The organism is Gordonia sp. VNK21, from assembly GCF_046098115.1.
Taxonomy (GTDB): Bacteria; Actinomycetota; Actinomycetes; order Mycobacteriales; family Mycobacteriaceae; genus Gordonia.
The window spans coordinates 226,228-336,259 of sequence record NZ_JBJURU010000001.1; the positions used below are offsets into that span (position 1 = coordinate 226,228).

At 70.3% G+C, this 110,032-nt stretch carries 112 protein-coding genes and 1 pseudogene (2 of these 113 running past the window's edge); 44 read left to right on the forward strand and 69 right to left on the reverse strand.

Annotated elements, in window-relative coordinates:
- The 3 genes in view from dxs to ACJMNC_RS01155 are tightly spaced (at most 49 nt apart) and all read right to left on the reverse strand, a layout consistent with a single transcriptional unit that may run on beyond the window.
- Nucleotides 1–491: the beginning of a 1-deoxy-D-xylulose-5-phosphate synthase gene (dxs, locus tag ACJMNC_RS01145; RefSeq protein ID WP_408946117.1), read on the reverse strand. Its footprint begins 1,390 nt before the window's first position; the window shows 491 of its 1,881 coding nt (coding positions 1–491); its start codon is at nucleotides 489–491; its stop codon lies beyond the left edge, outside the window.
- A gap of 49 nt (nucleotides 492–540) precedes the next feature.
- Complete coding sequence (locus ACJMNC_RS01150) at nucleotides 541–1,851, reverse strand: class I SAM-dependent RNA methyltransferase (protein ID WP_408946118.1); 1,311 nt, start codon at nucleotides 1,849–1,851, stop codon at nucleotides 541–543.
- Nucleotides 1,848–3,836 (reverse strand): APC family permease, encoded by a 1,989-nt coding sequence (locus ACJMNC_RS01155; protein ID WP_408946119.1) that lies wholly within the window; start codon nucleotides 3,834–3,836, stop codon nucleotides 1,848–1,850. Before ACJMNC_RS01155 ends, ACJMNC_RS01150 begins: the two co-directional genes overlap by 4 nt.
- A 69-nt stretch (nucleotides 3,837–3,905) precedes the next feature.
- On the opposite strand from ACJMNC_RS01155, the gene ACJMNC_RS01160 reads away from it, so the two are divergent.
- From ACJMNC_RS01160 to ACJMNC_RS01180, 5 genes are all read left to right on the forward strand, one after another.
- A complete protein-coding gene (locus ACJMNC_RS01160) occupies nucleotides 3,906–4,574 on the forward strand; it encodes a potassium channel family protein (protein ID WP_408946120.1) in 669 nt (222 codons plus the stop codon).
- Entirely contained in the window at nucleotides 4,574–5,236 is a 663-nt protein-coding gene (locus tag ACJMNC_RS01165; protein WP_408946121.1) for a potassium channel family protein, read from the forward strand. The genes ACJMNC_RS01160 and ACJMNC_RS01165 overlap by 1 nt, the downstream gene beginning before the upstream one ends.
- 104 nt (nucleotides 5,237–5,340) lie before the next feature.
- The gene (locus ACJMNC_RS01170; RefSeq protein WP_408946122.1) at nucleotides 5,341–5,859 is read left to right on the forward strand and encodes an RrF2 family transcriptional regulator; all 519 of its coding nucleotides are present in this window, start codon (nucleotides 5,341–5,343) and stop codon (nucleotides 5,857–5,859) included.
- Nucleotides 5,859–7,040, forward strand: a complete 1,182-nt coding sequence (locus ACJMNC_RS01175; protein WP_408946449.1) for a globin domain-containing protein — start codon at nucleotides 5,859–5,861, stop codon at nucleotides 7,038–7,040. Before ACJMNC_RS01170 ends, ACJMNC_RS01175 begins: the two co-directional genes overlap by 1 nt.
- On the forward strand, nucleotides 7,040–7,477 hold the full coding sequence (locus tag ACJMNC_RS01180; protein ID WP_408946123.1) for a hypothetical protein: 438 nt from the start codon (nucleotides 7,040–7,042) through the stop codon (nucleotides 7,475–7,477). Before ACJMNC_RS01175 ends, ACJMNC_RS01180 begins: the two co-directional genes overlap by 1 nt.
- Here ACJMNC_RS01180 and ACJMNC_RS01185 read toward each other — a convergent pair.
- The gene (locus ACJMNC_RS01185; RefSeq protein ID WP_408946124.1) at nucleotides 7,463–7,834 is read right to left on the reverse strand and encodes an OB-fold nucleic acid binding domain-containing protein; all 372 of its coding nucleotides are present in this window, start codon (nucleotides 7,832–7,834) and stop codon (nucleotides 7,463–7,465) included. The two genes, ACJMNC_RS01180 and ACJMNC_RS01185, sit on opposite strands and share 15 nt — an antisense overlap.
- Before the next feature lie 96 nt (nucleotides 7,835–7,930).
- Here ACJMNC_RS01185 and ACJMNC_RS01190 point away from each other — a divergent pair, with 96 nt between their 5' ends.
- Nucleotides 7,931–8,686, forward strand: a complete 756-nt coding sequence (locus ACJMNC_RS01190) for an alpha/beta hydrolase (RefSeq protein WP_408946125.1) — start codon at nucleotides 7,931–7,933, stop codon at nucleotides 8,684–8,686.
- Here ACJMNC_RS01190 and ACJMNC_RS01195 read toward each other — a convergent pair.
- A pseudogene (locus ACJMNC_RS01195) lies at nucleotides 8,673–9,557 on the reverse strand (helix-turn-helix transcriptional regulator); the annotation flags it as partial. The gene ACJMNC_RS01190 and the pseudogene ACJMNC_RS01195 overlap by 14 nt on opposite strands.
- 115 nt (nucleotides 9,558–9,672) lie before the next feature.
- Here ACJMNC_RS01195 and ACJMNC_RS01200 point away from each other — a divergent pair.
- Nucleotides 9,673–10,032, forward strand: coding sequence for a VOC family protein (locus tag ACJMNC_RS01200; protein WP_408946126.1), 360 nt, complete (start codon nucleotides 9,673–9,675; stop codon nucleotides 10,030–10,032).
- A 33-nt stretch (nucleotides 10,033–10,065) separates the two neighbouring features.
- Here ACJMNC_RS01200 and ACJMNC_RS01205 read toward each other — a convergent pair whose 3' ends face one another.
- Nucleotides 10,066–10,914 carry a DUF3710 domain-containing protein gene (locus ACJMNC_RS01205; protein WP_408946127.1) on the reverse strand — a complete coding sequence of 283 codons (849 nt, stop codon included), beginning with the start codon at nucleotides 10,912–10,914 and terminating at the stop codon, nucleotides 10,066–10,068.
- 5 nt (nucleotides 10,915–10,919) lie between these two features.
- Nucleotides 10,920–11,399 (reverse strand): dUTP diphosphatase, encoded by a 480-nt coding sequence (dut, locus tag ACJMNC_RS01210; RefSeq protein ID WP_408946128.1) that lies wholly within the window; start codon nucleotides 11,397–11,399, stop codon nucleotides 10,920–10,922.
- 41 nt (nucleotides 11,400–11,440) lie between these two features.
- Here dut and ACJMNC_RS01215 point away from each other — a divergent pair, with 41 nt between their 5' ends.
- Nucleotides 11,441–11,974 carry a DUF3093 domain-containing protein gene (locus tag ACJMNC_RS01215; protein WP_408946450.1) on the forward strand — a complete coding sequence of 178 codons (534 nt, stop codon included), beginning with the start codon at nucleotides 11,441–11,443 and terminating at the stop codon, nucleotides 11,972–11,974.
- Nucleotides 11,975–12,096: 122 nt separating this feature from the next.
- On the opposite strand, the gene ACJMNC_RS01220 is transcribed toward ACJMNC_RS01215, so the two are convergent.
- Nucleotides 12,097–12,396, reverse strand: coding sequence for a DUF4193 domain-containing protein (locus tag ACJMNC_RS01220; protein WP_408946129.1), 300 nt, complete (start codon nucleotides 12,394–12,396; stop codon nucleotides 12,097–12,099).
- Nucleotides 12,397–12,619: 223 nt separating this feature from the next.
- Here ACJMNC_RS01220 and cei point away from each other — a divergent pair, with 223 nt between their 5' ends.
- Complete coding sequence (gene cei / locus ACJMNC_RS01225; protein WP_408946130.1) at nucleotides 12,620–13,276, forward strand: envelope integrity protein Cei; 657 nt, start codon at nucleotides 12,620–12,622, stop codon at nucleotides 13,274–13,276.
- A gap of 3 nt (nucleotides 13,277–13,279) precedes the next feature.
- Here cei and ACJMNC_RS01230 read toward each other — a convergent pair whose 3' ends face one another.
- On the reverse strand, nucleotides 13,280–14,140 hold the full coding sequence (locus ACJMNC_RS01230) for an inositol monophosphatase family protein (protein WP_408946131.1): 861 nt from the start codon (nucleotides 14,138–14,140) through the stop codon (nucleotides 13,280–13,282).
- Nucleotides 14,141–14,257: 117 nt separating this feature from the next.
- On the opposite strand from ACJMNC_RS01230, the gene ppgK reads away from it, so the two are divergent.
- Nucleotides 14,258–15,052 (forward strand): polyphosphate--glucose phosphotransferase, encoded by a 795-nt coding sequence (gene ppgK, locus ACJMNC_RS01235; RefSeq protein ID WP_408946132.1) that lies wholly within the window; start codon nucleotides 14,258–14,260, stop codon nucleotides 15,050–15,052.
- A 254-nt stretch (nucleotides 15,053–15,306) separates the two neighbouring features.
- Nucleotides 15,307–16,755, forward strand: a complete 1,449-nt coding sequence (locus ACJMNC_RS01240) for an RNA polymerase sigma factor (protein ID WP_408946133.1) — start codon at nucleotides 15,307–15,309, stop codon at nucleotides 16,753–16,755.
- Between the two features lie 129 nt (nucleotides 16,756–16,884).
- On the opposite strand, the gene ACJMNC_RS01245 is transcribed toward ACJMNC_RS01240, so the two are convergent.
- The 5 genes from ACJMNC_RS01245 to ACJMNC_RS01265 form a co-directional block, all read right to left on the reverse strand.
- The gene (locus ACJMNC_RS01245; protein ID WP_408946134.1) at nucleotides 16,885–17,916 is read right to left on the reverse strand and encodes a phosphotransferase family protein; all 1,032 of its coding nucleotides are present in this window, start codon (nucleotides 17,914–17,916) and stop codon (nucleotides 16,885–16,887) included.
- The gene (locus ACJMNC_RS01250) at nucleotides 17,916–18,377 is read right to left on the reverse strand and encodes a MaoC family dehydratase (RefSeq protein ID WP_408946135.1); all 462 of its coding nucleotides are present in this window, start codon (nucleotides 18,375–18,377) and stop codon (nucleotides 17,916–17,918) included. Before ACJMNC_RS01250 ends, ACJMNC_RS01245 begins: the two co-directional genes overlap by 1 nt.
- A 10-nt stretch (nucleotides 18,378–18,387) precedes the next feature.
- Nucleotides 18,388–19,143, reverse strand: a complete 756-nt coding sequence (gene fabG / locus ACJMNC_RS01255; RefSeq protein WP_408946136.1) for a 3-oxoacyl-ACP reductase FabG — start codon at nucleotides 19,141–19,143, stop codon at nucleotides 18,388–18,390.
- An 80-nt stretch (nucleotides 19,144–19,223) separates the two neighbouring features.
- The gene (locus ACJMNC_RS01260; RefSeq protein WP_408946137.1) at nucleotides 19,224–20,036 is read right to left on the reverse strand and encodes an SDR family oxidoreductase; all 813 of its coding nucleotides are present in this window, start codon (nucleotides 20,034–20,036) and stop codon (nucleotides 19,224–19,226) included.
- Nucleotides 20,037–20,795, reverse strand: coding sequence for an SDR family oxidoreductase (locus ACJMNC_RS01265; RefSeq protein WP_408946138.1), 759 nt, complete (start codon nucleotides 20,793–20,795; stop codon nucleotides 20,037–20,039).
- Nucleotides 20,796–20,943: 148 nt separating this feature from the next.
- On the opposite strand from ACJMNC_RS01265, the gene ACJMNC_RS01270 reads away from it, so the two are divergent.
- Together ACJMNC_RS01270 and ACJMNC_RS01275 are read left to right on the forward strand one after the other, a co-directional pair.
- A complete protein-coding gene (locus tag ACJMNC_RS01270) occupies nucleotides 20,944–21,567 on the forward strand; it encodes a TetR/AcrR family transcriptional regulator (protein WP_408946139.1) in 624 nt (207 codons plus the stop codon).
- A gap of 100 nt (nucleotides 21,568–21,667) precedes the next feature.
- A complete protein-coding gene (locus ACJMNC_RS01275; RefSeq protein ID WP_408946140.1) occupies nucleotides 21,668–21,856 on the forward strand; it encodes a hypothetical protein in 189 nt (62 codons plus the stop codon).
- Between the two features lie 87 nt (nucleotides 21,857–21,943).
- Here the strand turns inward: ACJMNC_RS01275 and ACJMNC_RS01280 are convergent, their stop codons facing one another.
- Nucleotides 21,944–23,701 carry a DEAD/DEAH box helicase gene (locus ACJMNC_RS01280; protein WP_408946141.1) on the reverse strand — a complete coding sequence of 586 codons (1,758 nt, stop codon included), beginning with the start codon at nucleotides 23,699–23,701 and terminating at the stop codon, nucleotides 21,944–21,946.
- Nucleotides 23,702–23,896: 195 nt separating this feature from the next.
- On the opposite strand from ACJMNC_RS01280, the gene ACJMNC_RS01285 reads away from it, so the two are divergent.
- Nucleotides 23,897–24,877 (forward strand): YihY/virulence factor BrkB family protein, encoded by a 981-nt coding sequence (locus ACJMNC_RS01285; RefSeq protein WP_408946142.1) that lies wholly within the window; start codon nucleotides 23,897–23,899, stop codon nucleotides 24,875–24,877.
- 7 nt (nucleotides 24,878–24,884) lie between these two features.
- Here the strand turns inward: ACJMNC_RS01285 and ACJMNC_RS01290 are convergent, their stop codons facing one another.
- The gene (locus tag ACJMNC_RS01290) at nucleotides 24,885–25,115 is read right to left on the reverse strand and encodes a DUF3039 domain-containing protein (RefSeq protein WP_408946143.1); all 231 of its coding nucleotides are present in this window, start codon (nucleotides 25,113–25,115) and stop codon (nucleotides 24,885–24,887) included.
- 80 nt (nucleotides 25,116–25,195) lie between these two features.
- Here ACJMNC_RS01290 and ACJMNC_RS01295 point away from each other — a divergent pair, with 80 nt between their 5' ends.
- Entirely contained in the window at nucleotides 25,196–25,708 is a 513-nt protein-coding gene (locus ACJMNC_RS01295; protein ID WP_408946144.1) for a DUF3099 domain-containing protein, read from the forward strand.
- Nucleotides 25,709–25,837: 129 nt separating this feature from the next.
- Entirely contained in the window at nucleotides 25,838–26,806 is a 969-nt protein-coding gene (locus ACJMNC_RS01300) for a sigma-70 family RNA polymerase sigma factor (protein ID WP_408946145.1), read from the forward strand.
- A 75-nt stretch (nucleotides 26,807–26,881) separates the two neighbouring features.
- On the opposite strand, the gene ACJMNC_RS01305 is transcribed toward ACJMNC_RS01300, so the two are convergent.
- Together ACJMNC_RS01305 and ACJMNC_RS01310 are read right to left on the reverse strand one after the other, a co-directional pair.
- Complete coding sequence (locus tag ACJMNC_RS01305) at nucleotides 26,882–29,596, reverse strand: GNAT family N-acetyltransferase (protein WP_408946146.1); 2,715 nt, start codon at nucleotides 29,594–29,596, stop codon at nucleotides 26,882–26,884.
- Complete coding sequence (locus ACJMNC_RS01310; RefSeq protein ID WP_408946147.1) at nucleotides 29,589–30,833, reverse strand: acetoin utilization protein AcuC; 1,245 nt, start codon at nucleotides 30,831–30,833, stop codon at nucleotides 29,589–29,591. Before ACJMNC_RS01310 ends, ACJMNC_RS01305 begins: the two co-directional genes overlap by 8 nt.
- Nucleotides 30,834–30,929: 96 nt before the next feature.
- Between ACJMNC_RS01310 and ACJMNC_RS01315 the strand changes: the two genes are divergently transcribed.
- Nucleotides 30,930–31,610 (forward strand): metal-dependent transcriptional regulator, encoded by a 681-nt coding sequence (locus ACJMNC_RS01315; protein WP_408946148.1) that lies wholly within the window; start codon nucleotides 30,930–30,932, stop codon nucleotides 31,608–31,610.
- Nucleotides 31,611–31,625: 15 nt separating this feature from the next.
- On the opposite strand, the gene ACJMNC_RS01320 is transcribed toward ACJMNC_RS01315, so the two are convergent.
- Nucleotides 31,626–32,723: a DUF4192 domain-containing protein gene (locus tag ACJMNC_RS01320; RefSeq protein ID WP_408946149.1), complete on the reverse strand. Its 1,098-nt coding sequence runs from the start codon at nucleotides 32,721–32,723 to the stop codon at nucleotides 31,626–31,628.
- Nucleotides 32,724–32,792: 69 nt separating this feature from the next.
- Nucleotides 32,793–33,443 carry a hypothetical protein gene (locus ACJMNC_RS01325; protein WP_408946150.1) on the reverse strand — a complete coding sequence of 217 codons (651 nt, stop codon included), beginning with the start codon at nucleotides 33,441–33,443 and terminating at the stop codon, nucleotides 32,793–32,795.
- Between the two features lie 134 nt (nucleotides 33,444–33,577).
- Between ACJMNC_RS01325 and ACJMNC_RS01330 the strand changes: the two genes are divergently transcribed.
- Complete coding sequence (locus tag ACJMNC_RS01330) at nucleotides 33,578–34,540, forward strand: PAC2 family protein (RefSeq protein ID WP_408946151.1); 963 nt, start codon at nucleotides 33,578–33,580, stop codon at nucleotides 34,538–34,540.
- Nucleotides 34,533–36,632, forward strand: a complete 2,100-nt coding sequence (locus ACJMNC_RS01335) for a DEAD/DEAH box helicase (RefSeq protein WP_408946451.1) — start codon at nucleotides 34,533–34,535, stop codon at nucleotides 36,630–36,632. The genes ACJMNC_RS01330 and ACJMNC_RS01335 overlap by 8 nt, the downstream gene beginning before the upstream one ends.
- 10 nt (nucleotides 36,633–36,642) lie before the next feature.
- Here ACJMNC_RS01335 and ACJMNC_RS01340 read toward each other — a convergent pair whose 3' ends face one another.
- Nucleotides 36,643–37,578 carry a hydrogen peroxide-inducible genes activator gene (locus ACJMNC_RS01340; protein ID WP_408946152.1) on the reverse strand — a complete coding sequence of 312 codons (936 nt, stop codon included), beginning with the start codon at nucleotides 37,576–37,578 and terminating at the stop codon, nucleotides 36,643–36,645.
- A 143-nt stretch (nucleotides 37,579–37,721) separates the two neighbouring features.
- On the opposite strand from ACJMNC_RS01340, the gene ACJMNC_RS01345 reads away from it, so the two are divergent.
- On the forward strand, nucleotides 37,722–38,309 hold the full coding sequence (locus tag ACJMNC_RS01345; protein ID WP_408946153.1) for a peroxiredoxin: 588 nt from the start codon (nucleotides 37,722–37,724) through the stop codon (nucleotides 38,307–38,309).
- Nucleotides 38,310–38,351: 42 nt separating this feature from the next.
- Nucleotides 38,352–38,879, forward strand: coding sequence for a carboxymuconolactone decarboxylase family protein (locus ACJMNC_RS01350; protein ID WP_408946154.1), 528 nt, complete (start codon nucleotides 38,352–38,354; stop codon nucleotides 38,877–38,879).
- 120 nt (nucleotides 38,880–38,999) lie between these two features.
- Here the strand turns inward: ACJMNC_RS01350 and ACJMNC_RS01355 are convergent, their stop codons facing one another.
- Nucleotides 39,000–40,229, reverse strand: coding sequence for an aspartate aminotransferase family protein (locus tag ACJMNC_RS01355; protein ID WP_408946155.1), 1,230 nt, complete (start codon nucleotides 40,227–40,229; stop codon nucleotides 39,000–39,002).
- A gap of 59 nt (nucleotides 40,230–40,288) precedes the next feature.
- Between ACJMNC_RS01355 and hrpA the strand changes: the two genes are divergently transcribed.
- On the forward strand, nucleotides 40,289–44,029 hold the full coding sequence (hrpA, locus tag ACJMNC_RS01360; RefSeq protein ID WP_408946156.1) for an ATP-dependent RNA helicase HrpA: 3,741 nt from the start codon (nucleotides 40,289–40,291) through the stop codon (nucleotides 44,027–44,029).
- Nucleotides 44,030–44,046: 17 nt separating this feature from the next.
- On the opposite strand, the gene nrdR is transcribed toward hrpA, so the two are convergent.
- Both nrdR and ACJMNC_RS01370 read right to left on the reverse strand, forming a co-directional pair.
- Nucleotides 44,047–44,514 carry a transcriptional regulator NrdR gene (gene nrdR / locus ACJMNC_RS01365; protein ID WP_408946157.1) on the reverse strand — a complete coding sequence of 156 codons (468 nt, stop codon included), beginning with the start codon at nucleotides 44,512–44,514 and terminating at the stop codon, nucleotides 44,047–44,049.
- A 65-nt stretch (nucleotides 44,515–44,579) separates the two neighbouring features.
- Entirely contained in the window at nucleotides 44,580–44,951 is a 372-nt protein-coding gene (locus ACJMNC_RS01370; protein ID WP_408946158.1) for a LysM peptidoglycan-binding domain-containing protein, read from the reverse strand.
- Between the two features lie 367 nt (nucleotides 44,952–45,318).
- Between ACJMNC_RS01370 and lexA the strand changes: the two genes are divergently transcribed.
- Nucleotides 45,319–46,038 (forward strand): transcriptional repressor LexA, encoded by a 720-nt coding sequence (gene lexA, locus ACJMNC_RS01375; RefSeq protein WP_408946159.1) that lies wholly within the window; start codon nucleotides 45,319–45,321, stop codon nucleotides 46,036–46,038.
- Nucleotides 46,039–46,098: 60 nt separating this feature from the next.
- On the opposite strand, the gene ACJMNC_RS01380 is transcribed toward lexA, so the two are convergent.
- Entirely contained in the window at nucleotides 46,099–47,799 is a 1,701-nt protein-coding gene (locus ACJMNC_RS01380) for a phosphoenolpyruvate--protein phosphotransferase (RefSeq protein WP_408946160.1), read from the reverse strand.
- Nucleotides 47,800–47,931: 132 nt separating this feature from the next.
- On the opposite strand from ACJMNC_RS01380, the gene ACJMNC_RS01385 reads away from it, so the two are divergent.
- Genes ACJMNC_RS01385 through ACJMNC_RS01400 form a run of 4 tightly spaced genes read left to right on the forward strand, consistent with a single transcriptional unit; the run spans nucleotide 47,932 to nucleotide 52,134 of the window.
- Nucleotides 47,932–48,729, forward strand: a complete 798-nt coding sequence (locus tag ACJMNC_RS01385) for a DeoR/GlpR family DNA-binding transcription regulator (protein WP_408946161.1) — start codon at nucleotides 47,932–47,934, stop codon at nucleotides 48,727–48,729.
- Entirely contained in the window at nucleotides 48,726–49,673 is a 948-nt protein-coding gene (locus ACJMNC_RS01390; RefSeq protein ID WP_408946162.1) for a 1-phosphofructokinase family hexose kinase, read from the forward strand. Before ACJMNC_RS01385 ends, ACJMNC_RS01390 begins: the two co-directional genes overlap by 4 nt.
- 33 nt (nucleotides 49,674–49,706) lie before the next feature.
- The gene (locus tag ACJMNC_RS01395) at nucleotides 49,707–51,815 is read left to right on the forward strand and encodes a fructose-specific PTS transporter subunit EIIC (RefSeq protein ID WP_408946163.1); all 2,109 of its coding nucleotides are present in this window, start codon (nucleotides 49,707–49,709) and stop codon (nucleotides 51,813–51,815) included.
- Nucleotides 51,816–51,873: 58 nt separating this feature from the next.
- Nucleotides 51,874–52,134 (forward strand): HPr family phosphocarrier protein, encoded by a 261-nt coding sequence (locus tag ACJMNC_RS01400; RefSeq protein WP_408946164.1) that lies wholly within the window; start codon nucleotides 51,874–51,876, stop codon nucleotides 52,132–52,134.
- 64 nt (nucleotides 52,135–52,198) lie between these two features.
- Here ACJMNC_RS01400 and hflX read toward each other — a convergent pair whose 3' ends face one another.
- The 4 genes from hflX to ACJMNC_RS01420 all read right to left on the reverse strand — a co-directional run bounded on the left by hflX (nucleotide 52,199) and on the right by ACJMNC_RS01420 (nucleotide 56,307).
- Complete coding sequence (gene hflX / locus ACJMNC_RS01405) at nucleotides 52,199–53,626, reverse strand: GTPase HflX (protein WP_408946165.1); 1,428 nt, start codon at nucleotides 53,624–53,626, stop codon at nucleotides 52,199–52,201.
- Nucleotides 53,627–53,689: 63 nt separating this feature from the next.
- Nucleotides 53,690–54,595 (reverse strand): diaminopimelate epimerase, encoded by a 906-nt coding sequence (gene dapF / locus ACJMNC_RS01410; protein ID WP_408946166.1) that lies wholly within the window; start codon nucleotides 54,593–54,595, stop codon nucleotides 53,690–53,692.
- Nucleotides 54,596–54,604: 9 nt separating this feature from the next.
- Nucleotides 54,605–55,537, reverse strand: a complete 933-nt coding sequence (gene miaA / locus ACJMNC_RS01415; protein ID WP_408946167.1) for a tRNA (adenosine(37)-N6)-dimethylallyltransferase MiaA — start codon at nucleotides 55,535–55,537, stop codon at nucleotides 54,605–54,607.
- Nucleotides 55,534–56,307, reverse strand: a complete 774-nt coding sequence (locus ACJMNC_RS01420; RefSeq protein WP_408946168.1) for a hypothetical protein — start codon at nucleotides 56,305–56,307, stop codon at nucleotides 55,534–55,536. The genes miaA and ACJMNC_RS01420 overlap by 4 nt, the downstream gene beginning before the upstream one ends.
- 177 nt (nucleotides 56,308–56,484) lie before the next feature.
- Between ACJMNC_RS01420 and ACJMNC_RS01425 the strand changes: the two genes are divergently transcribed.
- Nucleotides 56,485–57,855: a DUF349 domain-containing protein gene (locus tag ACJMNC_RS01425; RefSeq protein ID WP_408946169.1), complete on the forward strand. Its 1,371-nt coding sequence runs from the start codon at nucleotides 56,485–56,487 to the stop codon at nucleotides 57,853–57,855.
- 9 nt (nucleotides 57,856–57,864) lie between these two features.
- Here ACJMNC_RS01425 and ACJMNC_RS01430 read toward each other — a convergent pair whose 3' ends face one another.
- Nucleotides 57,865–58,542 (reverse strand): hypothetical protein, encoded by a 678-nt coding sequence (locus ACJMNC_RS01430; RefSeq protein WP_408946452.1) that lies wholly within the window; start codon nucleotides 58,540–58,542, stop codon nucleotides 57,865–57,867.
- 140 nt (nucleotides 58,543–58,682) lie between these two features.
- Nucleotides 58,683–60,254 carry a tRNA (N6-isopentenyl adenosine(37)-C2)-methylthiotransferase MiaB gene (miaB, locus tag ACJMNC_RS01435; RefSeq protein ID WP_408946170.1) on the reverse strand — a complete coding sequence of 524 codons (1,572 nt, stop codon included), beginning with the start codon at nucleotides 60,252–60,254 and terminating at the stop codon, nucleotides 58,683–58,685.
- Nucleotides 60,255–60,401: 147 nt separating this feature from the next.
- Here miaB and ACJMNC_RS01440 point away from each other — a divergent pair, with 147 nt between their 5' ends.
- From ACJMNC_RS01440 to ACJMNC_RS01455, 4 genes are read left to right on the forward strand one after another with little or no spacing between them, the layout of a single operon-like run.
- Nucleotides 60,402–61,130 (forward strand): amino acid ABC transporter ATP-binding protein, encoded by a 729-nt coding sequence (locus tag ACJMNC_RS01440; protein ID WP_408946453.1) that lies wholly within the window; start codon nucleotides 60,402–60,404, stop codon nucleotides 61,128–61,130.
- Between the two features lies 1 nt (nucleotide 61,131).
- Nucleotides 61,132–62,148, forward strand: coding sequence for a transporter substrate-binding domain-containing protein (locus ACJMNC_RS01445; protein ID WP_408946171.1), 1,017 nt, complete (start codon nucleotides 61,132–61,134; stop codon nucleotides 62,146–62,148).
- Nucleotides 62,148–62,834: an amino acid ABC transporter permease gene (locus ACJMNC_RS01450; RefSeq protein WP_408946172.1), complete on the forward strand. Its 687-nt coding sequence runs from the start codon at nucleotides 62,148–62,150 to the stop codon at nucleotides 62,832–62,834. Before ACJMNC_RS01445 ends, ACJMNC_RS01450 begins: the two co-directional genes overlap by 1 nt.
- A complete protein-coding gene (locus ACJMNC_RS01455) occupies nucleotides 62,831–63,823 on the forward strand; it encodes an amino acid ABC transporter permease (RefSeq protein ID WP_408946173.1) in 993 nt (330 codons plus the stop codon). The genes ACJMNC_RS01450 and ACJMNC_RS01455 overlap by 4 nt, the downstream gene beginning before the upstream one ends.
- On the opposite strand, the gene ACJMNC_RS01460 is transcribed toward ACJMNC_RS01455, so the two are convergent.
- From ACJMNC_RS01460 to pgsA, 7 genes are all read right to left on the reverse strand, one after another.
- Nucleotides 63,765–64,277 carry a regulatory protein RecX gene (locus ACJMNC_RS01460; protein ID WP_408946174.1) on the reverse strand — a complete coding sequence of 171 codons (513 nt, stop codon included), beginning with the start codon at nucleotides 64,275–64,277 and terminating at the stop codon, nucleotides 63,765–63,767. The two genes, ACJMNC_RS01455 and ACJMNC_RS01460, sit on opposite strands and share 59 nt — an antisense overlap.
- 3 nt (nucleotides 64,278–64,280) lie before the next feature.
- Nucleotides 64,281–65,327, reverse strand: a complete 1,047-nt coding sequence (recA, locus tag ACJMNC_RS01465; RefSeq protein WP_408946175.1) for a recombinase RecA — start codon at nucleotides 65,325–65,327, stop codon at nucleotides 64,281–64,283.
- Nucleotides 65,328–65,527: 200 nt separating this feature from the next.
- A complete protein-coding gene (locus tag ACJMNC_RS01470; protein WP_408946176.1) occupies nucleotides 65,528–65,722 on the reverse strand; it encodes a DUF3046 domain-containing protein in 195 nt (64 codons plus the stop codon).
- Nucleotides 65,713–66,918 (reverse strand): glycosyltransferase, encoded by a 1,206-nt coding sequence (locus tag ACJMNC_RS01475; protein WP_408946177.1) that lies wholly within the window; start codon nucleotides 66,916–66,918, stop codon nucleotides 65,713–65,715. The genes ACJMNC_RS01470 and ACJMNC_RS01475 overlap by 10 nt, the downstream gene beginning before the upstream one ends.
- 14 nt (nucleotides 66,919–66,932) lie before the next feature.
- Nucleotides 66,933–67,718, reverse strand: a complete 786-nt coding sequence (locus tag ACJMNC_RS01480) for a PspA/IM30 family protein (protein WP_408946178.1) — start codon at nucleotides 67,716–67,718, stop codon at nucleotides 66,933–66,935.
- Between the two features lie 75 nt (nucleotides 67,719–67,793).
- Nucleotides 67,794–68,087 (reverse strand): helix-turn-helix domain-containing protein, encoded by a 294-nt coding sequence (locus tag ACJMNC_RS01485; RefSeq protein ID WP_408946179.1) that lies wholly within the window; start codon nucleotides 68,085–68,087, stop codon nucleotides 67,794–67,796.
- Between the two features lie 125 nt (nucleotides 68,088–68,212).
- A complete protein-coding gene (pgsA, locus tag ACJMNC_RS01490) occupies nucleotides 68,213–68,833 on the reverse strand; it encodes a CDP-diacylglycerol--glycerol-3-phosphate 3-phosphatidyltransferase (protein WP_408946180.1) in 621 nt (206 codons plus the stop codon).
- Nucleotides 68,834–68,909: 76 nt separating this feature from the next.
- Between pgsA and ACJMNC_RS01495 the strand changes: the two genes are divergently transcribed.
- The gene (locus ACJMNC_RS01495; protein WP_408946181.1) at nucleotides 68,910–69,443 is read left to right on the forward strand and encodes an amino-acid N-acetyltransferase; all 534 of its coding nucleotides are present in this window, start codon (nucleotides 68,910–68,912) and stop codon (nucleotides 69,441–69,443) included.
- Here the strand turns inward: ACJMNC_RS01495 and ACJMNC_RS01500 are convergent.
- Nucleotides 69,397–70,695, reverse strand: coding sequence for an MFS transporter (locus ACJMNC_RS01500; RefSeq protein ID WP_408946182.1), 1,299 nt, complete (start codon nucleotides 70,693–70,695; stop codon nucleotides 69,397–69,399). The two genes, ACJMNC_RS01495 and ACJMNC_RS01500, sit on opposite strands and share 47 nt — an antisense overlap.
- A 136-nt stretch (nucleotides 70,696–70,831) precedes the next feature.
- On the opposite strand from ACJMNC_RS01500, the gene ACJMNC_RS01505 reads away from it, so the two are divergent.
- A complete protein-coding gene (locus ACJMNC_RS01505) occupies nucleotides 70,832–71,146 on the forward strand; it encodes an ArsR/SmtB family transcription factor (RefSeq protein WP_408946183.1) in 315 nt (104 codons plus the stop codon).
- Between the two features lie 8 nt (nucleotides 71,147–71,154).
- Here ACJMNC_RS01505 and ACJMNC_RS01510 read toward each other — a convergent pair whose 3' ends face one another.
- From ACJMNC_RS01510 to thyX, 6 genes are all read right to left on the reverse strand, one after another.
- Entirely contained in the window at nucleotides 71,155–72,141 is a 987-nt protein-coding gene (locus ACJMNC_RS01510) for a TerC family protein (protein WP_408946184.1), read from the reverse strand.
- A 193-nt stretch (nucleotides 72,142–72,334) separates the two neighbouring features.
- Entirely contained in the window at nucleotides 72,335–75,028 is a 2,694-nt protein-coding gene (locus tag ACJMNC_RS01515; protein WP_408946454.1) for a DNA translocase FtsK 4TM domain-containing protein, read from the reverse strand.
- 346 nt (nucleotides 75,029–75,374) lie between these two features.
- A complete protein-coding gene (locus ACJMNC_RS01520; protein ID WP_408946455.1) occupies nucleotides 75,375–76,007 on the reverse strand; it encodes a TIGR03085 family metal-binding protein in 633 nt (210 codons plus the stop codon).
- Between the two features lie 13 nt (nucleotides 76,008–76,020).
- Nucleotides 76,021–77,904 carry a ribonuclease J gene (locus ACJMNC_RS01525; protein ID WP_408946185.1) on the reverse strand — a complete coding sequence of 628 codons (1,884 nt, stop codon included), beginning with the start codon at nucleotides 77,902–77,904 and terminating at the stop codon, nucleotides 76,021–76,023.
- On the reverse strand, nucleotides 77,904–78,809 hold the full coding sequence (dapA, locus tag ACJMNC_RS01530) for a 4-hydroxy-tetrahydrodipicolinate synthase (RefSeq protein ID WP_408946186.1): 906 nt from the start codon (nucleotides 78,807–78,809) through the stop codon (nucleotides 77,904–77,906). Before dapA ends, ACJMNC_RS01525 begins: the two co-directional genes overlap by 1 nt.
- A gap of 39 nt (nucleotides 78,810–78,848) precedes the next feature.
- Entirely contained in the window at nucleotides 78,849–79,598 is a 750-nt protein-coding gene (gene thyX / locus ACJMNC_RS01535; RefSeq protein WP_408946187.1) for an FAD-dependent thymidylate synthase, read from the reverse strand.
- Between the two features lie 181 nt (nucleotides 79,599–79,779).
- Between thyX and ACJMNC_RS01540 the strand changes: the two genes are divergently transcribed.
- A complete protein-coding gene (locus tag ACJMNC_RS01540; protein ID WP_408946188.1) occupies nucleotides 79,780–80,661 on the forward strand; it encodes a tyrosine-protein phosphatase in 882 nt (293 codons plus the stop codon).
- Here ACJMNC_RS01540 and ACJMNC_RS01545 read toward each other — a convergent pair.
- The gene (locus ACJMNC_RS01545; protein WP_408946189.1) at nucleotides 80,642–81,451 is read right to left on the reverse strand and encodes an HAD-IIB family hydrolase; all 810 of its coding nucleotides are present in this window, start codon (nucleotides 81,449–81,451) and stop codon (nucleotides 80,642–80,644) included. The two genes, ACJMNC_RS01540 and ACJMNC_RS01545, sit on opposite strands and share 20 nt — an antisense overlap.
- 102 nt (nucleotides 81,452–81,553) lie before the next feature.
- On the opposite strand from ACJMNC_RS01545, the gene ACJMNC_RS01550 reads away from it, so the two are divergent.
- Nucleotides 81,554–82,033, forward strand: coding sequence for a hypothetical protein (locus ACJMNC_RS01550; protein WP_408946190.1), 480 nt, complete (start codon nucleotides 81,554–81,556; stop codon nucleotides 82,031–82,033).
- Here the strand turns inward: ACJMNC_RS01550 and ACJMNC_RS01555 are convergent.
- From ACJMNC_RS01555 to ACJMNC_RS01590, 8 genes are all read right to left on the reverse strand, one after another.
- A complete protein-coding gene (locus tag ACJMNC_RS01555; RefSeq protein ID WP_408946191.1) occupies nucleotides 82,030–82,968 on the reverse strand; it encodes a hydroxymethylglutaryl-CoA lyase in 939 nt (312 codons plus the stop codon). The genes ACJMNC_RS01550 and ACJMNC_RS01555 overlap by 4 nt on opposite strands.
- Complete coding sequence (locus ACJMNC_RS01560) at nucleotides 82,965–84,236, reverse strand: CaiB/BaiF CoA transferase family protein (protein WP_408946192.1); 1,272 nt, start codon at nucleotides 84,234–84,236, stop codon at nucleotides 82,965–82,967. The genes ACJMNC_RS01555 and ACJMNC_RS01560 overlap by 4 nt, the downstream gene beginning before the upstream one ends.
- Complete coding sequence (locus ACJMNC_RS01565) at nucleotides 84,233–84,592, reverse strand: hypothetical protein (protein ID WP_408946193.1); 360 nt, start codon at nucleotides 84,590–84,592, stop codon at nucleotides 84,233–84,235. Before ACJMNC_RS01565 ends, ACJMNC_RS01560 begins: the two co-directional genes overlap by 4 nt.
- A 79-nt stretch (nucleotides 84,593–84,671) precedes the next feature.
- Complete coding sequence (locus tag ACJMNC_RS01570; protein WP_408946194.1) at nucleotides 84,672–85,427, reverse strand: class I SAM-dependent methyltransferase; 756 nt, start codon at nucleotides 85,425–85,427, stop codon at nucleotides 84,672–84,674.
- 45 nt (nucleotides 85,428–85,472) lie between these two features.
- Nucleotides 85,473–86,699 carry a winged helix-turn-helix domain-containing protein gene (locus ACJMNC_RS01575; RefSeq protein ID WP_408946195.1) on the reverse strand — a complete coding sequence of 409 codons (1,227 nt, stop codon included), beginning with the start codon at nucleotides 86,697–86,699 and terminating at the stop codon, nucleotides 85,473–85,475.
- The gene (locus ACJMNC_RS01580; RefSeq protein WP_408946196.1) at nucleotides 86,696–87,199 is read right to left on the reverse strand and encodes a dihydrofolate reductase; all 504 of its coding nucleotides are present in this window, start codon (nucleotides 87,197–87,199) and stop codon (nucleotides 86,696–86,698) included. Before ACJMNC_RS01580 ends, ACJMNC_RS01575 begins: the two co-directional genes overlap by 4 nt.
- Nucleotides 87,200–87,208: 9 nt before the next feature.
- Complete coding sequence (locus ACJMNC_RS01585; RefSeq protein WP_408946197.1) at nucleotides 87,209–88,015, reverse strand: thymidylate synthase; 807 nt, start codon at nucleotides 88,013–88,015, stop codon at nucleotides 87,209–87,211.
- A gap of 56 nt (nucleotides 88,016–88,071) precedes the next feature.
- Nucleotides 88,072–88,386 (reverse strand): hypothetical protein, encoded by a 315-nt coding sequence (locus ACJMNC_RS01590; protein ID WP_408946198.1) that lies wholly within the window; start codon nucleotides 88,384–88,386, stop codon nucleotides 88,072–88,074.
- A gap of 88 nt (nucleotides 88,387–88,474) precedes the next feature.
- Between ACJMNC_RS01590 and ACJMNC_RS01595 the strand changes: the two genes are divergently transcribed.
- The gene (locus ACJMNC_RS01595; RefSeq protein ID WP_408946199.1) at nucleotides 88,475–89,152 is read left to right on the forward strand and encodes a TetR/AcrR family transcriptional regulator; all 678 of its coding nucleotides are present in this window, start codon (nucleotides 88,475–88,477) and stop codon (nucleotides 89,150–89,152) included.
- 47 nt (nucleotides 89,153–89,199) lie between these two features.
- Here ACJMNC_RS01595 and ACJMNC_RS01600 read toward each other — a convergent pair whose 3' ends face one another.
- On the reverse strand, nucleotides 89,200–91,248 hold the full coding sequence (locus ACJMNC_RS01600) for an ABC transporter ATP-binding protein (protein WP_408946200.1): 2,049 nt from the start codon (nucleotides 91,246–91,248) through the stop codon (nucleotides 89,200–89,202).
- 96 nt (nucleotides 91,249–91,344) lie between these two features.
- On the opposite strand from ACJMNC_RS01600, the gene ACJMNC_RS01605 reads away from it, so the two are divergent.
- From ACJMNC_RS01605 to ACJMNC_RS01615, 3 genes are all read left to right on the forward strand, one after another.
- Entirely contained in the window at nucleotides 91,345–91,830 is a 486-nt protein-coding gene (locus ACJMNC_RS01605) for a DUF6998 domain-containing protein (protein WP_408946456.1), read from the forward strand.
- A gap of 134 nt (nucleotides 91,831–91,964) precedes the next feature.
- On the forward strand, nucleotides 91,965–92,495 hold the full coding sequence (locus tag ACJMNC_RS01610; protein WP_408946201.1) for an excisionase family DNA-binding protein: 531 nt from the start codon (nucleotides 91,965–91,967) through the stop codon (nucleotides 92,493–92,495).
- On the forward strand, nucleotides 92,495–93,073 hold the full coding sequence (locus tag ACJMNC_RS01615; RefSeq protein ID WP_408946202.1) for a PIN domain-containing protein: 579 nt from the start codon (nucleotides 92,495–92,497) through the stop codon (nucleotides 93,071–93,073). Before ACJMNC_RS01610 ends, ACJMNC_RS01615 begins: the two co-directional genes overlap by 1 nt.
- 91 nt (nucleotides 93,074–93,164) lie before the next feature.
- On the opposite strand, the gene ACJMNC_RS01620 is transcribed toward ACJMNC_RS01615, so the two are convergent.
- The 4 genes from ACJMNC_RS01620 to ACJMNC_RS01635 form a co-directional block, all read right to left on the reverse strand.
- A complete protein-coding gene (locus ACJMNC_RS01620) occupies nucleotides 93,165–93,623 on the reverse strand; it encodes a flavodoxin family protein (RefSeq protein ID WP_408946203.1) in 459 nt (152 codons plus the stop codon).
- Complete coding sequence (locus tag ACJMNC_RS01625) at nucleotides 93,623–94,117, reverse strand: hypothetical protein (RefSeq protein WP_408946204.1); 495 nt, start codon at nucleotides 94,115–94,117, stop codon at nucleotides 93,623–93,625. Before ACJMNC_RS01625 ends, ACJMNC_RS01620 begins: the two co-directional genes overlap by 1 nt.
- A 4-nt stretch (nucleotides 94,118–94,121) precedes the next feature.
- On the reverse strand, nucleotides 94,122–94,862 hold the full coding sequence (gene dapB, locus ACJMNC_RS01630) for a 4-hydroxy-tetrahydrodipicolinate reductase (protein ID WP_408946457.1): 741 nt from the start codon (nucleotides 94,860–94,862) through the stop codon (nucleotides 94,122–94,124).
- Nucleotides 94,863–94,940: 78 nt separating this feature from the next.
- Complete coding sequence (locus ACJMNC_RS01635; RefSeq protein ID WP_408946205.1) at nucleotides 94,941–95,441, reverse strand: winged helix-turn-helix transcriptional regulator; 501 nt, start codon at nucleotides 95,439–95,441, stop codon at nucleotides 94,941–94,943.
- 104 nt (nucleotides 95,442–95,545) lie between these two features.
- Here ACJMNC_RS01635 and ACJMNC_RS01640 point away from each other — a divergent pair, with 104 nt between their 5' ends.
- Nucleotides 95,546–97,000, forward strand: a complete 1,455-nt coding sequence (locus ACJMNC_RS01640) for an MFS transporter (protein WP_408946206.1) — start codon at nucleotides 95,546–95,548, stop codon at nucleotides 96,998–97,000.
- Nucleotides 97,001–97,095: 95 nt separating this feature from the next.
- On the opposite strand, the gene ACJMNC_RS01645 is transcribed toward ACJMNC_RS01640, so the two are convergent.
- The 3 genes from ACJMNC_RS01645 to ACJMNC_RS01655 all read right to left on the reverse strand — a co-directional run bounded on the left by ACJMNC_RS01645 (nucleotide 97,096) and on the right by ACJMNC_RS01655 (nucleotide 101,137).
- Complete coding sequence (locus ACJMNC_RS01645) at nucleotides 97,096–99,351, reverse strand: polyribonucleotide nucleotidyltransferase (RefSeq protein ID WP_408946207.1); 2,256 nt, start codon at nucleotides 99,349–99,351, stop codon at nucleotides 97,096–97,098.
- 379 nt (nucleotides 99,352–99,730) lie between these two features.
- Nucleotides 99,731–100,000, reverse strand: a complete 270-nt coding sequence (gene rpsO / locus ACJMNC_RS01650; RefSeq protein ID WP_408946208.1) for a 30S ribosomal protein S15 — start codon at nucleotides 99,998–100,000, stop codon at nucleotides 99,731–99,733.
- A 171-nt stretch (nucleotides 100,001–100,171) separates the two neighbouring features.
- The gene (locus ACJMNC_RS01655) at nucleotides 100,172–101,137 is read right to left on the reverse strand and encodes a bifunctional riboflavin kinase/FAD synthetase (protein WP_408946209.1); all 966 of its coding nucleotides are present in this window, start codon (nucleotides 101,135–101,137) and stop codon (nucleotides 100,172–100,174) included.
- Between the two features lie 42 nt (nucleotides 101,138–101,179).
- Between ACJMNC_RS01655 and ACJMNC_RS01660 the strand changes: the two genes are divergently transcribed.
- Nucleotides 101,180–101,860 carry a metal-dependent transcriptional regulator gene (locus ACJMNC_RS01660; protein ID WP_408946210.1) on the forward strand — a complete coding sequence of 227 codons (681 nt, stop codon included), beginning with the start codon at nucleotides 101,180–101,182 and terminating at the stop codon, nucleotides 101,858–101,860.
- Between the two features lie 27 nt (nucleotides 101,861–101,887).
- Here ACJMNC_RS01660 and truB read toward each other — a convergent pair whose 3' ends face one another.
- The 7 genes from truB to ACJMNC_RS01695 form a co-directional block, all read right to left on the reverse strand.
- The gene (truB, locus tag ACJMNC_RS01665; RefSeq protein WP_408946211.1) at nucleotides 101,888–102,787 is read right to left on the reverse strand and encodes a tRNA pseudouridine(55) synthase TruB; all 900 of its coding nucleotides are present in this window, start codon (nucleotides 102,785–102,787) and stop codon (nucleotides 101,888–101,890) included.
- Nucleotides 102,788–102,826: 39 nt separating this feature from the next.
- A complete protein-coding gene (locus ACJMNC_RS01670; RefSeq protein ID WP_408946212.1) occupies nucleotides 102,827–104,926 on the reverse strand; it encodes an acyltransferase family protein in 2,100 nt (699 codons plus the stop codon).
- A gap of 4 nt (nucleotides 104,927–104,930) precedes the next feature.
- Complete coding sequence (locus ACJMNC_RS01675) at nucleotides 104,931–105,647, reverse strand: 4'-phosphopantetheinyl transferase (RefSeq protein ID WP_408946213.1); 717 nt, start codon at nucleotides 105,645–105,647, stop codon at nucleotides 104,931–104,933.
- On the reverse strand, nucleotides 105,644–106,642 hold the full coding sequence (locus tag ACJMNC_RS01680) for a metallophosphoesterase family protein (RefSeq protein WP_408946214.1): 999 nt from the start codon (nucleotides 106,640–106,642) through the stop codon (nucleotides 105,644–105,646). Before ACJMNC_RS01680 ends, ACJMNC_RS01675 begins: the two co-directional genes overlap by 4 nt.
- 36 nt (nucleotides 106,643–106,678) lie before the next feature.
- Nucleotides 106,679–107,470, reverse strand: a complete 792-nt coding sequence (locus ACJMNC_RS01685) for an esterase/lipase family protein (protein WP_408946215.1) — start codon at nucleotides 107,468–107,470, stop codon at nucleotides 106,679–106,681.
- Between the two features lie 63 nt (nucleotides 107,471–107,533).
- Nucleotides 107,534–107,896: a DoxX family protein gene (locus ACJMNC_RS01690; RefSeq protein WP_408946216.1), complete on the reverse strand. Its 363-nt coding sequence runs from the start codon at nucleotides 107,894–107,896 to the stop codon at nucleotides 107,534–107,536.
- A gap of 1 nt (nucleotide 107,897) precedes the next feature.
- Complete coding sequence (locus ACJMNC_RS01695; protein WP_408946217.1) at nucleotides 107,898–108,482, reverse strand: TetR family transcriptional regulator; 585 nt, start codon at nucleotides 108,480–108,482, stop codon at nucleotides 107,898–107,900.
- Nucleotides 108,483–108,576: 94 nt separating this feature from the next.
- Here ACJMNC_RS01695 and ACJMNC_RS01700 point away from each other — a divergent pair, with 94 nt between their 5' ends.
- Nucleotides 108,577–109,764 (forward strand): NAD(P)/FAD-dependent oxidoreductase, encoded by a 1,188-nt coding sequence (locus ACJMNC_RS01700; RefSeq protein WP_408946218.1) that lies wholly within the window; start codon nucleotides 108,577–108,579, stop codon nucleotides 109,762–109,764.
- Between the two features lie 25 nt (nucleotides 109,765–109,789).
- A protein-coding gene (locus ACJMNC_RS01705; protein WP_408946219.1) for a GNAT family N-acetyltransferase crosses the window boundary here: on the forward strand, nucleotides 109,790–110,032 show its 5' portion. It continues 108 nt past the right edge of the window; only the first 243 of its 351 coding nucleotides appear in the window; its start codon is at nucleotides 109,790–109,792; its stop codon lies off the right edge, out of view.

Sequence of the window (110,032 nt, forward strand, 5' to 3'; positions counted from 1 at the left end):
TCGCCCTCGGCGATGTTGTTGAGCGCCTCCCAGCACATGCCGCCGGTCAGTGCGCCGTCGCCGACGACGGCCACCACGGCGCGGTCCTGCCCGGTCAGCTCGAACGATTTGGACAGTCCGTCGGCCACCGACAGCGCCGCCGAGGCGTGCGAGGACTCGACCCAGTCGTGCGGGCTCTCGGTGCGGTCCTGGTACCCGCTCAGACCGTCGCGCTGGCGCAGGGTGTCGAAGCGGTCCTTCCGGCCGGTGACGATCTTGTGCACGTAGCACTGGTGACCGGTGTCGAAGATGATCGCATCGGAGGGCGAGTCGAAGACCCGGTGCAGGGCGAGCGTCAGTTCCACCACACCGAGGTTGGGGCCGAGGTGGCCACCGGTGGCGGCGACCTTCTCGATCAGAAAGGTGCGGATCTCGCCGGCCAGCCGGGTGAGATCCTCGGGGGTCAGCGCGCGTACGTCGGCCGGCGAATCAACCCGATCAAGCACACCCATGCGGTCCTCCTAGGAGTCGGCGGCACCACCAGCCGGGCGCCGATCCCCTCTAGTCTACGGACTCGGTAGTAGGCACGAGTACGGCCATCGCTTCGAGGTGGTGAGTTCCGGGGAAAGCGTCGAAACCGCGCCAGCCCAGCACCCGGTATCCGCCGGCGGCGTAGCGCCGCAGATCTCGGGCGAAGGCAGCCGCATCGCAGCCCACGTGCACCACGGCCTGCGGTGCCGCCGCGGTCACCGCGTCGACCACCGCGTCGCCGGCCCCGCTGCGCGGCGGATCGGCGATCACCACGTCCGGGCGGTGCAGTCCGGGCAGCACGGCGGCGACGTCGCCGCGGTGCGCGGTCACCGGCTCCCCGCCCAGGGTGGCAGCAGCGGCGGCGAGCGCCGCGGGTGCGGTCTCGACCAGCTCCACCCCGGCGATCGCCGGTCCGCCGGCGCCGGCGCCGTCGAGCAGCGCCGCGCCGAGCACCCCGGCGCCGCCGTAGAGGTCCCACACCCGCAGGCCGCCGCGGGGCACGCGCGGCCCGGCCGCGGCCACCAGTTCCCGCACGCTCTGGGCGTACACGCCGCCCGCCGCGCGATGCGCCTGCCAGAAGCCGGTCACCGGGAGCGTCCAGTCGCGCGCACCGACCCGGTAGGTCACCCGGCCGTCGCCGTCGAGGACCCGTTCGGCGCGGTCCGCGGCCCGGCGGCTGCGCCGGCGCTGGGCCGCCTCCCGGCCCTGGCCGCGCCCGCCCGGCAGCGGGGCCAGTTCGATCACCCCGCGACGCCCGTCATGCCCGGTCGCGGCCACCAGCTCCGAGCCCGGTCGGGCGCCGAGCCCGCCGAGTCCGGTCCACAGTCCGGGCACCGGCGCCGCGCAGGGCGGCGCCACCACCTCGCGGCTGCCGGCCCGCAGCACGCCGGCGCCGCCGTCGGCGTCCACGGCCAGGCGCATCCGGATCCGCCAGCCCACGGCGTCGCCGAGCCGCTGCAGCTCCGGCGGGGGCGGCGTCGCGGTGAGACCGCCGATGCGGCGCAGCACATCGGCCAGCGCGTGGGCTTTGAGCTGCGCGGCGTGGCCCGGTTCGGCATAGGCCAGATCGCAGCACCCGCCGCCGGCGGCCGCGGCCGGGCACAGCGGTGCGATCCGGTGCGGCGAGGCGATGAGCACCTCGGTGGTGCGGGCCTGCGCGAAGCTCGACCGCTCCCTGGTCAGCACTGCGCGCACCCGCTCCCCCGGCAGTGCGCCCGCGACGAAGACCACCCGGCCGTCGTCCTCGCGGGCCACCCCCGCCCCGCCGTTGGCGAAGCCGGTGACGGTCAGTTCGCGCTGCGGCCGGTCGCCGTCGGCGGCGCGCGCGGGCGTGGCCGTCACGGCCGATCGGTGGGGTCGAAGCCGCGACGGGTGTCGCCCGGCGCCGAGTAGAGGTGCTCCCCGCGCCGGGCCAGGCGGTCCGACGAGTCCAGCTGCCAGGGCACCGAGGTGACCATGACGCCCGGTTCGAAGAGCAGCCGGGTCTTCAGTCGCAGCGCCGACTGGTTGTGCAGGATCTGCTCCCACCAGTGCCCCACCACGTACTCGGGGATGAACACGGTGACCACCACCCGCGGCGATTCGCGGCGGATGCGCCGCACGTAGTTGATCACCGGCCGGGTCACCTCGCGGTACGGCGAGGCGATCACCTTGAGCGGCACGGTGATGTCGCTGGCGTCCCACTCGGAGACCAGGGTGCGGGTGGAGCGGTCGTCGACGTTGACGGTGACCGCCTCGAGGACGTCCGGCCGGGTGGCCCGGGCGTACCGCAACGCCCGCATGGTGGGCAGCAGCATCGACGAGACCAGCACGATCGAATGTGTCCGGCTCGGCAGCACCTCGTCGTCGTCGGCGGCGGCCCGCTCGAGCTCGGCCTCCACCGACGCGTAGTGCCGGTGAATCAGCTTCATCACCACGAACAGGGCGATCATCGCGACGACGGCGATCCAGGCGCCGGCGGTGAACTTGGTGATCAGCACCACCACCAGGACCAGGCCGGTGAGCACCATGCCGATGCCGTTGATCGCCCGGGAGCGCTGCATGCGGGCGCGCGCGGCCGGATCGGTCTCGGTGCGCAGCAGCCGGGTCCAGTGCCGCACCATGCCGGTCTGGCTGAGGGTGAAGGAGACGAAAACACCGACGATGTAGAGCTGGATCAACGAGGTGACCTCGCCGTCGAAGGCCAGCACGAAGGCGATGGCGGCCAGCGCCAGGAAGACGATCCCGTTGGAGAAGGCCAGCCGGTCGCCGCGGGTGTGCAGCTGCCGCGGCAGATAGCGGTCCTGGGCGAGCACCGAGCCGAGGACCGGGAAGCCGTTGAAGGCGGTGTTGGCGGCCAGCAACAGGATCAGGGCCGTAACCACCGCGATGAAGTAGAAGCCGGCGTGGAAGTTCCCGAAGACCGCATCGGCGATCTGGGTGATGACCGACTTCTGCTGGTAGCCGTCGGGGATGCCGATCAGCTCGGAGGACGGATCCATCACGTACTTGGCGTGCAACCGCTCGGCCAGCAGCACGATCCCCATCAGCAGGGCGATGGAGAAGCCGCCGAGCATGAGCAGCGTGGTCGCGGCGTTGCGGGACTTGGGCTTCCGGAAGGCCGGCACCCCGTTGCTGATCGCCTCCACGCCGGTGAGCGCGGCACAGCCGGACGAGAACGACCGGGCCACCAGGAAGACCATGGCCAGCCCGGAGAGTGTGTCGGTCTCCGAGGTGAGCGTGTAGTCGGCGGTGTCGGCCCGCAGGTCGGTCCCGAACAGGTAGATCTGCACGAAGCCCCAGATCAGCATGGCGGCCACTCCGACGATGAAGGCATACGTCGGCAGCGCCATCAGCACTCCCGACTCGCGGATGCCGCGCAGATTGACCGCGGCGATCAGCACGATGCCCACCACGCAGAAGATCACCTTGTGCTGGTGCACGAAGGGCACCGCCGAGCCGATGTTCTCGGCCGCGGAGCTGACCGAGACGGCCACCGTCAGTACGTAATCGACGAGCAGCGCCGCCGCCACGGTCAGGCCGGCGTTGGGTCCGAGGTTGACCGTGGCGACCTCGTAGTCACCGCCGCCGGACGGGTACGCGTGCACGTTCTGCCGGTAGCTGGCGACCACCACCACCATGACCACGGCGACGGCCAGGCCCACCCACGGCGCCATCGCATAGGCGCTCAGCCCCGCCACCGACAGGACCAGGAAGATCTCCTGCGGGGCATAGGCCACGGAGCTCATCGCATCCGAGGCGAAGACGGGCAGCGCGATGCGCTTGCTCAGCAGGGTGCTGCCGAGCTGCTCGCTGCGGAACGGTCGTCCGACGAGCAGGCGTTTCATCGCCACCCTGGCCGTGGTCAATCTAGGCACCCCGCCACATTAGGCCCGGTGCGGGGTAACGTCCATCGGGTGCACGCAATCATCATGGGCTGCGGCCGTGTGGGCGCCGGTCTGGCCCGCGCGATGGCCGAACGCGGTCACCGGGTCGTGGTCATCGACCGGGACTCCTCCGCCTTCGCCCGGCTCGGCCCCGACTTCCCCGGCCGCACCGTCTGCGGCGTCGGATTCGACCGCGACGTGCTGATCGAGGCGGGGATCGCCGAGGCGGACGCCTTCGCCGCGGTCTCCTCCGGTGACAACTCCAACATCATCTCGGCACGCCTGGCCCGGGAGACCTTCGGCGTGGAACTGGTGGTGGCCCGGATCTACGACGCCAAACGCGCCGCCGTCTACGAGCGACTCGGCATCCCGACGGTGGCCACCGTGCCGTGGACCACCGAGCGCTTCATCGCCGCGCTCGGCGAGACGCCGAGCCGGCCCGCCTGGCACGATCCGTCCGGTGCGCTCGCCCTGGCACAGCTCGCCGTCGACGAGAACTGGATCGGGGTCAGCTGCGCCAAGTTCCAGGAGCTGACCGGCGCCCGCATCGCATTCCTGCATCGGCTCGGCCAGCCCGTGCTGCCCGAGCCGCGCAGCGTGCTCCAGGCCGGTGACGTCGTCTACGCGGCGACCCTGGTGGCCAATCTCGACAATGCACGCCGGGTCGCGGCCACACCGCCCACCGAAGGAGAAGGCTGATGAAGGTGGCCATCGCCGGGGCCGGGGCGGTCGGCCGGGCCATCGCCCGCGAGCTCACCGCCGGCAACCACGAGGTGACGCTGTTCGAGCGCGATCCCGGACACATCGACGAATCGGCGGTGCCGGGAGTGCAGTGGGTCCACGCCGACGCCTGCGAGCTCCAGGACCTCGAGCAGGCCGGACTGCAGACCTTCGACGTGATGATCGCCGCGACCGGCGACGACAAGGCCAATCTGGTGGTGAGCCTGCTGGCCACCACCGAGTTCGCGGTGAGCCGGGTGGTCGCCCGGGTCAACGACCCGCGCAACGAATGGCTGTTCAACGAGGACTGGGGCGTGGACGTGGCGGTGTCCACGCCGCGCATACTGGCCTCGCTGGTCGAGGAGGCGGTCAGCGTCGGCGACCTGGTGCGCCTGATGACCTTCCGTCAGGGCCAGGCGAATCTGGTGGAGCTGACCCTGCCCGACGACACCCCGATGGCCGGCAAGCCGGTGCGCCGGCTGCAGCTGCCCCGGGACGTGGCCCTGGTGACCATCATCCGCGGCCGCCGGGTGATCGTGCCCCAGCCCGACGACCCGATCGAGGGCGGCGACGAGCTCATCTTCATCGCCCCCGAAGAAGCCGAGACCGAACTCCACGAGGCGATGCACCTGCGGGAGTGATCCCACAGGCGGGTCAAAATCCCTGCCTGACAAGGACTTTCGACCCGTGAGACGTTGACCACTTTAATAGGTATATTTCATGCCGATTATGTTGAGATCGACTCATGCAGCTGACCAAGTTCACCGACATCGGGTTGCGGGTGCTCATGCACCTGGCGGCCGGTGATCCAGCGGCCAGCTACACCGCACGCGGCCTCGCCGAGGAGCTCGGCGTCCCCTACGCGCATGTGGCCAAGGTGGTCAGCCGGCTCTCCGAGATCGGCGTGGTGCACGCCCGCCGCGGCCGCAGCGGTGGCCTGCGCATCACCGACCTGGGCCGCAACGCCGGCGTCGGCTGGGTCACCCGCGCCCTCGAGGGCGACGATCCGGTGATCGACTGCGACGGGCCCACCCCGTGCACACTGCGCCGTGGCTGCCGGCTGCGCGGAGCCCTGGCCACCGCACGCGAGGCCTTCTACGCCAGTCTCGACACCCTCACCGTCGCCGACCTGTCCGGGGCCGACGGCCTGCCCGACGGAGTGCTGCCACTCCCCCTGATCCCCCGGGCCGAGCAGGCCCGGGACGGCGCGGCCACAGGCCGTCGCCGCACGCCTTCACAGCCACAGCAGAACAGGAGCCGATGATGATTTCCGAGCAGACCCGAGAGGTGCTGACCGCCACCCTGCCGGCGGTCGAGGGCGCCCTCGACGACATCACGCCGCGGTTCTACGACAAGATGTTCACCAAACATCCGGAACTGCTGAACGACCTGTTCAACCGCACCAACCAGCAGATCGGCACCCAGCCGAAGGTGCTGGCCGGTTCGATCGCGGCCTTCGCCCGGCTGCAACTGCACCCGGATCCGGCCCAGCAGCGGTTCATCATCGATCGCATCGCCCACAAGCACACCTCCCTGGGCATCACCGCCGACCAGTACGCGATCGTCCACGAGCATCTCTTCGCGGCCATCGTCGAGGTCCTCGGCGCGGCGGTGACCCCGGAGGTCGCGGCCGCCTGGGACGAGCTCTACTGGGAGATGGCCAATGTGCTGATCACCAAGGAGAACGAGCTCTACAGTCAGGCCGGGGTGGCCCCGGGCGAGGTCTGGCGCTCGGTGGTGGTGGCCGAACGCCGTCAGGTGGCCCCCGACGCGGTCTCGTTCTCGCTGGCTGCGACCGACGGCGCACCGCTGCCCTCGTTCACCCCGGGCCAGTACATCTCGGTGCAGGTGCCGCTCGACGACGGTGCGCACCAGATCCGGCAGTACAGCCTGATCGGCACCACCGACGAGCCGGTCTGGCGGATCAGCGTCAAACTCGACGGTGAGGTCTCCACCTGGCTGCACGAGCGCGCCTTCGAGGGCGACACCCTGACCGTGAGCACCCCGTTCGGCGATCTGGCCCTGCCCGAGGGCGACGCCCCGCTGCTGCTGGCCTCGGCCGGTATCGGCTGCACCCCGGTGATCGGACTGCTCAGCCATCTGGTGAGCACCGGCGACCAGCGGCCCGTGCAGGTGCTGCACGCCGACCGGTCGCGGGCCCGCCAACCGCACCGCGGCGAGCTCGCCGCGCTGGTGGAGCAGCTCCCCAACGGCAGCCTGCACCAGTGGTACGAGAAGGGCGTCGACGCCGGTGACGGCGCGAGCATCGGCATGATGGACCTGGAGGAGGTGCCGGTGGCCCCGGAGACGGTGGCACTGCTCTGCGGTCCGGCCGGCTTCCTCGGCGCGATCCGCGGCGGGCTGCTCGACAAGGACGTGCCCGAGAGCCGGATCCACTACGAGACCTTCGGACCGGAGCTGCTCCGGGTGGGAGGTCGCGCCTGATGGTCTCCGCGTCGCTGTCGACGGCCGTCGCCCTGCTGTTCGTCTGGCTGGGCATGGTGGTGGCGATCTCGTTCATCGAGGCGCCGCTGAAGTTCCGCGCCCCCGGGATCACGATTCCGCTGGGACTGGGTATCGGCCGGCTGGTGTTCCGGGCGCTCAACTCGGTGGAGGTGGTCATCGCGGTGGCGCTGGCCATCACCGCGGCCGTCGGCGGCGACTGGCCGACGAGCACTCTCGTCGCCTTCCTGGTGGCCACCGCCGCACTGCTGGTTCAGGTGGTGGCGATCCGGCCGGTGCTCGCCCGGCGCTCGGATGCGGTGCTCGCCGATCCGGAGAACGTCCCGGAACAGCGAAGCCACGCACACCTGTGGTACGTGGCCTTCGATCTGATCAAGGTGGCGGCGCTGATCACCGCGGGCGTGTCACTCCTGAGCTGAGTGCAGTTCGTAGTACGGGTTGTAGATGACTTTCATTCCGTCGGCGGTGGCCACCCGGCCCCGTACGGTCACCTTGCGGCCGGGCTCGATTCCCGGGATCCGGCTCCGGCCGAGCCACTTGAGCAGGACCGTGTCGCTGCCGTCGAAGAACTCGGCGACGACGCCGCTGCCGCAGCCGCGCGAACCGGTCTGCACCGACCGCAGCTCGCCGACCATGGTGGCTTCGTCGCCGCGGGTACAGTCCTTGGCCCGCTGGGCGCCTTCACCAGCACATTCTCGCTCGACGCGATCGTCCTCGAGGACCTCGAGATCTTCGGTGAGCATCTTGCCCAGGCGCTTGATCAACCCCGTCGCCATCGTGTCCTCCGGAATACTCGAACCCCTGCGGTAGCAGAGCTTGCGATGCACACTGTACAACGCTTTTCCCGCCCGGAAATGCCCACCGTCGCAGTGATGGCCGGCACCGGTTCCGACGACGACTACCTGCGCCGTTCGTTCGGGCCCGCGGTGGCCGCGCGCGGCGGCGAACTCCGTGCCCTGCGGCCCGGGCCGGCCCTGGTCGAGACCTACCTCGCCGAGCTCGATGCGCTCGCCGCCCGTGGCGCCCCGCTGCTAGTGGGCGGGGTGTCGATCGGCGCCGTGGTGGCGCTGTCCTGGGCCCTGCGCCAGCCGCCCGGTGGACCGTGCCGCGGCGTGCTGGCGGTGCTGCCGCCCTGGTCCGGAGCCCCGGACGATTCGCCGGCGGCGATGTCGGCGCAGCTGACGGCCACCGCAATCGAGGAACAGGGCCTCGAATCCGCGATCGCGGCGATGACCGCGGGGAGCCCGGACTGGCTCGGCGCCGAACTCGGCCGGTCGTGGCGGGCGCTGGCCGACCGCGATCTGCCCGGCCAGCTGCGGCAGGCCGCCACCCTCGAAGCACCCACGCCGCAGCAGATCTCCGCACTGACCGTCCCGCTGGCCGTCGTCGCCTGTCCGGACGATCCGCTGCATCCGATCACCGTGGCCCGGCGGTGGGCGGCCGCCGCACCCCGGGCATTGCTCAGTGAGGTGGGACTTCAGGAGTGGGGCCGTCATCCCCGGCTTCTGGGGGAAGCCGCACTGACCGGCTGGTCGGCGATCTGCGATGCCGCCGAAGCAGATCCTCTGCCAGCGCCGCCACCCGCGCCCGCGCCTCGGGCGGACCGATCACCTCGAGATGATCGCTGAACTGCAGCAGGTGCCGGACTCCGTCGAGGGTCTCGTAACCGACCATGATGTGCACGGTATCCGGGTCGTCGGTCTCGGCCACCCGGATCAGCCGCCGGCCCAGAATCCGCCGGGCCAGATCGATCCGATCGGTGTCCAGCAGGGCGCTGATCGTGACGGGGTGGCTCTCCTCGAGCCGCCGGACGAGGTCCGCCGCGACCTCGGCGGGTGACGCCGGGCCGCTCAGTACACGCGCAGTGCCCAGCACCGTCCAGGCGGTGAGCCGGGCCAGCGCGAACATCCGGGGGCGGCCGCGGTGGTCGGCGATCAGGTACCACCGTCCGGACCGCGCATACAGTCCGTACGGATCGACGGTGCGCTCTGCCGCGCTGCGTTCGCCGCTGTGCCGGTAGGTGATCCTCAGCCTGCGGCCGGTCCGCAGGTCGGCGGCCAGTGCGGCGACGTCCACCGTCTCGTCGGGAACGAACCAGCCTCCGCTGTCGACGGCGACCACCTCACTGAGCGCCAGTGGCGGCGATGATCCCGCCGTCGGGGCCCGGCGCCGGGCCGCCAGCGTCCGCGCGGCTCCACGGACCGCTTCGGTGAGTCCCAGCTCGGCGGCCCTGCGGGTGTCGAGGCCGAAGATCTGCAGGACCTGCGCCTGACTCTCGGAGAGACGGCCGGCGTCGACCTGGCTTCCCGGGAGCAGCACGATGCCGCCGTACCGGCCTCGCTCGGTGAACACCGGCACCTCGGCCCTGGCCAGGGCCTGCACATCCCGCAGCACCGTCCTCCGGGAGACTCCCAGCTCACCGGCGAGTTCGTCGGCGGTGACCCGCCGCCGCGCCTGCAGCACCGCGAGCGCGGCCAGCAGCCGTTCCGCTCGCTCCACGGCGCCTCCATCGATAACAGGACATCGATTGTCACCTTATGGAGTGATCCTGATGGCGACCACCAGAACCGACGTTTCGTCGCCACCGATTCATCGCCACCGAGGAGTGCTCACCATGACCCGCCCCAACCTGTTTCTCATCGACGTCACCGACATCGACCGGTCCACCGCGTTCTATGCGGACCTGTTCGAGATGGAACCGGTGATCCGGACACCCCGGTACGTCCCCTTCGAGGTCGCACCGGGCGTGCTCTTCGCGCTGTGGACCGGGCGGTCCGACCGGCTGGCCGGCGGGGCCACCGGCGAGGTGGGGCTGATGCTTCCGGGCGGGACGGCCGCGGTGGACCGGATTCATCAGGAGTGGCTGGCGCGCGGCGTGGAGATCATCACGCCACCGCACGACGACGTCTTCGGCCGCACATTCGTCGCGGCCGACCCGGACGGCAACCTCGTGCGCGTCTCCCCCGTCGACTGAATCCCCGTCGAGTGGGCCCCGGTCGAGGGCTTCTCAGCGCCGCTTGCGGCGGCTGCGCAGCCGGGCCATCGCCGATCCCTTGGACGGAGCCGGTGCCGGTTCCTCCTCGGCGGCGTCGTCGCCGAGGAGTTCGGCATCGAGTTCGTCCTCGCTCAGCGTGTCCTCGTCCGCGGCCGGATCGGTGTCCTCGGTGAAGACGGTGGCGGCGGCGGCCTGTTCGACGGCGCCGCCGGCCACCACGTCCTCGGGTTCGGAGGCCGGCGCGGAGCGGCGGACCGGGCTCGCGGCGCCGGCGGCGGGCGCGCCGTCCTCGCCGAGCTGTTCCTGGGCGGCGGCGACCTGTTCGGCCAGCACCGGCGGCAGCACCAGCGGCAGCATGTCCCGCGGCGGGAACGGCTCGTCACCGCGGCGGACCACCGTCTCGGCGAGCACGGCCCGCGCCAGCTGTGCCAGCGACTCGGTGTCGCCCTCCGGTCCGCTGGCGACGCAGCGCACCATCCAGCGCGGCCCGTCGACGCCGATGAAGCGGTGCTCACCGCCCGGGACGGCGGCCACCACCTCGCGTCCCCAGTGACCGTCACGGATCGAGGTGGTGGCCCCCTCCGCACGCAACGACTCGGCGAGTTCCTTGACCACCTCGCGCCACAGTCCCCCGGTGCGGGGTGCGGCGAAGGCGTGCACGCCGATCCGGCCGACCGGGGTGATCAGGTAGACGGCCTCCGGCTGGTGGTCGGCGGACATCTCCACCGTCACCTGGCCGCCTTCGACCACCGGCACCAGCACGGAGCCGAGGTCGAGGTGCGAGTTCGCCAGATCCTCGGTCGGTGTGTCCAGATCGTTGATGTCGTACGGACCGGCGGTGTCGCCGATGCGCTGTCCCATGGCGTTCAGCCCTCCCCTTCCAGAATCGCGTGACCGCCGCTGGAGCCGTAGCCGCCGGCCCCGCGCACGGTCTCGTCCAGTTCACCGACCTCGATCACCTGCGGCAGTTCCACCCGCTGGACCAGCAGCTGCGCGATCCGGTCGCCGCGCGCGATGCTGATCGGTGCGGCCGGATCCAGATTGATCAGGCACACCTTGATCTCGCCACGGTAGCCGGCATCGATGGTGCCCGGCGTGTTCACGATCGACAGCCCGGCGCGGGCGGCCAGTCCGGAACGCGGATGGATCAGCCCGACGGTGCCCACCGGCAGCGCGATCGCGATACCGGTGCCGACGAGCTGACGCCGGCCGGGGGCGAGTTCGAGGTCGATGGCGGAGTATAGGTCGATCCCCGCATCCTCGGGGTGCGCCCGGACCGGCAACGGCAGGTCGGGATCGAGGCGCAACAGCTTCAGCGGCGGGTAGGCGTCGGCAATCGAGGTCACTCCCGAAGCCTACTAGGCGGGGAACTAGGCTGGTGACCGTGATGGATTCAGCTGCCGCACCCGCACCGGAGCCGGACGCTCCCGCGCGGGGCGACCGGTACACCGAACGTCTGTCCGTGCCGTGGTGGTGGTGGCCGATCGCCGCCGCCATCGTCGCGCTGCTCGGCTACGAGGCCCAGCTGGCTGCCTACCGGCAGACCTGGAGCTTCGTCTTCTACCCGGTCTTCGCCCTGATCGTGGCCTGGCTCCTGGTGTCGATGGGCCGGGTGCGGCTGCGGGTGGACGCCGACGGCACCCTGCACGCGCACACCGCGATGCTGCCGCGCGAGGTGATCGCGCGCGGCGCGGTCATCCCGAAGTCCGCGCGCAGCGCGGCGATGGGCCGCCAGCTCGATCCGGCCGCCTTCCTGGTCTACAAGTCGTGGGTCGAGACGATGGTGCTGCTGGTGCTCGACGATCCCGACGATCCGACCCCGTACTGGCTGGTGTCCACCAGGAATCCGGGCGAGCTGCTCGCCGCGCTCGGACTCGAGGACGCCGCCGCGCAGCAGGAGCCGACGCCGCCGCAGGAGTGAGGCGCCGCGCCCTCGGGACGCGGGTCGAGCGACGAAGACGACGATGGCGGACACCCGATCGGGTGGCCGCCATCGTCGGTGAAGGGGCCGGACGAAGCGGGGCGGACGGTGCCGCCGCGCGGTCAGGCGCAGTCGACGCAGATCAGCTGGCCGCCGCGCTCCTCGGCGAGCCGGTTGCGGTGGTACACGAGGAAACAGCTCGAGCAGGTGAACTCGTCGTCCTGTTTGGGCACCACACGCACCGAGAGCTCCTCGCCGGACAGATCGGCGCCCGGCAGTTCGAACGATTCCGCGGTATCGGTTTCGTCGACGTCCACGTCGCCGGACTGGGCCTCGTTCCGGCGTGCCTTCAGTTCCTCGAGCGAATCAGTGGCCAGATCCTCGTCGTTACTGCGGCGGGGGGCGTCGTAGTCGGTTGCCATTGTGTGCCTCACCTAGGGTGTCGTCGTGCTTGCGTAAAGGGCTGTGGTGCTTGCCTGATCACCTGGGAGGCAATGCTTGTGGCACATCCTCCCGATACCCGCGGGGGCTTCCCTGAACACCGCGGGCGCCCGTATTCTAGAGCAGAGATACCGGGTTCGCAAGGGACGGCACACCGGGCCGAGTGCATGGGTGATCGGCGTCTCGCGCTCTAAGGTTGGGCGCATGGTTTCCACGTTCGCCACGGGCTACCCGACCGACGAGAAGGGTCGCCGCTTCCGCCGCCGCTCCTACCGGCCCGCGATCGTGATCGTCGCCGTGCTGGCGCTGATCGCGGTGATCGTCTGGTCGGTGGCACTGACCGGTGGCGGCGACGAGGCCCGCCCGGTGGACTGCCCGATGCCCTCGCAGACCGAGGGCGCCCGTCTGCAACCGGTGCAGAAGGCCGACCAGCTCAGCGTGGCGCCGGCCGCCCTCGGCCAGTTCCAGGTCACCGTGCTCAACGCCGGCGCCGCCCGCGGCCAGGCGCGGTCGATCTCCGATGATCTGGCGAAACAGGGCTTTGCGCCCGGCGATCCGGCCTACGGCGACGACACCCTCTACGGCGAGCAGAAGCTCGACTGCGTGGCCCAGATCCGCTTCGGCCAGGCCGGCCAGAGCGCCGCGTCCTCGCTGTGGCTGGCCGTTCCGTGCGCCCAGCTGGTCAACGACGGCCGCGCCGGCACGGACGTGGAGCTCGCGCTCGGCGAGTACTGGGACGGCCTGTCCTCGAGCCAGGACGTGCAGGCCGCGCTCGAGGCGCTGCGCGCGGTGGATCCCAACAAGCCCAAGTCGACGGTCGATCCGCAGCTGATCGAGAGCGTGCACTCGATCAGCTGCTGACGCTCAGGCGTCGAGGCGTCGCAGGCCGCCGAGATCGTCGAGCACGTCGAGGAAGCGGTCGGCGATCCCCGGAGCGGCCGCGATCGTCGGATACCCCTCATCGCTGCGCGAGTCGGCCGGCGGCAACACGATCCGGGCGCCGGCCTCGGCGGCGATCAGTCCGCCCGCGGCCCAGTCCCACGGCGACAGCCCGTGTTCGATGTGCGCATCGACCGCCCCGGAGGCCACCATGCACAGATCCAGTGCGGCCGCGCCCACCCGGCGCAGATCGCGCACCTGCGGAAGCAGTCCGGCCACCAGCTCCCCCTGGGCCCGGCGCCGCCCGGGCGCATAGCCGAATCCGGTGGCGACCAGCGCCATCGACAGATCGGTGATCGGGTTCACCGACAGCCGTCGGCGGCCGTCGGGGCCGTCGCACCAGGCGCCGCCCCCGAGCGCCGCCCAGTAGGTCCGATCACGTGCCACGTCCACCACGGCCCCGGCCACCGACTCGCCGTCGACCTGGGCGGCCACCGACACCGCGTAGGCCGGGATGCCGTAGAGGAAGTTCACCGTCCCGTCGATCGGGTCGACCACCCAGCGCACCCCGGCCGGTGCCGCGGCACTGCCGCCGGCCTCCTCGCCGAGGACCGCATCGCCGGGCCGCCGCCGACCGAGCAGTTCCCGGATGAAGGTCTCGGTCTCGGTGTCGGCCACGGTCACCGGGTCGGTGGGGGTGCTCTTGGCCGCCACACTCCGCTCCGGCGGCCGGTGACCGGTCTCCGGGAAGAGTTCGGTGCGCCGGCTGCGTGCTCGCGCCGCGGCCTCCTGCGCCACCTCCCGGGCCACCTGGGCGAGGGACTGCGCGTCGACTGATCGGGTCACACCGCAAGTCTAGGACGTGACGCGGCTGTGCGGCCGACCCGCACACCGGACACCGTCGCGCCGTAAGGTTGGCACACGGGAGAGTCCCGACCGCCCTCGCTCGCCGAAGGAGCCCGCATGGCTGATGTGACCTATCTCGGAGCCGATCGCTCTCCCGTCCCCGGCGGCGGACTGGGCATGGGTATCGACATCGGCGGCTCAGGCATCAAGGGCGCGATCGTCGATCTGCGCACCGGGCAGTTCGTCGGCGAACGTCACAAACTGCTCACGCCCCAGCCGGCGACCCCGGAAGCGGTGGCGCACAGCGTCTCTCACATCGTCGAGCATTTCGGCTGGACCGGCCCGGTGGGCCTGACCGTGCCGAGCGTGGTCCGCTCCGGACGGGTGCTCTCGGCCGCCAACATCGACCCCTCGTGGATCGGCGTGCAGGCCCAGACGCTCTTCGGCCGGGCGCTGGGCGGACGGGCGGTGACGGTCCTGAACGACGCCGACGCCGCCGGTCTGGCCGAGGTGCGCTTCGGCGGGGATCCGCGGGCCGCGGACGGGCTGGTCATCCTGCTCACCTTCGGCACCGGCATCGGCTCGGCCATGCTCTACAACGGCGTGCTGATCCCGAACAGCGAACTGGGCCATCTGGAGGTGGACGGCAAGGAGGCCGAGCATCAGGCCTCGGCCCGGGTCCGCACCGACAAGGGCTGGTCCTATCCGAAGTGGTCGACCAAGGTCTCGAAGGTGCTGGCGCACTACGAGCGGATCTTCTCCCCCGACCTGTTCATCGTCGGCGGCGGAGTCAGCCGCAAGGCCGATCGGTGGGTTCCCCTGCTGCAGGTGGACACTCCGGTGGTGCCGGCGCAGCTGCGCAACACCGCCGGGATCGTCGGCGCCGCGCTGGCCGTGGACGAGGGTCTCTGACGGCCGCGGACAGCACGGCCGACGCTGCGACCGGGAACGGGAGGGATCGATGACCTGCATCGGCCCGTGCCGGTGCGCGCGAAAGGGCGGCCGATGAGATTCTCGGGGCCGGACTTTCGTTACAATGGAACGCGTCGGTCTCGCACCGAACCCTCAAGCCCGAAAAGGCACGACACTCCCGCACAGCGGCGGGCGTCAGACCAGAGCGTCTGAGGCCGCCTGGCACGGCCGGTCGTGCCGCGCATGTTCTGCCAGTGGAAAGGCTGTACGTGGCAACCACGAAGTCCCAGGATGCCGTCACCGCGGATGCGGCTGCCGACGAGGCCAAGACCCCCGCCAGGAAGGCTCCGGCCAAGAAGACCCCCGCCAAGAAGCCTGCGGCCAAGAAGACCACCGCCAAGAAGGCACCGGCCAAGAAGGCACCCGCCAAGAAGGCCGCGGCCAAGAAGACCGCCGCCAAGAAGGCACCGGCCAAGCGGGCGACCACGAAGAAGGCCACCACCAAGGCGGCCGGCGAGGATCCGGATCTCGAGAACGAGACCGAGATCGACGACGCCGACCTGAATGCGCCGGACGACCTCGAAGAGGACACCGACCTCGACCTCACCGTCGACGAGGACGCCGACGACGAGGAGTCTGCTCCCGCCAAGGGGAAGGCCAAGGCCAAGGCCGACGCCAAGGACAAGGACAAGGACAAGGACGAGAAGTCCTCCGGCGACTTCGTCTGGGACGAGGAGGAGTCCGAGGCCCTGCGGCAGGCCCGCAAGGACGCCGAGCTCACCGCCTCCGCCGACTCGGTGCGCGCGTACCTCAAGCAGATCGGCAAGGTCGCGCTGCTCAACGCCGAGGAAGAGGTGGAACTGGCCAAACGGATCGAGGCCGGCCTGTTCGCCACCGAACGCCTGCGCCGGGTGATGGAGTCCGGAGAGAAGCTCTCGGTGGCCCAGCGCCGCGACCTGAACTGGATCTCGCGTGACGGCAACCGCGCCAAGAACCACCTCCTCGAGGCCAACCTGCGTCTGGTGGTCTCACTGGCCAAGCGCTACACCGGCCGCGGCATGGCCTTCCTGGACCTGATTCAGGAGGGCAACCTGGGCCTGATCCGCGCGGTGGAGAAGTTCGACTACACCAAGGGCTACAAGTTCTCCACCTACGCGACCTGGTGGATCCGGCAGGCCATCACTCGCGCCATGGCCGACCAGGCCCGCACCATCCGTATCCCCGTCCACATGGTGGAGGTCATCAACAAGCTGGGCCGGATCCAGCGCGAGCTGCTGCAGGACCTGGGCCGCGAGCCCACTCCCGAGGAGCTCGCCAAGGAGATGGACATCACCCCGGAGAAAGTCCTCGAGATCCAGCAGTACGCCCGCGAGCCGATCTCGCTGGACCAGACGATCGGCGACGAGGGCGACAGCCAGCTCGGCGACTTCATCGAGGACTCCGAGGCCGTCGTGGCCGTGGACGCGGTGAGCTTCACCCTGCTGCAGGACCAGCTCCAGGACGTGCTCGACACGCTCTCCGAGCGCGAGGCCGGCGTGGTCCGGCTGCGCTTCGGCCTCACCGACGGACAGCCGCGCACCCTCGACGAGATCGGCCAGGTGTACGGGGTGACCCGCGAACGCATCCGGCAGATCGAGTCCAAGACCATGAGCAAGCTGCGCCACCCGAGCCGCTCGCAGGTCCTGCGCGACTACCTCGACTGAATCCGGCTCGACTGAATCCGGGTCGACCCGACCCCGACGGACACAACGGTTCCCGGGACTGAAATGCTCAGTCCCGGGAACCGTTTCCCGTCGGTGCGGTGCCCGCGTGCGCGGGCGTCCGCCGGCCGGTCAGCTCTCGTCGAGCGCACCCAGCCCGGCGGCCAGAAGCACGTTCACCGACTCGCCGGCCTCCGCGAAGCCCGCGCCCACGGTCTGCCCGTTGACGTACCGGTAGTGGATGCCTTCGACGATCCCGGCGAGCTTGAAGAACGAGAGCGCCAGGTAGAAGCCGAAGTCGTGCAGCTCCCGGCCGGAGCGCTCCTGATAGCGCGCGATGATCGCGTCCTCGGGCAGATAGCCGGGTGCGGTGGCGACGTCGATCACCATGCCGGGGGCGATCCGGGCCAGCCGGTCGTACACGCACAGCAGCGACAGATCGGTGAGCGAGTCGCCGATCGTCGACAGTTCCCAGTCCACCACGGCCGCCGGTGCGTCGTCGGCGCTGTAGAGCACGTTGTCGAGCCGGTAGTCACCGTGCACGATGCCCGGTGCCCCGTCGGCCGGCACCCGCTCGGCGAGCCGTTCGTGCAGGGTCGCCATATCCGGCAGCTCCCGGGTGTGCGCCGCATCGAACTGCTTGCGCCAGCGCCGCACCTGCCGTCCGAGATAGCCCTCCGGGCGGCCGAAGTCCGACAGCCCGACCTCCGCCGGATCCACCCGATGCAGGGCTGCGAGGGTGTCGATCAGCCGCTCGCAGATCGTTCCGGTGCGCTCGGGCCCCAGCGGGACCAGATCGGCGGCGCGCCGGTACGGCACGCCGTCGATCAGCTCCATCACATAGAACGGGGCGCCGAGCACCTCCGGATCCGCACAGTGCGCATACATCGTGGGCACCGGTACCTCGGTCCCGGCCAGCGCCGACATCATCGTGTACTCGCGCCCCATGTCGTGCGCGGTCGCGAGCAGCTCCCCCACCGGCGGACGACGCAGGATCCAGGCCCGGTCGCCGTCGTTCTCGGTGAGCCGATAGGTCAGATTCGACTTGCCGCCCGCGATCAGCTCGGCGCTCAGACCGCCTGCGGCCGCGGCGACCCGGTCGGCGAACCACGGTTCGAGGACGTCGAGATCGAGGCCCGGCTGCTGCCGGCTCGCCGCGGTCATCAGAACACCATGACCGTGACGACCTCGGCGACCAGCGCGGGCTTGGACTCGCCCTCGATCTCCACGGTCACCTTCTCCACCACCTGGTAGCCGGCCGGGGTCTGGTTGACCTCGGTCACCTCGAAGCCGCCGCGCACCCGCGAGCCCACCCGGACCGGCGAGGGGAAACGGACCTTGTTGGCCCCGTAGTTGATGCCCATCTTCGGTCCGGTGACCTGCCAGGCCTGCTTGCGCAGCAGAGGCACCAGCGACAGGGTCAGGTAGCCGTGGGCGATGGTGCCGCCGAACGGCCCCGCCGCGGCCTTCTCCTGGTCGACGTGAATCCACTGGTGGTCGCCGGTGGCGTCGGCGAACAGGTTGACCTGCTCCTGGGTCACCTCGGTCCATTCGGAGTGGCCCAGGTGCCTGCCGACCGCGTCGCGCAGTTCCTGCTCACCGTTGATCGTCGTGATGTCCGCCATGTCGCCCGCCTCAGTCCTTCGGGCCGCCGGCCACGTACAGGACCTGGCCGGAGACGAAGCCGGCGCCCTCGGAGGCGAAGAAGCTCACCGCATGGGCGATGTCGGCGGGCTCGCCGACACGCTGCACCGGGATCTCCTTGGCCGAGAAGGCCTTGAAGTCCTCGAAGGGCACGCCGAGACGCTCGGCGGTGGCGGCGGTCATGTCGGTGGCGATGAAGCCGGGGGCGATGGCGTTGGCGGTGACGCCGAACTTGCCGAGCTCGAGGGCGAGGGTCTTGGTCAGGCCCTGCATGCCGGCCTTGGCGGCCGAGTAGTTGGCCTGGCCGCGGTTGCCCAGCGCCGAGGTGCTCGACAGGTTGACGATGCGGCCCCAGCCCTCCTTCGTCTGGTACTTCTGCACCTCGCGCGACATCAGGAAGGCACCGCGCAGATGCACCGCCATGACGGTGTTCCAGTCGTCCACGCTCATCTTGAAGAGCAGGTTGTCGCGGATGACGCCGGCGTTGTTGACCAGGATGGTGGGGGCGCCGAGCTCGGCGGCGACCTTGTCGACGGCGGCGACGACCGCCGCCTCGTCGGACACGTCCGCGCCCACGCCCACGGCCTTGCCGCCGGCGGCCACGATCTCGTCGGCGACCTTCTGCGAGGCGGCCTGGTCCAGATCGATCACGGCGACGGCATGACCGTCGTCGGCCAGCCGTCGGGCCACCTGGGCGCCGATGCCGCGGGCGGCACCGGTCACGATCGCAACACGCTGAGTTGTCATTCTCTACTGTCTCCTTCTCGGGGTGTGGCGGCTGCGGCGAACACCGCGCCGCCGGGTGAATCTCGGGTCCGGTGTCGGACTCAGCGCTCGCCGGCCACCTGGTCGACGCGCTGCTGGAGTTTGTTCATGCCGGCGAGCCAGCGGTCGGTGTCCGCGGCCCGGGCCGCGTAGTACCCGGCCACCTCCGGGTGCGGCAGGATCAGGAACCGATCGCCGTCGAGTGCGGCGAGCACGTCGTCGGCCACCTGTTCGGGGGTGAGGGCGCTGTCGTGGCTCAGCACCTCCTGCAACGGCCCGGAGTTGTCGAGCATCCGGGTCTGGACGCCCTGCGGGCAGATCGCCTGCACCACGATGCCGCGGTGCCGGTAGGTGGCGCTGAGCCATTCGGCGAAGGCCACCGATCCGTGCTTGGTGACCGAGTACGCCGGTGCGCCGAGCATGGTGAGCAGTCCGGCGGCCGACGCGGTCACCACGAAGCGCCCACCGCCCGCCTCGAGCCAGCCGGGCACCAGCGCCCGTGCCGCGCGCACGTGGGCCATCACGTTGACCTCGACGGCCAGCGCCCAGTCCTGCTCGTCGGCCTGCAGCCCCTGTCCGTTGTCGACGCCGGCGTTGGCGAACCAGGCGCCGATCGGACCGTAGGCGTCGACGGCCCGCTCGATGAGCGCGGCGATACCGGCCTCGGAGGCGGCGTCACCGGCCACTGCCAGCGCCCGACCGCCGTCGGCGGTGATCCCGGCGGCCACCGCCTCGGCGCTCTCCGCGTTCAGGTCGGAGACCACCACTGCGGCGCCGCGGCCGGCCAGCGCCCGGGCCAGGGCTCCGCCGATGCCGCCGCCGGCGCCGGTCACCACCACGCAGGCACCGGCCGGATCGAATCCGGGGCCGGTCATCTAGACGCCGCCCATCAGCAGGACGCCGCCGTCGACGACCAGCGTCTGTCCGGTCATCCAGCCGGCGTCCGCGGAGAGCAGGAAGGTGACCACCGAGCCGATGTCGTCGGGCTCGCCGAGTCGCTTGAGCGGGTAGGCCGCACTGACCTCGGCCTCCCGCCCTTCGTACAGGGCGGTGGCGAAGCGGGTCTTGACCACTGCGGGGGCCACTGCGTTGATCCGGATGTCCGGGCCCAGCTCCACGGCCAGTTCCTCGGTCAGATGGATCACCGCGGCCTTGGAGACGCCGTAGAAGCCGATGCCGGGCGCCGGACGCAGGCCCGCCACCGAGGCCACATTGACGATCGCGCCGCCGTGCTCGCCGAGCCAGGCCCGGTGCGCCTTCTTCACCCAGGACAGCGAACCGACCACGTTCACGTCCAGGATCTTGCGGGCCGCCTCCTCCTCGATGTCCATCAGCGGCCCGTACACCGGATTGATGCCGGTGTTGTTGACCAGGAAGTCCAGACTGCCGAAGGTGTCGACGGCCGCCGCCACCACCTCGTCCTGGTGGTCGGCGTCGTCGGCCCGGCCGGCCACGGCGAGCGCGTGCTCCGGGCCGCCGAGCTGTTCGACCGCCGCATCGAGGGCATCTTGTTTGCGGGCGGTGATCACCACGCGGGCACCGTCGTCCACCAACCGCTGGGCGATCGCCAGACCGATGCCCCGGCTCGCACCGGTCACCACGGCGGTCTTCCCCGCGAAACGCTGTTCACTCATCGGGATGTTCGTCCTCTCCACGACGTCAATCTCTACCGACTAAGCGCTCGCTTAGCTATGCTCTACTGTGCACGGTGGACCGCCGCCGCGTCAACCACTCTGCCGAATCGACGGCGCCGACGGACCGGTACCGGGAAAGGACCAGTCGATGACCGACACTCCCGCCCCTCGCAGCGCCCGAGCGGCCCGCGACCGGTTGCTCGGCGCCGCCATCGAGGCCTTCGCCCAGCGCGGCTTCCACGGCACCACCACCCGCGATCTGGCCGCCGCGGCCGGAATGAGTCCGGCCGCCGTCTACGTGCACTACCGCACCAAGGAGGAGCTGCTCTTCGAGATCTCGCTCACCGGTCACCGCTACACCCTCGCAACGATCGAGGCGGCCGACGATCCCGGAGCCACGCCGCCGCAACGGCTGCACGCGGTGATGCACGCCTTCGCTCTCCATCACGCCGTCGACCACACCGCCGCGCTGGTGGTCAACTACGAGATGGCCGCACTCGCCGAGGAGCACCGGCAGCAGATCCGGGAGATCCGGGCGCAGATCAACGCGCTGATCCGCGGAATCGTCGACGCCGGGGTGGCCGACGGCGTGTTCCGCATCGGCGATCCGCGTACCGCCACTCTGGCGCTGGTCTCGATGGGCGTGGACATCGCCCGCTGGTACCGGCCCGGCCGCGAGCTGTCCGCCGGGCAGATCGCCGATTTCTACGCCGAGCTGGCCCTGCGTACTGTGGACAGTGCCGAGACGAACGTGGTGCGCGACACACCGTAGCCGAGCACGGGAACAAAGCAAACGCGCCGATCGTCTGACAGAGTGAGAAGCGTGCCGGGACCGCCGACACGCTCCTTGAACGAAAGGGACGGAGAAAGCCATGACTGACAACGCCACTACAGCGATCGTCTCCACCCCACTGACCGCCGCCGACCGCTGCGATCGCTGCAGCGCCGCGGCCAAGGTGCGTGCCACTCTGCCGGGGGGCGGCGAGCTCCTCTTCTGCGGGCATCACTACAACGACCACGAGGCACGGCTGGTGGAGGCCGGGGCCACGATCAGCGAATGATGCGCTGACCCGCCGACGCGGCGGGATGTGACGAACGACGAGGGAGGCGAGCCTGCGGGCTCGCCTCCCCTTTTCGTCTCGCCGGCGCTACTTCCAGGTGCGCAGGGCCGCGATCCGCTCCTTGAGCTGCTCGGCGGTGGCCATCGCCGTCGGCGGCCCGCCCAGCCGCTCACGGAGCTCGTTGTGCACCTGACCGTGCGGCCGGCCCGTCCGGTGATGGTGCAGCGCGACGAGCGTGTTGAGCTCCTTGCGCAGGGCGTGCAGATTCTCGCCGGTCGCCCGTTCGGCCGGGTTGGGCGCGGCCGCGGCCTGTTCGTCGCCGGCCGGGCGGGGCGCCGACGATCGGGTGGTGACCTGCTGGGCCTGCCGCTGCTGCAACAGCGTCCGCACCTGCTCCGCATCGAGCAGGCCCGGGAGTCCCAGATAGTCCGACTCCTCGTCGGAGCCGACCAGGGTGGCGGTGCCGAACGAGGAACCGTCGTAGATCACCTGATCGAGTTCGGCGCTGGCGTGCAGCGACTGGAACGCCGGCTCCTCCTCCCCCGGCTCGTCCTCGGTCTTGTTGGCCTCGGCGAGCGCCGCATCGTCGAAGCCGTCGGACTCGCGGTGCGGTTTGCCGAGCACGTGGTCGCGCTGCTGCTCGAGCTCGCTGGCCAGCTGCAGCAGCACCGGCACCGACGGCAGGAAGACGCTCGCGGTCTCACCGGGACGGCGTGAGCGCACGAAGCGGCCGATCGCCTGGGCGAAGTACAACGGCGTGGAGGCGTTGGTGGCATAGACGCCCACGGCCAGCCGCGGCACGTCCACGCCCTCGGAGACCATGCGCACCGCCACCATCCACAGATCGTCGGAGGCGGCGAACTCCTCGATCCGCGCGCTGGACTTGGGTTCGTCGGAGAGCACCACCGTCACCGGCCGACCGCTGATCTCAGTGAGCAGCTCCGCGTAGTCGCGGGCGTTCTGCTGATCGGTGGCGATCACCAGACCGCCGGCATCGGGCACCCCCGACTCGCGCAGCCGGACCAGCCGGCGATGGGCGGCCGAGAGCACCGCCGGGATCCAGTCGCCGTGCGGGTCGAGCGCGGTGCGCCAGGCCCGCGCGGTCTGCTCGGCCGAGAGCGGCTCCCCGAGGCGTGCGGTGAACTCCTCACCGGCGCTGGTGCGCCAGGCCGCCTGACCGGAATAGGCCAGGAAGACCACCGGGCGTACGACGCCGTCGGCGAGAGCATCGGCGTACCCGTAGCTGTGGTCGGCCTTCGAGCGCTGACCGCCGCCCGGCTCCGGTTCGTAGGTGACGAACGGGATCGGCGAATCGTCGGACCGGAACGGGGTTCCGGTCAGCGACAGCCGGCGTTCGGCGTCGGAGAAGGCCTCCCGGATGCCGTCGCCCCAGGAACGGGCGTCGCCGCCGTGGTGGATCTCGTCGAGGATCACCAGGGTGCGGCGCCGCACGGTGCGCTCCCGGTGCAGGTACGGGTGCGCGGCGACCTGGGCGTAGGTGAGCACCACGCCGTCGAAATCGGAGCTGGTGGCGCCGGCCGAGTTGGAGAAGTTCGAGTCCAGTGCGATCCCGGCGCGGGCGGCCGCCGCGGCCCACTGGTGTTTGAGGTGTTCGGTGGGCGCCACCACGGTGACCCGCTCGACGGTGCGGTCGGCGAGCAGTTCGGCCGCCACGCGCAGACCGAAGGTCGTCTTGCCCGCACCGGGCGTCGCCACCGCCAGGAAGTCCTGGGGACGCTTGGTGAGGTATTTGGTCAGTGCCCGGCGCTGCCAGGCGCGCAGCGGCGCCTTGAGGGCAGCCCGCGAAGCCGGATCAGTGGATGGAGGTAGCCCCGCAGTAGTCATATCGCGATCGATTCTAGCCCGCGCCGAAGACACTTTCCTTTCCGCCACAGCGGCGCCGCCGCCACGCCGCACGGTGCCCCCGTCTCCGATCTGCACCCACCGATCGGCCATGCTTGATCTATCAGCGCAGACGAGAACACCGAACCGATCGGTGAAACTCCCCGCCGACCGGAACCGGTCGAGCGGCTCGGACCCGTGCGCGGATTCGGCCGGCTGGTCTGGCGTACCGCGGTGGGCGCCTTCGACGACGGGATCATCGGCTGGGCCGCCCAGGCGGCCTTCTGGCAGGCGCTGTCGCTGGCTCCGCTGCTGCTGGCGGTTCTGGGCAGCCTCGGCTACATCGGCGGCCTGTTCGGCCCGGACACCGTCGACACGATCAGCCGCAACATCATCTCCTTCGCCGGGAGCATCTTCACCGAGAACGTGGTCGACGACGTGATCCGTCCGACGGTGGACAACGTCCTCAGCCGCGGCCGCGTCGGGGTGATCTCGTTCGGCTTCATCCTGTCGCTGTGGGCCGGATCGTCGGCCATGTCCTGCTATGTGGCGGCCATCTGCCGCGCCCACGACCAGCACCAGGTGCGCAATCCGGTGTGGCAGCGCATCTTCGCGCTGATCATCTACATCTTCTTCATCATCACCGCGGTGATCGTGCTGCCGCTGGTGGCTCTGGGACCGACCTACCTGCGGCGGATCGTGCCCGACGACTGGCACCGGGCGGTGACGGTGGTGATCGACTGGGCCTACTTCCCGGTCGTCGGACTGATCCTGATCATCGCCCTGGTATTGCTCTACCGCTTCGCCCTGCCCTATCCGCTGCCCTGGCTGCGGCTGGTGCCCGGGGCCTTCGTGGCCGGGGTGTTCTTCTGGCTGGCGACCTATGTGCTGCGCTTCTACCTGACCACGCTGGCGGAGATGGGCTACAGCTTCGGCGCGCTGGCCACCCCGATCGCATTCATGCTCTTCGGCTTCTTCCTCGGCTTCTCGATCGTCGTCGGCGCCGAATGCAATGCCGCCATCCAGCAGCTGTGGCCCACCGAGCACGACGGCCCGGTGGTCCGGTCGTGGGTGAGCGAGCAGACCTCGGATCTGACCGACACCCTGCGCCGCCGGGCCATCCGGCCGGGCCGGACCGCGCGCAACCGCCGGGACGACGAACCGGGCGGCCCGGCGTGAGCGCCGGCTACTTCTTCATCTTCTCGTAGATCTTCTTGCACTTGGGGCACACCGGCGAGCCGGGCTTGGCCGACTTGGTCACCGGGAAGACCTCACCGCAGAGAGCGACCACGTGCGAGCCCATGACCGCGCTCTCGGCGATCTTGTCCTTCTTCACGTAGTGGAAGACCTTGGGGGTGTCGTCGTCCTGTTCGGTCCGTTCGTCGATGTCGGGGCGTTCGATCGTCTGAGTAGCCATGTCTTCATTCTGACCCAGCCGCCCCGGCCCGCGCACCCCGACCGGTGCGCCCGCTTGCCCCTAGTGGAACAGTGGAGGGTATGGCACGGGACAGCGGGAACGGCGAGCACGGCAGGGATCGCGCGGACAGTTTCCTGATCACCGGCGCCGAGTCCAGTCTCGAAGACCAGCACAAGGAGCGCATCCGCCGCTACACGATGCTGATGAGCATCCGGATCCCGGCGCTGATCATCGCCTCGGTCGTCTACGTGCAGACGCACAACGCCTGGTGGGCGGTGGGCATCATCGTGCTGTCGATTCCGATTCCGTGGATCGCGGTGCTCATCGCCAACGATCGGCCCGCCCGCAAGAAGGGCGAGGTGCAGTACTACCGCTACGGTCCCGGGCGGACGGTCGGCCCGCCCGAGATCACCGAGGAGCCCGCCCCGCCCGCCGAGCCGGTCCCCGACGATCCGCGCGTGATCGAAGCCCACCTGGCCGACGACGACCTCCCCGACGACGACCTCCCCGACGATCACCTCCCCGACGCCGACATCCCCGACGGCCAGACCGGCGAGAACCCCGCCGGAACGGACTCCGACGACCCTCAGTGACTTCTCAGACTCCTCGGGAACCTTCTGGGCACCCGATGCGTTAGACCTGGTGAACGCACATTGAGGACTTCACCTCATGTGGACTCCCAGCGCGGGAGTTTCGTTGTGGAATCGAGGAGGCAGCCAGATATGACCAGCCCGACCCGTACCCGCCCCACGCCCACCGCCGAGGACCTGGACGCCCAGTCCCCGTCTGCGGATCTGGTGCGTGTCTACCTCAACGGCATCGGCCGGACCGCCCTGCTCAACGCCGAGCAGGAGGTGGAACTGGCCAAGCAGATCGAAGCCGGGCTGTACGCGCGCCACCTCCTCGACTCGGGTAAACGCCTCACCCCCGCCCGTAAGCGCGATCTCACCACCATCGTGCGCGAAGGCGAGGCCGCCCGCGCCCACCTGCTCGAGGCCAACCTGCGCCTGGTGGTCTCGCTGGCCAAGCGCTACACCGGCCGGGGCATGCCCCTGCTCGACCTGATCCAGGAGGGCAATCTGGGCCTGATCCGCGCGATGGAGAAGTTCGACTACGCCAAGGGCTTCAAGTTCTCCACCTATGCCACCTGGTGGATCCGGCAGGCCATCAGCCGCGGCATGGCCGATCAGAGCCGCACCATCCGGCTCCCCGTCCACCTGGTGGAGCAGGTCAACAAGCTGGCCCGGATCCGCCGCGAGCTGCATCAGCAGCTCGGCCGCGAGGCCACCGACGACGAGCTGGCCGCCGAGTCGGGCATCCCGGCCGAGAAGATCGCGGATCTGATGGATCACAGCCGCGACCCGGTGAGCCTGGACATGCCCGTCGGCAACGACGAGGAGGCTCCGCTCGGCGACTTCATCGAGGACGCCGAGGCCACCTCGGCCGAGGCGGTGGTGATCTCCGGACTGCTGCACTCGGACATCCGCAGCGTGCTGGGCACCCTCGACGACCGTGAGCGCCAGGTGATCACCCTGCGCTACGGCCTCGAGGACGGCCAGCCGCGCACCCTCGACCAGATCGGCCGCTCGTTCGGGCTCTCCCGCGAGCGGGTCCGCCAGATCGAGCGCGAGGTGATGGGCAAGCTGCGCCAGGGCGATCGGGCCGACAAGCTCCGCGCCTACGCCAGCTGATCGCGGGCGGCCGCTGCCGCCGCCCCACCGCAGCACCGCACGAGTCCGCCGGCTTCCGAGCCGGCGGACTCGTCGCTATCCGAGCCGCCGCGGCCCGGTGTCGGCCAGAGTCGGCACCGGGCCGACCTTGATCCGCGCCGAGAGCACATAGGTGCCGTCCTCGGACGACAGGATGGGCTCGCACACCAGCGAACGGATCTCGGGCACGTCGTCGACCAGTGCCGAGATCCGGGTCAGCAGGTTCACCAGGCTCTCGATGTCGGCGGGCGCCTCGACCTCTCCCGAGGTGAGCAGCCGCGCCGACCGCGGCTGCGCGATGAGCTCGCGGGCGTCCTCGAGGGTCAACGGGACGGCCCGGTAGCCGCGGTCGTCGAGGGCATCGAAGAGCCGGCCCGACAGCCCGAACGAGACGATCGAGCCGAACGAGGGATGCTCGGTGGCCCCGATGCGGGTGCCGAGACCCTTGGGCGCCATCTTCTGCACCTGCAGCACCTGGTCACCGGTCAGCTCCTGCAGTTCCCGGAAGGCCGAGATCACCGCCGTCGCATCGGAGAGGTCGAGCCGGGCGCCCTCGCGGTCGAGCCGGCCGATCCACTCCGGGGAGGTGGCCTTCACGGCCACCGGCATGCCCAGTTCACGGGCGGCCGCCGAGGCCTCGTGCATGGTCCGCACCTCCCGGAAGGGCACCACGTCGATCCCGTACCAGTCCAGCACCTGGGCGGCCTCGCCCGCGGTCAGGTCGCGCGGGCCGTCGGCCATCGCCTCACGCACCAGTGAGCGGGCCGCCTCGGTGTCCACCCCGGTCAGCTCCACCGGCTCGTCGTCGGGCCGCTGCCGCCACTGGGCGTAGCGCCAGCTGCGTGCCAGCGCCGCGGCGGCACGCTCGGGACTCGGGTACGACGGGATCGATCCGCGGGTGGGCATCCCGTCCGGGCCGGGCACCGACAGCTCGTCGGGAATGCCCTCGACGGCCAGGAAGGTGGTCACGATCGGCTTGTTCGGCAGCACCCCGGGCTGATCCGGTTCGCTCGGGGCGATGTCCGGGGCGCCCACCGCGTGCCGCAGCGCCTGCGCGTACTCGGCGGTGTCCACCGCCACGGGCGGCACGAAGACCACGATCACCGCGTCGACGCCGTCGTCGTTCATCGCCACCTGGACGGCCTCGGCCAGATCGCTGCGGGTCACCGCCGGCCCCAGATCCACCTTGGCCACCACCTGCAGCCCGGAGCGCTGCGCGGTGTCGGCGGCCAGCGAGGCGATCACCGACGAGTTGCCGATGATCGCGGTCCGCGGCCCGGCCGGCAGCGGCTGATGCGCGAGGACCGTCGCGGTGTCGAAGAGCTCGTCGATGGTGTCCACCTGCAGCACCCCGGCCTGGGTGAGGACCATCTTGGCGATGCTGTCCTCGACGGCACCGTAGCGTTCGGAGAGCACTCCCACCTGGGTCATGGCGGCCCGGCCCGACTTGATCGCCACCACCGGCTTGGACCGGCTCAGCCGCCGGGCGATCCGGCCGAACTTGCGCGGGTTGCCGAAGTTCTCCAGATAGAGCAGCACCACGTCGGTGGCATCGTCGGTGTCCCAGTACTGCAGGACGTCGTTGCCGGAGACATCGGCGCGGTTGCCCGCCGAGACGAAGGTCGACAGGCCCAGCTGCCGCCGCGCCGCGGTGTCGAGGATGGTGATGCCCAGCGCACCCGACTGGCAGAAGAAGCCCACCCGGCCGCTGCCGGGGATGCGCGGGGCCAGCGTCGCATTGAGCGCGATCTCCCGATCGTTGTTGACCACGCCGAGAGCGTTGGGCCCCACCAGCCGCATGCCGTGCGCCCGCACCTGCTCGACCAGCGCGAGTTCGGCGGCCCGCCCCTCGAGCCCCTTCTCCGCGAAACCGGCCGAGACCACCACCAGAGCCTTGACGCCCTTGCTCAGACAGTCGTCGAGGACCTCGCTCATGCCGGCCGCCGGCACCGCGACCACCGCCAGGTCCACCGGGTCCGGAATGTCGCGGACGCTGGCATAGGCCCGGATCCCGCGCACCGAGCGGGCCTGCCCGGGACCGTTGACCGGGTAGACCGGCCCGGTGAAGCCCGCGGCGAGAATGTTGGCGAGCAGCACGTTGCCCACCTTCTGCACGTCGTTCGACGCGCCGATCACCGCGATGGAACCGGGTCGCAGGAGGTTGGCGATGCTGCGCGCCTCCGAGGCGCGCTCACGGGCGTTGCGCACCGAGGTAAGGGCATCGGTCGGATCGATCTTGAACTCCACGTGCACCGTCGAACCGTCGAAACTGCGGCTGATCTGGTATCCGGCGTCCCGGAAGACCGCCACCATGTTCGGGTTCTCGGAGAGCACCTCGGCCTCGAACTCGGTGAAGCCGTTCTCCGCGGCCGCCCCGGCCAGATGCTCGAGCAGGATCGGTCCGAGCCCGCGGCCCTGGTGGGTGTCGGCGATGACGAAGGCCACCTCGGCCGAATGCGGCTTGTCCATGGCCGCCAGGCCCTCGTAGAGCCCCATGCCGATGATCTCGTCGCCGAGCATCGCCAGCAGCGCCACCCGGTTGCGGTAGTCCACCGTGGTCATCCGGACCACCTCGCGCGGCGGCAGCGTGGGGGTGGGACCGAAGTAGCGCAGGTACCGCGTGCGCTCGGACAGTCCGTCGTGGAAGCGGACCAGCGCATCGGCATCGGTCGGTGCGATCGGCCGCAGGTGCACCACCCCGCCGTCGGAGGCGAGCACATCGGCCGTCCAGTGCTGCGGGTAGGCGCGGGGCTGTTCGGGGGTGTCAGTCACGGGGATCCTCCGGGTCCAGTCCGTGCAGCGGGAACACCGCGCGACGGGTTGAAGCGATGGCTCGATCGGTCTGCTGCTGGGAGGCATCGGAGATGCCCTCGGGCGGCTCGCCCCCGCTGTCTCCGTCCCACGGGACGTAGTCGACGTTGCCGTTGTCGCCCATCATCGCCACCGGCGGGCGCGCATAGTCGGGATGGACCTCGCTGCCGGCGCTGATCGCCTCGGCCAGCCACTCCTGCCCCACCGGGGTCGCCGGATCCACGTCCCGGTCCAGCGCCACCGCCAGCAGGTGCGTCCACGAACGGGGCACCACGTTGATCACGCCGTAGCCGCCGCCGCCGACCGCGATCCAACGGCCCTCGCAGTACTTGTCGGCCAGCTCACGCAAGGCGCGCATGGCCGCCGCCTGACCGTCGACGGTCAGCGCCAGATCGGTCAGCGGATCGGCGCGATGACTGTCCACACCGATCTGGGTGAGGATGATCTGCGGCCGGAAGGCGGCGAGCATCGACGGAACCACGGCATGAAATGCCCTCAGCCACAAGCGATCAGCGGTGCCCGGCATCAGTCCGAGGTTCACTGTGGCGCCCAGCGCACCGTCCTGGCCCACCTCGGTGGGCCAGCCGGTGCCCGGCCACAGGGTGGCGGGATGCTGGTGCACCGAGATGGTCATCACCCGCGGATCGGCCTCGAAGCAGGTCTGCACCCCGTCACCGTGGTGGGCGTCGATGTCCACATAGGCGATCCGGTCGTAGCCTTGCTCGAGCAGCCACTTGATGGCGATCGAGCAGTCGTTGTAGATGCAGAATCCGGCGGCGTGGCCGGCCATCGCGTGATGCATGCCGCCACCGATGTTCACCGCTCGCCGGACCGCCCCCGAATGCACCGCCTGGGCCGCCGCCAATGTGCCGCCGACCAGGATCGATCCCGCCTCGTGCATCCGGTCGAAGACCGGATTGTCATCGCTGCCGAGGCCGAACAACCGCTCGAGCATCGGGCCCGACAGCGACGCCGTGCCCGAGCCGACCGCCCGGACCGCGTCGATGTAGCCGGGCGTGTGCACGGTGCGCAGGACGTCGTCGTCCACCGGCAGCGGCGGAGCCGGATCGACGCCGTCGAGAACCCCCAGACTGCCGGCCAGCGACATGGTCAGCGCCAGCCTGATGGGGCTCATCGGATGCGTGTACGCCCACTTGTATTCGAGGAACTCCTCGCTCCAGATGACAGCTGCGCTCACATGTTCCTCGATTCCGACGCCACAGGGAATACGCTAGTGCCTCAATACGTCTCTTATCCAGGTAACCTGGACGTCGGCGAAAGGACTGAGGTTTCCGTGAACGATCTTGTCGACACCACCGAGATGTACCTGCGTACGATCTACGACCTCGAAGAGGAGGGCATCGTTCCGCTGCGGGCTCGCATCGCCGAGCGGCTCGAGCAGAGCGGCCCCACCGTCTCCCAGACCGTGGCGCGTATGGAGCGCGACGGCCTCGTGCGAGTGGCCGGGGATCGGCATCTGGAACTGACCGACGAGGGTCGGGCACTGGCGATCTCCGTCATGCGCAAGCACCGGCTCGCCGAGCGCCTGCTCGTCGACGTCATCGGCATGCCCTGGGATCAGGTCCACGAAGAGGCCTGTCGCTGGGAACACGTGATGAGCGAGAACGTGGAGCGCCGGCTGCTCGAGGTGCTCGGCAACCCGACCACATCCCCGTACGGCAACCCGATTCCCGGACTCGAGGACCTGGGCGTCAATCCGCCCGCCGTGCAGGCGCGCCCCGAACGCCTGGTGGAGTTGCCCGAGGGTGAGTCCGCCGTGATCATCCGCCGGATGTCCGAGCACGCGCAGGCCGATCCGGAGCTGATCGCCGACCTGCGCGAGGCCGGCGTGGTCCCCAATGCACGCGTGACGGTGTCGGTGAATCCGCGCTCGGTCACCATCAACACTCCCGGTCACGAGGGTCTGACCTTGTCCTCGGAGATGGCGCACGCCATCTTCGTCGAACGCGTCTGATCCGCGCGACGGGGTTCACCCCGCCGGACGATGCGTCCGCGGCGGCAGCGCCACGTCCAGCTGGTCGGCCAGGGTCACCGAGAAGTCATTGACATCGGCCAGTTCGGATGGTCGCAGGCCGTGGAAGAGCGCCGTGTTCAGCAACCGCGCCAGGTGGTAGTCAGGATCGTGTTCGAGGGCGCGGTCGAGCGCCGCCCCCGCGTACACTCCTTCACCGGCCATGTAGTGCAGATGCCCCAGGAGGGTGGCTGCGGCGGCACCGGCCCGGCCGTCGAGCCTGCGGGCGAGAACCCGCCACAGGTCCTCGGCGGCATCCCGTCGGTCGGTCAGTGCCAGGGCCAGCAGCAGATCCCGGGCGTGCACCGAACTGATCGCCTCGGCCAGCGCGTTCATCCGGTCGCACGACAGTTCGCCGGTCCCGTGCTCGAGCTGGTCGAGGATCAGCCGGCAGCGCCGGGCGTCGGCGGGACCGGGCGGGGCGGGCCGGACGATCGGGGTCCGGGCCCGGCACGGCCGGTCCGCGCAGTGCGGCAGCGGCGCGAGCTGTCCGGCGATCTCGGTGCGGTCGGCGCACACCTGCCGCCCCGAGCGGACCGCGCGTGACAGCGCCACCGCCGACAGCGCCGGATCGCTGAGCAGCCCGGATGCTTCCGGCGGCCAGAGGAACGGGACCTCCGGGATCATCGGTGCGAAGCAGTGGAACCAGCGCGCCCCGGCCACTACCGCCGGCAGCGCGAATCCCGCGGACAGCCCGCCGGCCGGGCCGAAGGCACGATCGACCATCCGGAAGAAGGTGCGGTAGTCCCGGGGCGCATCCGGTCCGGACTCCGCATCGACCCGCACCGCCACCGTGCCGACCACGCCCTCGTACCGGGCGGCGACGCCGCCGAGCTTGGTCAGCTGGCGGCGCATCTCGAGATCGGGCCTGCCCTGCTCGTCGAGGTCGAGGTCGATCCGGATGGTGGCGATGAGCCGGCCCCGGTCGGTGAAGGCCAGCAGGACCAGCGACTCCTCCGGTGGGAAGCCGAGCAGCGCGGGCAGCGCCGCCAGCAGTGCGTCGGGGTCGGCCGGGACCACTTCGTCATCCGGGAACTGCTGCGGCGAGATGCTCATGCATCCAGGGTCGGTCTCCGGGATCCGTTCGGCCAGAGCACTTTCCACAGGCCGGCCGCCGTCCACAGGTCAGCCGAAAGCGCTGCGGACCGCGGTGTCGAAGAGGTATTCGGTGGCCGTGCGCTCCGCGGTGTCGAGCTCGCCGTCCGGATGCCGGTTCTGGACGTACACCCGGATGTCGCCGCGCTGCGCGATCCATTCGTCGATCCGGGTGGCCGCTGCACCGCCGGGAACGCTCAGCGTCCACACCGCCGCCGTCACCGCCGCGTCGCTGCCCTCCGGGGACCGCGCCTGCGCCGGCGTCACACTCATGCGCTGGGCACCGGTGGCGCCACCGGTGAACTCCGGGCACTGCCGGCGCGCCGCCTCGAGCTCGTCGAGGCCGCCCGTGACCTTGACCACCGCGGTGGTCAGGGTGCCCTGGGCCGGGCCGCCGGGTCCCACCCGGATCTGGGCGGTGCCGGTGTCGACGGCCGCCGGGGTGCACTCGGGCGGACTCACCTCGCCCCGCAGCGGCCGGAAGGTGATGTCGGCCAGCGCACCCGGCACCTGAGCGGCCGGTACCGCGGTCGCCGCACCGTACGGGAAGTCCGCCGGGGCCACCGCCCGCTCCGCCAGATCCACGGCCCGCGACGGTTGGCCCGGGACGGTGCAGGCCGCGACGGCCAGCACCGCCGCCAGCACGAGGCCTGCCGGGCCTGCGGATCGGAAGAGGCGCACGCGTCCACTCTGCCACGCGAAGCCGGGCGGGCCGGGAATGACCCGCCACGATGCGGCGTTGGATGCAGACAGGTCCCGGATACGGGACAATGGATATTCGTCGCGAGTGATCTCGCACGATGAAGGGAGAACCCATGAACGAGCGGTCCGACGACCGTCGCTCGCTGTATGAGCTCGAGTTCCCCGGCCCCGCCGTGTCCGGCCCACGCGGCGACGGACCGGTGCTGGTGCACGCCCTCGAGGGATACGCCGACGCCGGCCACGCCGTCTCGCTGGCCGCCGGACACCTGCGCGACGCCCTCGACTCGGAGCTGGTGGCCACGTTCAACGCCGACGAACTGATCGACTACCGTTCGCGCCGGCCGACCATCGGCTTCAGCGGCGACCGTTTCCACGACGTCCAGATGCCGACGCTGACCATGCACGCTCTGCGCGACAACAACGGTGTGCCCTTCCTGCTGCTCGACGGCTCCGAGCCGGATCTGCGGTGGGAGCAGTTCACCTCGGCGATCAGCACCCTGGCCGAACGCTTCGGCGTCTCCCAGGTGGTGGGCCTGAACTCCATCCCGATGGGGGTCCCGCACACCCGCCCGTCGACGGTCACCGCGCACGGCACCGACGACGAGTCCATCGGCGACCTGAATCGCTGGGGTGGCGAGATGCGGCTCCCGGCCAGCGCCTCGATGCTGCTCGAGCTGCGGCTCGGCGAGGCCGGCTACCGGACGGTGGGGCTCTCGAGCCACGTGCCGCACTACCTGGCCCAGGCCAACTACCCGGCTGCGGCCGCCACTCTGGTCAGCACACTCGAGCAGGTCACCGGCCTGGAACTGCCGGTGACGGCCCTGGAGAACGCGGCCGCCAAGGTCCGCGAGCAGGTCGACTCGGAGGTGGCCACCAACGAGGAGGTCGCCACCGTCGTCCGGGCGCTGGAGAACCAGTACGACACCTACATGCGCGCCCAGACCGAGCAGGTCTCGCTGCTGGCCGCCGAGGAGGATCTGCCCACCGGCGACGAGCTGGGAGCGGAGTTCGAGAAGTTCCTGGCCGAGCTCGACGACGGCGCCGACGGTCCGGCGGACGGACCGGACACTGTCTGACCCCGACCAGACGCCACCGCCGCTGACGCCCACCGGTGACGAGGATGCCGCCTTCGAGCACTTCGTCGACTGGTGGGCGGCTCGCGGCATCGAGCTCTATCCGCACCAGGAGGAGTCGCTTCTCGAGCTGATCGGCGGCAGCAGCGTCATCCTGGCCACCCCCACCGGTTCCGGGAAGTCGCTGGTGGCCTCCGGAGCGGTCTACTTCGCCCGCTGCCGCGGTGAGCGCGCCTACTACACGGCTCCGATCAAGGCGCTGGTCAGCGAGAAGTTCTTCGACCTGTGCGCGCAGTTCGGGGCGGAGAACGTGGGGCTGCTCACCGGGGACGCCTCGGTCAACGCCGACGCCCCGATCATCTGCGCCACCGCGGAGATCGTCGCCAACATCGCGCTGCGCGACGGCCCCGGCTCGGATATCGGGGTGCTGGTGGCCGACGAATTCCACTACTACGGCGAATCCGACCGCGGCTGGGCATGGCAGGTGCCGCTGATCGAGCTGCCGCGCACCCAGTTCCTACTGATGTCGGCCACCCTCGGCGACGTCTCGTTCTTCGTCGACGATCTGCGCCGCCGCACCGGCCGGCCCACCGTCGAGGTCACCGGCGCGCAGCGGCCGGTGCCGCTGGAGTACCGCTACGCGATCACCCCGATCCACGAGACCATCGAGGAACTGATCGAACAGGGCCGGGCACCGGTGTACGTGGTGCACTTCACCCAGGCACAGGCCGTGGAGCGGGCTCAAGCGCTGCTCTCGGTGAAGATCTGCGACAAGGCCGAGAAGGCGGCGATCGCCGAGGCGATCGGCGACTTCGACTTCCGCACCGGCTTCGGCAGCACCCTGTCCAAGCTGCTCCGCTCCGGCATCGGCGTGCACCACGCCGGGATGCTGCCCCGCTACCGCCGGCTGGTCGAACGGCTCGCCCAGGCCGGCCTGCTCAAGGTGGTGGCCGGCACCGACACCCTCGGGGTGGGCATCAACGTGCCGATCCGGACGGTGCTCTTCGCGGGCCTGACCAAGTTCGACGGCCACCGGGTCCGGCGGCTGCGCGCCCGGGAGTTCCACCAGATCGCCGGCCGCGCCGGACGGGCCGGCTTCGACACCGTCGGCTACGTCGTCGCCCAGGCGCCCGAGCACGACGTGGAGAACGCCCGGCTGCTCGCCAAGGCCGGGGACGACCCGAAGAAACTGCGAAAGCTGGTGCGGCGCAAGCCTCCCGAGGGGTTCGTCGGCTGGGGTGAGCAGACCTTCACCACACTCGTCGATGCACCCGACGAGCAGTTGCGCTCACACTTCCGGATGACCACCGCGATGCTCATGGAGGTGCTCGAGCGGCCCGGCGACTGCTTCGCCGCACTGCGCCATCTGCTCGAGGAGAACCACGAGCCGCGCACCCGTCAGCTGCGCCACATCAAGCACACCATCGCGCTGTACCGCGATCTGATCGACACCGGCATCGTCACCCCGCTGCCGGCCCCCGCCGCCGACGGCAAGCACGTCGAACTGTCGGTGGACCTGCCGGAGAACTTCGCGCTGACCAATCCCCTCTCCGCCTTCGCGGTGGCCACCTTCGAACTGCTCGACCGCGACTCCGGATCCTTCGCCCTCGACGTGGTCTCGATCGTCGAGTCCATCCTCGACGATCCACGACCGGTCCTGATGGCCCAGCGCAAGCAGGCGCGGGACGCGGCCATCGCGGAGATGAAAGCCGACGGCATCGAGTACGACGAGCGGATGGAACGGCTCGAGCAGATCAGCTGGCCGCAGCCGCTGGCCGAGGAGATCGGCTTCGCCTATCAGACCTACCGCCAGGGCCATCCGTGGCTGGCCGGCACCGAACCGTCCCCCAAGTCGGTGCTGCGGTACATGCGCGAACGGTCGATGACCTTCACCGAGCTGATCTCCGAGTTCGGCCTGCAACGCAGCGAGGGCGTGGTGCTGCGCTACCTCACCGACTGCTACCGGGCGCTGCGCAGCGGTCTGCCGATGCTCGCGGTCACCGACGAGATCGAGGACCTCACCGACGATCTGGGCGATCTGATCCGCGCCGTGGACTCGAGCCTGCTCGACGAATGGGAAGAGCTCACCGCCTGAGCGATGCCGCTCAGCCGACCGGGGTCACCTGACCTGATTCGGCCACCAGCGCAGCCAGTTCCGCGGCCAGCTCGGCGTAGGCACCGCCCCGCCCGGACGACTCGCGATACACCAGGCCGATCCGCCGGCCGGGGCGCGGCGTGGAGAAGTCCGCGGTGGCCAGCGAACCGGAGGCCGTCTCCACCGGAACGGCGGTCGCCGGGATGAGCGTCACACCCAGCCCGCCTTCCACGCACTGGACCGCGGTGGCCAGCGAGGCCGCCCGGGTCTGCTGCACATCGGGATTCACGCCGGCGCGCTGGCACACGTCGAGCGCCTGGTCGCGCAGGCAGTGCCCCTCGTCGAGCAGCAGCAGCGGGAGGTCCGCCAGCACCGACGGCGAGAGCCGCTTGCGCCCGGACAGCGGGTGCCCGGTGGGCAGGGCGAGGACGAAATCTTCGTCGTACATGGGGATCTCGCCGATGCCGGGCGCCCCCGCGGGCAGCGCCATGATCGCGGCGTCGAGCGTGCCCTCCCGGAGTTGCTCGAGCAGCCGGGCGGTCTGGTCTTCGACCACCCGCAGCCCCAGCGAGGGTCGCGACTCGCCCAGGCCCTGCAGCAGCCGCGGCAGAATGTAGGGCGCGATGGTCGGGATCAGCCCCAGCCGTAGCGAGCCGCGCAGCGGATCTCCTTCACCGGCCGCATCGGACAGCAGATTGTCGACCGCGTCACAGACGGCCATTGCCGACGGGAGTAGCCGATGCCCTTCCGCAGTCAAGAGGACACGCCGAGTCGTACGCTCGACGAGCCGAATCCCCAGGCCGCTCTCCAGACCTGCCAGAGACTGTGACAGCGACGGCTGACTGACACCTAAATCGTTTGCGGCAGAACCGAAGTGAAGTCTCTTGGCGATGGCCACAAAGGCACGCACTCCACCGATCGAGGGCTGATAACTCTGATCACTCATAACTATCAATATAGTGCCTCTAATCACGTTTCATTTTCACCGGGGTTGCGGCACAATAGAAAACGAAGCCGGAGAGGACACCAGCACAGGGACCCCCCGGCGGACGGTTCTCCCCAAACCCCTAACCAAGGAGTGAGTGACTCATGGCACTGCTGACCATCGGCGACCAGTTCCCGGCCTACAACCTGACTGCTGTCATCGGCGGAGATCTCTCGAAGGTCGACGCGCAGCAGCCGGAGGACTACTTCACCACCGTGACCAGTGACGACTACGCCGGCAAGTGGCGCGTGGTCTTCTTCTGGCCCAAGGACTTCACCTTCGTCTGCCCCACCGAGATCGCCACCTTCGGCAAGCTGAACGACGAGTTCGCCGATCGCGACTGCCAGGTGCTCGGCGCCTCGGTCGACAGCGAGTTCGTCCACTTCCAGTGGCGCGCCCAGCACGAAGAGCTCAAGACCCTCCCCTTCCCGATGCTGAGCGACCTCAAGCGCGAACTGGTCGAGGCGACCGGCGTGCTCAACGCCGAGGGTGTGGCCGACCGCGCCACCTTCATCGTGGACCCGAACAACGAGGTCCAGTTCGTCTCGGTCACCGCCGGCTCGGTGGGCCGCAACGTCGAAGAGGTGCTGCGCGTGCTCGACGCCCTGCAGTCCGACGAGCTGTGCGCATGCAACTGGCGCAAGGGCGATCCGACCATCAACGCCGGTGAGCTGATGAGCGAAGCCGTCTGATCTGCTTCCCGACCGTCAGTCGTCACCACACAGGAGAGATCTATGAGCATCGAGAACCTCAAGGCCGCACTTCCGGAGTACGCCAAGGACCTCAAGCTGAATCTCGGCAGCGTCAGCCGTACGACGGCGCTGAACGAAGAGCAGCTGTGGGGCACCCTGCTGGCGACGGCGGCGGCGACCCGCAACGCCACCGTGCTGCGCGAGGTGGCCGACGAGGCCGCTGACACCCTGTCGGCGGAGGCCTACAACGCGGCGCTCGGCGCCGCGTCGATCATGGGCATGAACAACGTCTTCTACCGCGGCCGCGGCTTCCTCGGCGGCAAGTACGACGACCTGCGCCCGGGCCTGCGGATGAACATCATCGGCAACCCCGGCGTGGAGAAGGCGAACTTCGAACTGTGGTCGCTGGCCGTCTCGGCGATCAACGGCTGTGAGCACTGCGTCGCCGCCCACGAGAACGTGGTGCGCGAGGCCGGCCTCGACCGCGAGACCGTCTTCGAGGCCCTCAAGGTGGCCTCGATCGTGCAGGGCGTCGGTCAGGCGATCACCATCGCGGAGACCCTGAACTGACCTCCCGCCACAGACCTGCTGCCCGCACCAAGGCAGCGTGAGTGCGAGCCCCCACCGGCGATCCCGGCGGGGGCTCCCTCATTCTCCCAGGGGCCGGGCGTGGCCCGTGCCCCGGCGGGCTCAGGACAGGGCCGCCCGGAAGCGGCCGGCGAGCTCGGTCACCTCGGCGGTGCTCATGACGAAGGCCGGCGAGATCTGCAGCGCTCCCTGTCCCGCCGCCCGGGTGGACACCCCGAACTCGCGCAGCCGGGTCACCATCGCCGGACCGGCGGCGGGATCGGCCAGCTGCACCGCGGTCACCGCGCCGAGACCGGTCCGCACCTCGCTGACCGCATCGAGTTCGGTCAGCGGGGCGAAGGCGGCCGCCAGATCGCCCTCGAGCCGTGCGGCCCCGGCCAGAAGATCCTCACGCTCGATGATGTCGAGATTGGCCATCGCCGCCGCCGCCGCGCCGGCGTGCCCGCCGTAGGTGTAGCCGTGACGCCACCACACACCACCGGCGAAGAAGGGCTCCGCCACCCACGGGGCGGCGATCATCGCCCCCATCGGCAGGTAGCCGCTGGTGAGACCCTTGGCGGTGGTGATCATGTCCGGTTCCAGACCGAACCGTCCGGAGGCGAACCACTCGCGGCCGGCGATCCGCCCGTAACCGGTCACCACCTCGTCGGCGATGAACAGCACGTCGTGATCCCGGCAGATCTCCCGGACCTCGCGCAGGTATCCCTCCGGCGGCAGATACACCCCGCCGGCCCCGATGATCGGTTCGGCGATGAAGGCGGCGATGTTCTCGGCGCCGACCCGCTCGATGAACCCGAGCAGACTCTTGGCGTCGTCCCAGTCGACGGTGGCCGTGTCGGCCATCAACTCGGCGCCGTAGCCGTCGTGATTTCCCGCGATGCCGGCCAGCGAGGTCCCGGCCACGTGCATGCCGTGGTAGGCCTTGCTGCGCCCGACGATGATCCGCTTGCTCTCCCGGCCCCGCTCGACCCAGTAGCGCCGGGCCAGTTTGACGGCGGTCTCCACCGAGTCCGAGCCGCCCGAGGTGAACATCACCTTGGACCCGGGCACCGGCGCGATGGCAGCGATCCGCTCGGCCAGGTCGATCGTCACATCGGCGGCGAGGTCCCCGAAGTTCGAGTAGTGCGCCAGCGTCGAGAGCTGACGGGCCACCGCCTCACCGATCTCCGCGCGTCCGTGCCCGACGTTGGCGAACCAGAGTCCGGCGGTCGCATCGAGATACTCGCGCCCGTCGGCGTCGTAGACGCGCGTCCCCTCACCGCGGGTGAAGACGAACGGACCGTGCGCAGTGACGGCGCCCATGTCGGCGAAGCCGTGCCAGAGAGAACCCATGTGTCCAATATGACACGTCCCCCGGGGTGATGCGGGCCGACGATAGACTGGAAAGAATCATGCCTGGGCCCACCCTCACCTTTCCACCGGAACTGCCGGTCAGCGCCTGCCGCGACGAGATCGCCGAGGCGATCGCCGCGCATCAGGTGGTGGTGATCGCCGGCGAGACCGGATCGGGCAAGACCACGCAGCTGCCCAAGATCTGCCTGCAGCTCGGCCGGGAGTCGATCGGCCACACGCAGCCCCGGCGGATCGCCGCGACCTCGGTGGCACGCCGGATCGCCGATGAGACCGGCACCGAGCTCGGCGAGCTGGTGGGCTATGCGGTGCGCTTCTCGGACAAGACCAGTGCGCGCACCGCGGTCAAGGTGATGACCGACGGAATCCTGCTGCGCGAGATCTCCACTGATCCGCTGCTGCGCCGGTACGACACGATCATCATCGACGAGGCGCACGAGCGCAGTCTCAACATCGACTTCCTGCTGGGCTATCTCAAGCGGTTGCTGCCCCGGCGGCCCGATCTCAAGGTGATCATCACCTCGGCGACCATCGAGCCGGATCGTTTCGCCCGGCATTTCGCCGGCCCCGACGAGCAGGTCCCCATCCTGGAGGTCTCCGGGCGCACCTATCCGGTGGAGGTCCGCTACCGACCGCTGAGCACCGACGACGACGAGCACTCGGATCTCGATCAGATCGCTGCGATCGACCGGGCGGTCGGCGAACTGTGGTCACAGGAGCGCGGCGACATCCTGGTCTTCCTGCCCACTGAACGCGACATCCGCGACACCGCCGACGCCCTCAAACGCCGCACCGGCGGCGGAACCGAGATCGTCCCGCTCTACGCCCGGCTGTCGGTGGCCGAGCAGCAGAAGATCTTCACTCCCTCCGACGGCCGCCGGATCGTGTTGTCCACCAACGTCGCCGAGACCTCGCTGACCGTTCCGGGCATCCGCTACGTGATCGACGCGGGCACCGCCCGCATCTCGCGCTACTCCACCCGGACCAAGGTGACCCGGCTGCCGGTGGAGAAGATCTCGCAGGCCAGCGCACGGCAGCGGGCCGGACGCTGCGGCCGGGTCGCGCCGGGCATCTGCATCCGCCTCTACACCGAGGACGACTTCGACGCCCGGCCCGAGTACACCGATCCGGAGATCCTCCGGTCGAACCTCGGCGCCGTCATCTTGTCGATGCTCTCGCTGCGGCTGGGTGACGTCGCGGACTTCCCGTTCGTACAGCCGCCGGATGCCCGCGCCATCCGCGACGGCATGAATCTGCTCTCCGAACTCGGCGCGGTCACCGGCATCGATTCGGCGACCGCCGATCTCACCCCGGTCGGCACCACTCTGTCGCGGCTGCCGATCGATCCGAGACTGGCCCGGATGCTCGTCGCCGGCCGCGACAACGGTTGTCTCGATCACGTGCTGGTGATCGTCGCCGCACTGTCCCTGCCCGATGTGCGCGAGTTCCCGGCGGACCGGCGGGAGGCCGCCGCCGCGGCACACCGCGAGTACGCGGTGCCAGGATCGGAGTTCCTCAGCCGGCTCAAGCTCTGGTCGTACCTTCAGGAGCAGCGGGACGCGATGTCGGGCAACGCCTTCCGTCGCTGGTGTGAACGGAACTTCTTGCACTATCTGCGCATCCGGGAGTGGACGGATCTGCATCGCCAGCTCCGGCGCACGGTCAAGGATCTGCGCTGGGAGGTGCCAGAGACCGCGATCGACGCCGACGCGATCCATCGCTCGCTGCTGGCCGGCCTGCTCACCAACGTCGGCGCCCGGGTCCACAACGACGCGAAGAACGGCGCATCGTCGCCGGCGGCCTCCGGAAAGGACCGGCGGCGCGGAGAATCGCGCGAGTATCTGGGCACCCGCGGCACCAAGTTTCTGATCTTCCCCGGTTCGGAGCTGGCCAAGAAGCCGCCGGGCTTCGTGATGGCCGCCGAGCTGGTGGAGACCTCCCGGCTGTACGCGCACACCGTCGCCGCCGTCGAACCCGAGTGGGTCGAGCAGCTCGCCGGCGAGCTGGTGACCCGCAGCTACAGCGAACCGGCCTGGTCCACCCGCCGTGGCGCTGTCACCGCCGTCGAGCGAGTGAGCCTCTACGGTGTCCCGCTGGTCACCGGCCGGCGAGTCAACTACGGATCCATCGACCCGGTGACCTCCCGGGAGATCTTCATCCAGGCCGCACTCGTCGAAGGCCGGTGGCGCACCCGTCACGCCTTCTTCGCGCACAACGCCTCGGTCCTCGCCGACGCCGAGGAGGCCGAGCATCGCGCCCGGCGCGCAGGGGTCCGGCTCTCGGATGAGGCCCTGTACGACTTCTACGCGCAGCGCATCCCGGCGAAGGTGGTCTCCGCCCGCCACTTCGACAGCTGGTGGAAGAAGGCGTCCCGCACCGACCCCGCCCTGCTGAACCTGCACGCCGAGGATCTCCGGCAGGACGACGGCCCCGACCCGGAGGACTTCCCGGAGGCCTGGCAGCAGGGCGCCACCCGCCTGGCACTGGCCTACCACTTCGAGCCGGGCACACCCGAGGACGGCGTCACCGTACTCATCCCCCGGCCGCTGCTCGCACACATCACCCCGACCGGCTTCGACTGGCTGGTTCCGGGCCTGCGCGTCGAGCTGGCCACCGCGCTGATCAAGTCACTGCCCAAGGGGCTGCGCAAATCGCTCTCCCCGGCCCAGCGCTACGCCGAACTAGCCCTCGACGGCCTGGCTCCGCGCACCCGACCGCTGCGCACCGCACTCGCCGAGCGGCTCAGCGAGATCACCCGGACCAGCCTGAGCCCCCAGGACTTCCGCGTCGACGCCCTGCCGCACCACCTGCGCATGCACTTCGCCGTGGTCGACGATCAGGGCGCGATCCTGCGGCGCGACGATGACCTGACCGCACTGCAGCAGCACTTCGCTCCGCGCACGGCTCCGGCCGCCGAGACCGTGGTGTACCGCGACTGGACCGCCGACGGTATCGGCACGCTCGCCCAGCAGCAGACCGAGACGGTCGCCGGCCAGCAGGTGGTGACCTTTCCGGGGCTGGCCCCGGCCGGCGACGGCGTGCGTCGGCTCGCCCGGACCTCGGCCGCGACCCGCGATGCGGGGGTGGCGGCGTCCGTCCAGGTGCTTCTCGAGATCGCGATCAGCCCGCCGAGCCGTAAGCTGGTCAACGGCCTGCCGCCGGCCGACAAGCTGGCACTGAGCCAGAATCCCTACCCGGACAACGACTCTCTGCTGGCGGACTGTACCCGCCGGGCCATCGCCGACGAACTGGTCCGACGTCCCGAGGTCGCCGGGCTGCGCGAGCCACGGGAGTTCGCGGCACTGCGCGACGAGCTCTCACCGGTGGTCCGCCAGGCCGCCCCCGAGTATTTCCTGCTGGCGGTCACCGCACTGCGGGAGACCACCGAACTGCGCCGGGCGATCGACGCCCGATCCGGTTCGGCGGCCGCCGACGACGTGGCCGAGCAGCTCGGCGAACTGGTCTTCGACGGCTTCGTCGCACTCACCCCGCTACGCCGGCTGCGCAGCCTGCCACGCTATCTGCAGGCCGCACGGCTGCGACTGGAGTCGCTGCCCGGCTCGACGGCACGAGACGCGGCCGGCATGGCCGTGCTGGACCGCGTCTTCGCGCACTGGAATCAGCGGCTGGCGCAACTGCCCGAGGGCCGGCAGCAGGCGCTCAGCGAGCAGATCGCCTGGCCCATCGAGGAATTGCGGGTCAGTCTGTTCGCGCAGCAGCTCGGCACCGACGGGCCGATCTCGGAGAAGCGTGTCGTCAAGGAGATCGACGCCTTCCGCTGACCGCCCGACGGCCGGACTCAGCTCGCCGGTGTGCGTCCGGCGCGGTCACGCCGCAGATCGTCGATCTCGCGCTGGAAGTCGTCGGCCGAGTCGAACGACCGGTACACCGAGGCGAACCGGAGGTAGGCCACCTCGTCGAGTTCGCGCAGCGGCCCCAGGATGGCCAGTCCCACTTCGTTGCTCGGGATCTCGGCCGATCCGGAGGCGCGGACGGCGTCCTCGACGGTTTCGGCGAGTTTGGCGAGGGCGTCCTCGTCCACCGCGCGGCCCTGGCAGGCCCGGCGAACCCCCTTCATCACCTTCTCGCGGCTGAACGGCTCGGTGACCCCGTTGCGTTTGACCACGGCCAGCACTGCGGACTCGACCGTGGTGAAACGGCGCCCGCAGGCACTGCAGGATCGCCGGCGCCGGATGACCAGCCCATCGTCGGACGCGCGGGAGTCGACTACTCGGGTGTCGTCGTTCTTGCAGAACGGGCAGCGCATGGCCTCCAGCCTACCCGTGCGGCACCCGGCGCAGCGCATGGCACTCCCCTCCCGGTTCCGCGGCCTCAGCGGTACCGCGGCACCACCAGGGCCTGCCCCGGACGCAGTCCCGCCGAGGAGAGATCGTTGAGTTCCCGCACCACATCGATCACCCCGGACGGCGGCAGATCCGGAGCGATCCGCCGGGCCAGTGCCGTCAGCGACTCCCCGCTGCGCACGTGCACCACTTCGGTGACGCTCGGCGTACCGGTGGCGGCCTCCTGCGCCTGGCCGCCGACCAGGGCCAGCACCCACACCAGCCCGGCGAGCACCACCCCGGCGAGCAGTCCGGCGGCCCAGCGCCGGCGCCGCACGATCTGCGCCGACGGCCGCACCGGGCGGCCCACCGCGGCACGCACCGGCGGCGCGGTGTTCGAATCCGCCGATCGAACATCCATACCGCCCCCGCGAGTCCCCCGGTCGGGGGACATCCGGGCCGTGCGGGCGGTTCCGCGGCGCCGTTCGAGCCGGCGTCCGGTCGGCCGGCAGGGCTGTTCGACGTCCGTCCGGCGCACCGGCGCGGGGCCGGCGACACGGGGAACATCGCAGGTCATGACGGCCTCGACAGCCGATCCCGAGGTCTGTGCGGGGCGGTGGAGCACGCTCTGCGTCATCGCCTTCTCCTATCGTTCAGGTGTTCGATGAACTCTTGTTCGATAGTAAACACCACCCCTCGGACATTGTCTGCAACACGTCGAACAATTGTTTGAAATCTGTGACCGAGCCGACTAGATTGGCGATATCACCACCAGGAGAGGACGCACGATGACCGACGGTCCCAGCAACAGCGATATCCCGGCCGGTGCCGACGGTCCGGAGCTGTCGACGGCCACCCTCGAAGCCTCACTGACCCAGCGGCAGCGCGAGGTGCTCGAGTACATCCGCAGTTCGGTGCGTGAGCGCGGCTATCCGCCGAGCATCCGCGAGATCGGCGAGGCCGTCGGCCTCACCTCCACGTCCTCGGTGGCCCACCAGTTGCGCACCCTCGAGCGCCGCGGTCTGCTCAAACGCGATCCTCACCGTCCGCGGGCGGTCAACGTCCGTGACGACAACCGCACCCCGCCGTCCGGCGGCGCGGCGGCGGTCGCCGAATCCGACGATCAGCTGCCCGCACCGGCGTACGTCCCCGTGCTGGGCCGGATCGCGGCGGGCGGGCCGATCCTGGCCGAGCAGGCAGTCGAGGACGTCTTCCCACTGCCCAAGGAGCTCGTCGGAGAGGGCTCGCTCTTCCTGCTCCGGGTGGTCGGCGAGTCGATGATCGACGCGGCCATCTGCGACGGCGACTGGGTGGTGGTCCGCCAGCAGAACGTGGCCGAGAACGGCGACATCGTCGCCGCGATGATCGACGGCGAGGCCACCGTGAAGACCTTCAAGCGGGTCGACGGCCACGTCTGGCTGATGCCCCACAACGAGCACTTCGAGCCGATCCCCGGCGACGACGCCGCCGTCCTCGGCAAGGTGGTCACGGTGATGCGCCGAGTCTGACGGCGGCGCGCGTCAGGGCCTCAGTCCGTCAGGACTTCAGTCCCTCAGTCCGTCAGGATTTCAGTTCCTCAGCGCGGTCCGCGCGGCGTCCCGGGCCGCCTGTGCGCTGTCCGCGGCCGTCGCCGCAGCGGCGGCGGCCCGGCACTGGTCGAGCGTCACCGAGCCGAGCTGCAGACCCACGGCCGGCCCGGCCTTCGCGGCCGCCGACAGCGAGGTCACGCCCAGGCCCACCAGCACGCAGGCCAGCAGCGGATCGGCGGCCGCTTCGCCGCACACCCCGACCTGTTTGCCCTGGGCGGCGCCGGCGGCACCGACGCGTTCGATGAGACTGAGCACGGCCGGCTGCCAGGGATCGGTGAGCGAGGCCAGTTCCGGGGACATCCGGTCCGCGGCCATCGTGTACTGGGTCAGGTCGTTGGTGCCGATCGAGACGAAGTCCACCTCGGCCAGGATCTTGTCGGCCTGAATGGCCGCCGAGGGCACCTCCACCATGACACCGGGGATCATGCCGCGCGCGCGGACCTGGCCGGCGAATTCCCGGGCCTCGGCCACCGTGGCGATCATCGGGGCCATCACCCAGGGGGTGGCCCGGTCGCCCTCCGCGGCCTGCGCCAGCGCGTCGAGCTGGTGCTCGCGGATCTCCGGGTGCAGCGCGATGATGCGGTTGCCGCGCACCCCCATCGCCGGATTCGCCTCGTCCCGATGGTCGACGAACTTGAGCGGCTTGTCCGAGCCGGCGTCGAGGGTCCGGATCACCACCTTCTGCCCGGGGAAGGCATCGATGACCTCCCGGTACAGCTCGGCCTGGTCGGCCACCGAGGGCTCGTCCGCACGGTCGAGGAAGGCGAGCTCGGTGCGGAAGAGCCCCACGCCCTCGAGGACTCCCGGCTCCGCCGCGCTGCGCGCGGACGCACCGTCGGCCACATTGGCCAGGATCAGCACCTCGTGGCCGTCAGCGGTCCGTCCCGGGCCGCGCCACGCCGCCGCGCGCTCGGCCAGTTCGGCGGCGGCGCGGGCGGCCGCCGAGACCGCCTCGGCATCCGGATTCACCCCCACCGTTCCCAGGCCTCCGTCGACGAAAGCCGTTGCACCGGTGGGCACCTGGTCGAGATCGGCGATGGCCACCACGCACGGGATGCCGAGCTGGCGGGCGATGATCGCCGTGTGGCTCGACGGCCCACCGAGGCGGGTCGCCAGCGCGATGATGCGGCCCGGATCGAGACCTGCGGTGTCGGCCGGCGCCAGGTCGTCGGCGCACAGGATCGACGGGACGTCGGGGGTGGGGATACCCGGCTCGGGAAGGCCCAGCAGTTCCGCGACGACGCGATCGCGGACGTCCTTGAGGTCGGTGACCCGCTCGGCCATCAGACCGCCGACCTTGGTGAACATCTCGACGAACTGCTCGGTGGCCGCGGCGGCGGCGGCCGGGGCGGGAGTGCCGTCTCCGATGAGCTTGCCGGCCGCACCGAGCCAGCCCCGATCCTTCGCCAGACCCGCGGTGGCGGCCAGCACCTCGGCCGCCGCACCGGAACTGCGGGAGGCCCGCTCGGTCAACCTCCCGGCGACGGTGTCGGCCGCGGCGGCCAGCCGTTCCTTCTCCGCGTCGCGGTCGTCCTCCGGAATGGTGGCGGCGTCGCCGAGGTCCGGTTCGGGCCGGTCGCCGGGCCGGATGACCGGACCGTAGGCCAGTCCGGCGACGACCGGAGTGCCGGTGACGACCGGGTCGGCGCCGTAGGTGTGCGCGGGATCGACGGACTGCATGCTCTTGGGCCTTTCGTTCAGCGAGTCGGCGGAAAACCGCACATTTCCACAGAAATCAATGTAAATACAGATGTGACAGTGTTGATTCGGGCACGGGACCCCGTCAACCAGGACTCTACTCAGGACGGTGGAATGTACGCGGAGGAACGGCAGCAGGCCATCGCGAACGAGGTTCGCGAGCGGGGCCGGGTCTCCGTGGCCGAGTTGTCCCACCGCTTCGACGTGACCGGTGAGACCGTCCGGCGCGACCTGGCCGTACTGGCCCAGGCCGGTCAGGTCACCCGGGTGCACGGCGGCGCAGTCCGCACCGACGTGGGGGTGATCGTCGACGAGGCCGACCTGCCCGCCCGTCAGCGATCGCACCAGCCGGAGAAGAAGGCGATCGGTGCCGCGGCCCTGGAACTGCTGCCGCCCTCCGGTGGCACCGTCCTCTTCGACGCCGGCACCACCACACACCAGGCGGCCTCCGCTCTGGCCGCGGCGCAGCCCGCCGACACCCGGCTGACCCTGGTGACCAATTCGCTGCCCATCGCCGCCACCCTGACCGACGCCTGCTCGGCCGGGGCGCAGCGCCGCGAGGTGCTGATGACCGGCGGCCGGCTGCGTCCGAAGACCCAGGCCGCCGTCGGTACGGCGACGATCGAGCAACTCGGCCGGCTGCGGCTCTCCGTCGGTTTCCTCGGCACCAACGGCTTGAGCGTGCGGCACGGCCTGTCCACACCCGATCCGGATGAGGCCGCGGTCAAACGCGCGATGATCGCCGCCGTCGATCGCGTCGTGGTGCTGGCCGACTCCTCCAAGATCAACCGGGAAGACCTGGTGAGCTTCGGCGACCTCGACGAGGTGGACGTGCTCATCACCGATCGCGGCATCGACGCGGCCTTCGCCGCCGAGCTGGCCGCCAGGGACATCGAAGTGGTGATCGCATGATCGTGACCGTGACGGCCAATCCGAGTGTGGACCGCACCATCGAATTGACCGGCGAACTGCGCCGCGGCCAGGTGCTGCGGGCGGCGGGCTCGCAGAGCCAGCCCGGCGGCAAGGGCATCAACGTCGCCCGCGCCGTGGCCGCCGCCGAACTGGACGTGCTGGCCCTGCTGCCGGCCGCCGACGGCGACCCGTTGCTGAACCAGCTCGACCAGACCGGACTGCCGTATCGCACCATTCCGGTGTCCGCACCGGTGCGCACCAACATCACGGTGGTCGAACCGGACGGCACCACCACCAAGATCAACGAGCCCGGGGCGGCCCTCACCGACGCCGCTGTGGACGCCCTGACCGATCAGGTGCTGGCCGCCGCTCAGGACGCCGGCTGGCTGGCGCTGTGCGGCTCGGTGCCGCCGGGACTGCCGCTGGACTGGTACGGCCGGATCATCGGCCGGCTCACCGGCAGCGGGGTCCGCACCGCCGTCGACACCTCCGGATCACCGCTGGCCGCCGCCGCCGAAGCCGGGGCCGCACTGCTCAAACCGAACGCCGAGGAGCTGGCCTGGCTCACCGGTGCCGACGGCGCCGCGATGGAGGCGCAGGCCGCCGCCGGCGATCCGTCGGCCGCGGTGACCGCCGCCGCGGCGCTCGCCGCCCGCACCGGCGGCGCCGTCCTGACCACGCTCGGCGGCGCCGGTGCCCTGCTGACCACGCCGGAGGGCACCTGGCAGGCCACCGCGCCGCGGATTCAGGTGCGCAGCACGGTCGGCGCCGGTGACTCGTCCCTGGCCGGTTACCTGATCGCGCACAGCCGCGGCGCGGGCCCGGAAGGGCTGCTGGCGACAGCCGTGGCCTACGGCTCGGCCGCCGCCGCCCTGCCCGGCACCACCCCACCGACTCCCGGCCAGACCGATCCGTCCGCGGTGACGGTGCGGCGACTGTCCTGACCCCCCAGAATCCCCCGTCCGAAGGAAGTTGCGATGTCCGAACCGATCATCACCACCGAGCTGGTAGTGCTCGACGTCGATGCCGGCGCCGACGCCACGTCGGTGATCACGACCCTGGCCGGTGTGCTCGCCGACCACGGCCGGACCACCGATCCCCAGGCGCTCATCGACGCGGCCGTCGCCCGGGAGAGCAAATCCCCCACCGGCCTGCCCGGAGGCCTGGCCATCCCACACGCCCGCGTCGCGGGAGTCACCACCGCGTCCCTGGGCTTCGCCCGGCTGAGCACGAAGGCCGACTTCGGCGCGCCGGACGGTCCGGCCGACCTGGTCTTCCTCATCGCCGCCCCGGACGGGGCCGGCAGCGAGCACATGAAGCTGCTGAGTTCGCTGGCCCGTGCCCTCGTCCGCCCGGAGTTCGTGCAGGCCCTGCGTGACGCGCCCGACGCCGCCGCGGTGGTCACCCTGGTCGACGGCGCCGTCTCCCCCGCCCCGGCCACACCGGCACCGGCCGAGGCGGCCGCCGCGGCGTCGTCGCCCGACGAGCCGGAGACGCAGGCCCCGGTCAGGCACCTGCTGGCCGTCACCGCCTGCCCCACCGGCATCGCCCACACCTACATGGCCGCCGACGCGTTGAAACTGGCCGCCGAACGCGCGGGCGTGGAGCTGGCGGTCGAGACGCAGGGCTCATCGGGCACCACCCCGTTCACCGCCGAGCAGCTCGCCGGGGCCGAGGCCGTCATCTTCGCCACCGATGTGGGGGTCAAGGGCCGCGACCGCTTCGCCGGCAAGCCGGTGATCGCCTCGAGCGTCAAACGCGGCATCAACGAGCCCGACGCGATGATCGCCGAGGCGGTGGCCGCCGCGGACGATCCGCACGCCGCTCGCGTCACCTCCGACGGACACGGCGAGAGCGACGAATCCGCAGCCTCCGGGGTCGGTTTCGGCGGGCGCCTCAAGCAGGCCCTGCTCACCGGGGTCAGCTACATGATCCCGTTCGTCGCGGCCGGCGGTCTGCTGATGGCCCTGGGGTTCCTGTTCGGCGGTTACGAGATCTCCAACACCACCGTCTGCGCGCCGCAGACGATCACCGACGGGCAGGTCGTCTATCCGGACGGCTGCAGTTCGATCGCCGGCACCGGCGGCTCGATGAACGACGCGTACTTCTACGCCCTCAACAACACCCTGTGGAATCTGCCGCCCGACGGACTCCTGCAATACCTCGGGGCGGTCTTCTTCGCCCTCGGCTCGCTGGCCATGGCGTTCATGGTTCCGGTCCTGGCCGGCTACATCTCATACGCCATCGCCGACCGGCCCGGTATCGCCCCCGGTTTCGTGGCCGGCGCCGTCTCGCTGGCGGTGAGCGGCGGATTCATCGGCGGTCTGCTCGGCGGTCTGCTCGCCGGTGCGGTCACCCTCTGGTTCACCACCCTGAAACTGCCCCGCTGGGCGGCCGGTCTGATGCCGGTGGTGGTGATACCGCTGTGCGCCTCGCTCATCGTCGGCGGCATCATGTACATCTTCCTGGGCCGTCCGCTCGGCTGGCTCAACGAGCAGATGGTCGACGGCCTCAACTCGATGTCGGGCAGTTCCAAGATCGTCCTGGGCGTGGTCCTGGGTCTGATGATGTGCTTCGACCTGGGCGGACCGGTGAACAAGGCCGCCTACGCCTTCGCCGTCGCGGGTCTGGGCCTGAGCGATGCCGGCAGCGCGCAGTGGGAGATCATGGCCGCGGTGATGGCGGCCGGCATGGTCCCGCCGCTCGCCCTGGCGCTGGCCTCGACGGTGCTGCGCCCCCACGCCTTCACCACGCCCGAACGCGAGAACGGGAAGGCCGCCTGGCTGCTGGGCGCCTCGTTCATCTCCGAGGGTGCGATTCCGTTCGCCGCCGCCGATCCGCTGCGGGTGATTCCGCCGATGATGCTCGGCGGTGCGGTCACCGGTGGCCTGGCGATGTGGCTGAGCACCGAGCTGCGCGCCCCGCACGGCGGCGTCTTCGTCCTGTTCGCCATGAACGGCACCTGGTGGAAGTTCCTGATCGCGCTCGCCGTCGGCACCGTCGTCGCCGCCGTCGGTGTGATCGCCGCCAAACAGTTCCGGCGCGCCGCGCCGGTCGAGGAGGCCGCACCGGCGGTCGCCGCGTAATAGATTTCAGCCAGCGGGACGCAGACCGTCCCACTCACTCACGATGGAAGGGAAACCCATGCCCAGCACCACCGTCACCGTCGGCTCGGCCGTCGGCCTGCACGCCCGCCCCGCCGCCGTCATCGCCGAAGCGGCCTCGGCGCTGTCGACCCCGGTCACCCTGGCCGTGGCCGGCGGTGAGCCGGTCGACGCCGGCAGCGCCCTGATGATCATGACGCTCGGCGCCGAGAAGGGCGCGAGCGTGGTGGTCGAGAGCGACGATCAGGCCGCCGTCGACCAGATCGCCGCGCTGGTCGAGAAGGACCTCGACGCGGAGTAGCACCCGCGACGGTTCACCGGCCCATCGCTTCGATGGGCCGGTGAACTGTCAGCAGCAGCCGTCGTCAGCCCAGCGAGGCCGCGCCGCCGACCACCAGGTCGGTGAACTCGCCGGCCAGCGCGGCCGGCATGCGGACCCGGATCCGGGTGCCGTCCGCGGTGTGCTCGGTGCCCAGCACATGCGCGCTCTGGTGCAGCCGGGCGATGACCTCACCGCGGTCGAAGGGCACGGCCAGCACCGCCTCCACATCGCCGCGCTCGACGAACTCGGTGACCCGCTCGAAGAGCTCGGCGATGCCCTCACCGGTGCGGGCCGAGACGAACACCGCATCCCGGTACTCGCCGCGCAGGGCGGTCAGGGTGGCCGCGTCCACGGCGTCGATCTTGTTGATCACCAGCAGCTCCGGCGGCGGCGCATCGATCCCGTCTTCGGCGAAGACCTCCCCCAGGACCTGCCGGACCGCGGAGATCTGCTTGCCCGGGAACGCATCCGAGCCGTCGACGACGTGGATCAGCAGATCCGCATTGACGGCCTCCTCGAGGGTGGACCGGAAGGCCTCGACCAGCTGGGTGGGCAGATGCCGGACGAAGCCGACCGTGTCGGTGAAGACCACTTCGTGGCCGTCGGCCAGGGTGGCACGGCGGGTGGTGGGATCGAGGGTGGCGAAGAGCGCATCCTGAACCAGCACACCGGAGCCGGTCATCGCATTGACCAGGCTCGACTTGCCGGCGTTGGTGTATCCGACGACGGTCAGCGCCGGTACGCCGCCGCGCCGGCGGGCCGCACGCTTGACGGTGCGCGCGGTCTTCATGCCGCGGATCTCCTTGCGCAGCTTGGCCATCCGTTCCCGGATGCGGCGCCGATCGGTTTCGATCTTTGTCTCGCCGGGACCGCGCAGACCCACACCGCCGTTGCTGCCCGCGCGGCCGCCGGCCTGCCGGGACATCGACTCGCCCCAGCCGCGCAGGCGCGGCAGCATGTACTCCATCTGGGCCAGCGAGACCTGCGCCTTGCCCTCTCTGGAGGTGGCGTGCTGGGCGAAGATGTCCAGGATCAGGGCGGTCCGGTCGATCACTTTGACCTTGACCACCTTCTCCAGTGCGGTGAGCTGTGCCGGGGTCAGTTCGCCGTCGCAGATCACGGTGTCGGCACCGGAGGCGAGCACGATCTCCCGCAGTTCGGCGGCCTTGCCGGAGCCGAGGTACGTGGCCGAGTCCGGTTTGCCGCGCCGCTGGATGACCGCCTCGAGGACCTGCGATCCGGCGGTCTCGGCCAGCGCTGCCAGCTCGGACATGCTGGCCTGGGCCTCGGCGGCGGTGCCGGAGGTCCAGACGCCCACGAGGACGACGCGCTCGAGGCGCAGCTGCCGGTACTCGACCTCGGTGACGTCGGTGAGTTCGGTGGACAGACCGGCGACGCGTTGCAGCGAGGCGCGGTCGTCGAGCTGGAGCTCGCCGGTGGTCGGATCGGTGATTTCTGGTGATTCAGTCATACGGCTCCCATGGTCTCATGCCCAACGGTGCCGGTCACCCGAATATTCCGGCCGCGGCGCCGGTCAGCGCACCGTCCAGTCGGCGCGCAGAGTCCCGTCGGCGACGAGTTTCGAGGGGCCGCGCAGCAGCGCGCGACAGTCGTCGCCGACGGTGACCGTCACACGGCCGCCGGGGACGGTGATACCCACCGATCCGCGGCCGCGGCCCACCCCGGCCAGTGCGGCGGCCGCAGCCGCCACCAGCCCGGTGCCGCAGGACCGGGTCTCGCCCACGCCGCGCTCGAAGACCCGCATGTGTGCGGTGAAGTCGACCTCCCCCGAGCCCGGCGCCAGGGCGGTGAGCAGTTCCACATTGGCCCCGTGCGGGAAGGTCTCGGCGTCGAGCTGCGGGCCGCCCCCGGCGGTCAGCTCCAGGTCCGCGAGCTGATCGGGGGTGAGATCGTCGACGACGCAGGCCAGGTGCGGATTCCCCACGTCCACCACGGTGCCGTGCAGGCGCCGGCCGGCGATGGTGACCGCCGAATGACCGTCACGCCGCACCTGGCCCATGTCCACGGTGACCTCGGCGCTGCTCGGATCGGCGTGATGGATGGTCACCGGGCGCCCGCCGGCCCGGGAACCGACGATGAACTCGTCGGCCTCGACCAGACCGGAGACCCGGCAGTAGTGCGCGAAGACCCGGACCCCGTTGCCGCACATCTCGGCGACCGAGCCGTCGGCGTTGCGGTAATCCATGAACCAGTCGTCGGCGCCGACCCCGTCGGGCAGGCCGGCCAGCACGCCCGCGGTCACCAGGGCCCCGGCCCGGGCCACCCGGAGCAGCCCGTCGGCGCCCAGACCGCGCCGACGGTCGCACAGGTCGACGATCAGCTCGGTGGTCAGATCCAGGCCGGCCTGCGGATCGGGCAGGATGACGAAGTCGTTCTCGGTGCCGTGCCCTTTGACGAAGGGCAGTGCTGCGGTGCTCACCGCACCAGGCTACCGACGGTTGGGCCGCTCGTCCGAGTCGAGGATGCGCAGCACCGCGTCCAGCAGCCCCGGCGCGGCGGCGTCGAGCCAGTGCACGCGCGGATCCCGGCGGAACCAGGACCGCTGACGGCGGACATAGCGGCGGGTCCCGATGAAGGTCAGTTCCTGCGCGGTGTCGAGGTCGTACTCACCGTCGAGGTGCGCCAGGATCTGGGCGTAGCCGATGGCCTGCGCGGCGGTCCGGCCCGTGCGCAGCCCCCGGTCGCAGAGCGTCACCACCTCCTCGACGAAGCCGTCGGCGAACATCGACGCGGTGCGGGCCGCGATCCGCTCGTCGAGGGCGGCCGTCTCCCGGTCGAGCGCCACGATCACGGTGTCCCAGCGCGGATCGCCGATCACCGGCGCGGAGGCCGCGAACGGCCGGCCGGTCAGTTCGACCACCTCGAGCGCACGCACGATCCGCCGGCCGTCGGTGTCGAGGATGGTCTGCGCGGCGGCCGGATCCACCTCGGCGAGCCGGGCGTGCAGGGCGCGCGTGCCCAGTCGCGCCAGCTGCTCCTCGTAGCGGGCCCGGACCTGTGGATCGGTGGCCGGGAACTCCCAGTCGTCGAGCAGTCCCTGGATGTACATCATCGAGCCGCCGACGATCACCGGGGTGCGCCCGGCCGCGAGCAGCCTCTCGACGTCGCCGGCCGCGGCCCGCTTGTACGCGGCGACCGTGGCGGTCTCGGTCACGTCGAGCACGTCGAGCCGGTGATGGACGATGCCGCGCCGCTGATCGACGGGCAGTTTGGCGGTGCCGATGTCCATGCCGCGGTACTGCTGCATCGCATCGATGTTGATGATCTCGCCGCCGAGCCGCTCGGCCAGATCCAGCGCCAGCTCGGACTTTCCGCTGGCGGTGGGACCGATGACCGCGATCGGCCGGATCGGGCCGCTCATCGGCGCTGCCCCGGCTCGGCGCAATTGCGCGTCCACAGCCAGCTCGCCACGGTGTAACCGACGCCGAACGGCGCTCCGGTGTAGTGCACCTCCACCCGGTCCGGGCGGTCGCCGCAGAGCGCCGCCAGGGTGTGCCACGGCGCCGCGACCAGACCTTCGGCGCGGCACGCCTCGGTCTCGAGTCCCGCCAGCGCCGCCGGATCGCCGGCGGCCACGGCAGCGTCGAGTCGGCGCTGCAGTGCCCAGGCGCTCTCCCGCTCCCCGCCGCCGGGCGCGGACGGGCTCAGCGCGGTGGCGCCGTCGGCCACCACCAGCACGCCGAGGGGATCGGGCGCCGCGCGCAGCTCGTCTGCCAGCCGGGCGCCGAATGCGGCGCAGTCCGGGGCGGGAGCATCGGGCGCGATCAGTCGCGGCTGCACGCGGGCGGGCGGATGCGCGGTCCGCTGGGCCAGCCAGCCGGCCACCAGGACCCCGGCCGGCATCTCCGCCACCACAGGCCCCGCCGGCAGCGGCAGCGGCGCACGGCCGGGCAGCGTCACCGGGACGGCACACCCGAAGCGGCCGAAATCACCGCTGGGCGGGCTGTCCGCACCGGGCGGGCAGGCCGCGTCGGCGGCGCACAGCACGATCCACCGGTCGCACGCCGCCGCCAGCGCGGTGATCGCCGCCCCGGCGGCGGCCCGCACCGGCTCCGCCTCGACAGCGCCGGGACCGGTCAATTCCGGCACCAGCAGCGGTGCTCCGGGGATCACTGCGACCTGAGCCAACACGTCTGCAGACGCTACCGGCACCACACCGGTTGACCGCTCCCGGCCCCGGATGCCCGCCGGTCCTGCTTGAATGGTCAGCGGCGAGACATTCGCCGGCTTCGCCGCCCGCTCGGGCCCGGAGCCGCCACGACCGGCAGCCGTGACGCGCGGCGCGCACGAAGCAGGAGATGGACCACGATGAGCACTCCCCACGATCCGGCGCCCAAGCCCGGTCCGAAACCCGGACCCAAACCCGGCCCCCGCCCCGGCGCGGTGCCCGGCCCGGCCCAGGCCGCCACCCGTCCGGCCTCGACACCCACTCCCGCGGTGCCCGTCCATCCGGTTCCGGTGGGCGATCCGCACGCGTACGGCCGGATCGACGCCGAGGGCACGGTGTGGCTCATCACCGCCGACGGAGAACGCCGCATCGGATCGTGGCAGGCCGGGACGGTCGAGGAGGGCCTGGCGCACTTCTCCCGGAAGTTCGCCGACCTGGCCACCGAGACCGAGATCCTCGAGGAACGGCTCGCCGCGGGGTCCGGCGATCCGCGCAAGACCCGGACCGCGGCCGAGCATCTGCTCGCCGAACTTCCGGAGGCCCAGGCCATCGGCGACATCGACGGGCTGACCAAGCGGCTCCAGGAGGTGGCGGCGCGCGCCGAGGTACTGGCCGGCGAGTTCGCCGAGCAGCGGCAGGCCGCCCGCGGCGCCGCGATCGCGCGCAAGGAGGAGCTCGCGGCCGAGGCCGAGCAGATCGGCGCCGAGGGCACCGCGTGGAAGGCCAACGGCGACCGGCTGCGCGCCATCCTCGACGAGTGGAAGACCATCAAGGGCATCGACCGCAAGACCGACGATGTGCTGTGGAAGCGGTTCGCCAAAGCCCGGGATGCGTTCAACCGCCGACGGGGCGCCCACTTCGCCGAACTCGACCGGGAGCGTGCCGGGGTCAAGGCGCGTAAGGAAGAGCTGATCGCCGAGGCCGAAGCGCTCTCGACGTCCACCGACTGGGGCGAGACGACTGCCGCCTACCGCGAGCTGATGGCGCAGTGGAAGGCCGCGGGCCGGGCTCCCCGCGACGCCGACGACGCCCTCTGGGCGCGGTTCAAGGCCGCCCAGGACGTCTTCTTCGCCGCCCGGAACGCTGTGAACTCGCAGCGCGACGCGGAGTTCGCGGAGAACGCGGAGGCCAAACGGGCACTGCTGGCCGAGGCCGAGAAGGCGATCGATCCGGACACCGACCTGGACGCCGCCCGGAAGGCCTTCGCCGCGTTCGCCGAACGCTGGGACGAGATCGGCAAGGTGCCGCGCGATCAGATGCAGGCCCTCGAGGGCCGTGCCCGGGCACTCGAACGGCGCATCCGTGACGCGCAGGACAAACAGTGGTCGCGCACCGATCCGGAGGCGCTGGCCCGTGCGGCCCAGTTCACCGAGCGGGCGGACAAGCTCGAGGAGCAGGCGCAGAAGGCTGCGGCCGCCGGCAAGGACGCCGATGCGGCCAACCTGCGTGAGCAGGCAGCCCAGTGGCGCGAGTGGGCCGGGGCCGCCGCGGCGGCCATCGCCGACCGCTGACCCGCCGGGTCAGGACGGTCCGGGCGCGCCCTGATCGTCCTGGCCGGGCTGATCCCGCTCGGTGTCCGTGCGGGGCTGCGGCTTGCGCTGCAGCGACACGCCGAAGGCCTCGGCCGCCGCGGCACGGCTGCGGCGCTCCTCTTCCAGAGCCAGCTGATACGAGCTGCGCGCCCACACCACCCGGGCCCAGTGGAAGGTGAGCACGATCATCACCAGCCAGCCCAGGATCAGGCCGGCGCCGGCGCCGCCGGGCGGCTCGATGCCGCCCACGCCGATGGTGTTGCGGGTCCAGATGGCGAGCATGCCGGCCACCGAGGCCACCGCACAGCCGCAGAGCGCGATCCAGGCGACCACCCAGCGCCGGGTCAGCAGCGCCAGCGCCGAGAACCCGATGCCGAAGATCACCACCAGATAGACGAAGATCTCCGACGGCAGCGAGATCCGCGCCTGCGAAGCCTTCGCCGTCCCGGTCAGCGCGTCGAGCCCGGAGGCGACCCCGGCGTGCGGCATGACCAGCGAGACCATGGCCAGCAGCACACAGACCGCCACCACCATCGCCCGGGCGCCCGGATCGATCTCGCCGGCGACCTTCTTCTCGGCCTTGCGCAGATCCTTCTCGTACTCCCGGAGCGTCTCCCGCTCGCTGGCGGCCAGCGGTGCGCTGCCCTCACCGTTCGTCTCGCTCATCTGCCGACCTTTCCGGTCACCGGCCCCGGTGGCCTTGCTGGCGCCGTCGTCGACGGCCTGATCTTCGAAGTTCTCGTCCCCGGAGCTCTCGTCCCCGGGATCCGGTCCCGGGGCACCCGGCTCCGGGTCGGTTCCGCCGGTCATGAGCCGCAGCCGCCCACTGCGCAGCCGCCGGCGGCGGGTTCGAGCGGTTCCGGGCGGCCCACGGCGGGTAGTCCCAGTCCCACCCCCACCGGCGCGGTGCTGGGGGTGGTGCCGGCTTCGTGAGCGTCGCCGGCGCGGGTGCGGCGGTGGCCGCCGATCGGAGTGTCGGCGATCAGGTGGTGCGGTGCGGCATCGGTGATCATCGTGGTCACCAGATCACCGGGGCGGATGTCCGCCGCCCGCTCGCCGGCGGTGAAGTGCACCAGCCGGCCGTCCCTGGCGCGCCCGGTGAGCCGGCCGGTGGCCGCGGACTTGCGCCCTTCGTCGGCCATCACCAGCAGTTCCACCTCGCTCCCGATCAGCTCGCGGTTGCCCTCCAGGCAGATCCGCTCCTGCAGCGCGATCAGGCGCTGGTAGCGCTCGCGCACCACCTCCGGCGGGACCTGGTCGGCCATCGTGGCCGCCGGGGTGCCCGGCCTGGGCGAGTACTGGAAGGTGAAGGCGCTCGAGAACCGGGCCTGCTCCACCACGTCGAGGGTGGCCTGGAAGTCTTCCTCGGTCTCACCGGGGAAGCCGACGATGATGTCGGTGGTGATGGCGGCATGCGGCATCGCCTCCCGCACTCGCTCGAGGATGCCGAGGAACTTGCTACGGCGGTAGCTGCGCCGCATGGCTTTGAGGACCGCGTCGGAGCCCGACTGCAGCGGCATGTGCAGTTGCGGGCAGATGTTGGGGGTCTGCGCCATCGCCTCGATCACGTCGTCGGTGAACTCGGCCGGGTGCGGCGAGGTGAACCGGACCCGCTCGAGGCCGTCGATCTCGCCGCAGGCGCGCAGCAGCTCGGCGAAGGCCCCGCGGTTACGGCCCAGCTCGGGATCGGCGAAGGACATGCCGTAGGCGTTGACGTTCTGTCCCAGGAGGGTCACCTCGAGGACCCCCTGGTCGACCAGCGCCTGCACCTCGGCCAGTACGTCGCCCGGCCGGCGGTCGACCTCCTTGCCCCGCAACGAGGGCACGATGCAGAACGTGCAGGTGTTGTTGCAGCCCACCGATACCGACACCCAGCCCGAATACGCGGACTCACGTTTGGCCGGCAGGGTGGACGGGAACGCCTCGAGCGCGTCGACGATCTCCACCTGCGCCTGCTCGTTGTGACGGGCGCGTTCGAGCAGCACCGGCAGCGAGCCGATGTTGTGGGTGCCGAAGACCACGTCCACCCACGGCGCGCGGGAGAGCACCACGTCCTTGTCCTTCTGCGCCAGACAGCCGCCGACGGCGATCTGCATGCCCGGCTTGCCCGCCTTGACCGGCGCCAGGTGCGAAAGGTTTCCGTACAGCTTGTTGTCGGCGTTCTCCCGGATGGCGCAGGTGTTGAAGACCACCAGGTCGGCGTCGCCCTCGTCGGCGGCGCGCACGTATCCGGCGTCCTCGAGCAGGCCGGAGATCCGTTCGGAGTCGTGCACATTCATCTGGCAGCCGTAGGTGCGGACCGCATAGGAGCGTGCGGCCCCGGCTGTTTCCGGGGCGACGGCGGTGTCCGCGACGCGGTGATCGAGCCCAGTACTCACCCCTCCAGCCTACGGGCGGGGGCAAATCGGGCTGCACGCCGCTCGGACGCGGCCGGGGACCGCCCGGATACGCGCGACACGAGTGGCCGGTGCGACTAGGGTTCCCCTATGACTTCTTCGAGCGAGAGTTCTTCCGCCGCGCCGCCGATGGTCGCGATGAAGGACGTGCAGAAGCATTTCGGAGATCTGCACGTCTTGCGCGACATCGATCTGGAGATCCCCAAAGGACAGGTCGTGGTGCTGCTGGGGCCGTCGGGGTCAGGAAAGTCCACGCTCTGCCGGACGATCAACCGGCTCGAGCCGATCGACAGCGGCGAGATCCGCATCGAGGGCGAACTGCTGCCGTCGGAGGGCAAGGACCTGGCCCGGCTGCGGGCCGACGTCGGGATGGTCTTCCAGTCGTTCAACCTGTTCGCGCACAAGACGATCCTCGACAATGTGACGCTCGGGCCGATCAAGGTGCGCAAGCAGAAGAAGGCCGACGCCGAGGCCGCCGCCATGGTGCTGCTCGAACGCGTGGGAGTGGCCGCACAGAAGGACAAGTACCCGGCGCAGCTCTCGGGAGGCCAGCAGCAGCGCGTGGCCATCGCCCGGTCGCTGGCGATGAACCCGAAGGTGATGCTCTTCGACGAGCCCACCTCGGCGCTCGACCCGGAGATGGTCAACGAGGTTCTCGACGTGATGGTCTCCCTCGCCCGCGAGGGCATGACGATGGTGGTGGTGACCCACGAGATGGGCTTCGCGCGGCAGGCCGCGGATCGGGTGCTGTTCCTGGCCGACGGCGCGATCGTCGAAGACACCGATCCGGAGAGCGTCTTCACCGCACCGGAGTCCGACCGCGCCAAGGACTTCCTCTCCAAGATCCTGGGGCACTGACGTGCGCACCGTCCCGCGCCGCCGGCGCCGCGCCACCGGGCTGATCGCCGCCCTCGGCGCCCTCGCCGTGCTCGCCGGATCGCTCACCGCCTGCGGCAGCACCGAACCCCGCGATCTGCTCGAGTCCATCCGTTCCGGTCACGTGATCCTGGGCACCAAGTTCGATCAGCCCGGCCTGGGGCTGGAGAACCCGGGCGGCGGGATCACCGGCTTCGACGCGGCCGTCTCCAAGTACGTGGTGACCCAGATCGCCGGTGAACTCGGTGTGGACATGCCGGAGATCTCCTGGAAGGAGACGCCGTCGGCGCAGCGCGAGACGTTCATCCGCAACGGCGAGGTGGACACCATCGCCGCCACCTACTCGATCACCGAACCGCGGATGAAGGACGTCGACTTCGCCGGCCCCTATCTGGTCACCTACCAGGGCCTGCTGGCCCGGGCCGACGACGACAACATCCAGCGGCTCAGCGACATGGCCGACAACCGCAAGCTCTGTTCGGCGGCCGGTTCCACCCCCGCGCAGAACGTCAAGCGGCTGCTGTCGGGAGTTCAGCTGCAGCAGTTCGACTCCTACTCCTCCTGCGTGGAGGGGCTGCGCCGGGACAAGGTGGACGCGGTGACCACCGACGAGATCATCCTGGCGGGCTACTCCAACTTCTGGCAGGACGAGTTCAAGCTCGTCGACATGACCTACGACCAGGACACCTGCGTCAAGGGCGCGCTCAAGAAGGAGGGGGCACCGTTCTCCTTCGAGTACTACGGCATCGGCATGGCCAAGAACTATCCGGAGGCGGTCACACAGGTCAACAAGGCGCTGAAGAAGATGCTGGTGGTGCCGCCGGGTGAGCGCTACTCCCCCTGGGAGAAGGCCCTGCGCGAGGCGCTCGGCGATCCCTTCGTCGACAACCTCATCGAGCGTGCACAGCGTCCGGGTTCGCAGTATCTGTTCCAGCCGGATCCGGGTGATCTGAGCTTCCTGACCGCGGCGACCACCGAGTGCACGGAAGGAGCGCGCTGATGAGCTATTGGGATTCCATCGGCCCACAGATCTGGCCGGCCTTCTGGCTGACCATCCAGCTGACCTTCTGGTCGGCGATCGGCTCGCTGATCCTCGGTGTGGTCCTGGCCGGGATGAAGGTCTCACCGGTGCCGGTGATGCGCTGGTTCGCCACCGGCTACGTGAACATCGTCCGGAACACACCGCTGACCCTGATCGTGCTGCTGTGCTCGTACGGGCTGTACTACCAGCTCAGCCTGAAGCTGGCGGTCGACGGCGGCCGCGCCGACTTCGTCGACACCCAGAACTTCCGGCTGGCGATCCTCGGCTTCATCCTCTACACATCGACCTTCGTCGCCGAGACCCTGCGGGCCGGGTTCAACACGGTGCCCATCGGCCAGGCGGAGGCGGCCCGCTCGATCGGCCTGCCCTTCCTCCAGGTCTTCGGGCTGATCGTGCTGCCGCAGGCGATGCGTGCGGTGATCGCACCGATGGGCTCGGTGCTGATCGCCCTCACCAAGAACACCACCATCGCCTCGGTGATCGGTGTCAGTGAGGCCGCGCTGCTGATGAAGGAAGAGATCGAGAGCTACTCGAACATGATCCTGGTGACCTTCGCGATCATCGCGGCCGGCTTCATGATCATCACCCTGCTGGAGGGCTGGATCTTCGGCTGGGCGGCCAAGCGATGGGCGGTGAAGCGATGAGCGGTCAGTCAACGGTTCTCTACGACGCTCCGGGACCGCGCGCGCGGGTACGGAACGCCGTCATCGCGGTGGTCTTCACCGCACTGCTGGTGGCACTGCTGACCTGGGTGATCCTGGTCCTCAAGGACAACGGTCAGCTCGACGCCGACATGTGGCGGCCGTTCACCGAGGGCGACGTGTGGACCACGTGGATCCTGCCCGGCCTGCTCGGCACCCTGAAGGCGGCGGCGCTGTCGATCGTGCTCTCGCTGGTGCTCGGCGCGATCCTCGGCGTGGGACGGCTCTCCGACCACGCCTGGCTGCGCCGGTTCAGCGGTGTCATCGTCGAGGTCTTCCGCGCCGTGCCGGTGCTGATCCTGATCTACTTCGCGTACTACGTCTTCGCGCAGTACGGGGTGTTCCCGTCCTCGCAGCTGGCGTTCGCGGCGGTGGTCTTCGGTCTGACCATCTACAACGGCTCGGTGATCGCCGAGATCCTGCGCGCCGGCGTGCAGTCGCTGCCGCGCGGGCAGACCGAGGCCGCCGAGTCCATCGGTCTGCGCAAGACGCAGACGATGACCCTGGTGCTGCTCCCCCAGGCGGTGACCGCCATGCTGCCCGCACTGATCGCGCAGATGGTGATCGCTCTGAAGGACAGCGCCCTCGGTTACGCCGTCGGCTACATCGAGGTGGTCAACGGCGGCAAGAAGGTCGGCACCTACTTCGGGAACATGCTGCCGGCGCTGCTGGTGGTGGCCGCGGTGATGATCATCATCAACTTCTGCCTCTCCGGTCTCGCGAACTACCTGGAGAAGCGGCTGCGTGAGGGCCGGAAGAAGACCGTTCCTCCGGACCCGGACGTGGCCGACCTCAAGGCCATGGAGAACGTGCCGGGCTTCTCCGGGACCTCGCACGGCCGACCGGTGGCCCGCCGCCTCGACCGTGGCGTGCCTAGGGCCGATCGGGGTGTTCGCCCGCCTCGGCGAGGGTCTGCCCGACCACCGAAGTGATCACCTCGGGCGGGTAGCCGCGCCGGCCGAGGAGGCCGGCCAGCTGCCGGTAGGCCTTGGCCCGCTGCTCGTAGTCGGCCGGATCGAGCCGGGACCGCGCGAGTTTACGCCGGGCCAGGACCAGGGCGTTCTCGCGTTCGTCATCCGGTTCGATCGCCGCCAGCGCCTGGGTCACGGTCTCCTCGTCGACGCCCTTGCCGCGCAGTTCCCGGCGCAGCGCGAGCCGGCCGCGGCCGGAGTGGCGGTGCCGCGACTGCACCCACTCGTGGGCGAATTCGGCGTCGTCGAGCAGGCCCGCCTCGGTGAGCCGGGTCAGGACGGAGTCGATCTCGGCGGCTTCGAAGCCCCGCCGCTGCAGCCGCTCGCGGATCTCGGAGCGACTACGGGCCCGCACCCCCAGGAGCCGCAGTGCGGCGTCCCAGGCGGACGGGCCCGAAGGTCGGTCGGCGGTCACCGATCAGAAGTCGACCGGAGCGGCGACCGGCTCGTCGACATCGGCGTCGGCGGCGACGCCGATTCCGAGCTTGGTCTTGATCTTCCGCTCGATCTCGTCCGCGATGTCGGGGTTCTCCAGCAGGAACTTGCGGGCGTTCTCCTTGCCCTGCCCCAGCTGATCGCCCTCGTAGGTGAACCAGGAGCCGGACTTGCGGATGAAGCCCTCGGCCACGCCCAGATCGATGAGCGACCCTTCCCGGCTGATGCCGTGCCCGTAGAGGATGTCGAACTCGGCCTGCTTGAACGGCGGGGCCACCTTGTTCTTGACCACCTTGACGCGGGTGCGGTTGCCCACCGCGTCGGTGCCGTCCTTGAGGGTCTCGATGCGGCGCACGTCCAGGCGGACCGACGAGTAGAACTTCAGCGCCTTGCCGCCGGTGGTGGTCTCCGGCGAACCGAACATGACGCCGATCTTCTCGCGCAGCTGGTTGATGAAGATGGCGGTGGTGTTGGAGTTGTTGAGACCGGAGGTCATCTTGCGCAGCGCCTGGCTCATCAGCCGGGCCTGCAGACCCACGTGACTGTCGCCCATCTCGCCCTCGATCTCGGCCTTGGGCACCAGCGCCGCCACCGAGTCGATGACCAGGATGTCCAGTGCGCCCGAGCGGATCAGCATGTCGGCGATCTCCAGCGCCTGCTCACCGGTGTCGGGCTGCGAGACCAGCAGTCCGTCGATGTCCACGCCGAGTTTGGCGGCGTACTCCGGGTCCAGCGCGTGCTCGGCATCGATGAATGCGGCCACGCCTCCGGCGGCCTGGGCGTTGGCCACCGCGTGCAGGGCGACGGTGGTCTTACCCGAGGACTCCGGGCCATAGATCTCGACGATGCGGCCGCGCGGCAGGCCGCCCACACCCAGCGCGATGTCGAGAGCGACCGAACCGGTGGGGATCACCTCCATCGGCGGCCGGGTGTCCTCGCCCAGCCGCATGACCGAGCCCTTCCCGTGGCTCTTCTCGATCTGCGCGAGCGCCAGCTCCAGGGCCTTCTCGCGATCCGGGGTCATTGCCATGGTCTCTCCTCGTTTCTCACTCGGTCTGAGGTTTGCCCACAGAGTAGGTTCGACCTCTGACATGACCGTGCTGTCGGTCTCTAGAATTGGACGCACCAGCGGCTCGTCCGGTTCCATAGAAGATCATGAACGAACAGATGTTCGACGGCAAGCCGACACGCCCGGCCGGTCGCCGCGGATCGTTCCGGCGCAAAGTGCGTCTACCGCCGTTCCGGCGGCACCTGGAAGTCGGCGCAGAGCGCCCGCCACACCGTCTTCGGGTCCACCCCGTCGTCGATGGCCTGCGCCCCGGTCCGGCCGCCCAGCTCGAGAATGGCGTGGTCGACGAGCATCGCATCGGCGGTGCGCGGGCCGAACTCGGTGTACATCAGCTCGGTGAACTCGGTCAGTCGCACAGCGCAGTCCTTCCCGCGGCCGGCATCGCATCGATCACCGTCATCGGATCGACGGTCTGCGCCGAGGTGGCGGCGATCCGGCCCGCAGCGCGACGATAGCGCGGATCGTCGAGCACCGCCGCCACGGCGGTGGCGATCCCCTCCTCCACGCTCTCACCGCCGGAATCGGCGCCCGGCCGCACCAGCAGGCCGGCACCGAGCCGCTCGACCCGGCAGGCCAGTTCCCACTGATCGCCGCCGCCGGGCACCATGACCACCGGCCGTCCGGTGCCGGCGCCGGACGGTGCGCTGAGCGCTTTGGCGAGCAGGCCGTGGCCGCCTCCGCAGACCACCGCGTCGGCCTGCGCCAGCAGTCGGTCCTGCCGGCCCAGACCGGCCGTCGTCCGCGGCGGCAGATCGCCGGCCGGCGGGGTCAGCGCCGAGTAGACCACCCGTAGCGGCCGCCGCCGACCCAGCCGGGCCAGGGCGGCGAGCGTCTGCTCCCCCATTCCGGCACTGCCGGTCTCGGCCGTCGACGGGCAGACGGCGATCAGCGGGCCGTCGCCGTCGGGTACGGGCAGGACCTCGCGGGTGGGTTCGAAGAACAGCGGCCCGATCAGGTGGGTGCGTACCGGCCAGTCGGGCCGGTACGGCTCGAGTCCGGGCAGGGTGGCGATGAAGCGCGCCCACGGCTCGCCCGCTCCGGTCAGCCCGATCGCGGCCCGTGCCGCGGCGCGCTGTGCACGGCCGCGGGCCAGGGCGCGAGCGGTCATGGCGCGCAGTACGGTGTCCCGGGCGCGGCCCCGCAGCCCGGTGCCGGCGGCCAGCCCGGTGCCGACCGGCGGCAGTCCCTTCGAGGGCGCGTAGAGCGGGTGCGGGGACAGCTCGATCCACGGCAGTCCGAGTAGATCGGCGGCCCAGCCGCCGGCCAGGGTGATCACATCGCCGACGACCAGTTCGGTGCCGTCGGCGGCGAGCAGCGGCGCCAGTTCCACCGCCATGCGGGCGGCCCGGGTGCTCAGTTTGGCGCCGGCGTCGCCGTCGTCCTCGTCGTCCCGGACGGCCAGCCCGGGCAGTTCGGCCACATGCAGCCCCTGCTCCCGGGCGGGTGCGGCCCACCGGGTCCCGGTGTAGACGGTCACCGGGTGGCCGTGGGCCTGCGCCCGGGCGGCCAGACCGAGGGCCGGAAAGGCGTGGCCGGCCTCGGGGCCGGCCACGACGGCCAGTCGGCTCAGCTCTGTCCCTGGCCTTCGGTCTTGGCCTGCGGTGCGGCGGCGCCGTCCTGATCGCCGGCCGGCAGCGCCATGCTGGCGCGGATCTGCTCGAGGCGCGCGTGGCCGGCCATCTGGACGCTGGCCTGTTCCACCTCGGCCATCCGGCTGTGCACGCCGCCCTCGGCCAGCTCGGCGGAGCCGAGGGCATTGGCATAGCGACGTTCGATCTTCTCCCGGACCTGGTCGAGGCTCGGGGTGTTGCCGGGCGCGGTCAGCTCGCTCATCTGGTTCAGTGAGGTGCTGACCTGCTCCTGCATTTTGGCCTGCTCGAGCTGGCTGAGCAGTTTGGTGCGCTCGGAGAGCTTGTTCTGCAGGACCACGGCGTTGCGTTCGACGGCCTGCTTGGCCTGGGCCGCGGCGCCGAGCGACTGGTCGTGCAGCACCTTGAGGTCTTCGACGTTCTGCTCGGCGGTCACCAGCTGCGCGGCGAAGGCCTCGGCGGCGTTGGTGTACTCGGTGGCCTTGGCGGTATCGCCGGCGGCGGCGGCCTGATCGGCCAGGGTCAGGGCCTGGCGGGTGTTGCCCTGGAGCTTCTCGATCTCCTCGAGCTGCCGGTTCAGACGCATCTCCAGCTGCCGCTGGTTGCCGATCACCGCGGCCGCCTGCTGCGACAGCGCCTGGTGCTGGCGCTGGGCGTCCTCGATCGCCTGCTGGATCTGAACCTTCGGATCAGCCTTCTCGTCGATGGTGTTGTTTCCCCACGCCATCAGGTAGCGCCAGGCCTTCACAAAGGGGTTCGCCATGCTCGGATCAGCTTTCTGTGTCAGGAGATGTGCAGAAGAGAATCTCGGCCGGCGCCGCGGAACGGGCCGGCAGGGTCAGGCGGCGGCCAGCGCCGTCGCCTCCGGGGCGGGCTGGTCGGCCACCACTTCGATGACCGGCGGCAGCATGGCCGCACCCACCTGGACCAGCACCCGGCCGACGGGGACGTCGAGCGCCTCGCAGATGGCCGACAGCAGTTCGCTGGAGGCCTCTTTCTGTCCGCGTTCGACTTCGGAGAGGTAGCCCAGCGACACTCGCGCCGACGTGGACACGTCGCGCAGCGTGCGCCCCTGATCCGTGCGGACCCGGCGCAATTCGTCGCCGATCGCTTCGCGCATCAGCACTGCCACTGTCTCACCCTCCTCACCGATGACGGTTCCGTGTCACGACCCTATCGGAATTCCCGGCAGAGTTCCGCGTGCACGCGGTTCGGACACTCCCTGGGGTCAACACCGCAGACACCGTCGATGTTTCCTCAGGCCGAGGCGCCGGCGCCGCGGCGCAGCCGGAGCGCCCGCCAGACGTAGTCCAGACCGGTCGCCAGGGTCACCGCGATGGCCGCGTACATGATCACCTCGGCCACCGTGTGCAGGGCACCGAATGCGGGCAGGACGTACAGCCCGATCGCGATCGATTGCAGCATGGTCTTGAGCTTCCCGCCCTGGCTGGCGGCGATCACCCCGTGCCGCACCACCCAGAAGCGCAGCAGGGTCACTCCGATCTCGCGGACCAGGATCACCACGGTCATCCACCACGGGACCACGCCCAGGACCGACAGACTGATCAGCGCGGCGCCGATCAGCGCCTTGTCGGCGATCGGGTCGGCGAGCTTGCCGAAGTCGGTGACCAGGTTCCAGGCGCGGGCGATCCGGCCGTCGATCTGGTCGGTGATCGCGGCGACGGCGAAGATCACGAAGGCGGCGGTCCGCCACCAGTCGTTGTTCCCGTCGTCGACGAAGAGCACGACCACGAAGACCGGCACGAGCAGGATGCGGAAGACGGTGAGGGCGTTGGCCAGATTCACCACCGGTACGGTCTCGGCGGTATGCGGCAGACTCGCCGCCACCGGATCGCCCGTCCGCCCTGCTTCGCTCACCCGCTCAGCCTATCGGCCCGCCCGAACCGGCGTCGCTGGGGGCGGCGGCGCCGGCGGCGACTATTCTCTGAAGGTTATGCCACCCGAGTCCCCGGTCTCCCGCAGCGTCGACGCGTCCGCCGTGGTGATCCGGCGAGCGCGCACCTCTGACGTGCCGCGGATCAAGGAACTCATCGATCTCTACGCGGGCAAGATCCTGCTGGCCAAGAACCTGATCACGCTGTACGAGTCGCTGCAGGAGTTCTGGGTGGCCGACGACCACGGCGAGCTGCTCGGCTGCGGCGCGCTGCACGTGCTGTGGTCGGATCTGGGCGAGGTCCGGACCGTCGCCGTCGATCCCGCCTACGCCGGTCACGGCATCGGACATCGGCTGGTCGCGCAGCTTCTCGACGTGGCCCGCGAGATGGAGCTTCAGCGGGTCTTCGTACTGACCTTCGAGGTGGAGTTCTTCAGCCGGCACGGCTTCGCCGAGATCGACGGCACCCCGGTCACCCCGGAGGTCTACGAGGAGATGCGGCGCTCGTACGACACCGGTGTCGCGGAGTTCCTGGATCTGAGCTACGTCAAGCCGAACACCCTGGGCAACACCCGGATGCTCGCCGAGCTCTGACCTCGTCGCGGCGGCCCGCCCTGGCCAGAAGCACAAATGTCAGCGCCGCCAGTCCCACCAGGACGAGCATGACACCACCGGCCGCCAGCAGACCCGAGCGGTAGATCCACGGCTGGCCCGGCAGGCCCGAAGCGATCAGTTCTCCGGCGGGCCCCGGTAACCGCCCCGTCACGACGGCGGAGAGGATCGCGGCGTAGACCGCGACGAACAGTGCCTCCGAGCCGATCCGCAGCAGATTGATCACCCCCGAGGCGGAACCGGCCCGGTCGGCGGGCACCGCGGCCAGTGCCTGAGCGTCCACAAAACCCAGGGGCAGTCCGAATCCCACGCCGAGCAGGATCATCGGCGCCACACCGGCCGCAACGGGCAGATCGGGACGCAGCAGCATCAGTACCCCGGCGCCCCCGGCCAACAGACACCCGAACGAGACCGTGATCACCCACACCGGCGTGACCAGGCCCCGCGCAAGAAGCCGATGAACCAGAGCCGGAGCCAGCAGGACCGGGATCGTCATCAGCAGCATGATCACGCCCGTGGACGCGGCGGACAGCCCGTGGATGGCCCCCAGTGCGCCGGGGAGATACGTCAGGAAGGTGACGAAACCGATCGCTCCGGCTACTGGAACAAGCGCCATCGCGACGAATCGCGGGGAGGTGAAGACTCTGAAGTCCAGCAACTGCCGCAGCCCCGAGTGCCCCCGGCCGAGGTCCGGCAACCGCGCCGACCCGAGCAGCGCTGCGAGCAGGACCACGGTGTGCACCGCGAAGATCCCGCGCCAGCCCCAGCCTGCCACGATCAGCCCGGACACTGCAGGTCCGGCGGCCAGTCCGAGTCCGTTGACGGTGCCGAAGAGAGCGAACGCCCGAGCCCGGGCAGCGCCGTCGAAGGCCCGCGTGAGGATCGGTGCTGCACCGGTGAGTACTGCGGCCGACCCGATGCCGGCGATCACCCGGCCGGCGTCGAGCACAGCCAGATTCGGCGCACACGCGCTGATGATGCCACCGGACGCAGCGGTGACTACGCCGAGCCGGAACGCCCGCGTGTACCCGATGCAGTCCGACAACGCACCCCAGACGATGGTGCAGACGGCGAAAGCGACATTGAAGCCGTTGACCACCCATTGCAGTGCCGCCGCCTCTGAATCGAGACTCAAGGCGATCTCCGGCAGGGCGACGGCCGTGCCGGAGATCGACAGCGGGATGACGAACTGGGCCGACAGGACGACGGCGAGCAACGGTCCGGGACGCGGCATGAACAACTCCTCGTAGTTCGACAACCATCTAAGGTTCGATCTGTTACGAACCTAGGTTTCCACCACAGCGAGGTACTATGCAAATCGAACCTGGAGGTCCCTCCGGGACGGATCGAGATCACGAGGACGGGCGGGAATGAGCATTGACGGCACGACGGAACCGGCCGACCTCGATCTCGGCGCGGTCCTCGCCGCCCTCGCCGATCCACACCGGCGGCAGGTGATCGGCGACCTGGTGAACGATGCCGACGGCGCCGCCCGGTCGTGCACGAGTTTCGGCCTCGCCCTGTCCAAGTCCACGCGCAGCCACCACTTCAAGGTGCTGCGCGATGCCGGACTGGTCCATCAGATCGACCGCGGCAACCGCAGCGAGGTCACGCTGCGCCGGCGCGACCTCGAGCAGCGCTTTCCGGGCCTGCTCGAGCTCATCGGCCGCGAGCGCCGGGGCTGACGCGCCCGCTATCCTCCGGCGTTCGCGCGCCGCTTGGACACCACCAGGCTCGCGACGGTGGTGATCACCAGGGTGCCGGCGATCACGGCCAGGCTCACCGGGGTGGAGATCTCGGGCACGCTCACGTGCTCGCCGCCGTTGATGAAGCCGAGGGTGTTCTCGTGCAGGGCGTGCAGGATCAGCTTGACGCCGATGAAGGCGAGGATCAGCGAGAGCCCGTACGACAGGTAGATGAGCTTGTCGAGCAGACCGCCGAGCAGGAAGTACAGCTGACGCAGCCCCATCAGGGCGAAGGCGTTCGCGGTGAAGACCAGGTACGGCTCCTGGGTGAGACCGTAGATGGCGGGGATCGAGTCGAGGGCGAAGAGCACGTCGGTGAAGCCGATGACCACCAGCACCACCAGCAGCGGGGTGATCATCCGCTTGCCGTCGACCTTGGTGATCAGCCGGTCGCCGTCGTAGTGGTCGGCGGTGCGGAAGACCTTCTTGGTCCAGCGCTCGATCCGGCCCTCCCGCTCGCGTTCGCTCTCCACCGGCTCGTCGCTCTCGGTGAGCAGCTTGACCGCGGTGAGGATGAGGAACAGACCGAAGAGGTAGAAGACCCAGCTGTAGGCGGCGATGGCCGCAGCGCCGACGGCGATGAAGGCGGCACGCATGATCAGGGCCATCAGGATGCCCAGCAGCAGCACCTTCTGCTGGTAGATCCGCGGCACCATGAACTTGGTCATGATGATGACGAAGACGAACAGGTTGTCCACCGAGAGCGCCTTCTCGGTGACATAGCCGGCGAAGTACTCCCCGCCGTAGGTCCCGCCCCACTGCCACCACACGAAGCCGCCGAAGGCGATGGCGATGCTGATGTAGACCGCGCTCCAGAAACCGGATTCGCGCAGCGTGGGCTCGTGCGGCACCCGCACGTGGGCGAAGAAGTCGAAGACGAACAGGGCCAGGATCACCGCACAGGTGATCACCCAGGTGAGAAGTGAGACATCCATCGAAAAACCTCCAGCGCGCAACACAAGTGAAGCGATGCTGGAGGTCTCTCCCATCCGCCGCGGGCGGACCGACGTCCCGGGCGTGGGACCCCGGTGCGATCGGCACACCGGCGTCGCACCGCCGTACTGACGAGAGCGTCGCGAAAGGGGATACTCCCCTCCGTGATCGTCTGTCAGCCTACCTCAGGCGGACTCAGAAGTCCGGCTCCTCGGCCGCCCCGTCGTCGCCGCCGGTGATCGAGGCGATCACTCCGGCCAGATCCTCCGGCTTGACCAGAACCTCGCGGGCCTTGGATCCCTCCGACGGGCCCACCACGCCGCGGGTCTCCATCAGATCCATCAGCCGGCCCGCCTTGGCGAAGCCCACGCGCAGCTTGCGCTGCAGCATCGACGTCGAGCCGAACTGGCTCGAGACCACCAGCTCCACGGCCTGCAGCAGATCGTCGAGGTCGTTGCCGATGTCGGCGTCGATCTCCTTCTTGTCCCCGGCCTTGGCGGTGGTGACCCCGTCGACGAAGACCGGCTCGGACTGCTCGCGGGTGTACTCGACCACCGCGTTGATCTCCTCGTCGGTGATGAACGCACCCTGCATGCGGACCGGTTTGTTGGCCCCCATCGGCAGGAAGAGGCCGTCGCCCATGCCGATCAGCTTCTCCGCACCCGGCTGATCGAGGATGACCCTCGAGTCGGTGAGTGAGCTGGTGGCGAAGGCGAGCCGGGACGGCACGTTGGTCTTGATCAGGCCGGTCACCACGTCCACCGACGGACGCTGGGTGGCCAGCACCAGGTGGATGCCGGCGGCGCGCGCCTTCTGGGTGATCCGGACGATGGCGTCCTCGACGTCGCGCGGGGCCGTCATCATCAGGTCGGCCAGCTCGTCGACGATGGCGACGATGTACGGGTACGGCTTGTAGACCCGCTCGGATCCGAGCGGCGTGCTGATCTCGCGGGAGCGGACCTTGGCGTTGAAGTCGTTGATGTGCCGCACCCGGGACGCCTTCATGTCCTGGTAGCGCTGCTCCATCTCCTCGACGAGCCAGGCCAGCGCGGCGGCCGCCTTCTTCGGTTCGGTGATGATCGGGGTGATCAGGTGCGGAACCCCCTCATACGGGGTCAGTTCCACCATCTTCGGATCCACCAGGATCAGCCGGACCTCCTCCGGGGTGGCCCGGGTCAGCAGCGAGACCAGCATCGAGTTGACGAAGCTGGACTTACCCGAGCCGGTGGAACCGGCGACCAGCAGGTGCGGCATCTTGGCCAGGTTCGCGGTGACGAAGTCGCCCTCGATGTCCTTGCCCAGGCCGATGACCAGCGGATGGTCGTCGTTGCCCGCCTCGGCGTCGGCGAGCACGTCGGCGAGGCGGACCATCTCACGGTCGGCGTTGGGCACCTCGATACCCACGGCCGACTTGCCCGGGATCGGGGCGAGCAGCCGGACGTTGTCGGTGGCCACCGCATAGGCGATGTTCCGCTGCAGCTGGGTGATCTTCTCCACCTTCACCGCCGGACCCAGTTCCACCTCGTAGCGGGTCACGGTGGGCCCGCGGGTGTAGCCGGTGACGGCGGCGTCGATCTTGAACTGTTCGAGGACGCCGTTGATGCGGTCGATCATGTCCTCGTTGGTGGAGCTGCCGGTCTTGGGCGGATCGCCCTCGATCAGCAGGTTCAGCGGGGGCAGCTGATAGTCCGAGTCGTCGGCCGGTGTCCGCGCCGGGACGGCCGCGCGGGCCGGCGCCGGTTTCGGCTTCGGTGCGGGAGTGCGCTTCGGCGCGGGCTCGCGTGCCGGCGCGACCGCCGCTGCCGCCGCCGGGTCCTTCGCGGCCGCGGCCGGCCGCCGGGTCCGCGGCGGCGTACCGATCGGCTCGGTGATCTGCTGGTCGACGGGCACGTCCACCAGCGGCTCGGTCAGCAGGTCCGGGAGGTGGGCGTCGCGGTCCGCACCGGCGGTGGGCCGGGCGGGACGACGCCGGGCTGCCCGCTCGCGGCGCAGCTCGGCCAGGGTCCCGCCGTCACCGTCGGCGGTGGCCGGGGTGCGCGCGGAACGCTGCCGGCGGGCGGTGGCCCGCCGCCGCTCGTCGGGCGGATAGTTCTCGTACGGGTCGCCCCAGTCGGGGTCGGCGTCGGGGTCGTCGGCCGCGCGCGGTTCCGGCAGGTCGAAGGGCGGCTCGTCCGGATCGCCGTCGAAGTCCTCGTCGGCGACGTCGTCCGCGGCGAAGTCCGCGTCGTCGTCGAAGTCCTCGTAGTCGTCGTCGGCGTGCGCGCCGGCGGCGTGCCGGCCGATGCCGAGGTATTCGCTGCTCGCGTCGACCACCTCGCGCAGGGTGCGGCCGCTCAGGGCGAGCAGACCGCCGGCGCCGATCAGCACCAGCAGCGGCACGGACAGCCACACGGTGATCGCGCCGGTGAGCGGCCCGCCGATCACATAGCCGGTGTACCCGCCGGCCCCGGTGCGTCCGTCCGCGGTGGTCGGGGCGCCGAGCAGCACGTGGTAGAGCCCCAGCACGGCGATGACCACCACCAGACCGCCGCCGATGTTGCGGGCGCGGCGCTCCTGGTTGGGGCCGAAGCGGGTGAGCGCGACCGCGATGCCGATCAGCGCGAGCGGAACGATGTAGGAGGCGGCGCCGAAGATCGCACGCATGAACGCGTCCACCAAGGCGCCCACGACACCGGGGGCGCCGAACCAGACGCCGGCGATCATTCCGGCGGCCACCAGGACCAGAGCCAGCGCGGTCCCGTCACGGCCGGCCGAACGGTACGGCAGGATCTCGTAATCCGGATCCTCCGGGTCGGGCTGCGGGCGCAGACCGAGCCTGCCGAGACCACCGAGACCGCGGGCGAGCAGGTTCCAGCCGCCCGCAAGTCCGCGGCCGAGGCCGTTGCCCATCGCCGCCACGGTCGACGGCCGACGATGCAGGTCCTGCGACTGCGCGGCGGTGCTGCGGGCGGTACGCGGGGCCGCCGACCGGCTGGTGTTCTTAGCCGCGGGCCGGGAGTCTCCGCGGCCGGTCGAGCCGCTCCGGGCCGCCGGCCGGCCGGACGCGGTGTTCTTGGCGGTGCTGCGGGTGTTCCCCCCGCCGCGTCCGGAGCCTGATCCGGACGTGCGGCTACGCGTGCTTGCATTGGAAGCCATGGGTGTCAGCCTAGTGCCTTCACGCCACAGCAGTCACACCCGCAACACTGTGAGTCCGATTCCTGTGTCGAAATCGAGACGAAAGCGGGCCGGTGGGCGCTCAGATGCCGCGCTCGGCGTGCCGCAGCGCATCGAGGAGCTGCTCGTCACCGGCGTAGGTGAGCTCCACCGGCGCCCGGCCGAAGGCGAAGAGCAGCAGCTCTCCGACGGGGCCTGTCACGGTCAGCGGCTCACCTCGGCCGGCCGTGAGCAGCTCGGCGCCGTCCGGGGTGCGCAGGGTGACCCGGCCGGGCGAGCCGGCGAGCGTGCGCCGGCCGACCATCGTCAGCGGGCGCACCAGTGCCTTCTCCAGACCGGCCGGCAGAGGCCGCGGCCGCCACGGTCCGGCCGGATCGGCGCCGCCGCGCAGCACGTCCTCGTGGTGCACGAACATCTCCGCCAGGTTCACCCAGCGGTCGATCGGCTTCATCGGCGAGTAGAGCGGCGGACCGGTCTCGATCGTCCGGAGCAGATCGTCGAAGTCCCGCTTCCCGGTGGACCGGGACACTCTGGCGGTGTGCTCGGCCAGCGCCGGCACGAAGATCCCGGCCGCCGCATCGGGACGGCCCTCCCGCAGGATCAGGTGCACCGCCAGGTCGCGAACCGTCCAGCCCGTGCACAGGGTGGGTGCGTCCGGGCCGGTCTCCCGCATGGTGTCGACCAGTGCCTGGCGTTCGGTGCGGGCGTAGTTCACTCGGGACACCGGATCAGCTCCCCTCCCCCGGTCCTTCCACCTCGAGCACCGTCGGCACGATCATCGGCCGGCGACGGTAGGTCTGCGCCACCCAGCGGCCCACCACCCGGCGGATGCCCTGGGCGATGCGATGCGAGTCGGTGACGCCGTCGGCGGCGAGCTCCTCGAGGGTGCGGTCGACCAGCGCGGCCGCATCGGTCAGCGCGGTGGGGTCGTCGGAGAAGCCGCGACCGGAGACCGTCGGGGTGCTGACGGCCCGGCCGGTGCCCGGATCGACGGCGACGGTGATGGCGATGAAACCGCCCTCACCGAGCACCAGCCGGTCCGAGAGCGTCGACTCGCCCACATCGCCCACCGACAGGCCGTCGACGTAGACGTGGCCGACCGGCACCTTGCCGGTGATCCGCGCCCGGCCGTCCACCAGGTCGACGATGACGCCGTTCTCGGCGAGCACGATGCGATCGCGCGGCACGCCGGTCGCCTCGGCGAGTGCGGCGTTGGCGCGCAGGTGCCGCCACTCTCCGTGCACCGGCATCACGTTGGACGGCCGCACGGCGTTGTACAGGTAGAGCAGTTCGCCGGCCGAGGCGTGACCGGAGACGTGCACCTTGGCGCTGGCCTGCGTGATGACCGTCGCTCCACGCTTGGCCAGGCCGTTGACCACGGCGAAGACCGAGTTCTCGTTGCCCGGGATGAGCGAGGAGGCCAGCACCACCAGGTCGTCGGCCCGGATGTTGATCTGCCGGTGCTCACCGCGCGCCATCCGGGACAGCGCGGAGAGCGGCTCACCCTGCGAGCCGGTGCTGATCAGCACCAGCCGATGGTCGGGCAGAGTGGCCGCGGTGTCCATGTCCACCACCACGCCGTCCGGCACGTGCAGGTAGCCCAGATCCTGGGCGATCTCCATATTGCGCACCATCGACCGGCCGACGAAGGTCACCCGGCGGCCGTGCCGATGCGCCACGTCGACGATCTGCTGGATGCGGTGCACGTGGCTGGCGAACGAGGCGACGATGACCCGCTGACGGGCCTTGCCGATGACCGTGTCGAGCACCCCGCCGATCTCCCGCTCGGGAGTCACGAAGCCGGGCACCTCGGCGTTGGTGGAGTCCACCAGGAACAGGTCCACGCCCTCGTCGCCGAGCCGGCTGAAGCCGCCCAGATCGGTGAGCCGGTTGTCGAGCGGCAGCTGGTCGAGTTTGATGTCGCCGGTGTGCAGCACGGTTCCCGCGCCGGTGCGGATGGCCACCGCCACCGCATCCGGGATGGAGTGGTTGACCGCGAAGTACTCGCAGTCGAAGGCGCCGTGCGTGATCCGGTCGCCCTCGACGACTTGCACCAGATTCGGGCGCAGCCGGTGCTCGCGACACTTGGCCGCCACCAGTGCGAGGGTGAACCGCGAGCCGACGACGGGGATGTCCGGCCGCATCTTCAGCAGGAAGGGCACCGCGCCGATGTGGTCCTCGTGGCCGTGGGTGAGCACCACGGCGTCGATGTCGTCGACCCGGTTCTCGATGTAGCCGAAGTCCGGCAGGATCAGGTCCACACCGGGCTGCTGATCCTCCGGGAACAGCACGCCGCAGTCCACGATCAGCAGCCTGCCGCCGTATTCGAAGACCGTCATGTTGCGGCCGACCTCGCTGACACCGCCGAGCGCGACCACCCGCAGACCGCCCTTGGCGGGCTTGGGCGGGGCCGGCAGCCGGTCGATCACTTCGCCGGTGACCCCGGCCCCGGTCGCGGCGTCCGAGATCGGATCGTTCTTGGGCGCTCCGGCGCTGGGCGGCCCGGACTTGCGGGCGGCCCGGCGGCGGCGCGGCCGCCCACCGGCGTTCCCGCCCCTGCCGTTGTCACCGGCGCCGTTCTCGCCCTTGCCGTTCGGTGCACCGTTGTTCATCAGCTCACCACTTCCGCGGCACGCAGGTCGGCGAGCAGAGCCTCGATCTGCGGGCCGTCGGCCGGCACCTGCGGCAGCCGCGGAGCGCCCACGTCCAGACCGGTGATCGCGAGCGCGGCCTTGACCATGGTGACGCCGCCGAGGCGCGCCATCGCGTCCACCAAAGGCAGCATCGAGGCGTTGAGCTTGCGCGCCGTGGCCAGATCGCCGGCCAGCACCGCCTCACGCATGGCCTTGAGCCGGTCGGGCACCAGGTGGCCGATCACCGAGACGAAGCCGGTGGCGCCGATCGAGAGCCAGGGCAGGTTGATCGCGTCCTCACCGGAGAGGTACTGCAGATCGGTCTGCTCCATGATCTTGCTGGCCTGGTGCAGGTCGCCCTTGGCGTCCTTGACGGCCTTGATGTTCGGATGCTCGGCCAGCCGCAGGATGGTCTCGGCCTCGATCGGGATCACCGAGCGCGGCGGAATGTCGTAGATCATCATCGGCAGGTCGGTGGCGTCGGCGATGGTGGTGAAGTGCGCCTCCACCCCGCGCTGCGGCGGCTTGGAGTAGTAGGGGGTGACGATGAGCAGGCCGTGCGCACCGGCCTCGGCCGCGTCGCGGGCGCGACGCACCGACTCGGCGGTGTCGTAGCTGCCGGCGCCCTGAATCACCTTGGCGCGGTCGCCGACGGCCGCCAGCACCGTCGTGAGCAGCTCGTTCTTCTCCGGAACGGTGGTGGTCGGCGACTCGCCGGTGGTACCCGACACGACCAGCGAATCGCAGCCCTTGGTCACCAGCTGATCGGCCAGCTCGGCCGCCTTGTCCAGGTCCAGCTTTCCCTCGCGATCGAAGGGGGTGACCATCGCGACGGAGACCGTCCCGAACGGGTAATCGCTATACGTGGAGTCAGCCGGATTCATGCCGATCAGGCTACCTGACACCGGCGACGGACCCGGTGCTCAACCCTCGAAGACGAAGGGCGAGGTGGCCACCTCGCTGCCGTCGGCCAGTTCGGCGATGTCGAAGTCGCCGAATGCGGTGGGTGCCAGCTCTGCCAGCCGCCGCAGGCAGGTGACCGCGAGCTGGCGGATCTCGACGTCGGCGTGCTCGGTGGCCCGCATGCCGATGAAGTGCCGCCAGGCCCGGTAGTTGCCGGTCACCACGATCTTGGTCTCGGTGGCGTTGGGCAGTACCGCGCGAGCCGCCTGCCGGGCCTGCTTGCGGCGCAGGATGGCGTTCGGCACACCCTCGAACTTCGCCTCGAGCCGGGCGAGGAGCTCGGTGTACGCGGCTCGTGCGGCGTCGGTGGCGGCCAGGAACATCGCCTCGAGCTCCTCGTCGCCGCGGATGGCCGGCGGGGCCACCACGTCGGCGTCGTGCTCGGGCACGAAACGCTGCGAGAGCTGCGAGTACGAGAAGTGCCGGTGGCGGATCAGCTCGTGGGTGCACGAGCGCGAGATGCCGGTGATGTAGAAGGTGGCGCTGGCGTGCTCGAACAGCGAGGTGTGCCCCACCTCGAGGACGTGGCGGAGATAACCGGCGTTGGTCGCGGTGCGCGGGTTGGGCTTGTCCCAGCTCTCGTAGCAGGCCCGGCCGGAGAATTCGATCAGCGCCTCACCGCCGTCGGCGTCGGTGGACCACGGCACGTCGGGGGCGGTGAACGACGTCGCAGCCACCAGTTGCACCTTGAGCGGAACCAGCTCGGACACGCACTCCTCCAGACTCTGTCGGTCGCTCCGTCGCCCGGCCGGCGGCGGCACCGGTGCCATTCTCCCCCATCGGCTCGCAGCGATCGGCCCGGGTGCGCGTCCACTCACTCGGACCGCTGTTCGCCGGTCCGTCGACGGATCGTCGGCGAGCCGTCACCGGGACGGTTCATAATGGGATCCTGTGACTTCTCTTCTCAGCCTTCGCCATGCCAGGCCGCACCGCCGCACCGCCGCGCTGACCCTGGCCGCCGCCCTGACCCTGGCCCCCGTCCCGGCCCTGCAGGCCGCTCCCGCCTGGGCCGCACCGTCCACGTCGCCGTCCAGCAGCGCTCCGGCCTTCTCACCGTCGGCGGTCACGCTGCCCGGCACCGTCATCACCCCGGGCCGCGAGATCGGTCTGGCCGGCACCGAGAACACCAGGCTGCTGGCCGGATACCGCGGCGCCGACGGCAAGGTGGTGAACAATCTGCTGCTGCGCAGCGATGCGGTCTCGGACCTGACCGCCTCCGACATCCGCGCCCTGCAGCACCGCAAGCTGGGCCTGATCGTGGATCTGCGCACCGGCCTGGAGCGGGGCCTGCAGCCGGATTCGAAGGTCCCCGGCGCCGCCTGGCTGTCCGCCGACTATCTGGGGGCGCTGCCGCCGACCGCGCTGATCGACCTGAACCAGGCCTACGGCGCCTTCGTCACCGACCCGCACGCGCGGGAGGCGACCGGCAAGGCGCTGCTGGCCATCAAGGACACCACCGCACAGGGCCGCAGCGCGTTGTTCCACTGCAGCGCAGGCAAGGACCGCACCGGCTGGACCGCAGCCGTGCTGCTGACCATTCTGGGGGTGGACCGGGCCACCGTCGACGCCGACTACCTGGCCAGCAATCACTACCGCGGCACCACGGCCGGCGATCCGCTCAACGGGGTGAGCATCGAGCTGCTCAACACCTCGTTCAACGCGGTGACCAAGAGCTACGGCAGTTTTGAGAACTATCTGCACAAGGGCCTCAAGCTCACCGACGCCGATCTGGACGCACTGCGCGCCCAGCTGCTCACCGACGACGTGCGCTGACCGCCTCGGGGGCGGCGTCCACGCCGCCGACTATGGCCGACAGCTTGGCGTAGGTGTCCTCCCAGCCGTGCACCGGGATCGAGTCGATGCCCAGTTCCATGACCGGCCGGTCGTTGCCGCCCTCGTCGAGGCGGTCGCCGAAGAAGAGGATGTCGGAGGCGCTCAGGCCCAGGATCTCCATCAGCCGGCGCGCACCGTAGGCCTTGTCGATGCCTTTGGCGGTGATGTCGACCGAGGTGGAGCCGCCCGACCGGACCTCCAGATCGGGCAGCCGCTGTGCGGCGTAGGCCCGCAGCGACTCCTTCTTGCGGCCGTCCGGATCCCAGGCGGCCTTGGCGTCGACCGGTGCGGACTGCCCCAAGGCGCTGAAGGTGACCTGGCTGCCGCGGTCCTCCAGGATCGGCCCCCAGGTCTGCTCCTCCCAGAGTCCGAGTTCACGGGCGCCCTGCTCGACGACCCGCATCGCGCGGCTCTTCTGATCGTCGGACAGGTCCTCGGCGTACACGGTGTCCCACTGCCCGTCCTGCCAGCGGATGTACCGGGTGCCGTTGGTGGGCATCAGGTGCAGGTTGGCCTTGTCCGGGAAGTCACCGAGCCGGTCGAGGACCTGGGACTGGAACTGCCCGAACTGCCCGCCGGAGATGATGCAGCCGAGCGACGTGCCGAGCATCGCGGTGAACAGGGCCACCATCTCGTCGCTCATCGCGGTCTTGGACGGTGCGAGCGTGTCGTCGAGGTCGAACATGACCAGCGCGTAGGTCTTGCCGTTGTGGGTGAGTCCATCAGCCATGGCGGTGAGCATACGCAAGGGCCTGCCACCGGCGATGCGACCACCCGCCGGGACTGTGCCGGAAATCGCCGCGCGGGTATCGGGCGCGCTTACCATTCGAGCATGGCCCCCACTGCGCGGTTCTCGCGCGTCCACGCCGCCCTGATCGCCGGTCTCGCACTGTCGACAGCCCTGACGTCCGGGTGCACCGTGGACGGCACGGCCGTGCGGGACGCCTCGCTCGACACCACCGTCTCGACGACCACCACCGGGGCCGAGTCCTCGGAGACCGGCACCACCGGCCCCAGCAGCACCACGACCTCGCGTGCCGACGCCGACGACATCACCGGCACCGTCTGGGCGGGAACCGATTCCGACGGCGGCTTCTACACCTTCCGCTTCCAGTCCGGCGGCGCACTGAACTACACCTCCCCCACCGGCACCTGGTCGGCGGCCACCTGGCAGCAGCACGGCACCGCGGTGTACATGGAGATGAACAACCGCTACGCCGAATACCGCGGCGTGATCGACGGCGACACCATGCGCGGCAGCGCCGGCAACATCACCGGCAAGACCTGGACGTGGTCGCTGACCCGGCGCTAACCGTCCGTCAGCACCCAGCCGAACGCCGACGCCTCGGAGCGGGCGCCCTGGGCGGTGCGCGATCGATTCTGCTCTCCCAGGTCGGCGAGCAGTTCCTCACCGGCCCGGACCAGGGTGCCCAGCACCTGCGGGGTCAGGTAGTCCGGCCGGGTGGCGAAGAGCAGATCCTCGGTCGCCGTGTTGCCGCTCGCCCCGGGCGCGAACGGGCAGCCGCCGAGTCCGCCCAGCGCGCCGTCGATCACCTGAGCACCGCCGTCGACGGCGGCCAGGGCGTTGGCCACACCCATGCCCCAGGTGTCGTGCCCGTGGTAGACCAGCCGCCTGCCGGCCGCCGGAGCCGTTGCTGCGGTGAACAATTCACCGACCTGCTGCGGGTGCGCCTGCCCGAGGGTGTCGGCCAGGACCACATCGCAGCTGCCCGCGGTCCGTGGATCGGCGACGATCTCCAGAACCCGATCGGGGTCGACGGGGCCGTCGAACGGGCAGGTGAAGGCGGTCGCCAGGCACAGCTGGATGCGGCCGCCGACGGCCTGCGCCCGGCTCACCGCCTCGGGCATGGCGGCCAGCGAGTCCTCGGCGGTCCGGCCGATGTTGGCCCGGTTGTGCGCGTCGGAGACCGAGAAGCAGTACTGGAAGTTCCGCGCGCCCGCGGCCGCCGCCTTCTCCACATGCCGCGGGGTGGCCACCCAGATCCAGCACCGCTCGAGTTCTTCGGCGGTGAGCAGCCCGATCAGTTCGAGGCTGTTGGCCATCGGGGGCACCAGGTCGCCGCGCGCCATGGAGCCGATCTCCAGTTCCGGGATGCCCGCGGCCAGCAGGGTGCGGGCCAGGCCGGCTTTGCGCTGAGCGTCGAGCAGCTTGCCGGTGAGCTGCAGCCCGTCGCGCAGGGTCACGTCGCGGACGGCGACGGCCGGACTCGCCGCCGGTGCGTTCACGAGCGCTCCCCCTCGCCGGTGCCCGTCTCACGCGAGGCCAGGAAGCGCCGGCGGATCTCGTCGTCGTGTTCGCCGAGGTCGGGACCCAGCCAGCGAATCGGCAGCGAGGTGCCGCCGAGGACCGGCACCACACCGGGGAAGCCGACGCGAGTGGGCCCGGGGGCACCGGCGTCGACGTCGAACTCCTGAATCATGTTGCGCGCCTGGTACTGCGGATCGTCGACGATGTCGGCGGCGGTGTAGATCGGGCCGGCCGGCACCCCGGCCTCCTCCATCACGGCGAGCACCTCCTCGCGGCTGCGCCCGGCGGTCCAGGCGCCGATCGCATCGTCGACCTCGTCGCGCCGGTTCCAGCGGCCGTCGTTGTCGGCCAGCCCCGGATCGCCGGCCAGATCGTCACGGCCGATGGCCCGCATGTAGCGAGCGAAGATCGCATCGTTGTTGCCGGAGATGACCACCGAGAGGCCGTCACCGCAGACATAGGCGTTCGACGGCGAGATGCCCTGCACGCGGCCGCCGGTGCGCTCCCGGCGCACGCCGTAGGCACCGAGGTCCGGGACCAGCGATTCCATCATCGAGAAGATCGCCTCGTGCAGGGCGACGTCGACGATGCGGTCCTGCAGCGGCAGCGGTCCGGCACCCGACCCGGCTGCCTCGTCGCGCCGGCGCAGGCCCTCGTAGAGGGCCATCACGGCCCCGAAGGCGCCGTACAGACCGGCGATCGAGTCGCCGATGGACACTCCGGTGCGTACCGGCGCGCGGTCCGGGTCGCCGATGAGTTCGCGGAAGCCTCCGTAGGCCTCGGCGACGGCGGCGAAGCCCGGGCGCTCCGAGTACGGGCCGGTCTGACCGAAGGCCGAGATCCGCACGAAGACGAGGTCGGGATTGACGTCACTGAGGTCGGCCGGGCCGATGCCCCACTTCTCCAGGGTGCCCGGGCGGAAGTTCTCCACGATCACATCGCAGTGCCGCGCAAGGGCTTTCACGTCTTCCCTGCCCTCGTCGGTGCGCAGGTCGAGGGTGATGGACTTCTTGTTCCGGTTCAGCGTCCGGAAGAGCATCGAGGTCTCACCGGCGTAGAGCCGCCAGTTGCGGAGCTCGTCACCGGTATGCCGCTCGACTTTGATCACCTCGGCACCGAAGTCGGCCAGCAGACGTCCGGCCGTGGGTGCGGCGATGTAGCTGCCCAGTTCGAGCACCCGGATGCCCTCGAGCGGCAGCCGCCGCGATCCCTGCGCCTCCGGTGCGGCGTCTCCGCTGCCGGTCACGGGGCATCCGCAGCGGCCTGCGGATCCAGGACGATACGCACCCTGGTGCCGTCGGCCGTCCGTGTGGCGACAGCGGTGCCCGTGCGTTCGACCCCGTCGAGGGTGATGGTGATCGGACCCGGCTCCGGCTCGAAGTTGCGCCACCAGGTCTTCTGGTCGGGCAGTGCCACCGCCACGAGGACCTCGTCACCGCGGCGCCGGTAGGCCACCACCAGGGAGAAGCGCTTGCCGCTGCGGCGGCCGGTGTAGCTGATCTCGGCCATGGAGCGGCCCAGCAGGCCGCGGAGGCCGGGCAGTCGCAACGCCGGAGCCATCAGCCGGTTGGCCGCGCGGGCGCCCTTCTGGAAAGTGTTCATTACGTCAGCTTAGTGTCGTGGCGCCCTCTCCGCGACGGCCGCCGGACTGCCCGCGGCGGTCGGCGGTGCGGACCCGCGCTCACGGCAGCTGCGCCGCCAGCAGGGTGACCGGCCAGCGGACCCGGCGGGTGCCGCCGCCCCAGCCGGCGGCGAGATCGTCGCGCAGCCGGGTCAGCGACTGTGCATCGCCGGCTTCCCGCGCCCGGCGGGTCGCCGACCAGGTGGTCAGATAGCCGATGAACTGATCGAGCGTCCAGTCGCGTTCGATCACCGGGGACGGCGCGTCGATCCGTGTGAAGGGGAAGTCCAGGGTGGCGTAGGCGGCGTCCACGTGCCGGCGTTCGGGCGGCCAGTACCGGCCGATCTCGTCGGTGTAGAACCGGTCGAAGCGAGCGGCCAGATCGTCGTCGAGGACCACGGCGCCGTAGCTGATCAGCGCCAGCAGTGCGCCCGGGACGGCAACCCGCCGGACCTGCCGGTAGAACGCGTCGAGATCGAACCAGTGCGCGGCCTGGGCCGCCGTCACGGCGGAGACGCTCGCATCGGGGACGGGGAGGTGGTCGGCACCGCCCACCCGGTAGTCGATTCCCGCACCGGGTTCGGCGTGGCCGATCTGGTCGGCGCTCGGATCCACCCCGATCACCTCGTCGAAGTGTGCCGCGAGCTGACGGGTGAACTGCCCGGTGCCGCACCCCACGTCCACGGCTCGCTCGGTGTCCGGTGCCGCCTCCGCGACGAAGCTCGCCACGTCGGCCGGATAGTCGGGCCGGTAGGCGGCGTAATCGTCGCCGCCGGCCGCGAACCACTCCCCGCCTCGTCCTGCGCTGTCAGTCATGGGGCCACGGTACGCCGGGAACGCCTTCGGACTGGATCGACGACCTCAGTGAGCGAGTGCGCGACGCAACCCGGGGGCGAGGTCGCCGCCGTCGGCAACGGCTACCTCGCTCAGTCCCCGCCACGCCGCCATCGCGCGCAGATCAGCGGCCAGCGCGCCGGCCACCCGGCCGATGTCCGCCCCTGGCTCGTGGTGGGCCGAAAGTACCTGCAGCACACCGGAACCGCGGTCGGCCTTGAGGTCCACCCGGCCCACGAGTGCACCGTCGAGCAGATATGGCAGCACGTAATAGCCGTGCACCCGCTTATGCGCGGGCGTGTAGATCTCCAGCCGGTACCGGAAGCCGAAGAGGCGTTCGGTGCGCGGCCGGCTGAAGACCAGCGGGTCGAACGGCGAGAGCAGCGCCGACCGTCCGGTGCTCCGCGGCACCCGCGCCGCGGTGTGCAGGTAGGCGCGATCTGCCCAGCCGTCCACCTGAACGGCGCTGACGGTGCCCTCGTCGAGCAGGTCGCCGAGCACGCCGCGCACCTGCCGGCCGGTGAGCCGGTAGTAGTCGGCCAGGTCGGCGACCGTGGCCACCCCGTGCGCGGCCGCGGCACGCCGGACCAGTTCCCGGACGGCGTCGGTCTCGTCGACGTCGGCCCCGCTCAGATCGTCGCCGAGGACGCGTTCGGCCAGGTCGTAGTGCCGGACGAAGCGTTCGTCGCGGACCGCGGAGAGCGTGCCGGCGGCGAACAGCGCCTCGCACACATGCTTCACCTCACCGCGCATCCACCAGCTGCCCTTCGTGGCGGCCGGACGGACGATGCCGAGCTCCTCCTCGAGCTGCCTAGGCGTGCGGGCGCCGGCGCCGGAGATCACCGCGAGCACGTCGTCGATCAGGGATCGGTTGTCGCGCAGCACATCCCGGGTGTGCCGCCAGCGGCCGTCCGCGAACTCACGCATCCGCCAGCGGAACAGGGGCCAGTCGCCGACCGGAATGAGGGCGGCCTCGTGCGCCCAGTATTCGACCAGCAGCCTCGGTGAACGTCCCGCGGGGCGCCAGGCCGCACGGTCGAGCAGCGCCTCGTCGTAGCCGCCGATCCGGCTGAACACGGGCACGTAGTGGGCGCGGGCCAGAACGTTCACCGAGTCCATCTGCAGCAGACGGGTGCGTCCGATCACCCGGCGCAGATGGGCCCGGTTCGGTACGGCGGTCGGCGGCCGGTCGGTGAAACCCTGGGCGGCGAGCGCGATCCGCCGGGCCGCCCCGAGGGAGAGATCGGCGCTCAACGGTTGCGGTAGTCGATCCGCCGGTAGTCGACGAAGCGGTACAGCGTGCCGGTGCGCGAGTACTGCCACTGGCCCACCTGGTGCGCCTCCCAGCGGTCCAGATCGATCGGCGGCGCGAAGGCATCCGCGGCGTCCACCAGGACATCGATCTCGGTGACCCGCAGCTCGTCGGCGTGTTCGAGGGCGGCGGTGTAGATCTCGCTGCCGCCGATCACCGCGGCGACCCGGCCGGTCAGCTCCAGGGCGGCCTCGAGTCCGGCGGCCACTTCGGCGCCCTCGGCCCAATAGCCGGCCGCCCGGGTGAGCACGATGTTGCGGCGCTGCGGAAGCGGCCGGAAGCGCGCGGGCAGCGACTCCCACGTCTTGCGGCCCATGATCACCGCACCGGTGCCGGTGAGCTCTTTGAACCGTGCCATGTCCTCGGGCACCGACCACGGAATGGTGCCGGCCCGGCCGATCGCCCCCACCCGGTCCTGTGCCCAGACCAGAACGATGCTCATCGCATTCTCCTAGACCGCCACCGGGGCCTTGATCCCCGGATGGCTCTGATAGCCGACCACCTGCACATCGTCATAGTCGTAGTCGAAGATCGAACCCGCCTTGCGCAGCTGCAGCGTGGGATACGGATACGGCTCGCGGCTGAGCTGCTCGCGGACCTGATCGACGTGGTTGTCGTAGATGTGGCAGTCCCCGCCGGTCCACACGAAGTCGCCCGCCTCCAGGCCGGCCTGCTGGGCCATCATGTGAGTGAGCAGCGCATACGAGGCGATGTTGAACGGGACGCCCAGGAACAGGTCGGCGCTGCGCTGATACAGCTGGCACGACAGTCTGCCGTCCGCGACGTAGAACTGGAAGAAGGCGTGGCACGGCGGCAGCGCCATCTGCGGGATCTCCCCCACATTCCACGCGGAGACGATGTTGCGGCGCGAGTCCGGATCGGTGGTGAGCAGATCCAGGGCGGCGGCGATCTGATCGATGTGCTCCCCGCCCGGGGTGGGCCAGCTGCGCCACTGGACGCCGTAGACCGGGCCCAGGTCGCCGTTCGCGTCGGCCCACTCGTCCCAGATGCTCACACCCCGCTCCTGCAGCCAGCGGACGTTGGCGTCGCCGCGCAGGAACCAGAGCAGCTCGTACACGATGGACTTGAGGTGCACCTTCTTGGTGGTGATCAGCGGGAAGCCCTCGCTCAGGTCGTAGCGCAACTGATGTCCGAAGATGCTGCGGGTGCCGGTCCCGGTGCGGTCGGCCTTGGGTGTGCCGGACTCGAGCACCAGCGCCAGCAGGTCCTCGTACGGCGTGGGGATGGGCGTGCTCACGCCGCCGAGTCTACTGACCGGCGAGCCGCGGCGCGGGTGCCGCGCGGCGACCACTGTCAGGGCTGCCGGGAGCTGCCGTCGCCGAAGCGGACGTCGAGGACGTCGATCGCGGTGCGCACCGGTTCGCCGGCCGGGCGGATGCCGCGTTCGGCGAGCACCGGACCGACCGCGGGGTGCACGACGCTCGCGAACGCGGCGTCACAGGCCTGCTCGGACTCCCAGACGTCGAGATAGGATACCGCCCCACCCTCGTCCCGGATCGCCAGGTGCACGATCAGTCCGGGCATCGGGGTCCGCCCCATCCGCCCGATGATGTCGGCGTAGGCCTCTGCGTCGACGGGAACGTCTTGCGTCCATGCATAGAACGTCATCACGGACTCCTTCATCGTATCGATCGAAGTTGCGAGATTTCATCCGAAGCACTATCGGATTAATTCCCACGGTTCTAGACTAGAACCGATGGAGAAGCCGGTCAACACCCAGACTTCTGCTGTTTCAGCAGTTCAGAGCCCCCGCCGCTACGACTCCACCAGGCGGCGGGCCGCGGCCGCGGCACGACGCACGCGGATCCTCGATGCCGCTCGCGAGTGTTTTGTGTCCAAGGGCTACGCAGCCACCACCATCGCCTCGATCGCCGCCGTCGCCGACGTCGCTCCCGACACCGTCTACACACTGGTCGGCCGTAAAGCCGAGGTCTTCGCGGAACTGATCGAGCTGGCCCTGTCGGGCACCGATCATCCGGTCCCGGGTGCCCAGCGCGACTATGCGGTACGGATGCGGGCGGCGCCGACGGCCCGCGAGAAGCTGACGATCTACGCCGACGCGATCACCGGTCTGCAGGGCCGCCTGGCACCGCTGTTTCTGGTACTGCGCGATGCGGCCGCGGCCGACGACGAACTGCGTGCGCTGTGGGAGTCGATCACCGCGCGGCGGGCACGCAATATGCGGCTGCTGGCGGCGGACCTGGCCACCACCGGCGAACTACGCGACGATCTGACGCTCGACGAAGCGGCCGACGTCATCTGGACGATGAACAGTTCCGAGTACTACGCGATGCTCGTCCTGGACCGCGGCTGGCCGGTCGCGAGGTTCCGCGACTGGCTCATCGACAGCTGGTGCCGGCTGCTGCTCGGGTGACGGCTCCCCGTGCGGCGCCGGCGCGGGGCTCTGCCGCCGGCGGCGTGCTACTGCACCATCGGCGGCCACTCCACCGCACTGCCGGCGGCCGGCAGCGCGGCCTGCGGGCCGGTGATCGGCGCGGTGAGTGAGACGATGTCGTCGGGCAGCTCGTCGGGATCCGGACAGCATTCGGCGCGCCGGCCGGCCAGCGGCGCGGTGTCCGCGGCCACCGTGTCCTCGATCCGCGCCGCGGCGACCTGCTCGGCGGCCAGTTCCGCGTACAGTCCACCGGCGGCCATCAACTCGCGATGGGTTCCGGATTCGACGATCCGGCCGGCGTCGATCACGAAGATCACGTCGGCGTCGACGATCGTGGACAGCCGGTGGGCCACGGTGACCGTGGTGCGCCCGTGTGCCACCTGGTCGAGGGCTTCCTGCACCACCCGTTCGGAGACGGTGTCGAGCGCGGAGGTGGCCTCGTCGAGCAGCAGCACCGGCGGATCCTTGAGCAGCACCCGCGCGATGGCGATGCGCTGCTTCTCGCCGCCGGAGAGCCGGTAGCCGCGCTCCCCGACCACCGTGTCGTAGCCGTTCTCGAAGCCGGCGATGATGTGGTGGATGTTGACGGCCGCGCAGGCACGCACCAGTTCGTCGTCGGTGGCATCGGGTCGGGCGTAGCGCAGGTTCTCGGCGATCGTCGCATGGAACAGGTAGGTCTCCTGCGAGACGATGCCCACCTCGTCGATGATCGACGCCGCCGTGAGGGCTTTCACGTCGGCGCCGGCGAAGCGCACGGTGCCGGCGCTCGCGTCATAGAGCCGCGGCGCCAGATACAGGATGGTCGACTTGCCGGAGCCGGACGGACCGACCAGCGCGACGTGCTGCCCGGGTTCGACCCGGAAGCTGACCCGGTCCAAGGTGGGCCGGCTCGCCGGGTCGGCGTCCGGGAACCGGAAGGTGACCTCGTCGAATTCGAGGGCGCCGCGCGGACCGGGCGCGTGCGCGGCGTCGACGGCGCCGGGAGCATCCTGGATCTGCGGCACCAGGTCGAGGTATTCGAAGATGCGCGCGAACAGCGCCCGGGAGGTCTGCACCTCCAGGGCCACCCGCATGAGCGAGACCAGCGGCTGCAGCAGCCGGGCCTGTACCGTGGTGAAGGCGACGATGGCACCGGCGGTGATTCCGGAGCCCGGCTCCCCTGTGAGCATCCACCCGGCCACCAGGTAGATCACCGCTGGCACCGACGACATCAGCACCTGGACCACGGCGAAGAAGCCCAGGCCGCTCATCGCCCGTTTGATCTGCAGCCGGATCTGGTTGGCGTTCTCGGCCTGGTAGCGGACCGATTCGGTGCGTTGCCGGTTGAACGATTTGGAGAGCAGGATCCCGGACACGCTCAGGGTCTCCTGGGTGATGGAGGTCAGCTCCGACAGCGACTCCTGGGTCTGTGCCGCGATGCGGGCGCGCACCCTGCCCACCCGACGCTGCACCAGTACCAGCACCGGCATGATCACCACCGACACGATCGTCAGCCGCCAGTCGATCAGGATCATCGCCACCAGCGAGGCGATCACGGTGACCACATTGCCGAGGATCGAGGTGACCGTGGAGGTGAGCACCCCGGACACGCCGCCGACGTCGTTCTGCAGCCGCGACTGGATCACCCCGGTCTTGGTGCGGGTGAAGAAGCCCAGTTCCATCGACTGCAGGTGCTCGAAGAGCCGCACCCGCAGGTCGCCGGTGATCTTGTTGCCGATGGTGGAGGTGAGCCAGGTCTGGACGACGTTGAGCAGGGCCGAGAGCAGATACAGGCCGACCATCGCCAGTACCAGCTGCCACAGCAGCGACATCGACGGCTCGCCGTCCTTCGGGAACAGGGCCGAGTCGAAGACCCGCTCCACCAGCAGCGGCGGTATCACGGCGATCGCCGCAGAGACCACCACGATCAGGCAGGTCAGCAGGATCTGCGCGCGGTAGGGGGCGAACAGCGCCACGGTGCGCCGGCCCAGATTCTCGATCGCCGGCGCCGCGGCGTTCTGCTTGCGCAGGGTCGCCTCGTCGGCGCCGCGCGTCACTCCGCGCCCGCCGCCCATTCCGCCACCCGGTCCGGTCATGTCTGCGACGATACGGCCCTCCGTAGACTCTCATGCCATGACCAGCATCGCTGCGGTCCGCCGACGACTCGTGAGAGGCGGGCTCCGGTGACCGATATGGATCTGACCGGACTGGGTGTTCAGGACCTGCTCCGGCTCGAGGCCGCCATCAACACCGAGTTGCGCCGCCGCGGGCTGGTGCGCACGAGCAACAAACCGCTCGGCGACGTCGCCGAAGCCGTAGTGCACGCGGCGCGGGGCGGCGTGCTGGAACCCAACAGCACCAAGTCGCACGACATCACCACGCCCGACGGCCGGCGGATCCAGGTCAAGGCGATGGGGGTGCGGTCGGCGGGAGCCGCAGCGAAGTTCAGCCCCTTCCGCTCGACCGACTTCACGACCGCCGTCTTCCTCGTCTTCGACCGCGACTTCGACCTGACCGAGGCTCGCGAGGTCACCGCCTCCGACATCGAACAGACCCGGCTGGTCGCCCATATCAACGGCCGTCAGCCCTCGCTGAGCTGGGTGCGCTCCGTCGGCACCGATGTCACGGCCGAGATGCAGCAGGCCTGGCGCACCGTCGACGCCATCAGCGCGCCGTGATCGCAGCCGAGCATTCAGGCCTCCATCAGCCCAGACACTCACGGTCGTCCCGCCGGCACCCGTGAGTAGCCGTGGACTATCCCCAATCCACCGACGCACATTGCGTTTATTTCGATTAGTGGCAGACTGACTATATGAGCACTGCTACCACATCGCGCAGAAAGAGAACGTTCTTACCTCCGACAAAGGCCACCGACCTCGACGCCCTCACGGACCTGTCGACGTTCCTCGACGATCACGACGAGCCCGCCGCCCTTGTTGGTCCTGACGGGGAGAGGATCACCCTCCCGTTGGAGGTCTACCGCACGCTGGCTCAGATCGTGGAAGCCATGCGTGCGCGCCGCGCAGTCGTTGTCGCTCCCGTCGATCAGAAGCTCTCGACACAGGAGGCAGCCGACTACCTCGGTGTCAGCCGGCCCACGCTTATCAAACTGCTGGAGGCCGGGAGAATCCCGCACGAGACCGTCGAAGGTAGTCGTCACCGGCGCGTGGAGTTGGGCGACCTGCTCGACTATCAGTCACAGCGCGCACTCGAGCGACGCGAGGCGCTGCAAGCGCTCGTGGCTGACGCCGAGGCGAGCGACCTGTACGACGTGTCCGCCGAGGACTACCGCGCCGCCATCCGCACCGCTCGCCACGAGCTCGCCGAGGAGCGCAAAGGGTAGTGGCAGGGTTTCGCGTGGTGCTCGACGCGTGTGTTCTGGTGCCGATCCACAAAGTCGATCTGCTCCTCGCATTCGCTGAGCAACGGGCATATTTCCCACTGTGGAGCGACCGCATCATGGACGAGACCGTGCGCGGTATCCACCTGGCAACAAAGGGTCGGGTCTCCGAGGAGCGGGCCCGCACTCGGGTCTATGCCATGAACGATGCGTTCGAGGACGCCCGGGTGGAAGGATGGGAGCCGCTCGAATCGGCGATCACCGGCATGCCCGACCCCGACGACCGCCACGTAGTCGCAGCAGCGGTGAGGGGCCATGCATCGGCAATCGTCACCGACAACACCAAGGACTTCCCGGAGACAGTTCTGGAGCCGCTGGGGCTGCACACGCGCAGCTCCGACCGGTTCCTCTTGGACCTGCTCCACCGCCACCCCGCACGAGCAGTCGCCTGCGTAGCCCAAACCGCAGATAAGCGTGGTCACCCGCCGGTGACCACGGAGGGATTCCTCGAAGCTCTCTCCGCCTCCGGCGCAAAGGGTTTCGTCCGCGAGATCGCGCCCTATTTCGAATCAGGGAACTGAGCACACCAAGGCACCACGGCCTCAGGGTCCATTCACATCGCCGCTTGGGCACAGCGCACACCGGCGAGGCCACGGCAGCCAGCTCTACGGCTCAGGCCTCCATCAGCCCGGCAGCGACGGTCGCGCCGAGTTCCCAGCAGGCCTGCAGCTCGTCCTTGCCCGGCTTACCCGAGACCACGACGTTCTCGGTGGCCTTCTCCCAGCCCAGGCCGGTGGTGATGGAGTCCACGGCTCGCTCGGCGCCTTCGCCGCCCTCGTTGGCGTGCAGATAGAGCCCGAACGGACGACCCCGGGTGGAGTCGAGGATCTGATAGTACGAACAGTCGAAGGCGTGTTTGAGCGCCCCCGAGATGTAGCCGAGGTTCGCCGGACTGCCGAGCACGTAGCCGTCGGCCGCCAGGAAGTCCGAGGCCGTCACGGCCAGCGCGGCGCGCCGAACCACCTGCACCCCTTCGATATCCGGATCGCTGGCTCCCTCGATCACCGCCTCGAACATCGCCTGGCAGTGCGGCGAGGGCGTGTGGTGCACGATCAGCAGCGTCGCCGGCATCAGATGCTCCCGGCCGTCCCGGGTACGCGCGTCGCCCGATACTGTTCACCGGCCCGGCGCATCATCTCCCGGGCCCGGCTCCGGTCGCCGGCGTAGTCGTAGGCGCGGGCGATCCGGTAGGTGCGCACCCAATCCGACGGGTCGGCCTCCCACTCCTCCTTGATCTGAGCGAACAGCTCATCGGCGGCATGACGCTCGATGCGGCCGGACGGGCGCCGCGGCAGATCGTCCACGTCCACCTCCCGGCCCAGCTCCTGCACCGCCGCGGCCATACGCTGATGCTCGATCCCCGAGCGCAGCGTCTGGACGATCATCCACAGACCCAGCACGGCCAGCACCACCACCCCGACGCCGATGCCCACGCCCACCGCGCCGCCGGCGGCGAAGAGCTTCACCGCGAGCCAGACGAGCAGCCCCAGGTACATCAGGGTGGCGACGACGAAGAAGCCGATCATCCAGATGATCGGGCGCGCGTCCTTGCGTTTGGCGGCCACCGGGTCAGAGATCCATCAGGGCTTCCAGGCCCACGGTCAGGCCGGGCCGGCCGCCGATCTCCCGGACGCCGAGCAGCACACCGGGCACGAACGAGGTGCGGTCGATCGAATCGTGACGGATGGTCAGCGTCTCTCCCTGCGTACCGAAGAGCACCTCCTGGTGGGCCACCAGCCCGGCCAGCCGCACCGAATGAACGCGGACGCCGTCGACGTCGGCACCGCGGGCACCCTCGAGGCCCGTCGACGTGGCATCGGGCATCGGCGCGCAGCCTGCCTCGGCACGGGCCGCGGCGATCAGGGCCGCGGTGCGCCCGGCGGTACCCGACGGCGCATCGGCCTTATGCGGGTGGTGCAGCTCGACCACCTCGACCGAATCGAAGAACCGGGCGGCCTGCTGAGCGAAATGCATGGAGAGCACGGCGCCGATGGCGAAGTTCGGTGCGATGAGCACCCCGACGCCCGGCTTCTCGGCCAGCCACGAGCGCACCGTCTCGAGCCGTTCGTCGGTGAATCCGGTGGTGCCGACGACGGCGTGAATCCCGTTGTCGATCAAGAACTTCAGATTGTCCATCACGGCATCCGGGTGGGTGAAGTCGACGACCACCTCGGTCCCGGTCTGTACCAGAGCGGCCGGGTCGTCACCGGCGTCCACACCGACGGTGAACTCGGTGCCTTCGGCCTCCTGCACACCGGCGACGATGGCCTGACCCACCTTGCCCCTGCTGCCGAACACCCCGACCTTGATCGCGGCCGTGCCATTGCTCATCTGGTGTCACCTCTCGCCGAAGAACCGATGGGCCGGAGCACGGCCCGCTCCTCAAGTCTAGGGGGTGCCTGCGCAGCCCGGGCCCGCCGGATCGTCGGCCAGCTGGCGGCCGTAGACGTCGACGAATTCCTCCACCAGTTCCACCAGGCGCAGCGCGGCGTCCGCGCCCATCTCGGCCATCGCCAGGTCGATCAATTCCAGGGCACGGGCCGCCGCCCGCTCGAATGCCGCCCGCCCCTCCGGTGTGACGTCGACGCGATAGGCGCTCGACCCGCGCACCCGCGCCTTGCTCAGCAGGCCGGCGTCGACGGCGCACGAAACCTGCCGGCTGACCGTCGAACGCTCCAGCCCCACCGCCTCGGTCACCTCGGCCAGCGTCATCGACCCGTCCTGAACGAGCAACCAGAGCAGACGCATGTCCGCCGCCCCGACATCGGCGAAGCCCGGCCGGTGCCGCCGGAAGGCGACCATCCGCCCCAGCGCCGCGCCCAGCCGCCGCGCCGGCGAGAGTTCGGCCACCTCCGGGTGATCGCATCTCGCGTCGTCCTCAACCGTCATCTTCGTCACTCTCGTGGATCGTCATTCGTCCTGCGACCGTCGGATGTGTAGGCTACACAAGTCGCACTGTGCAGAATACACAATCTATCTACTAGGACAAATCCGTGAATCTACCGAAATCGGGCAGCGGGCTGGCGCGGCCGGACATCGCCGTCAACCCGACCCTCATTCTGGCGGTGCTGGCCTTCTCCAGCTTCTGCGCCTCGCTCATGCAGTCGCTGGTGATCCCCATCCAGCAGGACCTCCACATCTATTTGAACACGTCCCAGGGCAACGCCTCCTGGGTGATCACCGCCACCCTGCTCGGCGGCGCAGTGGCCATGCCGGTCGCCGGGCGGCTGGCCGACATGTACGGCAAGAAGCCCATCCTGGTCGCCTCGTCGGTGATCCTGCTGGCCGGCTCGCTGCTGTGTGCGCTGTCGTCCTCGCTCATCCCGGTGCTCATCGGCCGCGCCCTGCAGGGCGTCGCGATGGGTTACATCCCGGTGGCCATGAGCTTCGTCCGCGAGGTGGTTCCGCCCAAGATGTCGACCACCGCGGTCGCCGTCATCAGTGCCACCCTCGGCGTGGGCGGCGCACTGGGTCTGCCGCTCGCCGCCTGGATCGCCGAGTCCGGCGACTGGCATGCCCTCTTCTGGGTCGCCACCGCCCTGGCCGCGGTGATGGTCGTGACCTCGATCGTCCTGCTCCCCCACGTGCGCGACGCGATCGAGGCCAAGCTCGACTGGATCGGCGCCCTCGGACTGGCCGCCGGCCTGGTGGCCTTCCTCATCGGCATCTCCAAGGGCCACGACTGGGAGTGGACCAGCGGCAGCACCCTCGGCTGTATCTTCGGCGGTCTGGTGATCCTGCTGATCTGGGGCTGGTACCAGCTCCGCGCGAGCGACCCGCTGGTCGATCTGCGCACCACCGCCAACCGTCCGGTGCTGATGACCAACCTGGCCGCCGTGCTGATCGGCTTCGGCATGATGGCTCAGGCCATCGTGGTGCCGCAGCTGCTGCAGATGCCCAAGGAGACCGGCTACGGCATGGCGCAGAGCATGCTCGCCGCCGGCCTGTGGATGGCTCCGGGCGGTCTGATGATGATGTTCTTCGCCCCGGTGTCGGCCAAACTCATCGGCACCATCGGCGGCCGCAAGACGCTGACCATCGGCGCCCTCGTGGTGGCCGTGGGCTACGTGATGGCCGTCTTCATGATCGACGAGCCCTGGAAGATCCTGATCGCGACCTGCGTCGGCTCGGCCGGTGTGGGCATCGGCTACTCGGCCATGCCGACGCTGATCATGCAGAACGTCCCGGCCAGCGAGGCCGGTGCCGCAGTGGGCCTGAACGGCCTCATGCGGTCGATCGGCACCACCACCTCCAGCGCGGTCATGGCCGTGCTGCTCACCAGCTCGACGATTGTGGGCACCGCGATCCCGACGCTCGGCGCCTACAAGCTGTGCTTCTGGGTCGGGGCCGCCGCCGCCGTCGTCGGCGCGGTCTTCGCCTTCGCCGCCTACCCGTCGAAGAAGATCAGCCCGGCAGAGCTGCAGGAGGTGGCCGCCGGCACCGCCTAGCACCGACGCCGCCTCAACGACTATGGCCCGCAACCTCCTCGGAGGTTGCGGGCCACAGTCGTTGCCGTCGCTCAGCGGCGACGATCAGATGCCGATCAGGCGTCCGCCTTCTCGTCGGCGGCCTTGTCGCCGGCGGCCTTGTCGTCGGCGGCGTCGCGCACCGGAACCAGGCTGATCTTGCCGCGCTCGTCGATGTCGGCGATCTCCACCTGCAGCTTGTCGCCGACGTTCACCACGTCTTCGACCTTGCCGATCCGCTTGCCGTTGCCCAGCTTCGAGATGTGCACCAGGCCGTCGCGGCCCGGGAGCAGCGAGACGAAGGCGCCGAAGGCGGCCGTCTTGACGACGGTGCCCAGGAACCGCTCGCCCACCTTGGGCAGCTGCGGGTTGGCGATCGCGTTGACCTTGTCGATCGCGGCCTGCGCCGACGGACCGTCGGTGGCGCCGATGAACACGGTGCCGTCGTCCTCGATCGAGATCGACGCGCCGGTCTCCTCGGTGATGCCGTTGATCGTCTTGCCCTTGGGGCCGATCAGCTCGCCGATCTTGTCCATCGGAATCTTGATGGTGGTGATCCGCGGAGCGTACGGGCTCATCTCGTCCGGCTCGTCGATGGCCTCGGCGAGCACGTCCAGGATGGTCAGCCGGGCCTGCTTGGCCTGGCTCAGCGCACCGGCGAGCACCTTGGACGGAATGCCGTCGAGCTTGGTGTCGAGCTGAAGCGCGGTGACGATGTCTTTGGTGCCGGCCACCTTGAAGTCCATGTCGCCGAAGGCATCCTCGGCGCCGAGGATGTCGGTGAGCGCCACGTAGCGGGTCTCGGTCTTGCCGTCGATGGTGACCTCGTCGGAGACCAGGCCCATCGCGATGCCGGCGACCGGCGCCTTCAGCGGCACACCGGCGTTGAGCAGCGAGATGGTCGAGGCACAGACCGAACCCATCGAGGTGGAACCGTTGGAGCCGAGGGCCTCGGACACCTGACGGATCGCGTACGGGAACTCCTCGACGCTCGGCAGCACCGGCACCAGGGCGCGCTCGGCGAGCGCGCCGTGGCCGATCTCGCGGCGCTTGGGCGAGCCCACCCGGCCGGTCTCACCGGTCGAGTACGGCGGGAAGTTGTAGTGGTGCATGTACCGCTTGGAGGTCTCCGGGCCGAGCGAGTCGATCTGCTGGGCCATCTTGACCATGTCCAGCGTGGTGACACCCATGATCTGGGTCTCGCCGCGCTCGAACAGGGCGCTGCCGTGCGCCCGCGGGACGATGCCGATCTCCGCGGACAGCGCACGGATGTCGGTGATGCCGCGGCCGTCGATGCGGAAGTGATCGGTCAGGATGCGCTGGCGGACCAGCTTCTTGGTGAGCGAGCGGTAGGCGGCGCCCAGTTCGCCCTCGCGGCCCTCGAAGCGCTCGCCGAGCGCCTCGAGCACATCGCCCTTGAGCGCGTCGGTGGCGGCGTCGCGATCCTGCTTGGACGCGATCGCCAGCGCCTCCCCCAGCCGGTCGGTGGCGAACTCGGCGACGGCCTCGTAGGCGTCGTCCTGGTAGGCCGGGAACAGCGGGAAGTCGCGGGTCTCCTTGGCGGAGGCCGCAGCCAGCTGCTTCTGCGCCTCGCACAGCTGCGCGATGAACGGCTTGGCCGCCTCGAGCCCCTCGGCGACGACGGTCTCGCTCGGTGCGGTGGCACCGCCGGCGACCAGCTCGAGGACGTTCTCGGTGGCCTCGGCCTCGACCATCATGATGGCGACGTCACCGGTGTCGGTGACGCGGCCGGCGACGACCATGTCGAAGACGGCGCCTTCGAGCTGCTCGACGGTCGGGAACGCGACCCACTGGGAGCCGATCAGTGCGACGCGCACGCCGCCGACCGGACCGGAGAACGGCAGACCGGCGATCTGGGTGGACGCCGAGGCGGCGTTGATGGCCACCACGTCGTACAGGTCGTTCGGGTTGAGCGACAGGATGGTCTCGACCACCTGGATCTCGTTGCGCAGACCGTCGACGAAGGACGGGCGCAGCGGACGGTCGATCAGGCGGCAGGTGAGGATGGCGTCGGTGGAGGGGCGGCCCTCGCGACGGAAGAACGAGCCGGGGATCCGGCCCGCGGCGTACATGCGCTCCTCGACGTCCACGGTCAGCGGGAAGAAATCGAAGTGGTCCTTCGGGTTCTTCGACGCGGTGGTGGTCGAGAGGATCATCGTCTCCTCGTCCAGGTACGCGGTGACCGAACCCGCGGCCTGCAGCGCCAGCCGGCCGGTCTCGAACCGGATGGTGCGCTGGCCGAACGAGCCGTTGTCGATCACACAGGAGACTTCGGTGATCTCGTCACCGTCGTAGTCGTTGACATCAGTCATGGATTGGTTGAATCCCTTTCGTGTCGCCGGGCGCGGGATGCGCCGACCGGCGGGTATGCAGTGGCAGACCCGGCGCCTGTGCACCGGGTCTGGACGTCACACTGCTGGGGCGGGCCCGGAGATGCACCGCGCGTCGTGCGCGGCGAGTGAGAGGGCCATCGATCGAAGCTGCCGGAACGGAAGAAGTTCCGGCAGCCACTACCGAGGACCATCCCTGGCGTACATGTCCGGACGCGCTCATACAGCGCATCGTCCGGGGTCATCCTATCACCTGGGGTTCTTCCGGCCCGGGAAGCCGTATCACGCCCGCCGGGCCGGGCTCCGGATGCGCGAACGGCCGCCCCGGGTGTCCGGGACGGCCGTTCGGTGAACGTGTGAATCAGCGACGCAGGCCGAGACGCTCGATCAGCGAGCGGTAACGGTTGATGTCCACGTCGGCCAGGTACTTGAGCAGGCGGCGGCGACGGCCGACCAGCAGCAGCAGGCCACGACGGCTGTGGTGGTCGTGCTTGTGCTGCTTGAGGTGCTCGGTGAGGTCGGTGATGCGCTTGGTCAGCAGCGCCACCTGGGCCTCCGGCGAACCGGTGTCGGTCTCGTGCAGGCCGTACTCGGCCAGAACGGTCTTCTTCTGCTCGGCGGTCAGCGACATGGCTGTACTCCTTGTTTCAGTTCCGCGTCCATGAGTCCCGCCACCGGGCGGGCGGTGTGCCACCGCGGACTGCAGCGAACACCGAGAGAGGACTCTACCAGCCGTCGCGCCACCGGCCCGCATCGGCGGCCGGGCAGCCGGGCCCGGCACAGAGCACATCCCGATCGCGCGCTACTCCGCCGCGCCGAGAATGCTGCGGGTGCGGTCCACGTCGTCGCCGATCGCCTGCACCAGGCTGTCGAGGCTGTCGTAGCTCTCCATCCCGCGCAGCCGGCTGACGAAGTCCACCGCGACGTGCTGGCCGTACAGGTCGGTGTCCACGTCCAGGACGTAGGCCTCCACGGTGCGGTTACGGCCGGAGAAGGTGGGGTTGGTGCCCACCGACACCGAGGCCATGTAGCGCTGCCCGATGCTCATGCCGTCGGGGGCGTCGCCGCTCTTGAGAACGGTGAACCAGGCGGCGTAGACGCCGTCTCCCGGGATCGCCGAGCCCTCGGGCGGTGCCACGTTGGCGGTCGGGAAGCCCAGATCGCGGCCGCGCCGCTCCCCGTGCACCACCACCCCTTCGACCCGGTGCGGACGTCCGAGCGCCTCGGCGGCCAGTTCGACGTCGCCGGAGGCCACGCACGACCGGATGTAGGTGGACGAGAAGGTCACTGCGTGCTCACCGAACAGCGACAGGGCCGTCACCTCGAAACCGAAGCGCTCCCCCAGCTCCTGCAGCATGGCCACCGTGCCGGCGGCCTTGTGGCCGAAGGTGAAGTTGTCGCCGACGATCACCTCGGCGGCGTGCAGCTCCTCGACCAGCACGTCGTGGACGAACTCCTCGGGCGACTGCGCGGCCCGGGTCGGGGTGAAGGGGATGACGCAGAAGACGTCGATACCCATCTCCTGAGCCAGGTCGGCCCGGCGGCGCAGCGTGGACAGCTGCGGCGGCCGCGAACCGGGTCGCACCACCTCTGAGGGGTGCGGGTCGAAGGTCATCAGCACCGACGGCACACCGCGCTCGGCCGCAGCGCGCACCGCCGCGGACACCAGCTGGGCGTGCCCGCGGTGGATACCGTCGAATACTCCGATGGTGACCACGCAGCGGCCCCATCCGGGTGGAACGTCGTCGAGTCCTCGCCATCGCAACACGGGTCAAGCGTACGGCCTCAGCGCGCGACGTAGACTCAACCCATGCCCCATTCGCGACTGATCGGCGACCTCACCTCGGTCACCCAGGACTATCTGAAGGCCATCTGGATGAGCCAGGAGTGGTCGGATGCCAAGGTCACGACCAAGATGCTCGCCGAAAAGCTCGGCGTGGCGCCGTCGACGGTGTCCGAGGGAATCCGCAAACTCGCCGATCAGGGACTCGTGGAGCACGAGCCCTACGGCGGGATCTCGCTGACCGCCGAGGGCAGCGCCGCGGCGGTGGCGATGGTTCGCCGGCACCGGCTGCTCGAGACCTTCCTGGTGCGGGTGCTCGGCTATGGCTGGGACGAGGTGCACGACGACGCCGAGGTGCTCGAGCACGCCGTCTCGGATCTGCTGATGGAACGCATCGACGCCAAACTCGGTCACCCGCAACGCGATCCGCACGGCGACCCGATCCCGGCCGCTGACGGCTCCGTCCCGCGGGCGGGCTCGCAGCGGCTCGCCGACCTGGACGTGGGTGCGACCGCAGTGATCTCCCGCATCGGCGAGGACGATCCGGAGATGCTGCGCTACTTCCAGGAGATCGGCATCGACCTGGACTGTTCGGTGCGCGTGGTGGAGAAGCGGCCGTTCGCCGGCACCATCACCATCTCGGTGAACGACGGCGAGCTGATCCACCTGGGCGACATCGCCTCCCGGGCCATCTTCCTCGGTTCCTGATCGCACCGGGCCCGCGCCGGCAGCCGCTCAGCGCAGGGTGGCCGGCCGCACCACCATCACCGAGGCCGCCCGCCGGCCCTTCTCCCGGATGAGGGCGATCGCCCGGCCGTCCGGGTCGATCACCGCGTACACGTCCTTGCGCCCGATCGGTTCGAGCCAGCGCCCCTGGCTGATCGCCTCGGCCTCTTCCGCGGAGATGTCGCGGTGCGCGAAGCACAGTTTCGCTGCGGCGTCGATGTCCAGGGACACCGCCGGCTCGGCGATCACCGACTCCACGGTGCGCGCATGCTCGAGGGTGAACGGCCCCGCAGCGGTGCGGCGCAGCGCGGTCAGGTGACCTCCCACGCCCAGCCCGGCGCCGAGATCGCGTGCCAGCGAACGGATGTAGGTGCCCGACGAGCAGTCCACCTCCACGTCGAGGTCGATCAGTGACCCCGCGCGGCGGATCGCCGTGACGTCGAAGCGGTGCACCGTCACCGGTCTCGCCTTGAGTTCGAACTCCTCGCCGGTGCGCGCCAGGGCGTGCGCGCGGCGGCCGTCCACCTTGATCGCGCTCACCTTGGCCGGGACCTGCTCGATGTCGCCGGTCAGCGCCGCCACACCGGCCGCGATCTGTTCGTCGGTCACCGCCGAGGCGTCGGCGGCACTGAGCTGTTCCCCCTCCGCGTCATCGGTGGTCGTCGAGGCGCCGAGCCGGATGGTCGCGGTGTAGCTCTTGGTGGTCAGTGACAGCAGTCCGAGCAGTTTGGTGGCCCGCTCGATGCCCACCACCAGTACACCGGTGGCCATCGGATCGAGGGTTCCGGCATGTCCGACCCGTCGGGTGTTGAACGCCTTCCGGCAGGTGGACACCACATCGTGGCTGGTCATTCCGGCGGTCTTGTCGACGACCAGCAGCCCGGCGTTCTCGATGGAGGAATCGGCCATGGGCACCATAGTGCCGGACGCACCGCGCCGCCCCGGCACTCAGGGGGCGGGCGGGAACCAGTCCAGGGCGCGCAGCAGACCGTCTTCGATGTACGGGGTCATCGACAGCATGAAGGTCTTGGTGAAGTGGTGCGCGTCCCGGTAGACGAGCACATTGCCCACCACCACCGGGCAGTCGGTACGGGTGCAGTGCAGGTCGGTGAAGTCGAGCAGACTGACCCCGGGCAGTCCGCCGAGCACCGGCACCGCCGGATCGGTCGCGGCCAGGCCCACCGAGCGGGGCACCCCGCAGGCGATCGGGTCCGCACGCACCGCCATGCAGTCGAACGGCTGCCGGGTCTTCCACTGCGCGTCCATCAGCCACGGCAGGTCCCGGATCCCGACCGCCGGGATACCGGCCTCGGAGAAGGCGCGGAAGGCCTCCGCGTACCAGGGCGGGGTCGTATCGCCGGCACCGTAGACGCCGACCGGACGAGTGGAGTTGGTGACGACGGCATCGGGGCGGGTGGTCAGCACGTGGTCCATCGCCGCAGCCTGCCAGCGGCGGCAGTGATCGCTCTCCGACGACTGCGCGGCCGACGGTCCGGCCGCCATCTGGCAGCCGGCCATGATCACGGCCTCGACGGTCAAGTCCTGACGCACGCCGATCGCGTCGAGCGCCGGCAGATAGTGCTCGGCGTGGGAGCCGCCGATCAGCATCAGCACCCGGCGCCCCGGCTCCCGCGGGGCGCCGTAGTCGCAGCTGATCAGATCGGCGTTGGTCAGTCCGTCGTTGAAGCAGCCCTGCAGTCCGGTCTGCGGCAGGTCGGCACGGGAGGCCTCCACCCGGGGAATGAACGGGATGCCGGCCGGTTCCACCGTGCCCGAGCCGAGGCTCGCCGCCCCCGGATGCTGGGTCCAGTCGACCTGATCGGCGGCGGTGAGCGGCACCGGCGCCGCCCACGCCTGCACCGCCACCACCAGCGCGGCGATCGTGCCGGCCAGGATCGCGGGAGTGCGGATGCGGCGGGTGCGCCGCGGGGCCTCCGGGGCCAGCAGCCGGTGGCTGATCACGGCCAGGACCAGCGAGACCGCGATGATCGCCAGCCCGTCGGCCGGGCCGACGCCGTCGATCGGGGTGGCGTGAAAGGTCCGGTACACCAGGTAGGTCATCAGCACCGGCCAGTGCCACAGGTACAGGTGGTAGGCGATGGTGCCCAGGTAGACCACCGGTGCGGTGCTCAGCACGGCGCTCACCGCGCTGCTGCCGCCGGTGCCGGCGATGAAGACCAGGATCGTCCCGCCCAGCGGGAGCAGGGCCGCGGGTCCGGGGAACTGCGTGGCGCCGTCGACGACCAGCCCGGTGATCACCAGCATGGTCAGACCGGCCGCCCCGGCCGGCTGCCGCAGGACGGCCGGCACGGTCCGTCCGGCGAGCGCGAAGCCGAGCAGTCCGCCCAGCGCGATCTCCCAGAATCGGGAGAAGGTGCTGTAGTAGTTGAGCGTCTGGTCGGCCGGCCCGACCAGCGTCGCGTAGCCGAAGGAGACCAGGCCGCCGGCGAGGACCGCGGCGATCAGCGTCCGCCGGATCGGCTCCGGCCCGAGCCGCGTCCAGCGGCGCCCGAGGGCGCGCAGACCCACTCCGGCCAGGGTGATCCCGACGATCAGCACGGCGAAGACCTGCGCCTGCACGGCCAGCGACCACAGATGCTGGAACGGCGACGGCAGGCTGGTCGCGTCGGCGTAGGTGTGGCCGTGCAGGCCGAGGGTCCAGTTGACCGCCCACAGGTCCGACCAGAGCGCGTCGATCAGGATCTCCGCGTGCCGTGACGACGGATAGACGTACCAGGTGGCCGCCACGGTGGCGGCGACCACCGCGGCCATCGGGATCCACAGCCGGGTCAGCACCCGCCACAGCCGCGGCAGTGGATTGTCCACCGGCCGCAACGAGATCTGTGCCCGGATCAGCGACGGGATCAGGAAGAAGCCCGAGATGAACAGGAAGGCGTCCACGCCGCCGGAGACGGTGCCGACCCAGATGTGGAAGACCACAACCAGCAGGACAGCGACCCCGCGCAGACCTTCGACGTCGGGCCGGCGCTGCGCGGACCGGGTGGCCGGGGCAGCGCTCAGCGAGGCGGGTGCAGCACGAGACGGCATGGGTTCAGCGCACCGCGATCGCTGTGAGGATGAGCCCGCGGGCGATGAGCCAGCGCCCGGACAGCTCGCGCAGCGGTGCACCGCCGTCGGCGGCGGCCGGATCGATCAGAATGGTCGAGGTGAAGGTGCCGGCCGCGGTCGCGGGAGCGCCGTCCGACGGTGGCCGGGCGGTGCCGGCCGCTTCGGGCGCCCGGGTGAACTCGATGCGCGCATCCTCGAAGCCCAGCCAGCGGCCGGTGATCGGGAACCAGGCCTTGTAGGTGGCCTCCTTGGCGCAGAACAGCAGCCGGTCCCAGTGCAGACCGGCCTGCTCGGGGTCGGCCGCCCGCTGCGCGAGGACCTCGCGTTCCTCGGGCAGGCTGGTGTGGCCGAGCACCCCGTCGGGCAGTCCGTCGTGCGGTTCGGCGTCGATGCCCAGCGAGCGCACGGTCATCGAATACCCCGCCACGGCGGCGCGGTACCCGTCGCAGTGGGTGAGGCTGCCGACGGTGCCCGACGGCCACAGCGGCATCCCGCGCTCGCCGCGGAGGATGGGCGCGGGCGCCACCCCGAGATCGCCGAGCGCGGTGCGCGCACAGTGCCGCGCGGTGGTGAACTCGCGGCGCCTTTTCGGGACCGCCTGCGCGATCAGCGATTCCTCGGGCGGCAGCAGAGCGGCGTCGGGCAGATCACCGAAGGCTTCGGCGGCGGACACCCCGCCGGGCAGGAGCAGTTCGATCACGGCAGGCCCTCCCCCGGCGGACGGTGCTGTTCATCGGCGCGGCGTTCGGCGCGGCGGGCCTGGAGCTTCTCGACGCGCTCGCGGAATTCGGCGGCCTTCTCGGCGTAGTCGGGCGGCAGCTCGAAGCGGACCCCGTGTTCGGGGAGGTCCTCCGGCCGCAGCCCGTCGTCGGGGGCGATCCTGCGCAGCAGCGGTTCGGGCAGGCCGCGGCGCTTCCACTCGCGCGGATAGCCGACCGAGACCTCCTCGAAGCGCACCTCGTCGTACCAGGTGGTGCGTGGGATGTGCAGGTGCCCGTAGACGCAGGCCGCGGCGTTGAACCGGGTGTGCCAGTCGTCGGTCAGCTCGCTGCCGCACCAGAGCGCGAACTCCGGGTACATGAGCGCATCGCAGGGTTCGCGGCGCAGCGGCCAGTGGTTGATCAGGATGGTCTGCTCGGACGGGTCGAGCGCTTCGAGTCGGGCGCGGGTGGCCTCGATCCGGGCGCGGCCCCACGCGTCGCGCGTCGGATAGGGCTCCGGGGAGAGCAGGAATTCGTCGGTGGCCACCACATTGCGCTCACGGGCCACTGCGAGCGCCTGCAGCGCCGTCGAAGTGCCGGGCGGCCGGAAGGTGTAGTCGTAGAGCAGGAACATCGGGACCACCCGCACCGGCGCCGTGCCGTCGCCGGCGTCGAAGAGCCGGTACCGGTCCTCGGGGGTCACCACGCCGATGTCCCGGCAGGCCTGCACCAGGTAGTCGTAGCGGGCCACCCCGAAGACCTGCAGCGGGTCCTTGGCGGTGGTGTAGAGCTCGTGGTTGCCGGGCACCCAGACGACGGTGTCGAAGCGCGCCTTGAGCCGGCGCAGCACGTCGATGATGTCGTCGGTGCGTTCGGAGACGTCGCCGGCCACGATCAGCCAGTCGCCCTCCTCGGCGGGCCGGATCTGATCGAGGATGCCTTCATTCCCCCGGTGTGCGACGTGAAGGTCGCTGATCGCCCAGAGAGTAGCCACGAGGTTCCATGCTGCCAGATCCGCCGGCGGCGGCGGTCAGCCCCGGTACTCCCGATACATCGGGGCGTCCGGCAGCATCGAGCCGCGGGCGGTCAGCTTTCCGTCGGGATCGTCGACGTAGGTTCCCTTGCAGGTCCCGCCCAGCGAGGTCGCGATCAGCTTCCAGGCGTTGCGGTCGAACGGCTCATAGGTGTGCTGGAAGTCCGTCGGCACACCGGCCACCTCGGGCATCGGGGTGACCCGGCACTGTCCGCCGTCGAGGTGCCCGTCGGCGTACTCACGCGCATTGCGCAGGCCGAAGTACTTGGTCGTGCCGGGTGTGTCGTCACCGGCGTTGAGCTTGCGCAGGAACGGGGTGCCCGGGCAGTTCTCCCGGGCGATGTCCGCGGTGCACGAGGCGGGCGAGCCGTACTGGGCGGTGCCCATCGCGATGTAGGTGTCCACCAGCCGGTGGCCGTCGCCGAGCTTGAGGTAGGTGCGCGAGGTGATGCCGCTGATGCTGTGCGCGACCAGAGCGATCTTGTCGTTCGGGTGCTGCTTGTGCAGCTTCTCCACGGTCGCCCCGATCGTCGCGGCATCCCGCTCGATGTCCTCACCCTTGAGGTCGAGGAGCTGGCTCGGATAGCCCTGCGCGGTCAGGTAGTCCACCAGCTGGCCGTAGGCCGGTGCCAGCGAGACGCCGCCGAGCGCCTGCCCGGGCATGACGATCACCCGGGTGGTCGCCGGCGCCGCCTCGGCGGCGGCCGGTGCCAGCAGGGTGCCGCCGACAGCGGCAGCGCCGACGGCGATCGATACGAGTGTGCGTGTGATGAAGGATGTCCCGACCATGCAGGTCAGGCTAGCCTCGGCTGACCTGCGAGGTCTACCCGGCCCTTCGGCGAGTGCCGGGATTCACAGCGCGAACGAGTAGATGAGCACCACCACCGAGATCGCCAGCATGCCCAGGCAGTTCACGCGGAAGGTGATCCCGGTGAAGCCCGCCCGCACATGCGCGACGGAGGCCGCGAGGAAGTAGGCGATCACCCCGGCGGTGGTGGTGACGCCGACCCCCGGTTGCCAGATGCCGACGATCAGGCCGGCCACTGCGAGCAGTTTGACGTACACCAGGACCCAGCCCCAGTCGTCGATCGGGAAGCCGACGCCGGTCAGGCACTCCCGGATCAGGGCCGGTGGCCGGATCGACGCCAGCGCATCGCCGCCGAGGATCACGGCGAGCACGATCACCGGCCAGACGGGATCGGGAGTCTGGAACATGTCAGTCCTTCCGGAGCAGGGTGGTGGTGATCTCGGCCAGCTGTGGCCGCACCTGTGCGAGGTCGCCGCCGACGGCGGCGGCGGACAGGAGCAGACCGAGGTAGCCGAAGTAGAGGGCGCGGGCACCGGCCGCCGGATCCGGCGCACCGGCCTGCGCGAGAACCTGCTCGAATTCGCCGAGCAGGGTGCGCGCGAGGTCGCCGAAGATCTCCGAGTCGACGGTCCCGCGGGCGAGGACCGCTGCGTAGTCGCGGGCCAGTGCCTGATCGTCGGCGAAGAGTTCGACGAAAGGCGCAACGAGCTCGGAGATCCGTTGTGGTGCAGGTTGATCCGGATCGCTCGGTCGATCCGCACGGGAGCGATGCACTGCGGCGATGCGCCGATCGTAGACCGCGGCCAGCAGGGTTTCCTTGTCCCCGACCGCCATCACCCGGCCCACGCTCACCCCGGCCTGTGCGGCGATGGCGCGGATCGTCGCCGCGCGGTAGCCGTCGGCGGCGAAGCGCACGGCCGCAGCCTCGAGGATGCGTCCGTCGGTCTGCTCGCGGCGCTCCTCGCGCAGTGACTGAACCTGTTCAGTGAACATGTTCAGCAGGATAGGGCTCCGACTGCCGCCGGCACAAGGCCCGGGTCCGCGCGAAGCGCGGTTCCCGGGACCGCACCGCGCGTAGCGTGGGTCTATGGACTCCCAGTATGTGATCATCGGCGGCGGTCTGGCGGGCGGCAAAGCCGCCGAGGCGCTTCGCGAACACGGCTTCGACGGGACCATCATCCTGCTCTGCGCCGAAGCCCATCTCCCCTACGAGCGCCCTCCGCTGTCCAAGGACCTGCTCGCCGGCCGCGCCGACCGCGCCTCGGTGTTCGTGCACGACGCCGACTGGTACGTCCGCCACCGTATCGACGTGCGCACCGGCGTCCGGGCCACCCGCATCGACCGCGGCGACCGGCTGGTCGGGCTCGACGACGGCGGTGCCGTGCACTACGACAAACTGCTGCTGGCCACCGGCAGTGCGCCGCGACGCTTCCCCGGCGACCCGGACGTGCGCTACCTGCGCACTCTCGACGATGCGCAGGCGCTGCGCGCGGGCCTCGGCGACGGCCGCTCCCTCCTGATCGTCGGGGCCGGCTGGATCGGTCTCGAGGCGGCAGCGACCGCGCGGCAGGCGGGCACCGCGGTGACCGTCGTCGAACCCGCAGAACTGCCGCTTCGCACCGTGCTCGGCGAACGGCTCGGCCGGCTGCTCGCCGACCTGCACCGCGGCGAAGGCGTGGACCTGCGGCTGGGCGTGAGCGTCGACGACGTCACCGCCACCGGCGTCACCACCGCCGGCGGCGAGGAACTGACCGCCGACACCGTGCTGGTCGGGATCGGCGCCGTCCCCCAGGTGGGGCTGGCCGAAGAAGCCGGCCTGGCGGTGGGCGACGGGGTCGAGGTGGACGCCGGACTGCGCACCGACGACCCGGACATCTTCGCGGTCGGCGACATCGCCGATCACGATCACCCGCTGTTCGGGCGACTGCGGGTCGAGCACTGGGCCACCGCCCTCAATCAGCCGGCTGTGGCCGCCGCCAACATGCTGGGCGGGGACCTGGTCTACGACAAGCTCCCGTACTTCTACACCGACCAGTTCGGCTTCTCCATGGAATACCGGGGGCACGCCTCCGGCGACGACACCGTCGTGCTCCGCGGCGACACCGACTCGCTCGAGTTCCTCGCCTTCTGGCTCGATGCCGACCAGCGGGTGCTCGCCGGCATGAACGTCAACCGGTGGGACGACGGCGAGTCGATCGCCGATCTGGTCCGGGCCCGCGCGCAGGTCGACCCGGACCGGCTCGCCGACCCGCGCGTCGCACTCACCGATCTGTGACCGGCGAGCGCGCTACGGTGAGGAGATGACGAGCCAGTCCAGTCCCCTGCCGGACGGTCCGGCGGTGCCCCCGCCCACCGTCGTCCTCGATCCGCCGCCGGAGCTGCGCGCCAATCCCGACCGCGATCGGTACGAGTTGTGGTCCGGCGACGAGCTGGTCGGCGTCGAAGGCTACGAGCGGACCGCGGACGGCAACCTGATCCTGCTGCACACGGTGGTCACCGAGAAGTTCGGGCGAGCCGGTTTCGCCCGGCTGCTGGTGGCCTCG

What these genes read in the sequence shown, in the direction of transcription:
- ACJMNC_RS01155 (WP_408946119.1), bottom strand. Translation starts at nt 3,836, where the DNA reads ATGAAACGCCTGCTCGTCGGACGACCGTTCCGCAGCGAGCAGCTCGGC.
- ACJMNC_RS01165 (WP_408946121.1), top strand. Translation starts at nt 4,574, where the DNA reads ATGAAGGTGGCCATCGCCGGGGCCGGGGCGGTCGGCCGGGCCATCGCC.
- ACJMNC_RS01170 (WP_408946122.1), top strand. Translation starts at nt 5,341, where the DNA reads ATGCAGCTGACCAAGTTCACCGACATCGGGTTGCGGGTGCTCATGCAC.
- ACJMNC_RS01175 (WP_408946449.1), top strand. Translation starts at nt 5,859, where the DNA reads ATGATTTCCGAGCAGACCCGAGAGGTGCTGACCGCCACCCTGCCGGCG.
- ACJMNC_RS01180 (WP_408946123.1), top strand. Translation starts at nt 7,040, where the DNA reads ATGGTCTCCGCGTCGCTGTCGACGGCCGTCGCCCTGCTGTTCGTCTGG.
- ACJMNC_RS01185 (WP_408946124.1), bottom strand. Translation starts at nt 7,834, where the DNA reads ATGGCGACGGGGTTGATCAAGCGCCTGGGCAAGATGCTCACCGAAGAT.
- ACJMNC_RS01190 (WP_408946125.1), top strand. Translation starts at nt 7,931, where the DNA reads ATGGCCGGCACCGGTTCCGACGACGACTACCTGCGCCGTTCGTTCGGG.
- ACJMNC_RS01200 (WP_408946126.1), top strand. Translation starts at nt 9,673, where the DNA reads ATGACCCGCCCCAACCTGTTTCTCATCGACGTCACCGACATCGACCGG.
- ACJMNC_RS01205 (WP_408946127.1), bottom strand. Translation starts at nt 10,914, where the DNA reads ATGGGACAGCGCATCGGCGACACCGCCGGTCCGTACGACATCAACGAT.
- ACJMNC_RS01215 (WP_408946450.1), top strand. Translation starts at nt 11,441, where the DNA reads ATGGATTCAGCTGCCGCACCCGCACCGGAGCCGGACGCTCCCGCGCGG.
- ACJMNC_RS01220 (WP_408946129.1), bottom strand. Translation starts at nt 12,396, where the DNA reads ATGGCAACCGACTACGACGCCCCCCGCCGCAGTAACGACGAGGATCTG.
- cei (WP_408946130.1), top strand. Translation starts at nt 12,620, where the DNA reads ATGGTTTCCACGTTCGCCACGGGCTACCCGACCGACGAGAAGGGTCGC.
- ppgK (WP_408946132.1), top strand. Translation starts at nt 14,258, where the DNA reads ATGGCTGATGTGACCTATCTCGGAGCCGATCGCTCTCCCGTCCCCGGC.
- ACJMNC_RS01245 (WP_408946134.1), bottom strand. Translation starts at nt 17,916, where the DNA reads ATGACCGCGGCGAGCCGGCAGCAGCCGGGCCTCGATCTCGACGTCCTC.
- ACJMNC_RS01250 (WP_408946135.1), bottom strand. Translation starts at nt 18,377, where the DNA reads ATGGCGGACATCACGACGATCAACGGTGAGCAGGAACTGCGCGACGCG.
- fabG (WP_408946136.1), bottom strand. Translation starts at nt 19,143, where the DNA reads ATGACAACTCAGCGTGTTGCGATCGTGACCGGTGCCGCCCGCGGCATC.
- ACJMNC_RS01260 (WP_408946137.1), bottom strand. Translation starts at nt 20,036, where the DNA reads ATGACCGGCCCCGGATTCGATCCGGCCGGTGCCTGCGTGGTGGTGACC.
- ACJMNC_RS01265 (WP_408946138.1), bottom strand. Translation starts at nt 20,795, where the DNA reads ATGAGTGAACAGCGTTTCGCGGGGAAGACCGCCGTGGTGACCGGTGCG.
- ACJMNC_RS01270 (WP_408946139.1), top strand. Translation starts at nt 20,944, where the DNA reads ATGACCGACACTCCCGCCCCTCGCAGCGCCCGAGCGGCCCGCGACCGG.
- ACJMNC_RS01275 (WP_408946140.1), top strand. Translation starts at nt 21,668, where the DNA reads ATGACTGACAACGCCACTACAGCGATCGTCTCCACCCCACTGACCGCC.
- ACJMNC_RS01280 (WP_408946141.1), bottom strand. Translation starts at nt 23,701, where the DNA reads ATGACTACTGCGGGGCTACCTCCATCCACTGATCCGGCTTCGCGGGCT.
- ACJMNC_RS01290 (WP_408946143.1), bottom strand. Translation starts at nt 25,115, where the DNA reads ATGGCTACTCAGACGATCGAACGCCCCGACATCGACGAACGGACCGAA.
- ACJMNC_RS01295 (WP_408946144.1), top strand. Translation starts at nt 25,196, where the DNA reads ATGGCACGGGACAGCGGGAACGGCGAGCACGGCAGGGATCGCGCGGAC.
- ACJMNC_RS01300 (WP_408946145.1), top strand. Translation starts at nt 25,838, where the DNA reads ATGACCAGCCCGACCCGTACCCGCCCCACGCCCACCGCCGAGGACCTG.
- ACJMNC_RS01320 (WP_408946149.1), bottom strand. Translation starts at nt 32,723, where the DNA reads ATGAGCATCTCGCCGCAGCAGTTCCCGGATGACGAAGTGGTCCCGGCC.
- ACJMNC_RS01330 (WP_408946151.1), top strand. Translation starts at nt 33,578, where the DNA reads ATGAACGAGCGGTCCGACGACCGTCGCTCGCTGTATGAGCTCGAGTTC.
- ACJMNC_RS01340 (WP_408946152.1), bottom strand. Translation starts at nt 37,578, where the DNA reads ATGAGTGATCAGAGTTATCAGCCCTCGATCGGTGGAGTGCGTGCCTTT.
- ACJMNC_RS01345 (WP_408946153.1), top strand. Translation starts at nt 37,722, where the DNA reads ATGGCACTGCTGACCATCGGCGACCAGTTCCCGGCCTACAACCTGACT.
- ACJMNC_RS01350 (WP_408946154.1), top strand. Translation starts at nt 38,352, where the DNA reads ATGAGCATCGAGAACCTCAAGGCCGCACTTCCGGAGTACGCCAAGGAC.
- ACJMNC_RS01355 (WP_408946155.1), bottom strand. Translation starts at nt 40,229, where the DNA reads ATGGGTTCTCTCTGGCACGGCTTCGCCGACATGGGCGCCGTCACTGCG.
- hrpA (WP_408946156.1), top strand. Translation starts at nt 40,289, where the DNA reads ATGCCTGGGCCCACCCTCACCTTTCCACCGGAACTGCCGGTCAGCGCC.
- nrdR (WP_408946157.1), bottom strand. Translation starts at nt 44,514, where the DNA reads ATGCGCTGCCCGTTCTGCAAGAACGACGACACCCGAGTAGTCGACTCC.
- ACJMNC_RS01370 (WP_408946158.1), bottom strand. Translation starts at nt 44,951, where the DNA reads ATGGATGTTCGATCGGCGGATTCGAACACCGCGCCGCCGGTGCGTGCC.
- lexA (WP_408946159.1), top strand. Translation starts at nt 45,319, where the DNA reads ATGACCGACGGTCCCAGCAACAGCGATATCCCGGCCGGTGCCGACGGT.
- ACJMNC_RS01380 (WP_408946160.1), bottom strand. Translation starts at nt 47,799, where the DNA reads ATGCAGTCCGTCGATCCCGCGCACACCTACGGCGCCGACCCGGTCGTC.
- ACJMNC_RS01385 (WP_408946161.1), top strand. Translation starts at nt 47,932, where the DNA reads ATGTACGCGGAGGAACGGCAGCAGGCCATCGCGAACGAGGTTCGCGAG.
- ACJMNC_RS01390 (WP_408946162.1), top strand. Translation starts at nt 48,726, where the DNA reads ATGATCGTGACCGTGACGGCCAATCCGAGTGTGGACCGCACCATCGAA.
- ACJMNC_RS01395 (WP_408946163.1), top strand. Translation starts at nt 49,707, where the DNA reads ATGTCCGAACCGATCATCACCACCGAGCTGGTAGTGCTCGACGTCGAT.
- ACJMNC_RS01400 (WP_408946164.1), top strand. Translation starts at nt 51,874, where the DNA reads ATGCCCAGCACCACCGTCACCGTCGGCTCGGCCGTCGGCCTGCACGCC.
- hflX (WP_408946165.1), bottom strand. Translation starts at nt 53,626, where the DNA reads ATGACTGAATCACCAGAAATCACCGATCCGACCACCGGCGAGCTCCAG.
- miaA (WP_408946167.1), bottom strand. Translation starts at nt 55,537, where the DNA reads ATGAGCGGCCCGATCCGGCCGATCGCGGTCATCGGTCCCACCGCCAGC.
- ACJMNC_RS01425 (WP_408946169.1), top strand. Translation starts at nt 56,485, where the DNA reads ATGAGCACTCCCCACGATCCGGCGCCCAAGCCCGGTCCGAAACCCGGA.
- ACJMNC_RS01430 (WP_408946452.1), bottom strand. Translation starts at nt 58,542, where the DNA reads ATGAGCGAGACGAACGGTGAGGGCAGCGCACCGCTGGCCGCCAGCGAG.
- ACJMNC_RS01440 (WP_408946453.1), top strand. Translation starts at nt 60,402, where the DNA reads ATGGTCGCGATGAAGGACGTGCAGAAGCATTTCGGAGATCTGCACGTC.
- ACJMNC_RS01450 (WP_408946172.1), top strand. Translation starts at nt 62,148, where the DNA reads ATGAGCTATTGGGATTCCATCGGCCCACAGATCTGGCCGGCCTTCTGG.
- ACJMNC_RS01455 (WP_408946173.1), top strand. Translation starts at nt 62,831, where the DNA reads ATGAGCGGTCAGTCAACGGTTCTCTACGACGCTCCGGGACCGCGCGCG.
- recA (WP_408946175.1), bottom strand. Translation starts at nt 65,327, where the DNA reads ATGGCAATGACCCCGGATCGCGAGAAGGCCCTGGAGCTGGCGCTCGCG.
- ACJMNC_RS01480 (WP_408946178.1), bottom strand. Translation starts at nt 67,718, where the DNA reads ATGGCGAACCCCTTTGTGAAGGCCTGGCGCTACCTGATGGCGTGGGGA.
- ACJMNC_RS01495 (WP_408946181.1), top strand. Translation starts at nt 68,910, where the DNA reads ATGCCACCCGAGTCCCCGGTCTCCCGCAGCGTCGACGCGTCCGCCGTG.
- ACJMNC_RS01500 (WP_408946182.1), bottom strand. Translation starts at nt 70,695, where the DNA reads ATGCCGCGTCCCGGACCGTTGCTCGCCGTCGTCCTGTCGGCCCAGTTC.
- ACJMNC_RS01505 (WP_408946183.1), top strand. Translation starts at nt 70,832, where the DNA reads ATGAGCATTGACGGCACGACGGAACCGGCCGACCTCGATCTCGGCGCG.
- ACJMNC_RS01510 (WP_408946184.1), bottom strand. Translation starts at nt 72,141, where the DNA reads ATGGATGTCTCACTTCTCACCTGGGTGATCACCTGTGCGGTGATCCTG.
- ACJMNC_RS01515 (WP_408946454.1), bottom strand. Translation starts at nt 75,028, where the DNA reads ATGGGCAACGGCCTCGGCCGCGGACTTGCGGGCGGCTGGAACCTGCTC.
- ACJMNC_RS01525 (WP_408946185.1), bottom strand. Translation starts at nt 77,904, where the DNA reads ATGAACAACGGTGCACCGAACGGCAAGGGCGAGAACGGCGCCGGTGAC.
- dapA (WP_408946186.1), bottom strand. Translation starts at nt 78,809, where the DNA reads ATGAATCCGGCTGACTCCACGTATAGCGATTACCCGTTCGGGACGGTC.
- ACJMNC_RS01545 (WP_408946189.1), bottom strand. Translation starts at nt 81,451, where the DNA reads ATGGCTGATGGACTCACCCACAACGGCAAGACCTACGCGCTGGTCATG.
- ACJMNC_RS01550 (WP_408946190.1), top strand. Translation starts at nt 81,554, where the DNA reads ATGGCCCCCACTGCGCGGTTCTCGCGCGTCCACGCCGCCCTGATCGCC.
- ACJMNC_RS01565 (WP_408946193.1), bottom strand. Translation starts at nt 84,592, where the DNA reads ATGAACACTTTCCAGAAGGGCGCCCGCGCGGCCAACCGGCTGATGGCT.
- ACJMNC_RS01570 (WP_408946194.1), bottom strand. Translation starts at nt 85,427, where the DNA reads ATGACTGACAGCGCAGGACGAGGCGGGGAGTGGTTCGCGGCCGGCGGC.
- ACJMNC_RS01580 (WP_408946196.1), bottom strand. Translation starts at nt 87,199, where the DNA reads ATGAGCATCGTTCTGGTCTGGGCACAGGACCGGGTGGGGGCGATCGGC.
- ACJMNC_RS01590 (WP_408946198.1), bottom strand. Translation starts at nt 88,386, where the DNA reads ATGACGTTCTATGCATGGACGCAAGACGTTCCCGTCGACGCAGAGGCC.
- ACJMNC_RS01595 (WP_408946199.1), top strand. Translation starts at nt 88,475, where the DNA reads ATGGAGAAGCCGGTCAACACCCAGACTTCTGCTGTTTCAGCAGTTCAG.
- ACJMNC_RS01600 (WP_408946200.1), bottom strand. Translation starts at nt 91,248, where the DNA reads ATGACCGGACCGGGTGGCGGAATGGGCGGCGGGCGCGGAGTGACGCGC.
- ACJMNC_RS01605 (WP_408946456.1), top strand. Translation starts at nt 91,345, where the DNA reads ATGGATCTGACCGGACTGGGTGTTCAGGACCTGCTCCGGCTCGAGGCC.
- ACJMNC_RS01610 (WP_408946201.1), top strand. Translation starts at nt 91,965, where the DNA reads ATGAGCACTGCTACCACATCGCGCAGAAAGAGAACGTTCTTACCTCCG.
- ACJMNC_RS01620 (WP_408946203.1), bottom strand. Translation starts at nt 93,623, where the DNA reads ATGCCGGCGACGCTGCTGATCGTGCACCACACGCCCTCGCCGCACTGC.
- ACJMNC_RS01635 (WP_408946205.1), bottom strand. Translation starts at nt 95,441, where the DNA reads ATGACGGTTGAGGACGACGCGAGATGCGATCACCCGGAGGTGGCCGAA.
- ACJMNC_RS01645 (WP_408946207.1), bottom strand. Translation starts at nt 99,351, where the DNA reads ATGACTGATGTCAACGACTACGACGGTGACGAGATCACCGAAGTCTCC.
- rpsO (WP_408946208.1), bottom strand. Translation starts at nt 100,000, where the DNA reads ATGTCGCTGACCGCCGAGCAGAAGAAGACCGTTCTGGCCGAGTACGGC.
- ACJMNC_RS01660 (WP_408946210.1), top strand. Translation starts at nt 101,180, where the DNA reads ATGCCCCATTCGCGACTGATCGGCGACCTCACCTCGGTCACCCAGGAC.
- truB (WP_408946211.1), bottom strand. Translation starts at nt 102,787, where the DNA reads ATGGCCGATTCCTCCATCGAGAACGCCGGGCTGCTGGTCGTCGACAAG.
- ACJMNC_RS01670 (WP_408946212.1), bottom strand. Translation starts at nt 104,926, where the DNA reads ATGCCGTCTCGTGCTGCACCCGCCTCGCTGAGCGCTGCCCCGGCCACC.
- ACJMNC_RS01685 (WP_408946215.1), bottom strand. Translation starts at nt 107,470, where the DNA reads ATGGTCGGGACATCCTTCATCACACGCACACTCGTATCGATCGCCGTC.
- ACJMNC_RS01690 (WP_408946216.1), bottom strand. Translation starts at nt 107,896, where the DNA reads ATGTTCCAGACTCCCGATCCCGTCTGGCCGGTGATCGTGCTCGCCGTG.
- ACJMNC_RS01695 (WP_408946217.1), bottom strand. Translation starts at nt 108,482, where the DNA reads ATGTTCACTGAACAGGTTCAGTCACTGCGCGAGGAGCGCCGCGAGCAG.
- ACJMNC_RS01700 (WP_408946218.1), top strand. Translation starts at nt 108,577, where the DNA reads ATGGACTCCCAGTATGTGATCATCGGCGGCGGTCTGGCGGGCGGCAAA.